General features: G+C 35.5%; 122 protein-coding genes and 1 other RNA gene (1 of these 123 running past the window's edge). 78 read left to right on the top strand and 45 right to left on the bottom strand.

What is annotated here, in order from left to right:
• From QSV08_RS12400 to QSV08_RS12345, 12 genes are all read right to left on the bottom strand, one after another.
• On the bottom strand, positions 1-326 hold the beginning of the coding sequence (locus tag QSV08_RS12400) for an IS3 family transposase (RefSeq protein ID WP_324023650.1). 532 nt of this gene lie to the left of the window's left edge; only the first 326 of its 858 coding nucleotides appear in the window; it begins with the start codon at positions 324-326; its stop codon lies beyond the left edge, outside the window.
• Positions 326-721: a transposase gene (locus QSV08_RS12395; RefSeq protein WP_226989911.1), complete on the bottom strand. Its 396-nt coding sequence runs from the start codon at positions 719-721 to the stop codon at positions 326-328. Before QSV08_RS12395 ends, QSV08_RS12400 begins: the two co-directional genes overlap by 1 nt.
• 162 nt (positions 722-883) lie before the next feature.
• The gene (locus QSV08_RS12390; RefSeq protein WP_203395264.1) at positions 884-1,552 is read right to left on the bottom strand and encodes a hypothetical protein; all 669 of its coding nucleotides are present in this window, start codon (positions 1,550-1,552) and stop codon (positions 884-886) included.
• A 226-nt stretch (positions 1,553-1,778) separates the two neighbouring features.
• Entirely contained in the window at positions 1,779-2,315 is a 537-nt protein-coding gene (locus QSV08_RS12385) for an SLATT domain-containing protein (RefSeq protein ID WP_324023649.1), read from the bottom strand.
• Positions 2,308-3,201 carry a hypothetical protein gene (locus tag QSV08_RS12380; protein ID WP_324023648.1) on the bottom strand — a complete coding sequence of 298 codons (894 nt, stop codon included), beginning with the start codon at positions 3,199-3,201 and terminating at the stop codon, positions 2,308-2,310. Before QSV08_RS12380 ends, QSV08_RS12385 begins: the two co-directional genes overlap by 8 nt.
• A gap of 156 nt (positions 3,202-3,357) precedes the next feature.
• Entirely contained in the window at positions 3,358-4,353 is a 996-nt protein-coding gene (locus tag QSV08_RS12375; RefSeq protein WP_136582482.1) for a hypothetical protein, read from the bottom strand.
• A gap of 822 nt (positions 4,354-5,175) precedes the next feature.
• On the bottom strand, positions 5,176-6,180 hold the full coding sequence (locus QSV08_RS12370; protein WP_324023647.1) for a toxin-antitoxin system YwqK family antitoxin: 1,005 nt from the start codon (positions 6,178-6,180) through the stop codon (positions 5,176-5,178).
• A 187-nt stretch (positions 6,181-6,367) separates the two neighbouring features.
• Positions 6,368-7,153: an SDR family oxidoreductase gene (locus QSV08_RS12365; protein ID WP_324023646.1), complete on the bottom strand. Its 786-nt coding sequence runs from the start codon at positions 7,151-7,153 to the stop codon at positions 6,368-6,370.
• 54 nt (positions 7,154-7,207) lie between these two features.
• Positions 7,208-7,525: a cupin domain-containing protein gene (locus QSV08_RS12360; RefSeq protein ID WP_324023645.1), complete on the bottom strand. Its 318-nt coding sequence runs from the start codon at positions 7,523-7,525 to the stop codon at positions 7,208-7,210.
• Positions 7,526-7,606: 81 nt separating this feature from the next.
• The gene (locus tag QSV08_RS12355; protein WP_324023644.1) at positions 7,607-9,778 is read right to left on the bottom strand and encodes an OmpA family protein; all 2,172 of its coding nucleotides are present in this window, start codon (positions 9,776-9,778) and stop codon (positions 7,607-7,609) included.
• Position 9,779: 1 nt separating this feature from the next.
• The gene (locus QSV08_RS12350) at positions 9,780-10,733 is read right to left on the bottom strand and encodes a type IX secretion system membrane protein PorP/SprF (protein WP_324023643.1); all 954 of its coding nucleotides are present in this window, start codon (positions 10,731-10,733) and stop codon (positions 9,780-9,782) included.
• A 3-nt stretch (positions 10,734-10,736) separates the two neighbouring features.
• Positions 10,737-13,589 (bottom strand): gliding motility-associated C-terminal domain-containing protein, encoded by a 2,853-nt coding sequence (locus QSV08_RS12345; protein WP_324023642.1) that lies wholly within the window; start codon positions 13,587-13,589, stop codon positions 10,737-10,739.
• 251 nt (positions 13,590-13,840) lie between these two features.
• Here QSV08_RS12345 and QSV08_RS12340 point away from each other — a divergent pair, with 251 nt between their 5' ends.
• The 3 genes from QSV08_RS12340 to QSV08_RS12330 all read left to right on the top strand — a co-directional run bounded on the left by QSV08_RS12340 (position 13,841) and on the right by QSV08_RS12330 (position 16,255).
• Entirely contained in the window at positions 13,841-15,202 is a 1,362-nt protein-coding gene (locus tag QSV08_RS12340; protein ID WP_324023641.1) for a UDP-N-acetylmuramate--L-alanine ligase, read from the top strand.
• Positions 15,203-15,263: 61 nt separating this feature from the next.
• Positions 15,264-15,467, top strand: a complete 204-nt coding sequence (locus QSV08_RS12335; protein WP_324023640.1) for a hypothetical protein — start codon at positions 15,264-15,266, stop codon at positions 15,465-15,467.
• A gap of 11 nt (positions 15,468-15,478) precedes the next feature.
• Entirely contained in the window at positions 15,479-16,255 is a 777-nt protein-coding gene (locus QSV08_RS12330) for a hypothetical protein (RefSeq protein WP_324023639.1), read from the top strand.
• A gap of 445 nt (positions 16,256-16,700) precedes the next feature.
• Here QSV08_RS12330 and QSV08_RS12325 read toward each other — a convergent pair whose 3' ends face one another.
• Positions 16,701-17,144 (bottom strand): DUF1569 domain-containing protein, encoded by a 444-nt coding sequence (locus tag QSV08_RS12325; RefSeq protein ID WP_324023638.1) that lies wholly within the window; start codon positions 17,142-17,144, stop codon positions 16,701-16,703.
• A 62-nt stretch (positions 17,145-17,206) separates the two neighbouring features.
• Between QSV08_RS12325 and radC the strand changes: the two genes are divergently transcribed.
• The 6 genes from radC (at position 17,207) to QSV08_RS12295 (ending at position 22,899) form a co-directional block, all read left to right on the top strand.
• Positions 17,207-17,905, top strand: a complete 699-nt coding sequence (radC, locus tag QSV08_RS12320) for a RadC family protein (protein ID WP_324023637.1) — start codon at positions 17,207-17,209, stop codon at positions 17,903-17,905.
• Between the two features lie 48 nt (positions 17,906-17,953).
• Positions 17,954-19,201 carry a polysaccharide deacetylase family protein gene (locus QSV08_RS12315; protein ID WP_324023636.1) on the top strand — a complete coding sequence of 416 codons (1,248 nt, stop codon included), beginning with the start codon at positions 17,954-17,956 and terminating at the stop codon, positions 19,199-19,201.
• Entirely contained in the window at positions 19,194-19,883 is a 690-nt protein-coding gene (locus QSV08_RS12310; RefSeq protein ID WP_324023635.1) for a YjjG family noncanonical pyrimidine nucleotidase, read from the top strand. Before QSV08_RS12315 ends, QSV08_RS12310 begins: the two co-directional genes overlap by 8 nt.
• A 49-nt stretch (positions 19,884-19,932) precedes the next feature.
• Positions 19,933-20,481, top strand: a complete 549-nt coding sequence (locus QSV08_RS12305) for a hypothetical protein (RefSeq protein WP_324023634.1) — start codon at positions 19,933-19,935, stop codon at positions 20,479-20,481.
• Positions 20,478-21,920, top strand: a complete 1,443-nt coding sequence (locus tag QSV08_RS12300) for a DUF5723 family protein (protein WP_324023633.1) — start codon at positions 20,478-20,480, stop codon at positions 21,918-21,920. Before QSV08_RS12305 ends, QSV08_RS12300 begins: the two co-directional genes overlap by 4 nt.
• A 76-nt stretch (positions 21,921-21,996) precedes the next feature.
• Positions 21,997-22,899, top strand: a complete 903-nt coding sequence (locus tag QSV08_RS12295) for a hypothetical protein (RefSeq protein WP_324023632.1) — start codon at positions 21,997-21,999, stop codon at positions 22,897-22,899.
• Here QSV08_RS12295 and QSV08_RS12290 read toward each other — a convergent pair.
• Positions 22,896-24,173, bottom strand: coding sequence for a replication-associated recombination protein A (locus QSV08_RS12290; RefSeq protein WP_324023631.1), 1,278 nt, complete (start codon positions 24,171-24,173; stop codon positions 22,896-22,898). The genes QSV08_RS12295 and QSV08_RS12290 overlap by 4 nt on opposite strands.
• 147 nt (positions 24,174-24,320) lie before the next feature.
• Between QSV08_RS12290 and QSV08_RS12285 the strand changes: the two genes are divergently transcribed.
• Positions 24,321-25,058, top strand: a complete 738-nt coding sequence (locus QSV08_RS12285; protein WP_324023630.1) for a rhomboid family intramembrane serine protease — start codon at positions 24,321-24,323, stop codon at positions 25,056-25,058.
• A gap of 7 nt (positions 25,059-25,065) precedes the next feature.
• Here the strand turns inward: QSV08_RS12285 and rlmB are convergent, their stop codons facing one another.
• From rlmB to QSV08_RS12255, 6 genes are all read right to left on the bottom strand, one after another.
• Positions 25,066-25,800, bottom strand: a complete 735-nt coding sequence (gene rlmB, locus QSV08_RS12280; protein ID WP_133672033.1) for a 23S rRNA (guanosine(2251)-2'-O)-methyltransferase RlmB — start codon at positions 25,798-25,800, stop codon at positions 25,066-25,068.
• A gap of 66 nt (positions 25,801-25,866) precedes the next feature.
• The gene (locus tag QSV08_RS12275; protein ID WP_324023629.1) at positions 25,867-26,613 is read right to left on the bottom strand and encodes a hypothetical protein; all 747 of its coding nucleotides are present in this window, start codon (positions 26,611-26,613) and stop codon (positions 25,867-25,869) included.
• A 62-nt stretch (positions 26,614-26,675) separates the two neighbouring features.
• The gene (locus QSV08_RS12270; protein WP_324023628.1) at positions 26,676-30,047 is read right to left on the bottom strand and encodes a VCBS repeat-containing protein; all 3,372 of its coding nucleotides are present in this window, start codon (positions 30,045-30,047) and stop codon (positions 26,676-26,678) included.
• 82 nt (positions 30,048-30,129) lie between these two features.
• On the bottom strand, positions 30,130-30,999 hold the full coding sequence (locus QSV08_RS12265; protein ID WP_324023627.1) for a hypothetical protein: 870 nt from the start codon (positions 30,997-30,999) through the stop codon (positions 30,130-30,132).
• Positions 31,000-31,010: 11 nt separating this feature from the next.
• Positions 31,011-32,687 carry a SusD/RagB family nutrient-binding outer membrane lipoprotein gene (locus tag QSV08_RS12260; protein WP_324023626.1) on the bottom strand — a complete coding sequence of 559 codons (1,677 nt, stop codon included), beginning with the start codon at positions 32,685-32,687 and terminating at the stop codon, positions 31,011-31,013.
• Positions 32,688-32,717: 30 nt separating this feature from the next.
• Entirely contained in the window at positions 32,718-35,960 is a 3,243-nt protein-coding gene (locus QSV08_RS12255) for a SusC/RagA family TonB-linked outer membrane protein (RefSeq protein ID WP_324023625.1), read from the bottom strand.
• A gap of 402 nt (positions 35,961-36,362) precedes the next feature.
• Here QSV08_RS12255 and rpsL point away from each other — a divergent pair, with 402 nt between their 5' ends.
• From rpsL to QSV08_RS12050, 41 genes are all read left to right on the top strand, one after another.
• On the top strand, positions 36,363-36,737 hold the full coding sequence (gene rpsL / locus QSV08_RS12250) for a 30S ribosomal protein S12 (RefSeq protein WP_027064832.1): 375 nt from the start codon (positions 36,363-36,365) through the stop codon (positions 36,735-36,737).
• Positions 36,738-36,760: 23 nt separating this feature from the next.
• Positions 36,761-37,237 carry a 30S ribosomal protein S7 gene (gene rpsG, locus QSV08_RS12245; RefSeq protein WP_324023624.1) on the top strand — a complete coding sequence of 159 codons (477 nt, stop codon included), beginning with the start codon at positions 36,761-36,763 and terminating at the stop codon, positions 37,235-37,237.
• Between the two features lie 6 nt (positions 37,238-37,243).
• Positions 37,244-39,376 (top strand): elongation factor G, encoded by a 2,133-nt coding sequence (gene fusA / locus QSV08_RS12240; protein ID WP_324023623.1) that lies wholly within the window; start codon positions 37,244-37,246, stop codon positions 39,374-39,376.
• 9 nt (positions 39,377-39,385) lie between these two features.
• The gene (gene rpsJ, locus QSV08_RS12235) at positions 39,386-39,691 is read left to right on the top strand and encodes a 30S ribosomal protein S10 (RefSeq protein WP_007094989.1); all 306 of its coding nucleotides are present in this window, start codon (positions 39,386-39,388) and stop codon (positions 39,689-39,691) included.
• A gap of 141 nt (positions 39,692-39,832) precedes the next feature.
• On the top strand, positions 39,833-40,450 hold the full coding sequence (rplC, locus tag QSV08_RS12230) for a 50S ribosomal protein L3 (RefSeq protein WP_073242586.1): 618 nt from the start codon (positions 39,833-39,835) through the stop codon (positions 40,448-40,450).
• Between the two features lie 5 nt (positions 40,451-40,455).
• Positions 40,456-41,088 (top strand): 50S ribosomal protein L4, encoded by a 633-nt coding sequence (rplD, locus tag QSV08_RS12225; RefSeq protein WP_133672046.1) that lies wholly within the window; start codon positions 40,456-40,458, stop codon positions 41,086-41,088.
• Between the two features lie 4 nt (positions 41,089-41,092).
• Positions 41,093-41,383, top strand: coding sequence for a 50S ribosomal protein L23 (gene rplW, locus QSV08_RS12220; RefSeq protein ID WP_073242596.1), 291 nt, complete (start codon positions 41,093-41,095; stop codon positions 41,381-41,383).
• 9 nt (positions 41,384-41,392) lie between these two features.
• Positions 41,393-42,217 carry a 50S ribosomal protein L2 gene (gene rplB / locus QSV08_RS12215; RefSeq protein WP_324023622.1) on the top strand — a complete coding sequence of 275 codons (825 nt, stop codon included), beginning with the start codon at positions 41,393-41,395 and terminating at the stop codon, positions 42,215-42,217.
• Positions 42,218-42,230: 13 nt separating this feature from the next.
• Positions 42,231-42,509 (top strand): 30S ribosomal protein S19, encoded by a 279-nt coding sequence (gene rpsS, locus QSV08_RS12210; RefSeq protein WP_324023621.1) that lies wholly within the window; start codon positions 42,231-42,233, stop codon positions 42,507-42,509.
• A 3-nt stretch (positions 42,510-42,512) separates the two neighbouring features.
• On the top strand, positions 42,513-42,920 hold the full coding sequence (rplV, locus tag QSV08_RS12205; protein ID WP_073242600.1) for a 50S ribosomal protein L22: 408 nt from the start codon (positions 42,513-42,515) through the stop codon (positions 42,918-42,920).
• 1 nt (position 42,921) lies between these two features.
• Complete coding sequence (rpsC, locus tag QSV08_RS12200) at positions 42,922-43,638, top strand: 30S ribosomal protein S3 (protein ID WP_073242602.1); 717 nt, start codon at positions 42,922-42,924, stop codon at positions 43,636-43,638.
• Positions 43,639-43,657: 19 nt separating this feature from the next.
• Complete coding sequence (gene rplP / locus QSV08_RS12195) at positions 43,658-44,086, top strand: 50S ribosomal protein L16 (protein WP_073242604.1); 429 nt, start codon at positions 43,658-43,660, stop codon at positions 44,084-44,086.
• 12 nt (positions 44,087-44,098) lie between these two features.
• Complete coding sequence (gene rpmC / locus QSV08_RS12190; RefSeq protein ID WP_324023620.1) at positions 44,099-44,290, top strand: 50S ribosomal protein L29; 192 nt, start codon at positions 44,099-44,101, stop codon at positions 44,288-44,290.
• A gap of 12 nt (positions 44,291-44,302) precedes the next feature.
• Complete coding sequence (rpsQ, locus tag QSV08_RS12185; protein WP_027064820.1) at positions 44,303-44,560, top strand: 30S ribosomal protein S17; 258 nt, start codon at positions 44,303-44,305, stop codon at positions 44,558-44,560.
• Between the two features lie 3 nt (positions 44,561-44,563).
• A complete protein-coding gene (gene rplN, locus QSV08_RS12180) occupies positions 44,564-44,932 on the top strand; it encodes a 50S ribosomal protein L14 (RefSeq protein WP_013993867.1) in 369 nt (122 codons plus the stop codon).
• A gap of 13 nt (positions 44,933-44,945) precedes the next feature.
• The gene (gene rplX, locus QSV08_RS12175; protein ID WP_073242606.1) at positions 44,946-45,260 is read left to right on the top strand and encodes a 50S ribosomal protein L24; all 315 of its coding nucleotides are present in this window, start codon (positions 44,946-44,948) and stop codon (positions 45,258-45,260) included.
• Positions 45,261-45,262: 2 nt separating this feature from the next.
• The gene (gene rplE / locus QSV08_RS12170) at positions 45,263-45,814 is read left to right on the top strand and encodes a 50S ribosomal protein L5 (protein WP_324023619.1); all 552 of its coding nucleotides are present in this window, start codon (positions 45,263-45,265) and stop codon (positions 45,812-45,814) included.
• 1 nt (position 45,815) lies between these two features.
• Positions 45,816-46,085, top strand: coding sequence for a 30S ribosomal protein S14 (gene rpsN, locus QSV08_RS12165; protein WP_324023618.1), 270 nt, complete (start codon positions 45,816-45,818; stop codon positions 46,083-46,085).
• Positions 46,086-46,151: 66 nt separating this feature from the next.
• Positions 46,152-46,550 (top strand): 30S ribosomal protein S8, encoded by a 399-nt coding sequence (gene rpsH, locus QSV08_RS12160; RefSeq protein WP_073242608.1) that lies wholly within the window; start codon positions 46,152-46,154, stop codon positions 46,548-46,550.
• 19 nt (positions 46,551-46,569) lie between these two features.
• The gene (rplF, locus tag QSV08_RS12155) at positions 46,570-47,112 is read left to right on the top strand and encodes a 50S ribosomal protein L6 (protein WP_324023617.1); all 543 of its coding nucleotides are present in this window, start codon (positions 46,570-46,572) and stop codon (positions 47,110-47,112) included.
• A gap of 11 nt (positions 47,113-47,123) precedes the next feature.
• Positions 47,124-47,480: a 50S ribosomal protein L18 gene (gene rplR / locus QSV08_RS12150; protein ID WP_073242612.1), complete on the top strand. Its 357-nt coding sequence runs from the start codon at positions 47,124-47,126 to the stop codon at positions 47,478-47,480.
• A 9-nt stretch (positions 47,481-47,489) separates the two neighbouring features.
• A complete protein-coding gene (gene rpsE / locus QSV08_RS12145; RefSeq protein WP_058103817.1) occupies positions 47,490-48,014 on the top strand; it encodes a 30S ribosomal protein S5 in 525 nt (174 codons plus the stop codon).
• 10 nt (positions 48,015-48,024) lie between these two features.
• Positions 48,025-48,204, top strand: coding sequence for a 50S ribosomal protein L30 (gene rpmD / locus QSV08_RS12140; RefSeq protein WP_073242614.1), 180 nt, complete (start codon positions 48,025-48,027; stop codon positions 48,202-48,204).
• A 12-nt stretch (positions 48,205-48,216) separates the two neighbouring features.
• Positions 48,217-48,669, top strand: a complete 453-nt coding sequence (rplO, locus tag QSV08_RS12135; RefSeq protein WP_324023616.1) for a 50S ribosomal protein L15 — start codon at positions 48,217-48,219, stop codon at positions 48,667-48,669.
• A 14-nt stretch (positions 48,670-48,683) separates the two neighbouring features.
• Positions 48,684-50,027 (top strand): preprotein translocase subunit SecY, encoded by a 1,344-nt coding sequence (gene secY, locus QSV08_RS12130; protein ID WP_073242618.1) that lies wholly within the window; start codon positions 48,684-48,686, stop codon positions 50,025-50,027.
• Positions 50,028-50,030: 3 nt separating this feature from the next.
• The gene (gene infA, locus QSV08_RS12125; RefSeq protein ID WP_013305172.1) at positions 50,031-50,246 is read left to right on the top strand and encodes a translation initiation factor IF-1; all 216 of its coding nucleotides are present in this window, start codon (positions 50,031-50,033) and stop codon (positions 50,244-50,246) included.
• An 8-nt stretch (positions 50,247-50,254) separates the two neighbouring features.
• A complete protein-coding gene (gene ykgO, locus QSV08_RS12120; RefSeq protein WP_013305171.1) occupies positions 50,255-50,371 on the top strand; it encodes a type B 50S ribosomal protein L36 in 117 nt (38 codons plus the stop codon).
• Positions 50,372-50,373: 2 nt separating this feature from the next.
• Complete coding sequence (gene rpsM, locus QSV08_RS12115; protein ID WP_073242620.1) at positions 50,374-50,748, top strand: 30S ribosomal protein S13; 375 nt, start codon at positions 50,374-50,376, stop codon at positions 50,746-50,748.
• A 9-nt stretch (positions 50,749-50,757) separates the two neighbouring features.
• A complete protein-coding gene (rpsK, locus tag QSV08_RS12110) occupies positions 50,758-51,150 on the top strand; it encodes a 30S ribosomal protein S11 (protein WP_324023615.1) in 393 nt (130 codons plus the stop codon).
• An 89-nt stretch (positions 51,151-51,239) separates the two neighbouring features.
• Positions 51,240-51,845, top strand: coding sequence for a 30S ribosomal protein S4 (rpsD, locus tag QSV08_RS12105; RefSeq protein ID WP_073242622.1), 606 nt, complete (start codon positions 51,240-51,242; stop codon positions 51,843-51,845).
• Positions 51,846-51,862: 17 nt separating this feature from the next.
• Positions 51,863-52,855 carry a DNA-directed RNA polymerase subunit alpha gene (locus QSV08_RS12100; RefSeq protein WP_073242624.1) on the top strand — a complete coding sequence of 331 codons (993 nt, stop codon included), beginning with the start codon at positions 51,863-51,865 and terminating at the stop codon, positions 52,853-52,855.
• A 59-nt stretch (positions 52,856-52,914) separates the two neighbouring features.
• Entirely contained in the window at positions 52,915-53,448 is a 534-nt protein-coding gene (gene rplQ / locus QSV08_RS12095; protein ID WP_324023614.1) for a 50S ribosomal protein L17, read from the top strand.
• A gap of 94 nt (positions 53,449-53,542) precedes the next feature.
• A complete protein-coding gene (carA, locus tag QSV08_RS12090; RefSeq protein ID WP_324023613.1) occupies positions 53,543-54,670 on the top strand; it encodes a glutamine-hydrolyzing carbamoyl-phosphate synthase small subunit in 1,128 nt (375 codons plus the stop codon).
• A 103-nt stretch (positions 54,671-54,773) separates the two neighbouring features.
• Positions 54,774-56,066 (top strand): phosphopyruvate hydratase, encoded by a 1,293-nt coding sequence (gene eno / locus QSV08_RS12085; protein WP_324023612.1) that lies wholly within the window; start codon positions 54,774-54,776, stop codon positions 56,064-56,066.
• 119 nt (positions 56,067-56,185) lie between these two features.
• The gene (locus tag QSV08_RS12080; RefSeq protein WP_324023611.1) at positions 56,186-57,721 is read left to right on the top strand and encodes a glycogen synthase; all 1,536 of its coding nucleotides are present in this window, start codon (positions 56,186-56,188) and stop codon (positions 57,719-57,721) included.
• Positions 57,722-57,835: 114 nt separating this feature from the next.
• Positions 57,836-59,122, top strand: a complete 1,287-nt coding sequence (locus tag QSV08_RS12075) for a citrate synthase (RefSeq protein WP_324023610.1) — start codon at positions 57,836-57,838, stop codon at positions 59,120-59,122.
• A gap of 94 nt (positions 59,123-59,216) precedes the next feature.
• A complete protein-coding gene (locus QSV08_RS12070; RefSeq protein ID WP_324023609.1) occupies positions 59,217-60,131 on the top strand; it encodes a dimethylarginine dimethylaminohydrolase family protein in 915 nt (304 codons plus the stop codon).
• 42 nt (positions 60,132-60,173) lie between these two features.
• Complete coding sequence (gene ctlX / locus QSV08_RS12065) at positions 60,174-61,103, top strand: citrulline utilization hydrolase CtlX (protein ID WP_324023608.1); 930 nt, start codon at positions 60,174-60,176, stop codon at positions 61,101-61,103.
• A 90-nt stretch (positions 61,104-61,193) separates the two neighbouring features.
• On the top strand, positions 61,194-61,805 hold the full coding sequence (locus QSV08_RS12060) for a hypothetical protein (RefSeq protein ID WP_324023607.1): 612 nt from the start codon (positions 61,194-61,196) through the stop codon (positions 61,803-61,805).
• Between the two features lie 9 nt (positions 61,806-61,814).
• Positions 61,815-62,306: a (2Fe-2S)-binding protein gene (locus tag QSV08_RS12055; RefSeq protein ID WP_324023606.1), complete on the top strand. Its 492-nt coding sequence runs from the start codon at positions 61,815-61,817 to the stop codon at positions 62,304-62,306.
• Positions 62,307-62,309: 3 nt separating this feature from the next.
• Positions 62,310-64,484 carry a xanthine dehydrogenase family protein molybdopterin-binding subunit gene (locus tag QSV08_RS12050; protein WP_324023605.1) on the top strand — a complete coding sequence of 725 codons (2,175 nt, stop codon included), beginning with the start codon at positions 62,310-62,312 and terminating at the stop codon, positions 64,482-64,484.
• A 12-nt stretch (positions 64,485-64,496) separates the two neighbouring features.
• Here the strand turns inward: QSV08_RS12050 and QSV08_RS12045 are convergent, their stop codons facing one another.
• A complete protein-coding gene (locus tag QSV08_RS12045; protein ID WP_324023604.1) occupies positions 64,497-65,936 on the bottom strand; it encodes an SDR family oxidoreductase in 1,440 nt (479 codons plus the stop codon).
• A complete protein-coding gene (locus QSV08_RS12040; protein ID WP_324023603.1) occupies positions 65,933-66,358 on the bottom strand; it encodes a hypothetical protein in 426 nt (141 codons plus the stop codon). Before QSV08_RS12040 ends, QSV08_RS12045 begins: the two co-directional genes overlap by 4 nt.
• A gap of 116 nt (positions 66,359-66,474) precedes the next feature.
• On the opposite strand from QSV08_RS12040, the gene argS reads away from it, so the two are divergent.
• Positions 66,475-68,256 (top strand): arginine--tRNA ligase, encoded by a 1,782-nt coding sequence (gene argS / locus QSV08_RS12035; RefSeq protein WP_324023602.1) that lies wholly within the window; start codon positions 66,475-66,477, stop codon positions 68,254-68,256.
• A 2-nt stretch (positions 68,257-68,258) separates the two neighbouring features.
• Here the strand turns inward: argS and QSV08_RS12030 are convergent, their stop codons facing one another.
• The 3 genes from QSV08_RS12030 to QSV08_RS12020 all read right to left on the bottom strand — a co-directional run bounded on the left by QSV08_RS12030 (position 68,259) and on the right by QSV08_RS12020 (position 72,401).
• Positions 68,259-70,778 (bottom strand): TonB-dependent receptor, encoded by a 2,520-nt coding sequence (locus QSV08_RS12030; RefSeq protein ID WP_324023601.1) that lies wholly within the window; start codon positions 70,776-70,778, stop codon positions 68,259-68,261.
• A complete protein-coding gene (locus QSV08_RS12025) occupies positions 70,759-71,670 on the bottom strand; it encodes a FecR family protein (RefSeq protein ID WP_324023600.1) in 912 nt (303 codons plus the stop codon). Before QSV08_RS12025 ends, QSV08_RS12030 begins: the two co-directional genes overlap by 20 nt.
• A 218-nt stretch (positions 71,671-71,888) precedes the next feature.
• Positions 71,889-72,401, bottom strand: a complete 513-nt coding sequence (locus QSV08_RS12020; RefSeq protein WP_324023599.1) for an RNA polymerase sigma factor — start codon at positions 72,399-72,401, stop codon at positions 71,889-71,891.
• Positions 72,402-72,507: 106 nt separating this feature from the next.
• Here QSV08_RS12020 and QSV08_RS12015 point away from each other — a divergent pair, with 106 nt between their 5' ends.
• From QSV08_RS12015 to QSV08_RS12005, 3 genes are all read left to right on the top strand, one after another.
• On the top strand, positions 72,508-74,280 hold the full coding sequence (locus tag QSV08_RS12015) for a hypothetical protein (protein ID WP_324023598.1): 1,773 nt from the start codon (positions 72,508-72,510) through the stop codon (positions 74,278-74,280).
• A gap of 233 nt (positions 74,281-74,513) precedes the next feature.
• Positions 74,514-75,851, top strand: coding sequence for a signal recognition particle protein (gene ffh, locus QSV08_RS12010; RefSeq protein ID WP_324023597.1), 1,338 nt, complete (start codon positions 74,514-74,516; stop codon positions 75,849-75,851).
• Between the two features lie 33 nt (positions 75,852-75,884).
• Positions 75,885-76,769, top strand: a complete 885-nt coding sequence (locus tag QSV08_RS12005; RefSeq protein WP_324023596.1) for a bifunctional 5,10-methylenetetrahydrofolate dehydrogenase/5,10-methenyltetrahydrofolate cyclohydrolase — start codon at positions 75,885-75,887, stop codon at positions 76,767-76,769.
• Positions 76,770-76,821: 52 nt separating this feature from the next.
• Here QSV08_RS12005 and QSV08_RS12000 read toward each other — a convergent pair whose 3' ends face one another.
• Positions 76,822-76,968 (bottom strand): hypothetical protein, encoded by a 147-nt coding sequence (locus tag QSV08_RS12000; protein WP_324023595.1) that lies wholly within the window; start codon positions 76,966-76,968, stop codon positions 76,822-76,824.
• Between the two features lie 115 nt (positions 76,969-77,083).
• Here QSV08_RS12000 and QSV08_RS11995 point away from each other — a divergent pair, with 115 nt between their 5' ends.
• The 4 genes from QSV08_RS11995 (at position 77,084) to QSV08_RS11980 (ending at position 81,361) form a co-directional block, all read left to right on the top strand.
• Positions 77,084-78,817, top strand: a complete 1,734-nt coding sequence (locus tag QSV08_RS11995; protein ID WP_324023594.1) for an alpha/beta hydrolase-fold protein — start codon at positions 77,084-77,086, stop codon at positions 78,815-78,817.
• 112 nt (positions 78,818-78,929) lie between these two features.
• On the top strand, positions 78,930-79,928 hold the full coding sequence (locus QSV08_RS11990) for an aldo/keto reductase (protein WP_324023593.1): 999 nt from the start codon (positions 78,930-78,932) through the stop codon (positions 79,926-79,928).
• A gap of 64 nt (positions 79,929-79,992) precedes the next feature.
• Positions 79,993-80,625 carry a hypothetical protein gene (locus QSV08_RS11985; protein WP_324023592.1) on the top strand — a complete coding sequence of 211 codons (633 nt, stop codon included), beginning with the start codon at positions 79,993-79,995 and terminating at the stop codon, positions 80,623-80,625.
• A gap of 214 nt (positions 80,626-80,839) precedes the next feature.
• Entirely contained in the window at positions 80,840-81,361 is a 522-nt protein-coding gene (locus tag QSV08_RS11980) for a hypothetical protein (RefSeq protein WP_324023591.1), read from the top strand.
• Positions 81,362-81,435: 74 nt separating this feature from the next.
• Here QSV08_RS11980 and QSV08_RS11975 read toward each other — a convergent pair whose 3' ends face one another.
• The 4 genes from QSV08_RS11975 to QSV08_RS11960 all read right to left on the bottom strand — a co-directional run bounded on the left by QSV08_RS11975 (position 81,436) and on the right by QSV08_RS11960 (position 84,851).
• Positions 81,436-81,861, bottom strand: a complete 426-nt coding sequence (locus tag QSV08_RS11975) for a VOC family protein (RefSeq protein WP_324023590.1) — start codon at positions 81,859-81,861, stop codon at positions 81,436-81,438.
• Positions 81,862-81,879: 18 nt separating this feature from the next.
• A complete protein-coding gene (locus tag QSV08_RS11970) occupies positions 81,880-82,722 on the bottom strand; it encodes an alpha/beta fold hydrolase (RefSeq protein WP_324023589.1) in 843 nt (280 codons plus the stop codon).
• A 65-nt stretch (positions 82,723-82,787) separates the two neighbouring features.
• On the bottom strand, positions 82,788-83,342 hold the full coding sequence (locus QSV08_RS11965) for a hypothetical protein (RefSeq protein ID WP_324023588.1): 555 nt from the start codon (positions 83,340-83,342) through the stop codon (positions 82,788-82,790).
• A gap of 3 nt (positions 83,343-83,345) precedes the next feature.
• Complete coding sequence (locus QSV08_RS11960; protein WP_324023587.1) at positions 83,346-84,851, bottom strand: helicase HerA-like domain-containing protein; 1,506 nt, start codon at positions 84,849-84,851, stop codon at positions 83,346-83,348.
• Positions 84,852-85,022: 171 nt separating this feature from the next.
• On the opposite strand from QSV08_RS11960, the gene QSV08_RS11955 reads away from it, so the two are divergent.
• Positions 85,023-85,655, top strand: coding sequence for a 7-carboxy-7-deazaguanine synthase QueE (locus QSV08_RS11955; RefSeq protein ID WP_324023586.1), 633 nt, complete (start codon positions 85,023-85,025; stop codon positions 85,653-85,655).
• Between the two features lie 16 nt (positions 85,656-85,671).
• On the opposite strand, the gene QSV08_RS11950 is transcribed toward QSV08_RS11955, so the two are convergent.
• Together QSV08_RS11950 and QSV08_RS11945 are read right to left on the bottom strand one after the other, a co-directional pair.
• Positions 85,672-86,577: a hypothetical protein gene (locus QSV08_RS11950; protein ID WP_324023585.1), complete on the bottom strand. Its 906-nt coding sequence runs from the start codon at positions 86,575-86,577 to the stop codon at positions 85,672-85,674.
• A gap of 45 nt (positions 86,578-86,622) precedes the next feature.
• On the bottom strand, positions 86,623-87,336 hold the full coding sequence (locus tag QSV08_RS11945; RefSeq protein ID WP_324023584.1) for a class I SAM-dependent methyltransferase: 714 nt from the start codon (positions 87,334-87,336) through the stop codon (positions 86,623-86,625).
• Between the two features lie 75 nt (positions 87,337-87,411).
• On the opposite strand from QSV08_RS11945, the gene QSV08_RS11940 reads away from it, so the two are divergent.
• The 7 genes from QSV08_RS11940 to QSV08_RS11910 all read left to right on the top strand — a co-directional run bounded on the left by QSV08_RS11940 (position 87,412) and on the right by QSV08_RS11910 (position 92,244).
• Complete coding sequence (locus QSV08_RS11940; RefSeq protein ID WP_324023583.1) at positions 87,412-87,903, top strand: YkgJ family cysteine cluster protein; 492 nt, start codon at positions 87,412-87,414, stop codon at positions 87,901-87,903.
• Positions 87,904-88,000: 97 nt separating this feature from the next.
• On the top strand, positions 88,001-88,423 hold the full coding sequence (locus QSV08_RS11935) for a hypothetical protein (RefSeq protein ID WP_324023582.1): 423 nt from the start codon (positions 88,001-88,003) through the stop codon (positions 88,421-88,423).
• Between the two features lie 19 nt (positions 88,424-88,442).
• The gene (locus QSV08_RS11930; protein WP_324023581.1) at positions 88,443-88,724 is read left to right on the top strand and encodes a DUF3144 domain-containing protein; all 282 of its coding nucleotides are present in this window, start codon (positions 88,443-88,445) and stop codon (positions 88,722-88,724) included.
• A 120-nt stretch (positions 88,725-88,844) separates the two neighbouring features.
• Complete coding sequence (locus QSV08_RS11925) at positions 88,845-89,567, top strand: tRNA-uridine aminocarboxypropyltransferase (RefSeq protein ID WP_324023580.1); 723 nt, start codon at positions 88,845-88,847, stop codon at positions 89,565-89,567.
• A 241-nt stretch (positions 89,568-89,808) separates the two neighbouring features.
• Positions 89,809-90,375: a hypothetical protein gene (locus QSV08_RS11920; RefSeq protein WP_324023579.1), complete on the top strand. Its 567-nt coding sequence runs from the start codon at positions 89,809-89,811 to the stop codon at positions 90,373-90,375.
• A 115-nt stretch (positions 90,376-90,490) separates the two neighbouring features.
• Positions 90,491-91,195, top strand: coding sequence for an endonuclease/exonuclease/phosphatase family protein (locus QSV08_RS11915; RefSeq protein WP_324023578.1), 705 nt, complete (start codon positions 90,491-90,493; stop codon positions 91,193-91,195).
• 194 nt (positions 91,196-91,389) lie between these two features.
• Positions 91,390-92,244 carry a sterol desaturase family protein gene (locus tag QSV08_RS11910; RefSeq protein WP_324023577.1) on the top strand — a complete coding sequence of 285 codons (855 nt, stop codon included), beginning with the start codon at positions 91,390-91,392 and terminating at the stop codon, positions 92,242-92,244.
• Here QSV08_RS11910 and QSV08_RS11905 read toward each other — a convergent pair.
• Positions 92,233-93,468, bottom strand: coding sequence for a DUF1343 domain-containing protein (locus QSV08_RS11905; protein ID WP_324028370.1), 1,236 nt, complete (start codon positions 93,466-93,468; stop codon positions 92,233-92,235). The two genes, QSV08_RS11910 and QSV08_RS11905, sit on opposite strands and share 12 nt — an antisense overlap.
• Positions 93,469-93,471: 3 nt before the next feature.
• Here QSV08_RS11905 and QSV08_RS11900 point away from each other — a divergent pair, with 3 nt between their 5' ends.
• From QSV08_RS11900 to QSV08_RS11870, 7 genes are all read left to right on the top strand, one after another.
• Entirely contained in the window at positions 93,472-94,713 is a 1,242-nt protein-coding gene (locus QSV08_RS11900) for an ABC transporter permease (protein ID WP_324023576.1), read from the top strand.
• A 78-nt stretch (positions 94,714-94,791) separates the two neighbouring features.
• Positions 94,792-96,087 (top strand): M20/M25/M40 family metallo-hydrolase, encoded by a 1,296-nt coding sequence (locus tag QSV08_RS11895; protein WP_324023575.1) that lies wholly within the window; start codon positions 94,792-94,794, stop codon positions 96,085-96,087.
• Positions 96,080-96,865, top strand: coding sequence for an aldose 1-epimerase (locus QSV08_RS11890; protein ID WP_324023574.1), 786 nt, complete (start codon positions 96,080-96,082; stop codon positions 96,863-96,865). The genes QSV08_RS11895 and QSV08_RS11890 overlap by 8 nt, the downstream gene beginning before the upstream one ends.
• Positions 96,866-96,893: 28 nt before the next feature.
• Positions 96,894-97,667, top strand: coding sequence for an SOS response-associated peptidase (locus QSV08_RS11885; protein WP_324023573.1), 774 nt, complete (start codon positions 96,894-96,896; stop codon positions 97,665-97,667).
• Between the two features lie 3 nt (positions 97,668-97,670).
• Positions 97,671-98,015 carry a TfoX/Sxy family protein gene (locus tag QSV08_RS11880; RefSeq protein ID WP_324023572.1) on the top strand — a complete coding sequence of 115 codons (345 nt, stop codon included), beginning with the start codon at positions 97,671-97,673 and terminating at the stop codon, positions 98,013-98,015.
• Positions 98,016-98,069: 54 nt separating this feature from the next.
• A complete protein-coding gene (locus QSV08_RS11875; RefSeq protein ID WP_324023571.1) occupies positions 98,070-99,818 on the top strand; it encodes a SulP family inorganic anion transporter in 1,749 nt (582 codons plus the stop codon).
• A 54-nt stretch (positions 99,819-99,872) separates the two neighbouring features.
• Complete coding sequence (locus tag QSV08_RS11870; RefSeq protein ID WP_324023570.1) at positions 99,873-101,282, top strand: MBL fold metallo-hydrolase; 1,410 nt, start codon at positions 99,873-99,875, stop codon at positions 101,280-101,282.
• A gap of 18 nt (positions 101,283-101,300) precedes the next feature.
• Here the strand turns inward: QSV08_RS11870 and QSV08_RS11865 are convergent, their stop codons facing one another.
• The 3 genes from QSV08_RS11865 to QSV08_RS11855 form a co-directional block, all read right to left on the bottom strand.
• The gene (locus QSV08_RS11865) at positions 101,301-102,665 is read right to left on the bottom strand and encodes an exonuclease domain-containing protein (protein WP_324023569.1); all 1,365 of its coding nucleotides are present in this window, start codon (positions 102,663-102,665) and stop codon (positions 101,301-101,303) included.
• Between the two features lie 307 nt (positions 102,666-102,972).
• Positions 102,973-103,176, bottom strand: coding sequence for a hypothetical protein (locus QSV08_RS11860; RefSeq protein ID WP_324023568.1), 204 nt, complete (start codon positions 103,174-103,176; stop codon positions 102,973-102,975).
• An 830-nt stretch (positions 103,177-104,006) separates the two neighbouring features.
• Positions 104,007-104,237, bottom strand: a complete 231-nt coding sequence (locus tag QSV08_RS11855) for a hypothetical protein (RefSeq protein ID WP_073242711.1) — start codon at positions 104,235-104,237, stop codon at positions 104,007-104,009.
• A gap of 781 nt (positions 104,238-105,018) precedes the next feature.
• On the opposite strand from QSV08_RS11855, the gene QSV08_RS11850 reads away from it, so the two are divergent.
• On the top strand, positions 105,019-105,423 hold the full coding sequence (locus QSV08_RS11850) for a response regulator (RefSeq protein WP_324023567.1): 405 nt from the start codon (positions 105,019-105,021) through the stop codon (positions 105,421-105,423).
• Positions 105,424-105,634: 211 nt separating this feature from the next.
• Here QSV08_RS11850 and ssrA read toward each other — a convergent pair.
• Positions 105,635-106,035: a transfer-messenger RNA gene (gene ssrA / locus QSV08_RS11845) on the bottom strand.
• A gap of 176 nt (positions 106,036-106,211) precedes the next feature.
• Here ssrA and QSV08_RS11840 point away from each other — a divergent pair.
• Positions 106,212-107,417 (top strand): NAD(P)-dependent oxidoreductase, encoded by a 1,206-nt coding sequence (locus QSV08_RS11840; RefSeq protein ID WP_324023566.1) that lies wholly within the window; start codon positions 106,212-106,214, stop codon positions 107,415-107,417.
• Positions 107,418-107,431: 14 nt separating this feature from the next.
• Here the strand turns inward: QSV08_RS11840 and QSV08_RS11835 are convergent, their stop codons facing one another.
• The 6 genes from QSV08_RS11835 to QSV08_RS11810 all read right to left on the bottom strand — a co-directional run bounded on the left by QSV08_RS11835 (position 107,432) and on the right by QSV08_RS11810 (position 112,486).
• Complete coding sequence (locus tag QSV08_RS11835) at positions 107,432-107,824, bottom strand: DUF2809 domain-containing protein (RefSeq protein WP_324023565.1); 393 nt, start codon at positions 107,822-107,824, stop codon at positions 107,432-107,434.
• Between the two features lie 304 nt (positions 107,825-108,128).
• Positions 108,129-109,529: a DUF4173 domain-containing protein gene (locus QSV08_RS11830; protein WP_324023564.1), complete on the bottom strand. Its 1,401-nt coding sequence runs from the start codon at positions 109,527-109,529 to the stop codon at positions 108,129-108,131.
• Positions 109,530-109,884: 355 nt separating this feature from the next.
• Complete coding sequence (locus QSV08_RS11825) at positions 109,885-110,337, bottom strand: Coq4 family protein (RefSeq protein ID WP_324023563.1); 453 nt, start codon at positions 110,335-110,337, stop codon at positions 109,885-109,887.
• Between the two features lie 56 nt (positions 110,338-110,393).
• Positions 110,394-110,684: a winged helix-turn-helix domain-containing protein gene (locus tag QSV08_RS11820; protein ID WP_324023561.1), complete on the bottom strand. Its 291-nt coding sequence runs from the start codon at positions 110,682-110,684 to the stop codon at positions 110,394-110,396.
• A 21-nt stretch (positions 110,685-110,705) separates the two neighbouring features.
• Entirely contained in the window at positions 110,706-111,341 is a 636-nt protein-coding gene (locus QSV08_RS11815; RefSeq protein WP_324023559.1) for a hypothetical protein, read from the bottom strand.
• A gap of 239 nt (positions 111,342-111,580) precedes the next feature.
• Positions 111,581-112,486 (bottom strand): phospholipase A, encoded by a 906-nt coding sequence (locus QSV08_RS11810; RefSeq protein WP_324023557.1) that lies wholly within the window; start codon positions 112,484-112,486, stop codon positions 111,581-111,583.
• A gap of 88 nt (positions 112,487-112,574) precedes the next feature.
• Between QSV08_RS11810 and QSV08_RS11805 the strand changes: the two genes are divergently transcribed.
• Positions 112,575-112,949: a DUF1801 domain-containing protein gene (locus QSV08_RS11805; protein ID WP_324023555.1), complete on the top strand. Its 375-nt coding sequence runs from the start codon at positions 112,575-112,577 to the stop codon at positions 112,947-112,949.
• A 67-nt stretch (positions 112,950-113,016) separates the two neighbouring features.
• Here QSV08_RS11805 and QSV08_RS11800 read toward each other — a convergent pair whose 3' ends face one another.
• Both QSV08_RS11800 and kdsA read right to left on the bottom strand, forming a co-directional pair.
• Complete coding sequence (locus QSV08_RS11800) at positions 113,017-113,787, bottom strand: hypothetical protein (RefSeq protein WP_324023553.1); 771 nt, start codon at positions 113,785-113,787, stop codon at positions 113,017-113,019.
• A gap of 30 nt (positions 113,788-113,817) precedes the next feature.
• On the bottom strand, positions 113,818-114,636 hold the full coding sequence (gene kdsA / locus QSV08_RS11795) for a 3-deoxy-8-phosphooctulonate synthase (protein ID WP_282049342.1): 819 nt from the start codon (positions 114,634-114,636) through the stop codon (positions 113,818-113,820).
• Between the two features lie 83 nt (positions 114,637-114,719).
• On the opposite strand from kdsA, the gene QSV08_RS11790 reads away from it, so the two are divergent.
• On the top strand, positions 114,720-115,286 hold the full coding sequence (locus QSV08_RS11790; protein WP_324023551.1) for a hypothetical protein: 567 nt from the start codon (positions 114,720-114,722) through the stop codon (positions 115,284-115,286).
• Positions 115,287-115,343 lie beyond the last annotated feature (57 nt).

Genomic DNA, 115,343 nt, shown 5'->3' with positions numbered 1-115,343 from the left:
TATGAATTGGTAGTTCTACAGGAGTATCTCTTTCTTCTTATGAGCAAATTGTTTTCTCTTAAGATACGGAATAGCCGGTCTCTGCCTACTTTGATGTCATACTTGTGAAACTCATCTTTTAATGACCTCATGAGTTTTCTGGTGCCTTCTCTGGGCAGTGTTCTTCTACTTTGCCGAACAAGTTCGATTATATCCTGTTCTATCTGTTTTTTGATTAAAAACCTTTTTTGGTATTTGTAATAGGCATCTCTTTTCAAATCAAAAGCATTGCAGATAGTACCAATGGATAACAGTCTTTCATTACGGTTTATCGGTGCTACTTTCATTAAGGCTTTATGTTTAAGTTTTTTTTTAATTCCTCAACATCTCTATAACCTAGATTCTCAGCAGCTACCTCGAGATAGCTATCGGTCACCAATTTGTCCAGGTCTTTTTTAATAAGAAGGTCCTTAAGTTGCTTTAGCTCTTTTTGCAGGGCTTTGATACGGGAAAGTTCATCGTCTGTTTGCACGGTTACACGGGTGTTCATTAGATCTTTACGATCGTACTTTTTTATCCATACGTTTATAGTACTGGATTGTATACCGTAAGTTAATGCAATTTGTCTTTTGGAATGGTTTCCTTTGGTTAGTTCTGCCAATACCTTGAGCTTAAAGCTCTCACTATAGCGTTTTACATATCCATCATTTTTATACATATACTTGAAGTGTTTTGTATACATATTTCAGGACGGGTCAAAATTATTGGCAACGTGATTGTGTATGATTAGTTGCGTGATTTAAGTACTAAAGCTAGTAAATAAAACACAGGTTTAAAGTCTGCGAGAATTTTATTAAGTAGTTTATAACCAAGCAATTAATTATACACGGTGTTGTGTGTAGCCTTATTTCAGTATTATCGAATTTTGTTTCATTATTACGTTTTTATTAATATCATTTACACATCTTGGACTAATCCAAAAATTAGGTTTAGATATATTATCATTTCTTATTGCTTTCGCTTTCTTACTAAATTTTTTAATACGTCTTATGAGTTCTTTATATAGTTTATATGTGGATAGATTTTCAGTAGAAATTATTTCTTTAGTTTTCAAATCCATAAGCCTTGTTGGATAGCTAAATTCAAGTCCTATATTAGAGTTGTGTTTACCATCGAAAAACATAACACTTAATCTATCTTTGTGATCCAATTGTAATGAAAATGGTGAAATGTTGATTGCAGATTCTTCAGCCTGAGTTGCAAGTTTAAATGTTTTTGTTTCTCCATCTACTTCAGCTACAAATTTATCACCATATTTTATATGATTTGGATTAATAATAAGATGTGTGTAGATATTTAAAAGCCCATCACCCTTTTTCCATTCTTCTCCAGATGTGACTTTTTCATAGTACGAAGAATAACGATTGAATATTGATGTTTTGTCTGTGATTTTATAATTTTCGTTAACCCTCGTATTTATAATCGCTATAAAATATTCTAAATCTTTAAACAAATTAGTAAATTCAGAAGGGTGAATTACAAACTTAAATTTATGAAGTCTTTTATTATTCATTCTTGTATTCCTTTTTATTTAGGTTACACACAACGGTTTGGCTATGAACAGTACGGGAGCAAACTAGCATTTGCTTTCCGCCAAGCACATAGCGAAATCTTTTTGTTTTGATTTATTTTTTCCTGTCCAGAGCAAAATCCAAAAGATTTTGCGGACTTCATAAAAATACGCAAACCTTTCGTTTAAGCCCGAAGCCGGTATTGTTTATAGGTTGTGTTAGCTGTTGTTATTCTTTTTCAACGTCTTCTAAAAAAGCGAGTTCTTCAGGATATTTTCCAAAAGTTTTAACCTTATTCTTACCTTTTTGAAAGTTTTTGTTTGATACATTAATTGCGTCTAGATTCTCCCATTCGTCTTTTACCAAATCAATTCGATTTTTTCTTTCAGATTCGGTAAACTTCGTAGTTAATATAAATTCAATTCGATGTCTTATTTTTTCGTAATTACTACCCGTGTTTTTATGTTGTTCCGCTTTTTCGTTTGGTTTTAGAAATGTTTGAAATCCTGTCAGTAGTGCAACTACTGTTGAAGCAAATGCAACAAAGAAGTTTTGTTTTAAAAAAAATGGCAAATTATCAAAGGTTTTGATGTCAACCTCTGGAAATCTAAAACTAAATGCAATTATTATTGATAAAACAAAAGCTCCATATCCAATCCAACGATGGACTTTAACCCATTTTATAGATTCAAATCTATGCGCATATTCCAACTGATGGACTTTTCGCATCCAATCTAAAAGCATTTTTTTTTGAGATTCATTCATAATCTTTAACTATTGAATTTAGTTGATTGATTAAATAGGTAGCATCGATATGCATTTTTCTATTGATTTTTGATTCTTGTATGTCCATTGGTCCAACTACGAATGAATTTTCAGCAATTCCTCCTTTAGAAGTGAATGAAAAGATAGTAGAGGATAAGCCGTTATTCCCTAAACTTATGGATTGATGGTAATTTTCTTTTTTAATTTTATAAGTGCTATATGGCAAATAAACTTCATTTGAGATTTGTTCCACATTAACATTTTTACCTGTATTTTTTGCAACACTAGTATGTTGATTTATTTGATTCAGGGTTTTATTATATTCTATTGTGAAAAGTGATGCATTTGCTTTTTTGCTATTTTCTTTTACTCGATACCTATTATTCACAATTTTACCAACTAGAACCCAACTTTGGGCTAAAAATGAATGAGTATGAATGGAAAAGGTCTCGCTCTTTTTTTTATCAAAATATTGGTCTAGGCTGTTATCCCAAATATGTAGTCTGATGAAATCAAACTTGTCCATTTCCTTTTCATATTTGTAAAGTGGAATTGATAAAAACCCTTGAGAGCCTATTGAAGATATTGTTGCAATGATAGGAATAACTTCTAACGATTGGTAAATCCATTTCCAAACTTTATTGATATTTAATTCAATACCAGAATCTCTTGCTTCTTGAATAGATTTTATAGCTAGAATTCGTTTTGAAACTGATTTTTTGTAAACGTCAGTTGTATTCTCAGAGAAATTTTCTAGTTCTTCGAAATTTCCATTGTCAAAACCCTCAATTATTTCAGCGCTAAAGTCTTTAATTGTTGGTAAGTTCTTTTCAACATCTGTTGCAAAACATTTATTGATTGATTCAAGAGTTTCTTCGAAGTTCATAGTTTTTTATAATAACAGCTAACGTTTATGTATAAGAATAGTTGCGGGTTTGTATGCGAGGATTTTCCGAAGGAAAATCAGACGTTACAAACACGAAACCATCTTTTGATTAAGCACTAAATCGCAATTATTTTTATACTGTGTTAGCTGTAGTTTTTATTCCACTTTGTAACGAACAATGACTTCATTATCCAAAACGACATTAGTAGACCAAATAAATTCAGCACCTTTTCCACTAAATTTTTCTATGAAGTTCATATATGCTTTTTTATTATTTACTCCTATTTCATCTTCAGTATATGTGGTCGCATTTGGCCATTGGCTGTCATTGAAAGTAACGTCAAAACTATTTTCTGGAATTTTCCAATGAATACCGTAAAATGCTGTTCCATTATCAACTCCATCTGTACTGCAATTTGAAGAGATTCTTTTTTCTCCAATTTCACTTAAACAACTTAAATCACTAATAGGTGCAGTATAAAAAGTTTGTGCTTTCCATTTGCTATTTGTAATAGTCCCATCACTAAAGCTGGCTATAAAACCTCCATCTCCAGGATGAAAATCTTTTCCTCTATTATTTTCTGAACCTAAACCTAAATGTTCTTCCCAATCTATTAGTTTTACTGCAATTGTATAAGGTTTTTTTACTTTGAATTTTACAATGTTTGAATTAAATGGTGTAAAAGGTACTGGGTCAACTGCTATTAATTTTCCGTTAATGTAAAGTTCAAAATAATTATCCGCAAAAAGATAGCCTGTAATGATTTCTCCGTCCGAATCTATCTCAAAGACAGGAACGGAATTCATATCTATTTCTGAAAGATTATTTGGTGTTATAGAGTTACATTCATTATATAAATCAGAAGCTTTGGTCGATTCGTTGAAATGATTAATTCCGGGAACTGTCCAACTATTTCCTAAATCATCTTTTATTTCTCCAACTCCTGAAATTCTGCTACCTCCTTGATTACAAGAAATAAGACTTTTAATTTGTGTTTCCGCTAATCCTTGGGTTACGTTTCCTGTTCCATTGTAAATTTTTTCGTTAGTTGTTTCTTTAGGAATTGATTCATTAGTTGATGATTTTGCGTTTTTTTCCTTACAACTGATTATCGTAATTAATAGAAATAGAAATAAAATGTTATTTTTCATTATATGAGTTTTTTTTAAATTACAGCTAACGTTAAGGCTATGATTAGTGCGGGGCGGAAATCCATCGGATTTCCTGTCTCGCGCTAAGCTAAAGCTTTGGGTTTCGCTTTTTCTTTTTTTGTCCAAAGCTAAATCCCAAAGATTTAGCGACATCATAAATATACACAGAACTTGGCTTTAAAACCTAAGCCCGTATTAAGTATAGCCATTGTTACCAAAAGTACTTTTTCCAACACTTATATTACTTAATTAGCCCCAACCTCTGCCGAACTGAATCAAGACGTACATGATAAACAAACCTAACAATAGTAAGATTCCTAGAATTATACTGACAATAATTGTTTTAGTCTTTCTATCCTTTTTTTTAACTACAAAAATAATTAATGCAATTATCGTGAGTGCGATTAAGGAAAAAACTGGTATAATCATAAAATTTTCAAATATAAATTATTAAGTCTTTTTGATTCCATACGAGTGAAGTCCATCTGCGCAAACTAGCTCAGGTCCATCTTCGTTCAGATTAAGTTTGAGTAGGAAGTCCATTCGCAATCTTTGGTATTTAATAAATTCAATTCCAATCGGTTTAACCTCGGATAGTTAATTCAATGTGCGGAATTTCGAAGTTTCTAAAATAGTTGTTTAGTATTTTTGGTAACGTTTCGGCTATGATTAGTGCGGGGCGGAAATCCAGCGGATTTCCTGTCTCGCGCTAAGCAAAAGCTTTGGGTTTTGTTTTGTTTTTTTCTTGCACGAAGCAAAATCCCAAAGATTTTGCGACATTATAAAGATACATAGACCTTAGTGTAAAGACCGAAGTCCGTATTAATTATAGCCATTGTTGTACACCGTTTTTACTTTCTCGTTTAAAATTGGGTATTTCTCTTTTATTTTTTTCTTTTTTATTCTTTCACCTCGTTCAGAGTAATATTTTTCAAAGTATATTTTTGAGTAAATAGTTTGTTTGTCAAGAACTCTTGATTGTTTTTTGCTTCTTTTATAAACTAATCGGTACTCAACTTCTGCAAATAATTTTCCTGAATTATAGAAGTATTTCCATTTTCCAATTTTCAAATCTTTATAAGCAATATTTGCGATTCCTCCTGAACAAACATTTACTTCTTTAATTGTAAAAGAACCTAAAGATTCAATATTTCTATTCGGATAATATGTAATCCATTCTCTATTAGGTATACCGTTTTTAAGACCTCCTTTAAAATGAACTTGTCCGATTGAGTCATAACTAACAATTGAGTCATCTGTTACAGTTCCATTAATGTAGTTCTGTTTAAATTTTAATTGCCCATTTTTATGAAAATATTGCCATAAACCATTTTTGTCATAACCATCATAAGCTCCTTTACGTTCTTTGTTTCCATTTTCAAAATAACTTATTGATTCACCTAAAGGTTCTCCTTTTGCATAAGAGGTAATGTCCTTGGTTTGTCCATTATTATAATATTGAGTCCATTTTCCGCACTTTATTTCATTACAATACTCTCCTGAAAGTTCCGTCTGTTCATTTAAATAAAATTCAAGCCAATACCCATTTAAGACTCCATTCTTTATTTGATATTTTTTAGCGATTCGGGTTTCATTTTTTTCAAAGAGTTGAATCCAATTTCCATCTTTTGGAAGCTTTGTCCTATATTTTCCATTAACCATCCAAGTATCAACACTTTCCCAACAGCATTCTTTTTTTTTAGTAGGGTATATATAGAATTGTTCAGAGTCTATTATGGTATCTTTAATTTCCCATGTTTGTGCATTTCCAAAAAAGGAATAAAAAACTAAGATTAATAATACTATTAAGTTGACTTTTTTTGACATTTTCCTAAATGGTGTACAACAATTGTATATGTGCACAATTGCACATATTTCTTATTTACCTGTAATTTAATAATATCTTGTAGAATGTCAATGAATACAATATTTTATCCGTTTACAAACGCATATTATGCGCATAATATACGTTTGTAAACGTTTAAATTTGATCTTAACGTATCAATTAATATAACTAAAGCGACTTCAATAACCCGCCATCAATAGGAATATTTGTTCCCGTAATATAAGCGGCATTGTCAGATGCCAAGAAAGCTGCTAAATAACCATATTCTTCTGGTTTGCCGATACGCTGTATTGCCACTCTCGATTCCATTTCTTTTCTGACCTGACTTGCTTCAATGCCTAATTGTTCGGCTTTTTTGGCATTAAGTTGCGTAATGCGGTCGGTATCGAAATATCCGGTAAGAACGCTATTAACGGTTATGTTATGCTTGCCTACATCTGTTGCCAACGATTTTGCCCAGGTCACTACCGCAGCTCTTATTGAGTTAGATAATGCGAGATACGAAAGTGGCTCTTTAACCGAAACGGAAGCTACATTAATAATGCGCCCCCATTTATTTGCCATCATAGAAGTCAATGCCAATTCTGTAGTGAACACCACCGTTTTAAATAGCAGATCAAAGGCTTGTTGGTAATCGTTTACTTGTTTTTCTAGGGCATTACCAGCGGCGGGACCTTGGGTATTATTCACAAGAATATCGACACTGTTATTTTCAAAGTATTTGGTAATAACCTTTTTGTAGTTATTAAAATTATTAAAATCTACCGATAGGTATTGATGTTGTTGTCCCTGGTCTGTAGGTAAGTCATTTACGATGTTGTGCAATTTCTCTTCGCTGTGCGACATTAAAGTTACACTTGCACCGCTTTCAGCCAGTTGCTGTGCTATTGCTTTACCAATACCACCGCTACTACCACCAACTAATGCTTTCTTATTTTTTAGAGATATGTTCATTTCTTATATTTTTAGATTAGGTAACTGAGCGAAGCCGAGGTTAACAACCAACTGCTAGCGGTATTCTTCTCGTGTTGGGCTAAATACATCTAACAACTTACAAGGGGTCAAGGCAACACCACTATGTTTTAAATGTGGAGCAATTACTACGATGTCACCTTGGCGGTACACCTTTGTGGTTCCATCTAAAGTGAATTCAAAATCACCCTCCATCACATGCATGATCTGCTCGTTCATGTGAGCATGTTCAGGTACTGTGGCGCCTTTTTCTACATCCCAAAATGCCATACTCATGTTTTCAGAATGTACCAATTTGCCATGTAAACCGGGCATAATCTCTTTTGACGGAATTGTAGAAAGGTTATAGTTCATTATTCTTTAGTTTAAGAACTAAAGATACTAGAATCTGTCGCAATTTTATAATAGTTGTTCGACTAGAAATGTTGTTTTCGGTTAGTTAACATAATCCCACCCTACAACTACAAATTCGCAGCGTCTGTTCCACTCATGATCTTCTTCAGAACAAGCTTCTTCAGTTGCACAAACTACAATAGGTTTTGATTCTCCGTATCCTTTTGAAACCACTCTGCCAGATTCAATTCCGTTTTTGACCAAGAAATCTTTGGCAGAATCGGCACGTTTTTGCGATAGGTCTTTGTTATAGCTTTTATTGCCGCGAATATCTGTATGAGTGCCAATTTCTATAATCATACCTGGGTTTTTCTTCATGATATCGATAACGGTCTGTAAACGTTCGCGAGACTCTCTTCTTAGATACCATAAACTATAATCGAAATGTATTTCTTCGGTCTGTATAACGGTACGGTCGCTCTCTTTTACTAAAGCTTCTTCTGTTGTTATGGCATCGGCTATTTTCTTTGCCAGTGCCTTCTCGGTTTTTGCTTTCTCGGCGATTCGCTGTTTCGTTAAACGTTCAGCTTCTTCAATACCTTGTTTTTCTGCTATTAGATAGGCTTTTTTATCTGCCTCTAACTTTTTAGCAGCCATTTGTTCGGTGCGTAGTTTTTCAGCTTTTTGTTTTTCTTGTAATGCTAGTGCTTCTGTTTTTTGTTTTTCTAGGATGGAATATAAAGGCATCGATGCATCATGTTCGGCATTTCTTTCTTTTGTACTGCGGATGTTCTTGGCATTACCTTCATACCCATTTTTTTCTGCTTTTACTTCGTAGGATGCTTCACAGATAATATCAAAATCAAACGCGCCATTTTCTTTAGTGATGCATGTGGCTATCACTTTGTTTTCTGCATTACGTAGGGTTACTGTTGCATTAACTAATGGTAGGGTAGTGGTACGATCTGTAATAATACCGGTAATAAACTGTTCGCAATCTTCAATTGATAACTCTTTGGTTACGTTAAAACTATAGATATCATCGCTTCCTTTACCAGATGGTCTGTTCGATGCAAAATAGCCCGATGCATTTTCAGTATTTAAAACATACGAGAAATCATCATAACCACTGTTTACTGGTAACCCTAAATTATCCGGATGCTGAAATGTTCCATTCTTATTTTTAGAAATAAAGACATCTAGCAGTCCGAAACCAGGGTGTCCGTTCGATGAAAAATATAGAGAATTATCCGAACCTATAAAAGGGAATTGCTCCTTCTTATCCGTATTAATTATACTACCTAAATTTACGGGAGTGCTAAACGAATTGTCGGCTTGTAGGCTTGTTTCATAGATGTCGAAAGAACCGAATCCGCCAGGTCTATCCGAAGAAAAATATAATTTTGTACCATCTGCATTTAAGGCTGGGTGCTCATTAGAATACTCGTCGCTGTTAAAAGAAAGCTCTGTAATATTCTTCCATTCGCCGTCAATTAAACTAGCACTGTAGATTTTTAAATTAGAAACTTTTTGATCATCGGTTTTGCGTTTGCCATGGTTATAGTTGTTACGTGTAAAATACATGGTGTTTCCGTCGGGTGATACTGTAAAAGAGCCTTCGTGCAATTTTGTGTTAATATCATTCGATAGGCTGACACTAATACTATCGCCCAATTGTTCTTGATGTATTGGGTGTGTGTAAATATCTAAATACTGCTGATTGTTCCACCGGTATGTTTTCGAACTTGATTTTTTATGTGCTGCGGTATACCAAATGGCATCACCTACCTGCATTGCCCCAAATTCTGATGTAGTCGTATTTAGGTTACTGTTTGCAATTGCGAAACGATTACCGATTGCTTTTACATTTTCTAGGTATATATTTTCTTCTTTTAGTTGCTGCAATTGTTCTGAATTGCCTTCTTTGGTGTAATAATCGAATAATACCTGTGCGGCTTCGTCATATTCGCCAATGGCTTTTAAAGACTGGTTCAGCTTAAAATAATACTGCTCATCTACCGTATCGCCATAATTAGAAATGAGATAGCGATACCAACGTGCCGAAGCATTTAGATCAAAGGTGTGGTAATAGCTATCTGCCAGGTTCTTTACGACCAAGCTGCTTTTATTGCTCGGTAATGCCGCTTCGTACAAGGCAATGGCATCTGCATAGTATTTCTTTTCAAAAAGGTCGTTGGCACGTTTTAGATCTTGTGACCAGGAAGATTGAAAAATTCCTAAAAATAGGATGAGATATATATGTAAGTTTTTCATTTTAGTAGAATCTAGGAGATTTATCATAGCCTTTTTTGAGTCCCCAAAGGTCTAGGTCGAACAGCACGAAAATTTCATGTGATCCATTATTGAATGCGCCTAAATTAGACAAGGTGTAATCGTAAGCATAGCCTATTCGTACAGAAGGTATAACCGCAATATTGAACATGGCATTGACAGAGTCATCTAACCTGTACGAGACACCACCTTCAAAGCGATTATTGAATAAGGCGTTGAAAGAGACATCTGCAGTAATTGGTGCGCCCGATACCATTTTGGTTAATACAGACGGCTTTAGTTTCAGGTTCGGATTAATGTCAAATACATAACCTGCCATACCAAAAAGGTGAATAGCTTCTGATCCAATACGGTTTAGACCATCTCTATTTTCTAGATGTTTAGAGGTCAACAAATTCGGAATTGACAAACCTGCGTAAAACTTATCTCTATTATAAAATGCACCAATACCCACATTCGGAAAGGTGTTATTCATATTCTCATTAAAAGCAGGGTCATCTTGCACTTCTGGTAGTCGGAATCCGTTAAAGTTGGTCTCGAACGTGGTGACACCTCCTTTTAGACCTAAGCTCAAATTACTTTGTTCATCTAGCTTAAGTATATAAGCGAAATCGACATAAATGTTATTCTCTTTCAACGAACCATCGCCAATATCATCAGATATGATAGAGGCACCCATTTCAATTTTTTCCGATAGCGGAGTATGGGCGAAAAAGGTCAGCGTTTTTGGTGCACCCACGGCATTTTCCCATTGGGTTCTGTATAGCGTACCAAAATTAAGCATGCCAGGTTGATTGGTTGTGTAAGCAGGGTTGACCACATTCATGTTATACATATACTGTGTATACTGCGGGTCTTGCTGCGCCTGTGTTTTTAAAAGGAACAAAAGCATAACTATGCAGATGCCCCAAGTGGTGTTTGTTATTTTCTTGTGCATGGGTTATCTGTTTAAGTATAAGCGACCTTGAATAGGTTCTGAATTGCCTTTGTTATAATTGATAATATAGAAATAGACTCCGTTTGGTGCTGTGGCAGAACCATTTCTACCATCCCAAGCGGGATTGGTTTTGTCACCTTTAAATAGCGTTGTGCCGTATCGGTTCAAAATCTCTAAAGTGAAATTCGGGAATATGGTTTCTATATTCGGAATGAAAAAAGTATCGTTTCTACCATCGGCATTTGGTGAGAATCCGTCAGGTATGAAAAAGTCATAATTTTCGGGATCACAATTACTAAAATCTACAGTTACAGGTATACGCGTTGCAGAAGAACATCCGGTAAGGGAATTATAATTTTCTGCATAATACACGGTGTCTTCTAATAACGGAACATCATCTGTTAGCGCTGTACCGCCAGTTTCGGTTATAAACCAGAATACTTCATTTGCTGTTTCGTTTTCTAAAGTCCGTAATGCTACAACCGTAGGGTCATCTAAACCACAAACAGGTAATACATCTGAAGATATAGCTGTTGGTGCCACGGTAATTACTGTCGGCGTAATTTCTAAACGATCTGTGCTCGTACAACCACCGCTATTGGTAGCTGCGAAATAAGATTGACCATCTACTAAAATGGTTGACGCATCTAAAGCAGTACCGCCAGAGAGCGTACTAAACCATGTAACAGAACTGCCTGTAATAACATTTACAGTAATATTCGACAATGTCGGGCTAGTTTCTGCGCAGAACAACGGAGTATTATTATCACTCGTAGGTGCATCAGGGTTACTGAAATTGACCGTTATTTGAACACGTTCGGTTCCCTCACAATTGGTAAGTGGGTCGCTATTGGTTACAAAATAATCTTCACCGTCAATCAGCTCTGTTGAAATCGGTAGAATATTGGTATCTGTATTAGTATCGTAAAATAAGATATCGCCCGCTGCGGTAACATTAATATCCATCAATGTGGGTAACCCACTAAAATCGCTCAAACAAAAAGTCTGGCTGGCATCGGCTACGGGAGCTTCTGGCACTCCGCCACGTGAGAAATTTTCGCTCTCTTCGAACACAAAATCTAATCGGCAGGGTGTAGTATCATTCTGAATGCTTCGAACACTAGCGGTATAATTACCAATAGGTAAAGCATCGACATCTATTTGATAGGCAGCAGTACCACCCGTGAAATTTATAGTATTTGTTGTTAGTACAGTATTCGAGCCTAATTCGGTAACATCATAAGTTATCGTATAGGTGCCATCTGGTAAAATAGGAGCGTCTACCAAAACATCTATTTGTATGGCATCGCAATTGTTGTCTATAATCAAATCTAACTGAATAGCATCTGGTAACGGAGTCACCATAAAAGTGTCGGCTATAGGGCAGTTAGTTGCAAATGTATTCGTAATAGTAGGGCTGAAGTTATATTCGCCACCTTCCGAAAAATTGCTTCCCGGTACGGTAATCGTAGCATTACCACTTATAAACTCTAGATCAAATGAGTCTGATGTATCTGTACTCTTATCTGGTCTCGTTAATACATATTGCGTAGTGAAAGTACCATTGGCAAAATTACCGCTGTTGTCAAGAATTTCTGTTATTTGTACGATGGCATCGTTCTGCACACAAATATCTTCAATGTCTGCCTGTGAGCTCGCGACCAAAAAGGTGGTTGGTGGTACAATAACTGTTGGGCAAACATCTCGAATTGGGCTAACGCTTGTAATACCAACTACTTCAAGAGTAACCGTTTCATTTAAGGGCACTAGTGTTGGGTCGACAATAAAATGACCGTCTCCGTCTATTAGAGAAGTGCTTGCAACCCCAAGCGATCCATCAATAGTGTATGAAATTAAAAATGCACCATTGTGTAATAGCGTTTCGTCATATGCTAGTTCTACGACATAATCTTCTTCAATACAAATATCTTCAGCAGTAATGTCCCCATCTAAAACAGGTAGAATATCAATATTGACGGTAACTTCTCTTTTTTCGCAAACAGGGTGTGTAGGGTAAACAGTATACACAAATGAGAAGGTGCCATAACCGAAAGTGTCGTACAATTCTTGAATATCAATGACCGAATCGTTTAAATCGCTCAATTGACCGGTAGCATCTTCTGACCATGTTCCGTTTGGGTCTTCGCCTAATAGTTGGTCGTTTAGGTCAAAATTCGTGTACGCTGAAAAATCATCGTTCGCACAAAAAGTGACACTTGTTGGTCGACCAGGGTTTGGTGGTGGGTGTACTTCTAGAACTACGGTAGCCGTTCTACCAGCACAAGTGTTTACATCGGGTACGGTATAAGTGAAAATGTATATACCTGTACCTGCAGCTTGGGCGTTAAAAATGTTTTCTTCTAAGAATCCGGTAAGGGTACTTGGGTCTTCTTCCCAAAGCCCATTAAAATCTTGAACTTTACCATCTACATTACTGCCTAAAAAGCCGTGTAGGTTTACACTATTATCATCTCCGCAGGCATTTGCACTACCATCAATATTATCTTCACCTGGGTAACCACCAAGGTTTATATTTATTGTCGCAGTTTCATTGCAATCAGTATTGGTGTATACAAATGAATGTGTGCCATAATTATTAATACGCCAGAGATCTACGATTCCGGTGCTTTGGTTTAAGGCATAAAAATTTTCTGGGTTTGTGGTAGACCATGTTCCGCCTGCAGTAGGGGAGCCGCCTAATCTTGGAAATAGCGCAAAATTACGATTGGCGACATCAAGGTCTTTTTCGCAAATCTCAATACTTGCATCATTACCTGCACATTGTGCTTCGGCTAAGTTTGAAAAACCGAGTATAAAAAGCACAATGGCAAAGAACCTAAGGTTTAATTTATTCATTAATAGGGGATTGGTTGTTGAATATATGAATAGGGCATAAAGGTATTTCCGTTAACATTTGTAGGAAATTATATGTTGTGAAAACATCATTATGTAGGGTGAATACTACTAAACGTGATAAAAAGTGTTAAAAATTAACGTATTTCATCGATGAGACTGTCTTTTTTAGAAGGATTTACTAGGCTCTAGTTTTGTTGGAATTCCCAAATAATACATACGCAATACGTATCTTTGCCACCTAAAATTTAGTAATGCGAATACATTTTATTGCAATAGGAGGAAGTGCCATGCACAATTTAGCGTTGGCGCTAGAACACAAAGGATATGTTATTACTGGTAGTGACGACGTCATTTTTGAACCTTCTAAATCTAGATTAGCAGCAAAAGGATTACTACCCGAAGAATTTGGCTGGTTTTCTGATAAAATCACTAGTGATCTAGATGCTATTGTATTAGGTATGCACGCCAAGGCGGATAACCCAGAATTACTAAAAGCGCAAGAATTGGGCATTACGATTTATTCTTACCCTGAGTTTTTATATGAGCAATCTAAAAATAAAACCAGAGTAGTTATTGGTGGTAGCCATGGTAAAACAACCATTACTTCAATGATCCTTCATGTGCTTAACTTTCATGATATTGAGGTTGATTATATGGTAGGGGCACAGTTAGATGGCTTTGATAGAATGGTGCACCTTACTGAGGATAATGATTTTATCGTACTTGAAGGCGATGAATATTTGTCTTCACCAATAGATCGCAGACCTAAATTTCATTTATACCAACCGAATATTGCTTTGTTAAGTGGTATCGCTTGGGATCATATCAATGTGTTTCCCACTTTTGAGAATTACGTAGAGCAGTTTAAAATATTTGTTGATAGTATCGTAAACGGTGGTTCGATCACTTATAATATAGAAGACGAAACAGTAAAGGAAATCGTTGAAGCTTCTGAAAATACCATTAGAAAATTACCGTATACTACACCTGAATATAGTGTTGAAGACGGAGAAACACTTTTGGAAACGAATGAAGGTCCAATGCCTATTGAGGTTTTCGGTAAACATAACCTAAGTAATTTGGCAGGCGCAAAGTGGATTTGCCAAAACATGGGTGTTGATGAGGATGATTTCTATGAAGCTATTGCTACTTTTAAAGGAGCATCGAAACGTTTAGAGAAAATAGCAGAGGGTAATTCAAGTATCGCCTATAAAGATTTTGCACACTCCCCAAGCAAAGTAGCCGCTACTACAAAGGCAGTGAAAGAGCAGTACCCAAATAGAAAATTGATTGCCTGTTTAGAGTTGCATACGTACAGTAGTTTTAATCCGGAATTTCTAAAGGAATACAAAGGTGCTTTAGATGCCGCTGATGAAGCAGTTATTTTCTTCTTGCCAGAATCTGTGGCAATTAAGAAGTTAGAAGCAGTTACTCCCGAACAAATTTCAGAAGCTTTTCAAAGAAAAGACTTAAAGATTTTTACCGATGCAGCTTCGTTTCATGAATTTGTAGAAAATAAAGATTATAAAAATTCTACCTTATTATTAATGAGTTCTGGAAATTACGGTGGACTTAATTTGGGACATTTACGAAATGTTATCGTAAATAATTAAAAATCAGGCAATATGAGATTGTGTTTTTCGTTTGATTTTCACTAATCATTAAATTTAAATTGTGAAAAAATTAAACATTTTAGTAGTATTCTTTATTTTTTTAGGTGCAGTTTCATGTAGAGATACCGAAAAAGAGCAAGAACAATTAGATGCAACACTAGATAAAATAGAAGCCGTTGAAGAAGATTTAAAGGAAACTTCAAAAGAAGTAGAAAGTAAGGCAAAAGAGGTAGAATCTGCATTATCAGAATTAGATAGCATTTAAAAATAAAGGATATGAAAGTTATTATAAAAAATATAGGGTTGGTGTTATTCTTTTTTGCACTAACAACTGCTGCAGGTTATTCTCAGGGGAATTCTGAAGGAAAAGCAAAGGGTAAGGAGAAAAAAGAAAAAATTCAAAAGTCTGTTGAAGATGAAGCGGAGTTTCAAAAAGGCAAAGCCAAGGAAAAGAAGCAGAAAGGTCAAGATAAAATAAAGGATAAGGCCAAAGGTAAAAAGGAAGATGTTAAAGAATCTGTTGAAAACGAAGCGGAACGCCAAGAGGGCAAAGCTGAAGAAATGAAACAGAAAGGTCAAAAGGCTAAAAAAGAAAAAGGTCTTGATGATGATGACTACATGATAAATGATGATGATTTTGATGTAGAAGATGAAATAGACGATGAAGCCGAAAAGAAGGCAAAAAAGCTTAAAAAAGAAAAATCTAACAATGGCAAAGCTTACGGTAGAGATAAAGGCGAAATGAGTGGTGAAGAATTCGGTAAATACCGAGCTTCAATAGCCAAAGAGCAGGTAGAGGAAACAGAGAAGGAACTTACTGAGAAAGAAGAAGTTCTTAAAAAAGGTAGAGAAAAAGTAAAAAATGCCAAAGAAAAAGTAGCGAAGGAAAGAGAAGTTAAAGGTGCTGACGAGGAAGTTATGAAGCAAAAGGAAGAAAAAATTTCTAATGCAGAGAAAAAGCTTGACGAGTTAGAAGAGGTAATTAAACGCAACAAAGAAAAAGTAAAACAAAAAGCAGAAGAAATTAAAAAAGTTTCTGAGCCCGTTGAATAAACTTCATTAAATAACAATTTGTATGCCCTTGTCATTTTTGCAAGGGCTTTTTTTTACTAAAAACCGAACATGCTTAACAAAGTTATTTTATTAAATTCCAAATTATCTTAAATGGTTGTCTAGGGATTACATTCTAATTAGAAAGTAAAAGAAAAGTGTAAAGAGCTCTAAATAGGAGGTGTAAAGTAAATAGTACGAAGTAATTAGTAATTAGTAAAAGGTACTAGGTACAAAGTAATAAGTATTAAGTATTAAGTAAAAGGTACTAGGTACAAAGTTGGGTTAGAGAAAATAGAGGATAGAAAATAGAGTAAAGAGTACTAAGTAATAAGTATAAAGTATTAAGTAAAAAGGACTGTGTAGTTTTGAACTTGAACTTGACTTTTGAACTTGAACTTGTTTTTTCCAACAACCAACAACCAACAACCAACAACCAACAACCAAATTACACTCCGAATTGCTTCAAATGGTGGTCTAAATGTTTGTATTGCATTTGTCCCCATTGTTCTTTTGTAAACGGTCCGAATGCAGGGTGCGGATACCATTCTTCTCGATCACGTACTGCATAAAAATCGTTCACCAGAATTTTAAGGGTTTCATGTTCGGTACTGAATACCTTATCTTCTTTTGTTTTTAGCTGAGGTGCAGTCGGTAAATTTTTACGCCATGGTTTATCATTATATAACGACTTTTTAAAAAACGTTTTTACGAACCAATTGCCTTTAGAAGTGTTGGGTGTATTCTTAATAGCTAATTTTAACGGGTACTGGCAATGCCAAACCATTTGCCCAATGGTCATTTTACCCCAACCTTTTTCAGAAGTTTCTGAAAGTTGTTCGATTCTATTTTTGATTTCTTGGTATGCCTCTTCGTTTAAAATCGATTTCATGGTTGGTTTTTTAATTGATGTATAAATTTACCATAAAATAATTTGTTCTGTATCTTTAGCCAATGCACGATAAACCCGCTTCACTATCTATTAAAAATTGGTCAGATGATGATAAGCCAAGAGAAAAGCTAGTTCATAAAGGTCGTTCAGTATTATCTGATGCTGAATTGATTGCCATTTTAATAGGTTCGGGTAGTAGATCAGAAAGTGCGGTTGAACTATCTAAACGTATTTTGGCATCTGTAGATAATAACCTCAATGAATTAGGTAGGCTTTCTATAAAACAACTGATGACCTTTAAAGGTATTGGTGAAGCTAAAGCAGTAAGTATTGCAGCGGCTTTAGAAGTTGGTAGAAGAAGAAGGGGAGAAGATGCCGCTAAAATTGAAAAAATAGGTAGCAGTAAAGATGTATACGAGATTCTACAACCGTTATTGGGCGATTTAGAACATGAAGAATTCTGGATTCTCTTTCTCAATAATTCCAACAAAGTATTGCATAAAGCGCAGTTGAGTAAAGGTGGTATAACAGGTACTTTAGTAGATGTGCGTATAGTCATGAAACAAGCATTAGAATTAGGTGCAGTTGCAATTATTTTGGCCCACAATCACCCATCTGGTACGTTAAGACCTAGTGCTGCAGACAAACAAATTACCCAAAAAATAAAAATTGCAAGCGAAACTTTAGATATTAAAGTGTTGGATCATTTGATCATTACCCAAAAAAGTTACTATAGCTTTGCAGATGAAAAAATTCTATAGATGTTATTGATTTATACACATAAAATCACACCACGTCTTACTTATATCATGAGGCATATCTTCGTGAATATATTAGGTGTAGAACTTGATTTTACCACTAAGGTAGAGGAGTTTATAAAGCATACCGGACCAAAAATAACGTATACAAAACAACCACTACAGAACGAATTTTTTGTTCGTAGTAATGAGTTGCTTTTTGAACAAGGTATTAATGATATTGAATTAAATATTGCAGTTTGGGAAGATGTACCCTGCTTTTTTCAAGCAGGTGAGCGTAGTAACCTACCGTTTGATATTTTTGCCGCTAGTTTCTTTCTACTTTCAAGGTATGAAGAGTACTTGCCGCATGTAAAAGATATTCATGGTAGATTTTCTCCGAAAGATAGTATCGCTTTCCAAAACGGATTCCTTCAAAAACCTGTTGTAGATATTTGGGCTCTTAAATTATTAGATGCGCTTAAAGAGCGTTTTCCAGATTTGGAACATAAAGGTAAATCGTATGATTTTGTATCGGTAATAGATGTGGCAACTTCGCACTGCTATGCGAATAGAGGAGTAGTTCGCGGTTTGGTAGGTATGCTAATGGATATTGGGACATTTAAGTTCAAAAGAGTTGTAGATAGAATAGCAGTGGGATTAAACAGGCGGAAAGACCCTTATGACAATTATGCTGAATTAATTGCCTTGCACAAGAAGTATAATATTAGGTGTAATTTCTTTTTTCAGTATGCAGATTACTCAAAGTATGATAAAAACGTATCTATCAACAGTATTAAATTTAAGTCGCTAATAAAATATGTAGCTGATTATGTACCAGTATCATTGGCAGCAAGCTATAGTTCATTTTCTGATTTAGAACTATTAAAGAAAGAAAAATCCAATTTAGAAGTGGTTATTAATAGACCAGTAAACAATTGTAAAATGCGATATAATAGGGTAGATGTTCCTCAAACGTATCGTAATCTTATTGCGGCAGAGTTTACCAATGACTACACCATGGGGTATACCTTTGAACTTGGTTTTAGAGCCGGTACTTGTACGCCTTTTCAGTTTTATGATATTCCGTTAGAAGTAAAGCAGCCTATAAAAGTGCATCCGTTTGCGATTCATGATATATCACTTTCAAAAATTAAGAAAGATCAAGAAGTATTGCGTCAAGTGCAATTGATCACTGATGAGGTTAGAAAAGTTAATGGTACGCTTATAACCATGTTCTCTAATGAAGTCTTAGGTAATAAAGAAGATAGAGATTGGATGAATGTGTACACCGAAGTAATAAAACAACAACATGTTTGAAGATAAAGTAACAGATGTATTTTTTGATTTAGATCACACCTTGTGGGATTTTGATAAAAACTCGGCACTGACCTTTGAAAAAATATTTAACGATCATAAAGTTGGTGTTGAACTACAAGACTTTCTAGAAGTCTATGTACCAGCAAATTTGAAGTTTTGGAAATTGTTTAGAGAAGAGAAAATAACAAAAACCGAATTACGGTATCAGCGACTTAAATCGGTTTTTGATACTATGGGGCATCCTGCTACCGATGATTTAATTCATTTATTATCCGAAGAATATATTAATCATTTATCCTCATTCAACGCTCTTTTTCCTAATGCTATTGAGGTGTTAGATTATTTAAAACCTAAATATAAATTGCACATCATTACCAACGGTTTCCAAGAAGTTCAAGATAAGAAGCTTAGAAACTCTGGTATTCATAGCTATTTTGATCAGATTATTGATTCTGAAATGGCAGGAGCTAAAAAGCCGAATCCGGTTATCTTTAATTTGGCTTTAAATAGAGCTGGTGTAGTACCAGAAAAATCAATAATGATTGGCGATAGCTTAGAGGCAGATATTTTGGGCGCGAAATCTTTAGGTTTTCATACCATACACTTTAATGCGCATAGAGAAGAAACTCATGATGTGGCTCCGATAATTTACGATTTGCAAGAAATAAAATCCCTTTTATAGAGTTACTATAACTATAGACTACTGTCTATATGTGTTAAACTTTGAAAAGGTGATAAAAGGGGTACGTTTTCTATTATTGACTTTGGTAGGTCTTCTACTGGTTACATCTTGTTCTGAAGAGCAAGATTTTGATCAGATAGATGATTTAGCTATTACCCCAAGTTATGAAGCTAGCATCTTCTATGTAAAAGCTCAAGAAACATTGATTAATAGGGTAGAAGGTTTAAGCTTTTACACTGAAGATTTTAATTTTGATGCTTTTGAAGAACCCTTTTTTGCAAAAAGAGTCTCGTCTGGTGTTATAACTTATGAGTTAGAGAATACTACCAGTAAGCCTATAGAAATTAGACTTGAATTTTTAGATGAAGCTGAAAATGTTTTAGATACTGAAGTATTTAATATGGATGCTGCACCTACGGCTATGCTACAAAGAGATGTTGCATATGGGGCAACAGGTAAAAGCCTCGATATTATAAAAGCGACTTCAGAAATAAGGCTGACAGCTATAAATTTAGGTGATAATAGTAGTTCTTCTACTTTGCCAGATCCTGCAATAGTGCTTCGTTCTAGCGCACAATTTACTGTAGATATACGATGAGATTATGCCATTGCTTTTTTATAGCTGGCGTATTGCTTACTTTGAGTTTAAAAGCTCAGAATAAGCAAATTCTTTATGACTTTAATGAAATTCCGCAATCCCTTTCTGTAAACCCTGGTGTAGAATCTGATTTTAAATGGTTCGCAGGTGTGCCTTTATTATCTGGTATTTCTGGTTATGGGGGTTCTAATGCTATTTCCGTCAATGATATTTTTGCTAATGATGGCATCGATATTAATATAAAATTTAGAGAACGGGCTTTAGATGTACTTACACCCAAAGATGAATTAAGTACAACGATACAAATGGAATATCTGAGTGGCGGATTCAGAAGTGAGAATCCGAACATATTCTACTCCTTCGGGGGATATCTAGAGTTTGATAATATAGGTTACTGGCCTCAAGATTATGCATACCTATTGTATGATGGTAATGCTGATCAATTGGGTAGAAGTTACGATTTGGGCGATTTAAAAGTTCGTGGTTCTTTAGTGAATGTTTTTCATTTCGGAATCAATAAAAAAATAGACCGCAATTTAACAATTGGTGCAAGAGCTAAATTGTATTCAGCCATAGCAGATTACAGTTCTTCTACCAATAATGGTCATTTACGTAGTGTAGCGGGTCAGAATAATATAATTGCAACGAATTTAAATGCTGATTTACTTTTACGCACATCTGGACTGCGAAGTTTAAGAGATGCCAATGATGATGGTATTCTTGCAAATGAAATTATAAGTAGAGCACTTTTTGGCGGTGATCTTGGTTTAGGTCTAGATCTTGGTTTTACCTATCACTTGTCTGAACGTACCACGGTAACGGGTAGTTTATTAGATGTCGGATTTATCTATCATTCTGGGGATACAAAAAGTTATAGTTTAAACGGGAACACTACAGTTGAAGGTATTGAAATAGATATACTAGATAATTTTGCGAGTCTTGATCGTGATTTTTGGCAAGATTTAGTAGATGAGGTAGAGGGTGCTGTACCGTTTGATACTGATACCAATAGCTATGTTTCGTTTAGACCTACAAAAATGTATGCATCAATTAGAAATGACTTTGGTGAGCCTGTAGGTAATGGTGGGTCGCAAAGTTGCGATTGTACGGCTGGATCTTCTGGTGGTGGCGAATTGCGTACCAAGTATCGAAATTCTGTTGGTGGGCAACTTTATATGATCAATCGACCAAGAGGTCCGCAAATGGCGTTGACCGGTTTTTATACGCGCAGAATAGGTAATGTTTTAGCGCTTAAGGGAACATATACCGTAGATAAATTTAGTTCTACCAATGTAGGTTTAGGTATGAATCTGCAAGCCGGACCTGTCAACTTATACCTAATGGCAGATAACTTATTATCTTATAATAATATAGCGGCCACGAACTACGCTTCATTTCAATTCGGTATGAATATTATTTCTTGGGGGCGTAATAAGTAGTATATCTTCTTCACTGCTTTTATTTTTTTGGCATGCTTTTTTCATATATTACCGTGAATTTAAAATTTACAACGTTTTGAAAATAGTTATCGCATTAGTATTCACTTTTATAGGATTTTCTTCATTCGCACAAACTAATTTAGATGATTATAAATATATCATCGTACCTAAAAAGTTTGATGCTTTTAAAAATATGAACGAACACCAAACAAGTACGTTGGTAAAACATCTTTTTACCGGTAAAGGTTTTGTTGCGGTATATGATGATCAATTGCCAGAAGATTTGAAATTTAATAGATGTTTAGGTGTAATGGCAGATTTGCAAGATGACAGTAGTTTGTTTTCTACAAAGACAATCATCAACTTAAAGGACTGTAATGATAAAGTCGTTTTTAGTACAATGCAGGGCATCAGCAAAAAAAAGGAATATAAAGCATCTTACAGCGAAGCTATTAGAGAGTCTATGCGCTCTTTTAACGGCATGAATTATAGTTACACAGCCAAAGAGAAAAAAGATGAAGCTGTTACCGTTAATTTTCGAAATGACGTTAAAAAGCTAGATGAGTCTAAAGCCAATAAAGTGCTAAAGGCAGAAAAGGCAGCAGAAGAAGTAAATGTAAAAAGAGAACCAACAGTAATTTCTGAAGAAACGGAGAAAACTCAGTATTATAAAGATATTACACCCGTTGAGTCAAACATTAAAAAGACAGAAACTCAGAAGCCTGCTTTCAAGAGTTTAGAGGTTAAGAAGCCTTCACCTAAAGAAATGTTATATGCTCAGGCAACCGATAACGGTTACCAATTGGTAGATAGTTCGCCTAAGGTTAGAATGAATTTATTAAAAAGCTCAGCTGATAATGTCTTTATGGCAAAAACCGATACCAAAAATGGTATGGTATACCAAAAAGAGGGAAACTGGATTTTTGAATATTATGAAAACGATAAACTAGTTCAAGAAGAACTGAATATCAAATTCTAAAAGTCATATTTCGTCTTCCACCTGTTTTTTAAAAAATCGCTAAGAGCTTTTTCTCTGGCGTTATTCCCAGGTTTATAGAATGTTGTACCCTTAATTTCATCGGGTAGAAATTCGGCATCTACAAAGTTATTCTGGTAATCGTGGGCATATTTATATTCTTGTCCGTAACCCAAATCTTTCATTAATTTGGTAGGTGCATTTCTTAATGGTAATGGTACGGTCAAATTCCCCGTTTGTTTTACAACTTGCTGCGCTTTGCCGATTGCCATATAACTAGCATTACTTTTTGCTGAGGTTGCAAGGTAAATAGCACATTGGCTTAATACAATACGCGCTTCTGGGTAACCAATAGCGGTAACAGCTTGAAAGGTGGTATTTGCCATCACCAAAGCAGTTGGGTTTGCTAAACCAATATCTTCTGATGCTGAAATAAGCATTCTACGGGCAATGAATTTTACATCTTCACCACCTTCGATCATTCGTGCCAACCAATATACGGCGCCGTTAGGGTCGCTCCCTCTAATAGATTTTATAAAAGACGAGATAATATCATAATGTTGCTCACCTGTTTTATCATACAACACCGTATTCTTCTGAACTTTAGATAATACCAATTCGTTGGTGATGACAATATTGTCACCTGCTTCAGAATTGACTACAAGCTCAAAAATATTTAGTAATTTTCTGCCATCGCCTCCAGACAAACGTAACAACGCTTCCGTTTCTTTAAGTTCAATATTTTTAGACTTTAGCAAGGTGTCTTTTTCCATTGCCCTTTTTATAAGGTTTTCTAAATCGTCTTTTCCGAAGGCATTTAAAACATATACCTGACAACGAGAGAGTAGGGCAGGTATCACCTCAAAACTGGGGTTTTCTGTGGTAGCACCAATTAACGTAACCCATCCTTTTTCAACAGCTGCCAAAAGAGAGTCTTGTTGAGATTTGCTGAAACGGTGTATCTCATCAATAAATAAAATAGGGTTTTTAGCAGTAAATAATCCGCCAGCTTGCTTCGCTTTATCGATTACTTCTCGAATGTCTTTTACACCACTATTGATAGCACTTAAAATATAGAAGGGTCTTTTGCTTTGCTCGGCAATAATGTTAGCTAAGGTCGTTTTACCCGTGCCAGGAGGTCCCCAAAGTATTAATGATGGAATAATACCTTTTTTAATTTGATGCGTCAGTGAGCCCTTTTCACCCACCAAATGATGTTGACTAATATATTCGTCTAATGTTTTGGGCCGTACGCGTTCTGCTAAAGGTTCGTTCATAGTACAAAAGTATACTAAACTTAAATGAGAATAAAAAAGTTGCGTGCCAATTGATTGTTAAGTAAGGATTCGAATGACAATATGACCAATTTGTAAACGTTGGTAGTATAATTGTTATTCAAATACAAAATCTAGCTCATGTCTGAAATGGGACATTATAAATTTTCGAACAAAGTAATTGCTATACCGCTATTAGCAATGATTTTGATATGGGGTGTATATTGGTTAGAATTGAGTTTAGGGATTAATTTTAATGAATTCGGGGTTATGCCTAGAACACTACTCGGTTTACGTGGTGTAGTGTTGAGTCCGTTTATTCATGGGTCTCTAGAGCACTTATATAACAATACTATTTCATTAGCAATTCTATTGTCAGCCTTATGGTATTTTTATAGAGATGTCGCTTGGAAAGTAGTTTTGTACGGAATACTGTTATCAGGATTTTTGACATGGATGATTGGTCGTACGTCGTACCACATTGGTGTAAGTGGACTCATTTATGTTCTGGCGAGCTTTATTTTTTTCAAGGGGATATTTAGTTCTTACTTTAGGTTAGTTGCACTTTCGTTAATAGTTGTTTTTATTTACGGAAGCATGCTATGGTACATTTTTCCTGTAAAAGAAGGAATGTCTTGGGAAGGACATTTAGGAGGTTTCTTAACTGGATTATTTTTAGCTAAAGTCGTAAAAGCACGCATACCGCCAACCAAAAAATATGAATGGGAAAAGGAAGGCTTTAAAGAGGAAGACGACCTATTCTTACAGCACTTTGATGAAAACGGAAACTTTAGAGAATTACCAACTGAGGAAGATATCGATGAAGAAAGTAGCTTTAAAATTAACTACATCTTTAAAGAAAATTCCGAAAATGAATCTAACAAGTAATGTTGAATTACAAACGCTGACGTACTGCTTCGTATAAGAACACGGCACAAGCAACAGAAACATTCAATGATTCTATTTCACCAAGTAATGGCAACTTAGCCCTGTAATCAGAAGCTTTTAAAATAGAAGGTGTAATACCACGATCTTCAGCACCCATAACAATAGCGATAGAATCGGTAAAAGGAACATCATAAACAGAATCATCTGTTTTCTCTGTAGCCGATACGATTTTAATATCAGATGCCTGTAAGTAGAAAACGGCATCTTTTAAATGGTCTACTTTTGCAATTGGCACTCTATAGGCAGCACCGGCAGAAGTTTTTATGGTATCTGCAGTTACTGGGGCGGCACCTTTCTTTTGAACGATAATACCATCGACACCAGTACACTCAGCAGTTCTGATGATAGCTCCGAAATTACGAACATCCGATAGTTGATCCAGTAATAAAAATAAAGCCGGACCTTCTTTTGCATTTGCCTTCTCAACCAAATCTTCAAGAGTATGAAATGCAATAGGCGAGATGTTTGCAACAGCACCTTGGTGGTTACTTTTGGTAAGCCTGTTCAATTTTTCAATAGGCACATAGACCATATTGATCTCATTACGACGCAATAAACCTTCCAATTCTTTCATAAGATCTCCTTTAAGACCTTTTTGTAGAAATACCTTATCTATCTCTTCATTTGAATTGACAGCTTCTATAATGGCTCTTAAGCCATAAATTTGAGTGGTTTTTTGCATGGGGCAAAGGTAAATAAAAACCGCCCAACATTTGTTGGGCGGTTTTAAATAATAAGATTAAAATTTTTAGCTATTTAAATAGTCAAATACTTTTATTAAATCTGATTCGTCTTTGATGTTCAGATTATTTTCTTTTAAAAATAGCTTGAGTTCTTCTCTTTTAGACTCATCTACCAACTTGATAAGTTTTTTATTTTTTTGAGGAATTTGGTCAATTCTATTTACACCATTTTTTTGAAAATAGAATTCTGTAAATTTTGTAAATCTGCTCGGTACTGCTGCTACAAAAGAATTCTGAGCAGGCTGCCCTTCAGTAAACTTTACAAGAGTTCTTTCGTATAGGTCATATTTACTGCCTTTTTTTATAAGAGATAAATAGCCATTGATGGTAGCATTTTTTTCGGTAACAAAAGTTTTAAAACTTAAAGGTTTTGCATTTACAAGAAGACTAATTTCTTTATCTTTTACTAATGCTTGATATGCTTCTTCTTCAGAAGCAGTTTTTTTAATTTCAATCTCCTCGTTTAAGGCATTGTATCTATAATATATATTACCAACAACTTCGTCATTATATTTTAAGATTGTTGGAGCGAAAGTGTTAGAAGTGTATGGGGAGCCTTGAAATTTGTCTAAATCTATTTCTCGCCTTTTTTGATAAGCCTCGTTTACCGGACCTAAGAAATTGGCGATAGCTGCTCCTGCAGCAGCATTTTGGCTTGCTCCACCTAAGTTAGTAGGTACTTGACCCGAATATTGTGCTTGTAAAGCAGTACTTGCTATTACGGTTATTGCTAATAATAGTATTTTTTTCATGGTGTGGTTGTTTAAGAGGTTTAAATTAAATATAATTTTTAAACCTCTTATATTCAGGATGTTTAATTTTTTGTTAATTCGAATGTTCTCAGTTTGTCATTGTTAAAACCTGCAATAAGTAAGGTGCGGTCTTTGTATTTTAGTGATTCCATACTTTTTACGTTGCCTTTCAAATATAATCCGGTACTTTCCATAGTTGCGGGTATATAACCATCTTTCCCATTTGAAATTAGTGCTAAACCAGATATAGCATCTAGTCTTGGCGTTTCAACTTCTGTTTCATAGATGTTACCAGATATAACGCAATCTTCAAATCCATCTTTATTCAAATCAAAAACTGATATTGCCAAAGTCGGAAATAATTGTGCTTCATTTGGTAAAGTTATTTTCTCAAACTTATTATTGCCTTTGTTTAGAAGTAGAATAGAGTTGAATTCTGTTACTTCTTTAGAATATGAATCTTTTAACTTGTCGCCATATATATCTTCCATTGTGGCTTGTGCGAAATCATTATAGGTGGTAAATTTTTCTTTGATAAACGGCATCTGCTGAGATGAGCATTCCCTTCCCCTTACGGGTACATAGGTTTCGTGGTATTTTTTACTTAAGACTACATCGTTAATACCATCATTATCAAAATCATTAGAATAAATTTTGAATGGTTTATCCTCGCTTGCCGTGAACTTTATATTTCTGCCAACATTCCCAATAATGTAATCTTTGTTACCATCATTATTTACATCTGTTTCTTTAATTTTAAACCACCAGCCTTTGGTGTTAAGTGCTGTCCCTTTAGTTGAAAGGCGTTGAAATTTTCCGTTTATATTTTCAAATATTCCTATTGGTGTCCACTCACCAACCGCAATAAAATCTTGCCAGCCATCATTATTAAAATCTGTAGTGATTATACTGTTGATTAATCCGAAGTTTTCTAATTCAGGGGCTATATTTTCAGTAACATTTTTTAATATACCATTGTCATTTTCATAAAGAATTGAAGGGCTATGTTTTGGATAGTTATGTGGTATAATTCTATTTCCTACCAAAACATCATTATCACCGTCTTTATCAAAATCTATTATGGTTACCGATTTTCCGCTTTTTGGAAATGATAGTAAAACAGGCATATCCATCTTATGAAAATTACCAGTACCATCATTTAGGTATAACCTGTCAGCATAATAAGAAGAGCTTTCGCCATATTCATTTCCACCACTTACTACATAAAGGTCTAAATCATTATCGTTATCAAAATCGAAGAAAACCGATTCGGCATCTTCTTTTCCTTTATCTAGTTGAAAAGGTATTGGGGTTTGTTTGATAAACCCATTTTCGGTTTGTACGTATAAGCTGCCTGGCTGCCCAGATCCACCACCTATGTATAAATCTACTTTTCCATCACCATTAATATCGCCTTTAGATGTAAATGGTCCGGTATTAGATTGCTTGTAAGGTAAAAGGATTTCTTGTGCAAAGTCATCATAGGTGGTTTCTTTGTGTTTGAAATCTAAATGATATTCCTGTTCATTTTTTGCGATAAAGAAAGGATTTTTATCAATTGTTGTTTCTTTAGAAATTAGACTGGCATCTTTTTCTGAAAAAGTTAAAGTTGAGTTTGATTTCACATCGAATTGATACGATATTTTACCGCTAGGCCATTCGATTTTTACAGTATCTATAGTTGTAGAGTTACCTATGCCAAAATGTGCAGCATTTTCTTGAGAAGACATATAACCTCTAACTCTTTTTATCTCTTCATATTGATTTTTATTATCATATGAGATGCTAACTTTAGCAAAAGACTCTGTTGTTGTGCTTTTTGCAGTTACTTTTAGAAAGTTTCCTCGGTCGTATTCTACCGTGTTGTTTTTATACAATAAAGCCTTTTGGTCTATATTATTGATTATTAAATCTAGGTCACCATCATTATCAAAATCTCCTTCCGCAGCACCATTGCTAAAGGTTAGCTCTTCTAATCCCCATGCGTTAGCTCTCTCTTTAAAGTTTAGGTTACCCTCGTTTTTATACATTAGGTTGCTTAAGCTCTCTGATGGCATTTCATCATATAACTGTTGCTTTATGTTATTAGGTATGTTGCCTTTATATTTTACTTTAGTTTTGTATACTTTGTTCTGAAAATCATTGTCTAGGGCATATTTTCTATAGCCATTAGTGATAAAAATATCTTTTAACCCGTCATTATCGTAGTCTGACATTAAAACAGACCAGCTCCAATCTGAGCTTGCCATTGATGTAAGTTGAGATATGTTTGAGTAGTGGTTTTGGCCTAAATTCAATTGAAGTGAATTGAACATGTATTGGTATTGAAAACCGGCTGTAGTAGTTAGGTAATTAAACTTATCTGTACTCATAGAGGCCATAAGTGTTTTGGCTCTAAAATGATCATTAGAAGCCATATCTAAAACAAATATGTCTTGTAAATTATCATTGTTAATATCAGCAATATCTAAGCCCATACCATAAAATGAAATATGTTGGGTAAGTTCTTTTATTGAGTTCTTGAAACTACCATTCTTGGTGTTTATATATAGGGCGTCAGGTAAGTAGTAGTCGCTAGAAATATAGATGTCTAAATACCCATCGTCATTAATGTCAGAGACACATAATCCTAATCCAAATATTGGGTTTTCTAAGCCTACTTCTTTAGTTACATCAATATATTTTCCATCAACATTTTTGTAGAAGTGACTACTATTGAAGTATTTGGTTTCTGAAGATGTTTTAACTGCTTTAAGCAGAGAGATAGGGTCTAAGCCATACAGTTCATTCTCATTCATTACTATGCAATCAAGATCACCATCTTTATCATAATCGAAAAATGCTGTTTGAGTAGAGATTCCGGGATCGTCTATTCCATATTCTTTTGCACTTTCTGTAAAAGTGTTGTCTTGATTATTAATGTATAATAGATTGTTTCTGTTACTTCTATTGTTAGGCCCGCCTTGAGATATGTAGATATCTTGCCATCCATCATTGTTAATATCAACAAAGGTTACGCCATTACTCCATTTTTTATTAAAGTTAATACCAGCACTAGCAGATATATCTTCAAAAACAAGATTGCCTTTGTTCAGATATAACTTGTTGTCTACCTGGTTTCCTGAAAAGAATATATCTAATAGTCCGTCGTTGTTTATGTCTTCAACACCAACGCCGGCACCATTATAGAAATAATCAAAATTAAAAACGTTGTCATACGTTTCTATGTTTTCTTTAAGGTCATTGCTAAATGTTATTTGGCTATGTACACTTGGTATATTTTCAAATATTTTTTGATTACTTAATTCATTGGATGCTACATTACTTATTGGTTTTTTTTTCTGATTAGAACATGCTAAAACTAGCAATGTTGATGTAATCAAATAGCTAATAATCAATATTTTTTCTCTTGTAATCTTTAATAGCTGTAGCATGCGGGGGTTATTAATAGTGGTAAAAAAAAATAGCTGCCCTAAATAAATAAGGCAGCTATTAATATATAAAATATTTCTAAGATTATCCGTTACAGATATTCAAAGTAATAGCTCCTACAGCTGGACTTGGTCCATCTGAAATTGCTGTTTCTCCTGTTGGAGCAATGATTTCATAAGTAACTTCAGAATCGAATGCACCAGAAACAAATTCTAATGTAAATTCTGTTGCTCCTACTGGTACAGTAAATGTTTCTGTTCCTGCACCACCATCTGCAATAGTGTAAGAAGAGGCAACGCCATCGATTACAACATCTATAGATGCACCGTTCCATCCATCTCCATAACTATCAACTAAATCGATAGTGTAATCACCAGCAACTGGTGCAGGTGGAATACATTTGATTACAGGGTTGTAGAAGTAAGGAGCATTAAAAAATGAACCTGTAATTGTACCTGTACTATCATCGTTAGTAAAGGTTCTACCATCGGTTAAAGTCAAGATTAAACGAAATTGAATAGCATCGCCACCATCAAAATCACCTTCAACTAAACCTAATTGAGAAAGTGCATTAGCTAAAGTTGTTTCATAGCTTGCTCTAGGTAGACCAAATTCACCATCAGTAAAATCTGCGGGTAAGTAAGACTGTATTAAAATCTCATCAACTGAAGAATCACCATTAGCTTCTGTGTTGTCGTCAAAGCTGATATATAAATCAACCTTTTCTAACAAATCACCATCTTCATAATCTTGCTCTTCAAAAGTAAAGGCAAAACTAGTAGAAGTATCAAAACGGTCAAAAACTCCGCCAGATTCGATTGTTCTTAAAACAGCACCTCTAGTAGTTTCTGCAAATACTTCATCAATAACTTTACCACCATCGTCATCACATGATGTTATTAGTAGCGAGGATACACCTATAATAGCGCCTAATATTTTATTGTTTATTTTCATTTTCTTATTTTTTAGTTAGCAGATGGGAAAGCTGGTCCGGCTGGATTGGTATCCCAAAATACTTGTGTTGATAAATCAGATTTCTGCGAAACATTTGGATTTGTAATAACCTCTGTTTGAGGATACAAAAATGATCTTGGAAAAGAACCTGGGTTTAGTTCCCAGTTAGGAGCTAAAGTTGTAGGGAAGCCTGTTCTTCTGTAATAGTTATAAGCTTCAACACCGCCACCATAAAGAGCGATCCAGTATTGTTCAGATAAGATATTTGTTTGATCATCTCCTGTAGCTGCTAAGTAGTCAACCACAATACCATCAATGTATGTAGTAACATCAGTTTCAGAAGGTGCAACTGATAAATCTGCGCCAGAATCTAAAGAACCAAAACCTTGAACTTTAGCAATAGACTTTGTCATAGCTGACTCTAAGAAAGTTGCTTTAGCAGCAGCAGTACCAGCCATTTCAGCTTGCCAGAAATCTACATAAGAAGCTAAGATGATTGGTTCGATACCACCACCTCCGCCACCTAGGCCAAGACCAACAACGTCAAAACTACTATCATCAAAACGACCACCTGCAGGATAAACCCCAACGGCAGTTCTTTGGAAACCATCTGGAGGTGTACCTTCATTGTTACCATGAGATCTACCCCAGTAACCGTTTGGTACTGAACAATAAATAAATCCATCATAATGAACTGGTGGTATCGCTAAAGAACAAGCAAGTAACTCTTCGTCAGCAGGTTCACCTGCTGCACCTGGTGTAGCACTTTCTTGACGGTAAAAGTAGTATCTAATTCTAGGGTCATTTTTCGTCAACATATAATTCATTAACCAGTTGTTTTGGTAAATGTTTGCACCACTGGTCGTATAATCATCTTGATAATCTGGATGACGTGTATCTGGTTGTAATTCTCTAGTGCCATATTGCCATTGAAAATCTTCACCATTAGCTGAAATATAGTCTCCACCTGCAATAATCGAGTTAAAAGTACTTGTGTCACCAGTAGTAACAGCAGCTTTTAATCTTATGGTATTGATCAATTTAATCCAGTTTTCAGTGTCACCACCGTAGAAAAAATCTTCAGCACCTTGAGTAGCAGGGTCAGCAGCAAATAACGCTTCTGCCTCAGTTAATAAAGCTAAAGCTCCAGCATATACATCTTGACCATCATCCAATAATGGTGCAGGAAAATCTGTTGGGTTACCTGATTCACTTAATGTTGCTTTTCCAAGATAATCAACTAATAATAAAAGCATGTGCGCTTTTAAAGTTTGACCTACTGCTATGTGAAAAGAATAATCTGTATCAGTTCCAGCGTCAATAGTTTGTAGGTTAACTACATTAGGGAAAATACCTAAATCTACATCAGAGGTAAAAACATCTCCATTACCATCTGTACTACTGTAAAGACGTTCCCAGATATCATCAAAAGTATTACCCGGGTAAGTATTAAAATAGTTACGACCAAGCATATAATCGATTCTAGTTAACTCAGAACCTATATCATTAATCGTGTACATGTTTGCTACGTATGCCAATTGAATTGAATTCAAAAGCAAATTTGGATCAGCTTGATCTGCAGCAAGATCGTTAGGGCTAGTCCTAAGATCTAGGTCTGTTGTTTCACAAGAGTTTAATAGCACTCCTGCGGTAAAAACAACGGTTATATATTTAATTATTTTTTTCATAATATTTCTATTAATTAAGATTAGCAATTTTTAAAATGTTGCTTTAACACTAACACCATATCTTCTAGAACTTGGACCATTGATAAAGTCAAAACCTTGAGAGTTACCAACACCAGCACCTTGAATATTTGGATCAAAGTTTGCACCTTCTGGAGTGTTGTAAGCATCAAACCATAAGTTGAAACCTTGAGCAGTTATTGTAAGTGATCCGAAAGGAGTTCTTTCTAAAGACTTAGCAGGGAATGTGTACCCTAAAGAAAGTTCTTGTAAACGAAGAACAGAAGCATCATATACCTTTAACTCAGTTGGGCCGAATAAGATATTGTTGAAGTAGTAAGTAGAGTTGTTAATCTGCTTATTGTTTACTTCACCAGTACTTTGAGAAACACCAGGTAAGATATACGTATTTTCTCTATCTAAAGTTTCAGTAATTAAACCTCTACCTAATAAGGTACCGATTGTGTTAGATACTACATCACCACCTTTAATATGACTAATTTGAAAACCTAAATTCCAATTCTTGTAAGAAAAAGAGTTGATGATGTTCATGATATAATCAGGGTTTGGATTACCGATAATTGGCACATTTCCATTAGCATCAACTTCTGTAGTAACATAATCACCACCATCATCAATTAAGAAATTACCTTCGGCATCTCTTGCGATTGCATCACCTACTATTACACCTAATTGCTCACCTTTTATAGCAGCGTTACCACCTACAGATAGTGTAGAACTACCAGCATAAATAATGATGTCTTGCTCTTGTTCTGTTACAGTAAATTGGTTCTTAGTAAAGTTTGCTCTTGTGTTCCAGTTGAATCCACTTCGATCATCACTTCTAAACCAATCAACACCTAAATCAATTTCAATACCATCACCTTCTATTTTACCAACATTACTTTGTGTGAAAGTAAAACCAGTTGAAGGAGAAAGGGGTTCTCTAACGATAAGATCTTTTGTAGTTCTATCGAAATATGTGAAATCTAAAGAAACTCTATTGCTAAAGAATTTAGATTCAAAACCAACTTCAAATTCAGAAAGTATTTCTGGCTTTAAGTCTGGATTTGCTCTAAAACCAGCAACTTGGTTGGTTGTAACTTCACCACCTTCACCATATACTTGAGTATTTTGCTGTACCACACTAATTGTAGGGTAAGCAGTTGGGAAAGTTGCAGACTGACCTAAACCAGCTCTAAGCTTTAAGAAATTAAGTCCTTTTTCAGACTTAATGCTAGGCCAAGCAGCAGTAGGTAAGAAAGATCCACTTACACTTGGGTATGTTTGGCTATTATTCTCTGTTGTAAGGTTAGAAACCCAGTCAGTTCTAGTAGAACCTGTTATGAATAACATGTTGTCATAATCTAAAGTAACTTGACCTAACAAACCTGCGATATTTCTTTTTTCAGTATACTGAATAGGAGACTGGTTAGCGTAGTTGAAGTGTCTTTGAATGTCAAATACAATCTGGCCTGTACTTGCAACACCAGACTGATCAAAAGTTGTTGATCTTGTAGTTGCACCAACGTTGAAAGTCATACCTAATTTTTCTGATAAATCATAATTACCATTTAAAGCTAAGTAGTGATCCCAAATTGTGTTATTGTTATCATATGTGTTTAAGAAACCAAAAATTGCACTTGTAAATGCAACACCACCCTTGTTAGAGTATTGTTCGTTTCTTTCATTGTAATAATCTAAACCTGCTCTATAGGTCATGTTAAGATTATCGTTAATGTCATATTGTACAGATGCATTCCAGAAAACACGAGTTGTTAACTGAGAGTACTCTGCATTATTTGCAGTCCAACGAGGGTTGATAATGTCATTACCATTTCTATAGTAAACACTTGAACCATCAATTGGGTTTTGGTAAGGTAATCCTAATAAGTCAACACTTCTTGGTGTAAAGTAAATGTTACCAAAAATTGAAAGACCAGTTGTACCGTTACCTTCACTTGCTGCAATTGGAGGTGAACTATAATCAGTTCTAGAGTAGTTCATTGCTCCAGATACTGTAAATCTGTTTGATAATTTAGATCTACCACCAATAGAAACGTTAGCTCTTGTTAAGCCGTTACCAGGAATAAAAGACTCATCATCTAAGTAACCAAAGTTAGCGTTGAACGTAGTATTACCATCTTCAGAAGCACCGTTAATGTTAACAGATGTAGAACTTACTGAACCTGGCTTGAAGTATTCTTCAACAGAGTTGTATGGTTTCCAATCATATCTTGTACCTTGAAGTTCAGGGAATGCTTCTCTAGTAGATCTAACTGCAGTACTACTGTATGGGTGCTCTAAAGTACCGTTCGCATCAATTGATGATTGTCTTCCCCAACCTGAAAGTCCGCTTTCTTCGAAACTAGGTCCCCAGTTACTAAAGAACCAACCGAATGCTTGGTCAAAACCGTTACCATATTCATCTTGGTAATCTGGTAATGAAGCAAATTCATTAACAAAGTAAGATTGATTAACAGTAATTTCTGTTTTCTTTTTACCACCAACCGCAGAACCTGCTTTAGTAGTAATAAGGATTACACCGTTTTTACCTTGAGAACCATAAAGTGTTGCAGCAGCAAGACCTTTAAGTACTTCAATTTTTGCTATGTTGTTTGGATCTAAATCTAAAAATCTTGAAGAACCAGTGTTACCAGTTAAGAAGTTAGAACCACCACCATTTGTATCTTGTGCATTAGTATCACTACTAAAAGGTACACCATCAACAACAAAAAGAGCTTGGTTACTTCCACTGAAGGAACTTAAACCCCTTACTACAACGTTAGTTGCAGAACCAGACATACCACCAGCGGCAGTAATCTGAACACCAGATGCTTTACCTGATAATACACGCGCAACATCACCTTCAGAACGAGACTCCAAGTCTTCTTCCCCTACAGAGGAAACTGCAAAACCTAAAGCTTTTTTCTCACGCTTAATACCTTGAGCGGTAACAACCACCTCTTCAAGTGCTTGTGCGTCTTCTTCCATTTGTACACTTACTGTACTACCGGCACCTACCGATTTTCTTACGGCTTTTTGACCGATGTAAGTAAACAATAATGTTTCGCCTTGTGCGGCCATAATAGAGTAGTTACCATCAAAATCAGTTTGTGTACCAGTAGTGGTACCTTCAACTACAATGTTAACTCCGGGCAAAGGAAGCCCTCCCTGATCAGTTACCGTACCGGAAACTGTTTTTTGCTGTGCAAAAGAAATATGCACAACTAACGCTAAAAGTAGCGTTAACAATCCATTTAGTTTTGTTCTCATTTTTAAATTATTTGAATTAGCTAGCGACAAACTTCATAATAATGTGTTAATAATGCAAGACAATTTTAATAAAACTTTAAGAACGTGTGATAAAATCAGGAGTTACAGATTAAACACGATCCATATTTAAAGTTATATAATTCTACAGTGTTTTTTTTGTCATATTCGCAATTCCTCAGGAAAACTGGTAAAAAGCTGCATTTAAATCAAAATGATTATTGTATGATTTTTCTTAATGGCTAGTAGAATGTTAAGTTGATTTTAACAGAAGATATTTTACGTTAAAAATGGAGTATTTAAAAAAAAATGAAAATAAATCCAACTAGGTTTGAATTTTATTTAAATATTACTACATTTGCCGACCCTTAAAGTAGGGGTAAATATTTTTATATATATTATAGTATGCCAACAATATCACAATTAGTACGAATAGGAAGAGAGACGATTACTAAGAAGAGTAAATCGGCTGCTTTGGATTCGTGTCCTCAGAGAAGGGGTGTTTGTACACGTGTTTATACTACCACGCCAAAGAAACCAAATTCAGCTATGAGAAAAGTAGCAAGGGTAAGGTTAACGAACGGTAAGGAAGTGAATGCTTACATTCCAGGAGAGGGTCACAATCTTCAAGAGCACTCGATAGTATTAGTAAGAGGCGGAAGAGTTAAAGATTTACCAGGAGTAAGGTATCATATTGTACGTGGTGCATTGGACACAGCAGGTGTGGCCGGTAGAACACAACGTAGATCTAAATATGGTGCGAAACGCCCTAAAAATTAATTAAACTTGTTTAAAAGGAAGTAATGAGAAAAAAACAGGCAAAGAAAAGACCGCTTTTACCAGATCCAAGATTTAATGATCAGTTGGTGACACGTTTCGTTAACATGATGATGTGGGATGGTAAAAAATCAGTAGCTTTTGGTGTGTTTTATGATGCAATTGACATTGTAGACGCAAAGAAGACTGATGAAGAAAAGACAGCTTTAGAACTTTGGAAAGATGCATTAAGTAATGTTATGCCTCACGTAGAAGTTAGAAGTAGAAGAGTTGGTGGTGCAACATTTCAGATACCAATGCAAATTAGACCAGACCGTAAAATATCAACAGCTATGAAGTGGTTGATTAGTTATGCTAGAAAGCGTAATGAGAAAGGTATGGCTCAGAAATTAGCTGGTGAAATTTTAGCTGCTGCAAAAGAAGAAGGTGCTGCTGTTAAGAAAAGAACTGATACCCACAAGATGGCTGAGGCAAACAAAGCATTCTCTCACTTTAGATTTTAATCAGAAATGGCAAGAGATTTAAGATATACAAGAAATATAGGTATTGCAGCACATATTGATGCTGGTAAAACCACTACTACCGAGCGTATTCTTTTTTATACGGGAGTTAGTCATAAGATAGGTGAGGTTCATGATGGCGCTGCTACTATGGACTGGATGGAGCAGGAGCAAGAAAGAGGTATTACAATTACTTCTGCTGCTACAACATGTGAATGGAAATTCCCTAAAGAAAATGGTGAGCCAACTGCTGATGCAATGGATTATCATTTTAACATTATTGATACCCCTGGGCACGTTGATTTTACTGTAGAGGTAAATCGTTCTTTACGTGTTTTAGATGGTTTAGTCTTTTTGTTTAGTGCTGTTGATGGTGTTGAGCCTCAATCAGAAACTAACTGGAGATTAGCAGATAATTATAAAGTTCCAAGAATTGGATTTGTGAACAAGATGGACCGTCAAGGTTCTAACTTTCTTATGGTTTGTAAGCAAGTTAAAGAAATGCTTGGTTCAAATGCAGTTCCAATAGTGCTTCCAATCGGCGATGAGTCTGATTTTAGAGGTATTGTTGATTTAGCAAAGAATAGAGCTATTGTATGGCATGAAGAGGGCTTTGGTGCTACTTTTGATGTTATTGATATTCCTGAGGAAATGAAAGCTGAAGTAAGGGAGTATAGAGCTGCCTTGATTGAAGCTGTTGCAGAATACGATGAGAATTTGATGGAGAAATTCTTCGAAGATGAAGATTCTATCACTGAAGAGGAAGTACATGCTGCTTTAAGAGCTGCTGTTATGGATCGTGCAATCATACCTATGATTTGTGGTTCTTCATTTAAAAATAAAGGTGTTCAGTTTTTATTGGATGCTGTTTGTAGATATTTACCTTCTCCTGTAGATAAGGAGGCTATTATAGGAACAAACCCTGATACAGGTGAGCAAGAGTCTAGAAAGCCAAATGTTAAAGAGCCATTTGCTGCTTTAGCGTTTAAGATTGCTACAGATCCTTTCGTAGGTAGATTGGCATTCTTTAGAACTTATTCTGGTCGTTTAGATGCGGGATCTTACATATTGAATAATCGTTCAGGTAAGAAAGAACGTATTTCACGTATTTATCAGATGCACTCAAATAAGCAAAATGCTATCGATTATATCGAAGCAGGTGATATTGGTGCAGCCGTTGGTTTTAAGGATATTAAAACTGGTGATACCATGTCAGATGAAAAGCATCCTATTGTTTTGGAGAGCATGGACTTCCCAGAACCAGTAATAGGTATTGCTGTTGAGCCTAAAACTAAGGCGGATGTTGATAAATTGGGTATGGCTTTATCTAAATTGGCTGAAGAAGATCCAACTTTTCAAGTAAAAACAGACGAAGCTTCTGGTCAGACTATCATATCTGGTATGGGTGAGTTACACCTAGATATTATTGTAGATCGTTTAAGAAGAGAATTTAAGGTTGAAGTAAACCAAGGTGAGCCTCAAGTAGAGTACAAAGAAGCATTAACGAAAACCGCTGCACATAGGGAGACTTATAAAAAGCAATCAGGTGGTCGTGGTAAATTTGGTGATATTGTATTTGAAATGGGACCTGCTGATGAGGATTTCGAAGGAGAAGGACTTCAGTTTGTAGATCAAATTAAAGGTGGTCGTATTCCTAAAGAATTTATACCATCTATTGAGAAAGGTTTTAATGCTGCAATGCAAAATGGACCTTTGGCTGGTTATGAAATGGATACAATGAAAGTTGTTCTTAAAGATGGTTCTTTTCATGCGGTTGATTCTGATGCAATTTCTTTTGAATTGGCGGCGAAAATGGGTTACAAAGCTGCAGGTAAAGCTGCTGGTGCTGTAATTATGGAGCCGATTATGAAATTAGAAGTTATTACTCCGGAAGAAAACATGGGTGATATCGTTGGTGATTTGAATAGAAGAAGAGGTACTATTGGCGATATGAGTGATAGAGCTGGTGCTAAAGTTGTTAAAGGTACTGTTCCGTTATCAGAAATGTTCGGTTATGTTACTTCATTGAGAACATTATCATCGGGTCGTGCAACTTCAACAATGGAATTTTCACACTATGCAGAAACACCTTCTAATATATCAGAAGAGGTTATTAAAGCATCAAAAGGTATAACAGCATAAATTTAGGACATGAGTCAGAAAATTAGAATAAAACTAAAATCTTACGATCACAATTTGGTGGATAAATCTGCTGAGAAGATTGTAAAAACGGTAAAAACAACTGGTGCTGTTGTAACAGGGCCAATTCCTTTACCAACACATAAAAAGATATTTACGGTTTTACGTTCACCTCACGTGAATAAAAAATCAAGAGAGCAGTTTCAGTTAAGTTCTTACAAGAGATTGTTAGATATTTATAGCTCTTCATCTAAAACTATTGATGCACTTATGAAGTTAGAGCTTCCAAGTGGTGTAGAAGTGGAAATTAAGGTGTAAGTTTGCCGTCTGATCTATTAATAGATTAGACTACATGTCCTAAGCTGCGTGCGAGGGAAAAACGGAAAAAATAATTTAGGGTTAAATTATTTTGACCCTATTTTTTTGAAAAAAATTTAATAATAATTAATATAAATAAGTATGTCTGGGTTAATAGGAAAGAAAGTAGGCATGACCAGTATTTTTGACGAGAATGGAAAAAACATTCCATGTACCGTTATTCAAGCTGGACCATGTGTAGTTACCCAAGTCAGAACCGAAGAGGTCGACGGGTATAGTGCCCTTCAACTTGGTTTCGATGACAAGGCAGAAAGTCGTGCTATTAAGGCTGAATTAGGCCATTTTAAAAAAGCAGGTGCTTCTCCTAAGAAAAAAGTCGTTGAATTCCGAGATTTTGAAGGTGAATTTAAATTAGGTGACACTGTTGGTGTTGATGTTTTCGTTGAAGGTCAATTCGTAGACGTTATTGGAACGTCTAAGGGTAAAGGTTTTCAAGGTGTAGTAAAACGTCACGGTTTCGCTGGGGTTGGTCAAGCAACTCATGGTCAGCATAACAGACTTAGAGCTCCTGGTTCTATTGGTGCTGCGTCATATCCTGCTAGAGTTTTTAAGGGTATGAAAATGGCCGGTAGAATGGGTACTGATCGTGTAACGGTTCAGAATCTAAGAGTTTTAAAAGTAGTTCCAGAAAAGAATCTTTTAGTAGTAAAAGGTTGTGTTCCGGGCCATAAGAATGCTTATGTAACCATACAAAGGTAGATGTAATGAAAATAGCAGTTTTAGATATTAAAGGAAAAGACACAGGTAGAAAGGCAAACCTTTCTGATGATGTTTTCGCTATAGAGCCTAATGATCACGCAGTATACCTAGATGTTAAGCAGTATTTGGCTCATCAGAGACAAGGTACGCATAAAGCTAAGGAAAGAGCTGAGATCGCTGGTAGTACTAGAAAGATTAAGAAACAAAAAGGTACGGGTACTGCGAGAGCAGGTAGTATTAAATCTCCAATCTTTAGAGGTGGTGGTAGAATATTCGGCCCTAGACCTAAAGATTATACTCAAAAGTTAAACAAAAACTTAAAGCGTTTGGCAAGAAAATCAGCATTGACTTTAAAGTCAAAAGAGAATGCGATTTTAGTAGTTGAAGACTTTGATTTTGATACTCCGAAAACTAAAGATTTTATTGATGTTTTAAAGACATTAGGTCTTGAGAATAAAAAGTCTTTAATAGTGTTGGGTGATTCAAATAAAGGTGTATATTTGTCTTCGCGTAATTTTAAAGGTTCAGAAGTTATAACTAACTCAGAATTAAGTACTTACAAAATTCTTCATGCTAATAGCGTGGTATTGTTAGAGAGCTCTTTGGAAGGAATTGAATCGAATTTAAATAAACAATAATATCATGAGTGTGTTGATAAAACCAATTATAACGGAAAAAATGACTGCTGATAGCGAGTTGAATAACCGTTATGGATTCGTAGTTGACCCTAAGGCTAACAAATTGCAAATTAAAGATGCAGTTGAAGCTACTTATGGTGTTTCTGTGAAGAAGGTTCGTACAATGAATTACGGTCCTACAAGAAAATCCAGATATACAAAAACTGGTGTGCAGCACGGAAAAACAAATGCAATTAAAAAAGCAATTGTTGATGTTGTAGAAGGTGATATTATCGATTTTTACAGTAATCTATAAAGACAAGAAATGTCAGTTAGAAAATTAAAACCAATCACTCCAGGACAGCGTTTTAGAGTAGTAAATGGATTTGACGCCATTACTGCTGATAAGCCGGAGAAGAGCTTGCTTGCTCCGTTAAAAAAGTCCGGAGGTAGAAACAGTCAAGGAAAAATGACCATACGCCAAAAAGGTGGAGGTCATAAAAGAAGGTATCGTGTAATAGATTTTAAGAGAGATAAGCAAGATGTGCTTGCTACTGTTAAGTCTATTGAATACGATCCAAATAGAACAGCATTTATTGCGCTATTGGAATATGCAGATGGTGAGAAGCGTTATGTAATCGCTCAAAATGGTTTGCAGGTTGATCAGCAGATTTCTTCTGGTTCAGCTGTTGCGCCTGAGATCGGTAATGCGATGCCGTTAAGTGAAGTTCCTTTAGGAACTATAATTTCATGTATTGAGTTAAGACCTGGGCAAGGAGCTGTTATGGCTCGTAGTGCTGGTACTTTCGCTCAACTTATGGCAAAAGACGGTAAGTTTGTTACTGTTAAAATGCCATCTGGTGAAACTAGATTAATTCTTTCAGGTTGTATGGCAACTATTGGGGCTATATCTAATTCGGATCATCAATTACTAGTATCAGGTAAAGCTGGTAGAAGTAGATGGTTGGGTAGAAGACCAAGAACTAGACCGGTGGCTATGAACCCTGTCGATCACCCAATGGGTGGTGGTGAAGGTAGAGCTTCAGGTGGTCATCCAAGATCGAGAAACGGAATACCTGCTAAAGGATTCAGAACTCGTTCTAAGACCAAGAGTACCAACAAGTATATAATAGAACGTAGAAAGAAATAAAAACTAGAAAGAAATGGCACGTTCACTAAAAAAAGGACCTTACGTTCACTATAGTTTGGAAAAGAAAATCCAGCAAAGTGTTTCATCCGGTAAAAAAGCGGTAATAAAAACATGGTCTAGAGCTTCTATGATCACTCCTGATTTTGTTGGGATGACAATAGCAGTTCACAACGGAAAACAATTTGTACCTGTTTTTGTAACAGAAAACATGGTAGGACATAAACTTGGGGAATTCTCACCAACAAGATCTTTTAGAGGTCATATAGGTGCGAAAAACAAAGGAAAAAAGTAAGCTATGGGAGTTCGTAAAAAACAGATGGCCGAAAGAATTAAGGCTGAGAAGAAGATGGTAGCTTTTGCTAAGTTGAATAACTGTCCTACTTCACCTAGAAAAATGCGTTTAGTTGCGGATTTAATTCGTGGTGTAAAGGTAGAACAAGCCTTAGCTATTTTAAGGTTTAACCCTAAAGAGGCTTCTAGAAAGTTAGAGAAATTATTACTTTCAGCTTTGGCTAATTGGCAAGCAAAAAATGAAGAGGCAAGTTTAGAAGATGCTGATTTAATTGTTGCTGAGATTAGAGTAGATAGCGGTGCAATGTTAAAAAGATTGCGTCCTGCTCCACAAGGTAGAGCACATAGAATTAGAAAACGTTCAAACCATGTTACATTGGTTTTGGGGTCAAAAAATATAACAGAAAACTAGAATGGGACAGAAAACAAATCCAATAGGAAATCGTCTAGGAATCATTAGAGGTTGGGAGTCTAACTGGTATGGTGGTAACGATTACGGAGATAAATTGGCCGAGGATGATAAAATACGTAAGTATATTCATGCGAGACTTTCTAAAGCTAGTGTTTCAAGAGTTATAATTGAACGTACTTTAAAATTAATCACTGTAACTGTAACAACTGCTAGACCTGGTATAATTATCGGGAAAGGTGGTCAAGAAGTTGATAAGTTGAAAGAGGAGTTGAAAAAAATCACCAACAAGGAGGTTCAGATCAATATCTTTGAAATAAAAAGACCTGAGCTTGATGCTAATTTAGTAGCAGCAAGTGTAGCTCGTCAAATAGAAAGTAGAATTTCTTTTAGAAGAGCAATAAAAATGGCAATCGCTGCAGCAATGCGTATGAATGCTGAGGGAATAAAGATTCAAATCTCTGGTAGATTGAATGGTGCTGAAATGGCACGTTCAGAATCTTATAAAGATGGTAGAATTCCACTATCGACTTTTAGAGCAGATATTGATTATGCTTTACATGAAGCTCAAACTACATATGGTAAACTTGGTATTAAAGTTTGGATTATGAAAGGTGAGGTATATGGTAAAAGAGATTTATCTCCATTAGTAGGAATGCAAAAAGATTCTTCTAAAGGTGGTAAGCAAGAAGGTGGAAGAAAACAACGTCGTAGAAAGTAATTTTTAAAGAACTAAAGTAATGTTACAACCGAAAAGAACAAAGTTCCGTAAGATGCAGAAAGGCCGTATGAAAGGTCTTGCTGGAAGAGGACACCAACTTTCAAATGGTATGTTCGGTATAAAGAATGTTGATGATGCTGCATTTTTGACTTCACGCCAGATAGAAGCTGCTCGTATTGCTGCTACTAGATTTATGAAGAGAGAGGGTCAATTGTGGATTAAAATATTTCCAGACAAGCCGATTACCAAAAAACCATTAGAAGTACGTATGGGTAAAGGTAAGGGTGCACCAGAATATTTCGTTGCCGTGGTTAAGCCAGGTAGAATAATGTTCGAAGTGGCCGGAGTTCCTTTGGAAGTAGCAAAAGAAGCTTTAAGATTAGCGGCTCAGAAACTTCCTGTTAAGACTAAATTCATTGTAGCTCGTGATTACGAGGCTGTAAATTAAACGTAAGGAATAATGAAAAAACAAGAGATTAAAGAAATGTCTGTGGTAGGACTTACGGAGAAATTGGCCGAGTACAAGAAGCAGCATGCAGATTTGAAAATGGCACATTTTGTAACTCCGTTAGAAAATCCGCTTCAGATTAGAAAAGTAAGGAGAACGGTAGCGAAATTAGCTACTGAATTAACTAATAGGGAGAACCAATAACTGGTGGGCTTTATGGAGAAAAGAAATTTAAGAAAAGAGAGAGTAGGAGTTGTTACTAGTAATAAAATGGAGAAATCTATTGTTATTGCAGAAGTAAAAAGAGTTAAACATCCTATGTACGGAAAGTTCGTTTTGAAGACAAAGAAATATGTTGCACATGACGAAAAGAACGATTGTAACATTGGTGATACTGTAAAGATCATGGAAACAAGACCTATGAGTAAAACCAAATGTTGGAGATTAGTAGAAATCTTAGAAAGAGCTAAATAAGTTATGTTACAGCAAGAATCTAGACTAAAAGTAGCGGATAACACAGGAGCAAAGGAAGTTTTAACTATCCGTGTTCTTGGTGGTACCAAAAGAAGATATGCTTCAATAGGTGACAAAATAGTTGTTACTGTTAAAGAAGCTACTCCAAACGGAGGTATCAAGAAGGGTGCGGTTTCAACTGCTGTTGTAGTTCGTACAAAGAAAGAGGTTAGAAGACCTGATGGATCTTATATAAGATTTGATGATAACGCTTGTGTGTTATTGAATCCTACCGGAGAAATGAGAGGTACTCGTGTTTTTGGACCTGTAGCAAGAGAGCTTAGGGATAAGCAGTTCATGAAGATTGTATCATTGGCCCCAGAGGTATTATAATATAACGGACAAGATGAAAAAGTTAAAAATCAAAACAGGAGATACGGTAAGAATTACTGCTGGTGACCATAAAGGAACCGAAGGTAAGGTTATGCGTGTAAATCTTGAGAAAAATAAAGCCATCGTTGAAGGTGCCAATATGGTATCTAAACATGAGAAGCCTAGTGCTAAAAACCCTCAAGGTGGTATTGTAAAAAAAGAAGCTTTAATCCATATTTCTAATTTAGCCTTGATCGACAGTAAGTCTGGAGATGTAACAAGAGTAGGTTACGAAATGAAGGATGGTAAAAAAGTTAGGGTTTCCAAAAAATCCAATGAAGTAATTTAGTTATGGCATACGTTGCAAGATTAAAGAAAGAGTATAAGGAGCGAATAGTAGCTGCCCTTACCGAAGAGTTTGGTTACAGTAATGTAATGCAGGTTCCTAAGTTAGAGAAGATAGTAATGAGTAGAGGTGTAGGAGCTGCTGTTGCTGACAAGAAACTTATTGACCATGCAATAGATGAAATGACTATGATAACGGGTCAACAAGCCGTTGCTACTATGTCTAAAAAAGATGTTGCTGCCTTTAAGTTAAGAAAGGGTATGCCAATTGGTGCAAAAGTTACCTTAAGAGGTGAGCGTATGTACGAATTTTTAGACCGTTTGGTTACATCTGCGTTACCACGTGTTAGAGATTTTCAAGGTATCAAAGCTACAGGTTTTGATGGTCGTGGAAATTATAACCTAGGTGTTACAGAGCAAATTATTTTTCCTGAAGTTAATATTGATAAAATCAATAGAATTAACGGTATGGATATTACATTTGTAACTTCTGCAGATACAGACAAGGAAGCAAAATCATTATTAACAGAATTAGGTTTACCTTTTAAAAAGAATTAGTATGGCTAAGGAATCAATGAAAGCCCGTGAGAGAAAAAGGGAAAGAACTGTAGCAGTTTATGCTGAAAAACGCAAAGCTTTGAAAGAAGCTGGCGATTATGAAGGCTTACAGAGACTACCTAAAAATGCCTCACCGGTACGTTTACATAACAGATGTAAATTAACTGGAAGACCTAAAGGTTACATGAGAACTTTTGGTGTTTCAAGGGTAAAATTCAGAGAGATGGCTAATGCCGGTTTAATACCAGGTGTTAGGAAAGCTAGCTGGTAGAATAAGAATTATTAATGGATCCAGGTTTAGCTTAGGTGCTGAAAACCGTTTCCGAATTATATACATATGGTAACAGATACTATTGCAGATTACCTAACGAGAGTTAGAAACGCAAGTAGAGCGGGACATAGGGTTGTTGAAATACCTGCGTCGAATCTAAAAAAAGAAATTACTAAAATATTATTCGATCAAGGATATATTTTAAGTTACAAGTTCGAGGAGAGCAAAGTTCAGGGAACTATTAAAATAGCCTTGAAGTATGATAAGCTTACAAAAGAACCTGTTATCAAGAAAATACAGCGTATAAGTAAGCCAGGTCTTAGAAAATATGCAGGTAATGAAGATTTACCTCGTGTATTGAATGGTTTAGGTGTTGCTATCGTTTCTACATCTCATGGAGTAATGACAAGCAAGCAGGCAAAGGCAGAAAAAGTTGGTGGTGAAGTTTTGTGCTACGTTTATTAATTGATTAAAGATTTAGAAAATGTCTAGAATAGGTAATAATCCAGTCGCAATTCCTGAAGGAGTTACAGTTGAAATCAATGACAATATCATTTCTGTTAAAGGGAAGTTAGGTGAGTTGACTCAAGAGTTCTCAGGAGTATCGGTTAAAGTAGAAGACGGACAGGCTTTCGTAACAAGGCCATCTGATTCTAAGGAGCATAAAGCAAAGCACGGTTTATATAGATCACTTATCACTAATATGGTTGATGGTGTGTCAAAAGGATGGACCAAAGAATTAGAATTAGTAGGTGTAGGGTATAGAGCAAGTAATCAAGGACAAAAACTTGATTTGGCTTTAGGTTTTTCTCACAATATTGTATTTAACATTGCCGCTGAGGTGAAGGTTGAGACAATTTCTGAAAAAGGTAAGAACCCAATTGTAAAGCTTACTTCTCATGACAAACAATTAGTGGGTCATGTTGCAGCAAAAATTAGATCTTTCCGTAGTCCGGAGCCGTACAAAGGGAAAGGAATTAAGTTTGTAGGTGAAATATTAAGAAGAAAAGCTGGTAAATCAGCTTAATAAAGGATATTATGGGATTATCAAAAACACAAAGAAAATTAAGAATCCGACGTAGAATACGTAAGGTTTCTTCTGGAACTGCAGTTAAACCAAGGTTGTCTGTGTTTAGAAGTAACAGCGAAATTTACGCTCAAGTTATAGACGACGTTAAAGGAGTCACTTTAGTATCCGCTTCTTCAAGAGATAAGGATATCGCGAAAGCAAAAGGAAATAAAACCGAGATTGCTGCTTTGGTTGGTAAAACAATCGCTGAGAAATCTGTAAAAGCTGGCTTAGATAAAGTCGCTTTTGATAGAGGAGGTAATTTGTATCATGGAAGAGTAAAATCTTTAGCTGATGGTGCAAGAGAAGCAGGACTAAAATTCTAATATACTAGTATGTTCCAAAAATATAAAAACGTAGAAACTGTTAAGCCAGGTGGTTTAGACTTAAAAGATAAATTAGTTGGTATTCAACGTGTAACCAAGGTAACAAAAGGTGGTAGAGCATTCGGTTTTTCTGCAATTGTTGTTGTAGGTGATGAGAATGGTGTTGTAGGTCACGGTTTAGGTAAATCAAAAGAAGTTGCTACTGCTATCGCAAAAGCAATTGAAGATGGTAAAAAGAACTTAGTTCGTATTCCTTTAAACAAAGGAACTTTACCTCACGAGCAAAAAGGTAAATTTGGTGGTGCAAGGGTATATATACAGCCTGCATCTCATGGTACCGGTGTAATTGCTGGTGGTGCTGTAAGATCAGTATTGGAATCTGTTGGTGTACATGATGTATTATCAAAATCTCAAGGATCTTCAAATCCACATAATGTTGTAAAAGCTACATTCGATGCTTTATTACAACTTAGAGATGCAAAAACTATTGCTACACAAAGAGGTGTTTCTTTAGAAAAAGTATTTAAAGGTTAAGAGGAAAATTATGGCAAAGATTAAAGTTACACAAGTAAAAAGTGGAATTAAGAAACCTCAAAATCAAAAAAGAACTTTAGAGGCTCTTGGTTTAAAAAGAATTGGTCAGGTTGTAGAGCATAACGATACACCTAACATTCTTGGAATGATAAATAAAGTTAAACATTTAGTTTCCACTGAGGAGGCTTAAATTTAGAATAAAATGGGTTTAAATAATCTACAGCCTGCAGAAGGTTCAGTGAATAGAGACGGAAAACGCCTTGGAAGAGGTCAGGGTTCTGGAAAAGGAGGAACAGCTGCAAGAGGTCATAAAGGAGCAAAATCAAGATCTGGTTATTCTAAGAAAATTGGTTTTGAAGGTGGTCAAATGCCTTTGCAACGTCGTGTACCTAAGTTTGGTTTTACGAACATTAATCGTAAAAATTACCAAGGTATCAATTTAGAGAAATTGCAAGAGCTTGTTGATAATAAAGTTTTAACCAATGAGGTTACTTTAGATCTTTTGATCGAGAATGGGTTAGCTGGTAAAAATGAGTTAGTGAAAATTTTAGGAAATGGAGAATTAAAAGCTTCTCTTAAAATTTCAGTACATAAATTTACAGCATCTGCCAAAGCAGCTATTGAGGCAGCAGGTGGTGAAGCAATAAGTTTGTAAGCATAAACGAGAGCATGAAGAATTTTATTGATACAATATCCAATATTTGGAAAATAGAAGAACTAAGAAATAGAATTCTTATTACATTAGGTCTTTTGTTAGTTTATCGTTTTGGTTGTCAAATCGTACTTCCAGGTATAGATTCAACACAATTAGGTGGTTTAACGGATAGTACTGATCAAGGTATTTTTGGTCTTTTAAATGCATTTACAGGAGGAGCGTTTGCTAATGCTTCTGTTTTTGCGTTGGGTATTATGCCTTATATCTCCGCTTCTATTGTAGTTCAGTTGATGGGTATTGCAATTCCTTATCTTCAGAAATTACAAAAAGAGGGTGAAAGTGGTCGTAAGACCATTAATCAAATTACTAGATGGCTAACCATTGGTATTTGTATTGTTCAGGCTCCTGCATACTTATATGGCTTAGAAGCTTTTGGTGTAAGAGATAGTGCTTTCTTATTAGGTAAAGGTTTAGATTTTATGGTGCCTGCAGTTATCATATTGGTAACGGGTACTGTATTTGCAATGTGGTTGGGTGAAAAAATTACTGATAAAGGTATTGGTAATGGTATATCACTTTTGATTATGATTGGTATAATCGCTACAATGCCTCAGTCTTTTGTTCAAGAATTTATTTCAAGAACTACTGATAATAATGGTGGACTAATGTTCATTTTAATTGAAGTGATTGTTTGGTTCTTGGTTATTTTGGCTTGTATTCTATTAGTTATGGCTACAAGACAGATACCTGTTCAATACGCAAGAAGAACTGCTTCTGGTGGATATGAAAAGAATATCATGGGGTCGAGACAATACATTCCTTTAAAGTTAAATGCATCTGGAGTTATGCCAATTATCTTTGCACAAGCAATAATGTTTGTACCAGGTATGATAGGTGGTGCTTTTGATGATACTGCATTCGGACAATGGATGCAAGTACAGTTCAGTGATATATTTGGATGGGCATATAATTTACTATTCGCAATATTGATTATAATCTTTACATATTTCTATACCGCAATAACGGTTCCTACCAATAAGATGGCAGATGACCTTAAAAGAAGTGGTGGTTTTATCCCTGGAATTCGACCAGGAAAAGAAACTGGAGATTATTTAGATAAGATTATGTCTTTAATAACGTTACCTGGATCTATTTTCTTAGCTTTGCTGGCTATTTTACCGGCAATAGTGGTAAAGTTGATGGATGTTCAAGCTGGATGGGCTTTATTTTACGGTGGTACCTCCCTTTTAATTATGGTTGGTGTGGCAATAGATACAGTGCAACAGGTTAATTCGTATTTGTTGAATAGACATTATGATGGCTTAATGAAAACGGGTAAAAATAGAAAAGTAGCATAATTTATGGCTAAGCAGGCAGCAATAGAACAGGATGGATCTATCATCGAAGCATTATCAAATGCAATGTTTCGTGTAGAGTTGGAGAATGGACATGTGGTAACAGCGCATATATCAGGTAAGATGCGTATGCACTATATTAAGCTATTACCTGGAGATAAGGTTAAATTAGAGATGAGTCCCTATGACCTTACTAAAGCAAGAATTACATATAGATACTAAGATACAAGATGAAAGTAAGAGCATCAGTTAAGAAGAGAAGTGCCGACTGCAAGATTGTTCGCAGAAAAGGCAGGTTGTACGTAATCAACAAAAAGAATCCTAGATTTAAACAAAGACAAGGGTAATTATGGCAAGAATCGCAGGTATAGATATACCAAAACAAAAGAGAGGTGTAATAGCCTTAACCTATATTTTCGGAATCGGAAGAAGTAGGTCACAAGAAATATTGAGTAAAGCCCAAGTTAGCGAAGATACTAAGGTTTCTGATTGGAATGATGATGAAATAGGTCGTATCAGGGAAGCTGCTTCTGAATTTGTAATCGAAGGTGAATTACGTTCAGAGACTCAGTTGAACATTAAGCGTTTAATGGATATTGGCTGTTATAGAGGTATTCGTCATAGATCAGGTTTACCTTTAAGAGGTCAACGTACTAAGAACAACTCTAGAACTAGAAAAGGAAAGCGTAAAACAGTTGCTAACAAGAAGAAAGCAACTAAATAATAATTAGGTATGGCAAAGGCAAGTACTAAAGTTACCAAGAAACGTAAAGTTATAGTTGATTCTGTTGGTGAGGCGCACATAAAGGCATCTTTCAACAATATCATCATCTCTTTAACAAATAAAAAAGGAGATGTTATATCTTGGTCATCTGCCGGTAAATTAGGTTTTAGAGGGTCTAAGAAAAATACACCTTATGCTGCACAAGTTGCTGCAGAAGACTGTTCTAAAGTTGCTCATGAAGCAGGTTTAAGAAAAGTTAAGGTTTATGTAAAAGGTCCGGGTAACGGAAGAGAATCTGCAATCAGATCTTTACATAATGCTGGTATCGAAGTAACAGAGATTATCGATGTTACTCCAATGCCTCATAACGGATGTAGACCTCCTAAAAGAAGAAGAGTTTAATTAATTACTATTATATTTCACCGAAAGTGTAGTTACGATTATCGAAGGATAAGCCTTAATTCATGATCTCACTTTCAAATTAAAAGAAAATGGCAAGATATACAGGACCAAAATCAAAAATCGCCCGTAAATTCGGCGAAGCAATTTTCGGAGATGACAAATCTTTCGAAAAAAAGAATTACCCTCCAGGACAACACGGTAATAACAGAAGAAGAGGTAAGAAATCTGAATACTCTGTTCAATTGATGGAGAAGCAAAAGGCTAAATATACTTACGGTATTTTAGAGAAGCAATTCAGAAACTTATTCCAAACTGCGAAAAGAAAAGAAGGTGTTGCTGGTGAAATTTTACTTCAATTATGTGAGTCTCGTTTAGATAACGTGGTTTATAGAATGGGTATTTCTCCAACTAGAAGTGGTGCAAGACAATTAGTATCTCATAGACACATTACGGTAAATGGTGAGTTGGTAAACATACCTTCTTATTCATTGAAAGCAGGAGATGTTGTTGGTGTTAGAGAGAAATCTAAATCATTACAAAGTATTCAAGATTCATTAGCTGCTAGTAGTGCAGTTTATGAGTGGATTTCTTGGAACAGTGAGAAGAAGGAAGGTACTTATGTTACTATTCCTGAAAGATTACAGATTCCAGAAAATATCAAAGAACAATTAATCGTGGAGTTATACTCTAAATAAACAATACCTATCCAATTATGGCATTATTTAATTTTCAGAAACCCGATAAAGTAATAATGATCGATTCCTCTGATTTCGAAGGGAAGTTCGAATTTCGCCCTTTGGAACCTGGTTATGGATTAACTGTTGGGAATGCATTAAGACGAGTATTGTTATCTTCTTTAGAAGGTCATGCAATTACTTCGGTTAGGATTGATAAAGTAGAACATGAATTTTCTACTATACCTGGCGTTGTTGAAGATGTAACAGAGATTATATTAAACTTGAAACAAGTTCGTTTCAAGAAGCAAATAGAGGATTCTGAAGCGGAAGTTGTTTCAATTTCTGTAAGCGGTAAGAATCAATTAACTGCTGGTGATTTTCAAAAGTTTATTTCTGGATACCAAGTATTAAATCCGGATTTAGTTATTTGTAATATGGATGCTAAAGTTAGCATCAATATGGAAATATCTATTGAAAAAGGTAGAGGTTATGTTCCTGCAGAGGAAAATAAAAAATCTGGCGCACCATTAGGTACTATAGCTGTTGATTCTATCTTTACACCTATCAAGAATGTAAAGTATAGTATTGAAAACTTTCGTGTAGAGCAGAAAACTGATTATGAGAAATTAGTTTTTGAAATATCTTCAGATGGTTCAATTCATCCTAAAGATGCTTTAACTGAAGCAGCAAAAGTTCTTATTCATCACTTCATGTTATTCTCTGATGAGCGTATAACATTAGAAGCTGACGAAATTGCTCAGACAGAGACTTATGATGAAGAGTCTTTACACATGAGACAATTATTGAAAACTAAATTAGTTGATATGGACCTTTCTGTTCGTGCACTAAACTGTTTGAAAGCAGCTGAAGTTGATACTTTAGGAGATTTAGTTTCTTTTAATAAGAATGACTTAATGAAGTTCAGAAACTTCGGTAAAAAATCTTTAACGGAGCTTGAAGAACTTGTTATTAACAAGGGATTAAGTTTTGGAATGGATTTATCAAAATACAAATTAGATAAAGATTAAATAATCATATTTTGCTCCTCGTTCTGTCGAGTTTGGTAGCAAGATGATAAAATTGAAACATGAGACACGGTAAAAAAATCAATCATTTAAGCAGGAAAACTGCTCACAGAAAAGCGATGTTAGCTAACATGGCTTGTTCTTTGATCGAACATAAAAGAATCAACACTACAGTTGCTAAAGCGAAAGCTTTGAAGCAATTTATTGAGCCTTTGATAACTAAATCAAAAGCTGAAAATAATGTTAGTGCTGAGAAAGGTACTCATAACAGACGTATCGTTTTCAAGAATCTTCGTGATAAGTATGCAATTACTGAATTATTCAGTGTTGTATCTGAAAAGGTTGCTGATAGACCAGGTGGTTATACTAGAATTATCAAATTAGGTAATCGTTTAGGTGATAATGCTGATATGGCAATGATAGAATTGGTTGATTTCAACGAATTATATAACGCTGGTAAGCCTAAGAAGAAATCTACTAGAAGAAGTAGAAGATCAGGTGGTACTGATGCTGAAGTTGTTTCTGCAGAGAAAGAAACTAAAGTAGAAGAAGCTCAAACTGAAACAGAAGCTAAGACAGATGATTCTAAGGAATAAAATTGTCAATAAATATTAATAATGAAAAAGGATAAGCTTTCTAGCTTATCCTTTTTTTATGTTTTTTTGTGAACGAATAAATTATAAGACTAAAATGAAATATCAGGCAAAGAGAAAAGCTATAATATTACTTGCAGATGGTACTATTTTTTTTGGAAAATCTGTTGGGGACAAAGAAGGAACTGCTTTCGGTGAGGTATGTTTCAATACTGGAATGACAGGATACCAAGAGATATTTACAGATCCATCTTATTTCGGACAAATAATGGTCACTACCAATGCTCATATTGGTAATTACGGAGTAAATGAAGATGAAATAGAATCTGAGTCAATTAAAATTTCAGGTTTGGTTTGTAGAAATTTCAGCTATGAGTATTCAAGACCTTTGGCAGACGATAGTCTACAAGGTTTTTTAGATAAAAATGAGTTGTTTGCTATTTCTGATGTCGATACTAGAGCATTAGTCAGTTATATTAGAGATAATGGTGCAATGAATGCCGTAATCTCAACTGATATAGATAATATCGAAGACTTAAAAAGACGTTTAAGCGAAGTGCCAAGTATGGAGGGGTTAGAACTGGCTTCTAAAGTTTCTACGAAAGAACCATATTTTGTTGGTGACGAAAATTCAAATTTTAAAATAGCAGCGCTTGATATCGGTATTAAGAAGAATATTTTGCGTAACCTAGTTAAGAGAGGCGCTTATGTAAAGGTTTTTCCTTATAACAGTAGTTTTGAAGAAATGTCTTCTTGGAATCCTGATGCTTTTTTCATTTCTAACGGACCTGGAGATCCAGAACCTTTGGTTGATGCTATTGCTGCTGTTAAAAAAATGATTCAGACAGATAAACCTCTTTTTGGTATTTGTTTAGGTCATCAAGTTTTAGCATTGGCAAACGGAGTTTCTACTTATAAAATGCACAATGGGCATAGAGGTATTAATCACCCAATATTAAATCTTATTACGGGTAAAGGTGAGATTACTTCACAGAATCATGGCTTTGCTATTAATAGAGAAGAAACTGTGGATAATGCAAATCTAGAGATTACGCATACACATCTTAATGATAAGACAGTTGCCGGTATTCGTATGAAAGATAAAAATGTATTTTCTGTTCAGTATCACCCAGAAGCAAGTCCGGGTCCACATGATGCAGATTATCTTTTCGATGATTTTTTTAAATTAATTGAGAATTGTTCAAAACATAACGAAATAGTTTAAATAAACATTAATTAATTGGCAAATGTAGGGTTTGAACGAGCTAGTTAAAAACATGCTTTTGTATCTTTACTTTTTAAACAAACAACTAATAAAAAGATTATAAATGAGTATTATATTAAATGTTCACGCAAGACAAATATTAGATTCTAGAGGGAATCCAACAGTTGAAGTAGATGTAGTTACCGAAAACGGAGTAATGGGAAGAGCAGCTGTACCTTCTGGTGCTTCTACTGGTGAGCATGAAGCTGTAGAATTACGTGATGGAGGTAAGGCTTTCATGGGTAAAGGTGTGACTAAAGCTGTTGATAACGTAAATAGCATCATTGCAGAAGAGATATTAGGAATGAGTGTTTTTGATCAAAATCTTTTGGATCAAACTATGATTGATTTAGATGGTACTCCAAACAAATCTAAATTAGGAGCTAACGCTATATTAGGTGTTTCACTTGCTGCTGCCAAGGCTGCTGCAAATGAACTAGGTCTTTCTCTTTTTAGATATATTGGTGGGGTTAGCGCTAATACGCTTCCTGTGCCAATGATGAACATTATTAATGGTGGTTCACATTCAGATGCGCCTATCGCTTTTCAAGAGTTCATGGTAATGCCTGTTAAAGCAAAAAACTTTAGTCATGCAATGCAAATGGGTACTGAAATTTTTCATAACCTTAAAAAGGTATTACATGACCGTGGCCTTAGTACTGCAGTAGGTGATGAAGGTGGTTTTGCACCAAATCTTGCCGGTGGTACTGAAGATGCTTTAGATACTATTGCACTAGCAGTTAAAAATGCTGGTTATACTTTAGGTGATGATGTAATGATCGCGTTAGATTGTGCTGCGGCAGAATTTTTCGTTGATGGAAAATATGATTACACTAAATTCGAAGGAGAATCTGGTGTTATAAGAACTTCTGAAGAACAAGCGCAATACTTAGCTGATTTAAGTGCTAAATACCCAATTATCTCTATAGAAGATGGTATGGATGAAAACGACTGGGACGGTTGGAAATCTTTGACTGATAAAATCGGAGATAAAGTTCAATTAGTTGGTGATGATTTATTCGTGACAAATGTTGAGCGTCTTTCTACTGGTATTGAAAGAGGTATTGCAAATTCAATTTTGATTAAAGTAAACCAAATTGGTACATTGACAGAGACAATTGCTGCTGTTAATATGGCTAAAAATGCAGGGTATACTTCAGTAATGTCTCACCGTTCTGGTGAAACAGAAGATAATACTATTGCTGATTTGGCTGTAGCATTAAATACGGGTCAAATTAAAACTGGTTCGGCTTCAAGATCTGATCGTATGGCTAAATACAACCAATTACTTCGTATTGAAGAAGAATTAGGTAGTACAGCTTACTACCCACAAGAAAAAGCCTTTAAGTTGGGTTAATTCTTAATAGAAATATATAATCAAGCCTTTCTCTCGAGAAAGGCTTTTTTTTTTGGCGTACTTCAAAACTTTAACTACCTTTTGAGAATAAACCAATAATAACCTCTCTTTGTTAGCGTATGAATAATTTTCTTTTTGTTTCCGCAGAGAATGATGCCATTCCTGATTGTAAAGCTGGTGGAATGGGTGACGTGGTTAGAGACGTGCCTAGAGAGATATCGAAACGAGGAGATAAAGTTCACGTAGTCGTACCTTCATATTCTAGACTGCATAAAAATGGAATCTTTAAAACTAAACTTGAATTTAGTCTTAGGGGTATGCCATATACAGCAGAATTGTATGAGGTTATTCCTAAGAGAGTAGATAAAAATATCACTCATTATGTTATTCATCACCCTGAAATATCTGAAGGTGGTATAGCTCATATATATCATGATGATCCTACCGAACCTTTCTTTAATGATTTTATAAAGTTCATAATTTTTTGCACAGCTACTGCAGAAGCAATTAAAATTGGAGCTTTTGGTGATTTAGATATCGTTCATATGCATGACTGGCATTCTGCAGCGCTCTTATTTATAAAAACATATCACCCGCAATATCAAGATTTGAAAAAGATGCGATATGTGTATACGATTCATAATCTAGCTATACAGGGTATTCGTCCTTTTTATAACAACTATGCTTCAGTCAATCATTGGTTTCCAGAAATTCAATTGGATTATAAAGCTCTGATGGATCCGAGATATCAAGATTGTATAAACTTAATGGCAGTCGGTATTCGTTTTGCAGATGCAGTTCATACAGTTTCTCCATCTTACAAAGAAGATGTGCTGTTGCCTAGTAGAAGACCTGAGTTTATAGGAGGTGAAAGTTTAGAAGATGATTTAATTAAAGCGAATAATGAAGGTAGACTTTTCGGTATCTTAAATGCCAGTAACTATGGTAATATACGAGAAGCTGAAAAAGGATTGTTATATAGAAATACGGTAAAAGCTATTTTTAGATGGCTTCAAGAAAATTCAAAGAAGTATAAGGCAGATTTTCTTGCCCATACTGGCGAGAAGATTATGCAGTTTGTTGGTAATAGACCAAAATTTATTGTGTCTAGTGTTGCAAGATTAACTGAGCAGAAGTTCTATTTCTTAAAACGATCTCCTGAAGCATTTGAAAAAATGCTTGCGAGGTTAAATGAAATTGACGGTATATATATATTATTAGGTACTGGAGACCCAGATTATGAAGAGTTCTTTCGTCATATGAGCTATCATCATAAAAATTTTGTATTTACTAATGGGCAATCAGAAGATTTGATTGATTCAATGTACCTAGAAACAGATTTGTACTTTATGCCTAGCTTATTTGAGCCATGTGGCATTAGTCAAATGTTGGCGATGAGAAATGGTAACCCTTGTTTGGTGCATCATACTGGCGGACTAAAAGATACTGTAGATCACTTAAAAACAGGATTTGTTTTTGGTGGCGATACCTACGACGAGCAAATTAGTAATATGGTAAAAAGTTTTGATGAGGCATTGACCTTGTGGGAGAACAATAAGCCTGCTTGGAAAAAGATAAAAGCGAATGCAAAAAAGGCGCGTTTTACTTGGGAAAAATCTTTAGATGCATATTACGAGTCACTATATCTGTTGTAATGAAAGCTATTCATAGTACTTATTGTTAATTTTACCCAAAACAGATTTTGGAAATTGGTAAACCAGTCTTGTTTTGTTAACTTTACGAGAAGTATTTAAAACGTAAAAAGAAAAATGTCAGACAAAGCTATTTTAGAATATAATGGTGAAAAATATGAGTTTCCTGTAATTAAGGGAACCGAAAACGAACTTGCAATCGATATCAAAACTTTGCGTTCGGCTACCAATGGAATTATAACTATTGATCCAGGTTTTAAAAACACAGGATCTTGTGAAAGTGCTATTACTTTTTTAGATGGTGAAAAAGGAATTTTACGTTATAGAGGTTACTCAATTGAAGAGTTAGCTGAGAAAGCTGATTTCTTAGAAGTAGCTTATGCTTTAATATTTGGTGAATTACCAAATACAGAAGAACTAGCGAAATTTCATAAAGACATTAAAGATGAATCTCATGTAGATGAAGAGATGAAAAAGATTTTGGATGGTTTTCCAAAATCAGCACATCCAATGGGTGTGTTATCTTCTTTGACTAGTGCATTGATTGCATTTAATCCATCAACGGTTGATGTAAGTTCTGATGAAGATATGTACCACTCAATTGTACGTATTCTGGCTAAATTCCCAGTTCTTGTAGCTTGGACATTGCGTAAAAAGAAAGGTCTTCCGTTAGATTACGGTGATGATAGTTTAGGCTATGTAGAGAACATTCATAAAATGATGTTTAAGCGCCCTAATCAAGAGTATAAGCAGAATAAGGTTGTTATAGATGCTTTAGATAAGTTATTGATATTACATGCTGATCATGAGCAAAACTGTTCTACTAGTACTGTTCGTATTGTAGGTTCTTCTCATGCTGGTTTATTTGCATCTTTATCTGCAGGTATTTCTGCTCTTTGGGGTCCATTACATGGTGGTGCAAACCAAGCGGTATTAGAAATGCTTGAAGCTATTGAAGCGGATGGTGGCGATACTAAAAAATACATGGCTAAGGCGAAAGATAAGTCTGATCCTTTTAGATTAATGGGCTTCGGTCATAGAGTGTATAAAAACTTCGATCCTCGTGCTAAGATTATTAAAGTAGCTGCTGATGAAGTATTGGCAGATTTAGGTATAGATGATCCAATTCTTGAAATTGCAAAAGGTTTAGAGAAAGAAGCACTTGAAGATCCATACTTTGTTGATAGAAAATTATACCCTAACGTAGATTTCTATTCAGGTATTATTTATAGAGCATTAGGCATACCAACAGAAATGTTTACGGTAATGTTCGCTTTAGGTAGATTACCAGGGTGGATTGCTCAATGGAGAGAAATGAGATTGAATGGTGAGCCAATTGGTAGACCAAGACAAGTATATACTGGTGAAAATTTAAGATCTTTTGTCGAACTGGACAAAAGGTAGATTGCTACCGTTATCAAAAAAACAAAAAGCTCTTTTAATTTTTAAAGGGGCTTTTTTTTATGCCTTTTTTTAATTCATATTTAAATTAAAACTTATGTTACAGTTACATATCAAAGATGAAGTTTCACAGTTGAAAGCGGTTGTATTAGGTATCGCTAAAAGTTCTGGACCTACACCAACTATTGAAGAAGCTTATGATCCAAAATCGGTAGAACATATTAAAGCTGGTACATACCCTATTGAAGCAGATATGGTTGCCGAGATGGAAGGTTTTAGAAAAGTGTTCGAGAAATACGATGTTAAGGTTTTTAGACCAGAAGTTCTTGAAAACTGTAATCAAATATTTACTAGAGATATTGCTTTTGTTATAGAAGATAAACTTATAAAAGCCAATATACTACCTGATAGAGAACAAGAAGTAGAAGCAATTTTACATGTTTTAGATAAGATTGATGATGATAATATTCTGACTCCTCCAGAAGAGGTTCATGTTGAAGGTGGTGATGTCATGCCTTGGAACGATTATATTTTTGTTGGCACTTATACTGCACCCGACTATTCTTCTTATATAACGGCGAGAACTAATAAAGCTGCAGTAGCATATTTGACAAAGCAATTTCCAAACAAAACAGTGAAGTCATTCGAATTAAGAAAGTCTAATACTGTTGCGCAAGAAAATGCATTGCATTTAGATTGTTGTTTTCAACCTCTAGGAAAAGGGAAAGCAATCTTGCATAAAAACGGATTTCTGGTAGAAGAAGAGTACCAATGGTTGGTAGACTTCTTTGGAAAAGAAAATGTCTTCGAAATAGATGCTAATGAAATGTACCATATGTACAGTAATGTGTTTTCTATTTCACCAGATGTTGTAGTGTCCGAACGTAATTTCACACGCCTTAATAATTGGTTACGCGAACAAGGTTTTACGGTAGAAGAAATTGCGTATGCCGAAATTTCAAAGCAAGAAGGGCTGTTGCGTTGTAGTACCCTGCCTTTAATTAGAGCTTAATTTTAAAGATTTATAAAAAAGAAAAATTTAATTAGTACCCCTATGCAAATAACAAATACCATACTCATGATTCGCCCGGTGTCGTTTAGAATGAACGAGCAGACCGCTGTCAATAACTATTTTATGGAAGATATTGACTTGAAGAATCAAGAGATAAATCAGAAAGCTCAAGAAGAGTTTGATGCCTTTGTATCCGCATTAAAGGATAAAGGAGTTAATGTTATCGTTGTTCAAGACACTAAAGAGCCAGACACTCCAGATAGTATTTTTCCTAATAACTGGATCTCTTTTCATGCGAATGGTACAGTCGGTGTTTACCCAATGTTTGCTGAGAATAGAAGAAATGAACGTAGAGAAGATATTTTTGAGATCTTAGAACAGAATGGTTTTAAAATCAATGATGTTGTAGATTATACTTCTGCTGAAGAAGAAGAATTATTTCTTGAAGGTACAGGTAGTATATTAATAGATAGAGTAAACAAAAAGGCATATTGTGCATTATCTGAACGTGCAGATGAAGATTTGTTTATTGAGTTTTGTGAAGATTTTGATTTTTTTCCAGTGATTTTTACAGCTAATCAGTCTGTAGATGGTAAGCGATTACCTATTTATCATACAAATGTGATGATGGCTTTAGCTGAAAATTTCGTTGTCATTTGTACAGATTCTATTGATGATAAAAAGGAAAGAAAAAATGTGTTGGACCACCTTAAAAAAGATGGAAAAGAAATAATTACTATTTCCGAACAACAAATGCATCATTTTGCAGGTAATATGCTTCAGGTTTTAGGTGGTGATGATAAAAAATATATGGTTATGAGTTCTGCTGCTTATAATAGTTTGCGACCAGAGCAGATAGCACAGATCGAAAATCATTGTGCTATTTTACATAGCTCATTACATACTATCGAAACTTGTGGCGGTGGTAGTGCGCGTTGTATGATGGCAGAGGTTTTTCTTCCGAAGAAATAAATCTTTTGGTTTGCTAGTTGGATAATTTGTTTCAATGGGTCAAAAAAAGTCAAAGCCTTTCGTTATCTTCATAGAAATCAGATTTTGATTATGAAGCTGAAACCATTTTATATTTTTGTGTCCCTTTTTATTATTGGAGCTATACTTGTATTCGCAAATTCTCCGAAAATATCTGGTTATTCACATTTAGAAAATGAAGTGGTGAATGAGTCAAAATCTGATGATTCATATAATAAGATGATGGATGTACTAACCCATCAACGTTGTATGAATTGTCACCCAAGTGATCATATACCAAAACAAGGCGATGAAAGTCATCCCCATCATTTTGGCATGGCTAGGGGTGAAGATGATCATGGTTTTGAAGCGACTAGCTGTAATACATGTCATCAATCTCAGAATAACTTAAATTCTGGTGTGCCAGGTGCTCCGCATTGGGCATTGGCACCAGCTTCTATGGCTTGGGAAGGACTCACTCGCGCACAAATAGCAGAACGTTTACTTGATAAGAGTACAAATGGCAATCGAAGTCATCAAGAACTTATTGAGCATATGACCGAAGATGATTTGGTCCTTTGGGCTTGGGAGCCAGGCATCGATGCAGATGGCGAGCCAAGAACGATACCACCAGTTTCAAAAGAAGAATTTAAAAAAGCTGTTGAAAACTGGTTTGCTGACGGAGCAATAATACCTTCTAAATAATAAAATTTTATGGAAATTTCCTTGACTGTAAACGGTGTTTTAAAAACCGTAGCTATAGCAGATGAAAACACCCCTTTACTTTGGGTTGTTAGAGATACTTTAGATTTAAAAGGTACAAAGTTCGGCTGTGGAAAAGCGGCTTGTGGAGCCTGTACTTTACATGTAGATGGTGAAGCGGTTAGGTCATGTTCTTATCCCGTAAAATTTGCGGAAGGAAAAAAAGTAACCACAATAGAAGGTTTGGGAGATAGAGAAAATCCACACCCTGTTCAGCAGGCTTGGGTCGAAGAGATTGTACCGCAATGTGGCTATTGTCAGCCAGGTTTTATGATGGCAACAGCTGCCTTGTTAAACAAAGTGCCTAAACCAACAGATGAAGATATAGATAAGAACATTATAAATGTATGTCGTTGCGGTACCTATTACCGAATGCGAAAAGCCATTCATAAGGCGGCGGATTTGCAAGCTGAGAAGTTAATTAATGAATCTAAAAAGGCGTAATCGATGGCTGGTAAAAAAAGTGATTCAAAGAAGGTGTCTAGAAGGAAATTTTTAGTCAAAGGCGGATTGGGAACCATAGGTGTTGTCGCCATTGGAGCCTACTTATTTAGAAGTCCTATTCGACGTCAAATTTTGGGTGTGGTTAATTCACTCGAAGCGCCTTATCTAGATAATATTGACCAACCGATGATTTGGTTCGAGGTCACTTCTGATAATAATATCTTATTACATTCTCCCAAAATGGAAATGGGACAGGGTACATTTACAGGTATTGCTCAAATGGCTGCCGAAGAATTATCTGTATCTATGAATCAGATTCAGGTAGTACATGCAGCTTCATCAACTGGTAATGTGGATAGTTTTGCCACAGGCGGTAGTACTTCTATATCTGGACTATGGAAACCGCTTAGAGAGCTTTCTGCCATGCTTCGCGTAATGCTTTTAAAAGAAGCTGCTCTTAAAATGAATGTAGATATCGATGAGCTTTCTGTTGAAGGCGGAATCATATCGGGTAATGGAAAAACATTGACTTATGCTCAAGCGGCTGAAGGAGTCGAGAATTGGAAAGTGCCAGATGTTCCTGTATTAAAAGATGCTAAAGATTATAAATATATAGGTCAACCAGTTGCTAGAGTTGATTTGGATGCGAAGGTATACGGAGATCCGATATTCGGGATGGATGCTGAAATGCCTGAAATGCTGTATGGTGCTGTGGTAAGAGCTTCTAAAATAGGCTCAACATTTGTCAGTGCAGATACAAAGGAAGCAGAGCATATGCCTGGCGTGGTTAAAATTGTGGTAGAAGACGATTTTGTAGGGGTAGTGGCAAACTCTATGATTGAAGCTGAAAATGCTAAAAATGCTATCAATGTCACTTGGGATAGTTATGACAATTTAAATACCGAGGCAATCGTAAAAATGATGACTGTCGGGAACGGAAAGTCTTCGGTGATACAGAAGAACGGAGATTCTTTTGATGATCAAGATGAAGTAGTGACTTTAGAATTTAGAAGTCCAATAGGGGCGCATGCTCAAATTGAACCAAATGGTGTTGTTGCTTTTGTTGATGACGACAGTGCTACTATAAAAATATCGACACAAGTGGTCGGCATTACTAGAAAAGAGGTTGCCAAACGATTAGATTTAGATGTAGAAAAAGTCAACGTTATACCTACCTATTTGGGTGGTGGTTTTGGTAGAAGATTACATACACCACATGCTGTGCAGGCTGCAATTATGTCTAAAGCTGTTGGTAAACCGGTGAAGTATTTCTTTAGTAGAAAAGAAGAATTTCAGCATGATATGTTTCGACCACCAACACATCATGTGATTAAAGGAAAATTAAATGCGGAGGGTTATTTAGACGGACTAGAACATCAATTCGTTAGTGGCGATGTAGCTACCGATTCTGCTCTAATACCTAATGCACTTACCAACTTTTTGGGTGCCGATGTTGGTGCTATTCGTGGCGGATTCATTCAATACACTGCTATACCTAATTTTAAAGCGGAGTGTTGGCATGTAGAATTGCCTTTTGCTACCAGCTGGTGGCGTAGTTTGGGGTTGTTGGCAAATACGTTCGCCATGGAAAGTTTTATGGATGAAATGGCGTTAAAAGCAAATAAGAATGCGGTCGATTTTAGATTGCATCAAATTGCAGATGAGCCGATTGACATTCGTTTGAAAAATGTAATTAAAGCCGCTGCTGAAAAAGCTAATTATAGCGAAGAAGTAAAAGATGGTCGTGCTATGGGTTTTGCTGCTTCTATAGATGCAAATACACCGTGCGCACAGGTAGCAGAGGTTTCAATTGTTGACAATGAAATTGTAGTACATAAAGTAACAGTTGCAATGGACCCAGGTTTAGCCGTTAATCCTGATCAGATACGTGCGCAATGCGAAGGTTGTGTAATTATGGGAATGAGTGCAGTACTTTATGAGCAAATGTTTGTCGAAGACGGAGAATTAACTCCGACTATATACGGTCCGTACCAAATGGCTTTGATGAAGAATGCACCAAAAGAAATTGATGTGGTTTTACTACAGGGTAAAGATACACCAGGTGCAGTAGGGGAGCCACCTCTAGGGCCAATTGGTGCGGCGATTGCCAATGCTGTTAGAAGATTAACAGGAGAACGCTTAACTGAGTTGCCTTTAAAGCTTTCGAGGAAGGCTTAAAAGAAGTTCTGATTATTGATTAACATTTTTCTGATCAGCGATATTTTTGATCATTCCGCCAAAAATAAAGTAGTGAAACGGCACTATGCTGTACCAATATAATCTACCTCGTAAGCCACGTGGTCTAAAAGTTGCGGTTTGATGAAGTACATTGTTCTCATCTATTTTGAACTCTAGCCATGCTTCGCCTGGTAATTTCATTTCGGCAAATAGCAGTAGTCGTTTTGCTTTTTTATCAGCTAATAGTACTCTCCAAAAATCTAGAGAATCACCTGCAAATATTTTATGAGCATGCGTTCTACCACGTCTTAAGCCGACACCACCAGAAAGCTTGTCCATAAATCCGCGTATTTTCCAGAGCCAGTTGCCGTAATACCATCCGGTTTCACCGCCAATGCTCCAAATACGTTCCAATACTTCATCAGGATTCGAAATTTTGAGTTGTTTATAATCCTTAAGTACTCCATATTTTGGGACTTGTATATGTTTTTCAAGATTGTCAACAAATCGCCCGCTGATCATACTATCCTTCCAACTACTTATTACTAAGTTTTGTTCGATTTTTTTAAAGGCTAAATCAATAGCTTCCTTGTAGGTGTGGGGAGTAATACCAAGAATATCTTGTAATCGTGTGTCTTTTGCCACGACTTCAATCTTCATGCTGTCCACAAGGTTCAAGGCTAATTTATATGAAGTAGAGGTTACAAAATATAACCAGTACGAAGACAGTTTTGGGGTCATTACAGGTACGGTCCAAATCCAGTTTTTGAAGCCTCTGACTTCTGCATATTTATGCAGCATTTCTTTATAGGTCATTACATTGGGTCCGGCAATGTCGAAGGAGTCGTTATACGTTTTTTCATTCCCTAATACACCTGTTAGAAATGCAATAACATCACGTATGGCAATAGGTTGCGTTTTAGTCAATACCCATTTCGGCGTAATCATCACAGGTAATTTTTCACATAAATCTCGAATAATTTCAAAAGAAGAACTTCCTGATCCCACAATGATACCTGCCCTTAAAACAGTTAGGTTAAAATCACCTTGATAAAGAATATCCTCAACATTTTTACGTGACTGCAAGTGTTTAGAAAGGTTATTGTCATTCACAATACCGCTCAAATAAATTACTTGTTGAATTTGTGTGTCTGCAACATACTTGTTAAAGTTTTCAGCCGTTTTTGCCTCCATTTCATCAAAATCTTGTGTTGACGAACTCATGGAGTGAATTAGAAAATAAGCGGCATCAATATCTTTGGGCACTACATTTTCTTTTGGTTCTTCTAGAAAGTCAATTTCAATGACATCTATTTGTTGCCTAGTCTCTTTATCTACAGAAAGTCTGGTTTCATCTCGTACCGCACAAACAATTTCGTGTCCCATTTCTAAAAGCTGCGGTAGAATGCGCATACCTATATAACCATTGGCTCCTGTAAGTAGTATTTTCATAAATCTTCAATAGAGGTTGGTGCGTTATCAGCTTTATAGGCTAGTATTTTCTTAAAGAATTTTTGTACAGCTTTGGTGTCAGATTCCACTTTTATAAAATGGTTGTCGCGGTAAATTGAATATACCGATGCTTCGCCCTTATACATTGATAGTTTGTAATAGGGTATAACCAATGCGTATGATTCTAATAGCGAACGAAAACCGACGATAATACCTTTGGGTCTCATTTCAATATTACAGACATCTCTATTATTATCAAGAATTAATAGATTTTGTATCTCAACACTTGTTGCTGTAATAACAAGTTTAGGAGAGCCAATACCACCCATTGCCCAGCGCTCTTTCAATGTAAAAGGCTTGCCGACCTGGTCGTCGATTTTTCTAGTAATGGCTTTATTATTGTAAGAAACGTTTGTGAGCATGCGTGTTTAATTGCATTGTTTTTATTAAAGTTAAACAAATGGTGAATGAATGCCGAATCTGTTTACCTTAAAAGCCTAAAAAATGATTAGTTTTGCAGCCTTAATTAAACGTTTTGGTGAATATTCAAGAGGTACTATCAGATAAAGTAAAAGAAGCGGTAAAATCTATTTTTGACAAGGAATTGCCAAATGTAGAATTTCAACCTACCCGTAAAGATTTTGAAGGAGATGTCACTATTGTGGTTTTCCCGATGTTGCGCGTGTTAAAGGGGAATCCTGTTCAAATTGGTGAGCAAATTGGTGCTTATCTTGAGGAGCATGTAGATGCTGTTGCGGGCTTTAATGTGATTAAAGGATTCTTGAATATCGTTATCAATGATGGTTTCTATTTAGATTTTTTCAATTCGATTTCTTCAACCGATAATTTCGGATTTGTAAAGGAGTCTGATGATGCGGTTATGGTAGAATATTCTTCGCCAAATACCAATAAGCCATTACACCTTGGACATATTCGTAATAACTTATTAGGATATTCTGTTGCTGAAATTTTAAAGGCATCTGGTAAGAAAGTATACAAAACCCAGATTATTAATGACCGAGGAATCCATATTTGTAAAAGTATGGTGGCTTGGCAGAAATTCGGAAACGGAGAAACGCCAGAGTCTACAGGTCTTAAAGGAGATAAGCTAGTTGGTAATTATTATGTGGCTTTTGATAAAGCGTACAAAGAACAAATAGCAACATTAGTAGCTGAAGGTACTGACTTGAAAGTTGCTGAAAAAGAAGCGCCTATTCTACAAGAAGCTAAAGAAATGCTTTTGAAATGGGAAGCTGGAGATGCCGATACCGTAGAACTTTGGAAAACCATGAACGGATGGGTTTATAAAGGTTTCGAAGTGACTTATAAGAATTTAGGAGTCGATTTTGATAATCTATACTATGAAAGTGATACCTACCTTTTAGGTAAAGATGTTGTTGCTGAGGGATTAAAAAAAGGAGTTTTCTTTAAAAAGGAAGATGGTAGTGTTTGGATCGATTTAACCGAAGATGGGTTAGACGAGAAAATTGTTCTTCGTTCAGATGGTACTGCGGTTTACATGACCCAGGATATAGGTACTGCCATACAACGTGTAAAAGATCATCCAGATGTAAACGGTATGGTGTACACTGTTGGTAATGAACAAGATTACCACTTTAAAGTATTGTTTTTAATACTTAAGAAACTCGGATTTTCTTGGTCTAACAAATTGCACCACCTTAGTTATGGTATGGTCGATTTACCTAGCGGAAAAATGAAAAGTAGAGAAGGTACTGTTGTTGATGCCGATGATCTTATGGCAGATATGACGCAAACTGCCGCTACAATTTCTGAAGAATTAGGTAAGCTTGAAGATTATAATGAGGAAGAAAAGCAATCGTTGTATCAAATGATTGGCTTAGGTGCCTTAAAATACTACATACTAAAAGTTGATCCTAAAAAACGAATCTTATTTGACCCTGAAGAATCTGTTGATTTTCAAGGGAACACAGGTCCGTTTATTCAATATACTTACGCACGTATTCAGTCTATCTTAAGAAAGGCAGAAAGTATGGGTATCGATAGTTCTAAAGATGCCAAGGTTACGGAATTACACGCGAAAGAAAAGGAATTGATTAAACAACTTCAAATCTTCCCAGATATCATTCAATTGGCAGCGGAGAATTATAGTCCGGCATTGATTGCGAATTATACCTATGATTTAGTGAAGGAATTTAATTCGTTCTACCAACAGGTTTCTATACTTGGGGAATCTGACGATGAGAAGAAAGTTCTACGTGTTCAGTTATCTAAAAAAGTTGCTGAGGTTATACAAGATGCATTCAAATTATTGGGTGTTGAAGTGCCTGAGCGAATGTAGTTTTAAAAACTGATTCGTACACTGGCATTGGGCGTAATACCTAATGATAAGCGTTCAATAGTTTCAATAGTATTATCATCTTGTAGTCTGTAATAGGTGTTTAGGGTATTTTGTCTATTCGTGAAATTTAATACCGATACGCCAAAAATAGCATTCATTTTATCGCCCATTTTTAAGGTGTAATTTGCTGATGCATCTGCCCTAAAATATTCGCGTAGTCTGCTGCTATTAGGTTCTTCGTAATTTATTTCAGTAGGAAAAACAGTAACATTTATGGGGTCATTTTCATCTGGTCGGGTAAATGGTTTTCCAGATTTGTAATTCAAACCAATTCCTAATTTTAAATCACCAACGGTGTAATTTCCTGCAAGGGTGATAGCATGCCTAACATCTAAATTGTTCGGAAAAGTAGCTGGATTTAAGACATCAAATGTGTAGTCGTTTTTATTGAAGGTGTAGCTAAGCCATGCACTATAGTTATTATTCTTCGTATTGATTAAGAATTCGGCTCCCTTAACGGCATACGAGCCAATTTCACCATCAAATTGATTCTGATTTTGAAAACCTTGTGTGTATACATTGATACCGTTTACTTCTTTGTAAAAAGTATCTATGCCCACATATAATTTATTGGTGTCATAATTGAAGCCAAAAGATCCCTGTTTGCTTTTTGTAATGGGTAGGGCATCGCCGTCAGAAAGTATCCATCTTCTTTTTTCAATGCCTAGAAAGTTTTGTTCCAAATCGATAATCTGATTGGTAACCTGACTTTTAAATTCGCCTAATACTTCGGTTTTAAAATTTGGTAGCAGCTCATAGCTTACATTAATGCGAGGTTCAAAGATGTATTCTTGAAACGTATCCAAGTTTTCAATATAGTTCAATCTTCCACCAATAAACCCAGTTAATTTTTCATCTTCTGAGCTATAGGTGATTTCACTGAATAATCCGTGTTTACGTATAACACCTTTTATATTACTGGCAAATGGTGGCTGATTAACGTTGGTAGTATTTTCAATTCCTGTTTCGGTAAATTCATAACCATTCATCCAATTTAAATGCTCTCCAAATTTGTAATAGGTGGTGAGTTTTATATTCGATTCTTTTACTAGATTATTCTGTTCTAACTGCTGTGCTTCATTATTGGAGATGGATAGGGCATCTAGGTCATACTGTGTATAATAGACACTTAGTTGAGATGTGAGGTCATCTGTCCATTCGCTTTGTAATTCACCGCCAATAGAAAAATTATCCTGATTCAGATTACTTCGGTTTGGAGCAAGAGTATCATTAGCCGTTTCGAAATAATTAAGGTTATTGCTCATGTTAATTAAACTGACGCTTGCTTTCTGATACGGGTTGATTTCATAAATAAACTTAGCGGTGAAATCATAGAAGTAGAATTCACTCTCACTATTTACTTCGGTATCTTGAAATGCCTTTTCTGAAAATGTAGTGTAGGTTGGTGTGTTTAAGAAATCGGTATATGATCGGCGAGCAGATACTTGTAGCGCCATGTTATCTTGAATAGGAATTTCACCAAAAACATCACCCGAAATTAAATTGAATCCAGCTCCTCCACTGAAATTTAAAGGTAATTCGTCGTTGGTACGCATGCTCAAAGTTCCGCTAATACCATCACTATACATGGCAGATGTACCATTTTTGATGATGGTTACTTTTTCTGTTACATACGGATTGAAAGCTGATATTAATCCGAAAAAGTGTCCCGTTTGGTACATTTTAATTCCGTCCCAAAGAATTAGATTTTGATCATTTGTTCCGCCTCGTATGTTGATGTCAGATACGGTTTCGTCAACACTTTTAATTCCCGGTAAAGCTTGTACAGTTTGCAGAATATCGGGTTCACTAACTCCCGGTAGAATTCCGAATGCTGAGGGATTCAATTCGATACTTGCATTATTAAGTTTTTTAAGTCCCGTCGTTAAAAATTGTGTAACAACGACTTCTTCTAATTCTTGATAGCTGATTGCCATCGCAATTGCTTTACATTCTGTAGTCTTTGCAAGCTCTTTAGCTTCAATAAAAATGGGTTTATAACCGAGGTGTTTTATATGCACCAACGAATTAATAGGTACGTTTTTAAAGCTAAAAGAACCATTGTCATCTGTAATGCCAGATAAGTTAGTTTCATAGATTTCAACCGTTGCCCCCGGTATATTATTTTCTTCAAAATTGTCGAAAACATAGCCACAGATAGAAATCGTGGTAGTTTTGGTTAAGGTGTAGTAACGGTCGTTTAATTTGTTGATGGTTATTCCTGTTGCTTCCCTTAATTCGGTGAGAATGTCGTCAAGAGCATTGGATGTTGGTTTTGTGATGTAGACAGTATCAACATCGGTATCGGCATAAGAGAATTTTATCTCAAATTTAGATTCTAGTTCAGATAAGAAATCGCGTAATGCGACACTGTCTTTAGTTGTGTCTTGGGCATAACTAACCCCACTGAAAATCAGTAATAAAATTACGGTGATAAAAGTATTAAGGTGCTTCTTCAGCATAGAACAGCACTTTATTCCCATCTAAGTTAAACTTAATTTGTAAAGGAACGCTAATGCTCTTTAAGGCAAGTTCTAAGTTTTCATTGCTAAATGACCCTGTAAAAAGTTGAGCAGTATCAATATCTTTAGCACTGACTTCAATATTAAATTGTCGTTGTAACTCATCTAAAACATAGTGTAGCGGAATACTTTTAAAAGAACTTTCTTTAGACAACCAAGTTGGTTCACCATTGATAGTTGCTTTAGACATGGTGCTTTTGCCGTTAATTGCCAATAGTGAATTCCCTGCAGGTAACTTGGTTTCTTCACCGTTGATAGTGACACTTACCAAACCTTCAAAACAGGTGACTTCAAAATAGTCTTCCCTTGTTTCTACATTAAACTGAGTTCCTAAAACGGTAACCAATCCTTCAGCCGTTTCTACGGTGAATTTTTTTCCTTTAGCTACTTTAAAATAAGCTTCTCCTTTAAGATCTACATTTCTATTAGCATCCCATTTTTTCTCACTGAAAGCTAATTCAGATTCCGCATTCAAAATAACTTCTGATGTATCTGGTAGTGTTATTAATTTGTTCTCGGCGTATTCCGTTGTATAAGATTCGTTCAAGGTATTTAAATAAAAGAACGACGCGGTAAGTAATACAGCCACTACAGCGGCAACACGAAGAAATTTCTTGAATGGAGATAATATAAATACCTTGGTTTCTTCTACGGACTTCGTTTCTTCAATAGATGCCCATGCTTTATCCATATCAAATTCAGGAGATTCTAGCTGTGCCGCCGACGCCTTAATTTTCTGATATGTATCATAAGCTTCCGACTTTTTGAACTCCACCAGTTCGGCTTCGTTCAATTCATCATTAAGCCATTTTGCTAAGTAATTGTCTTGCATATTTTTAGCTTTGTATTAGTATAACAACTGAGTATTAGATTACCCTACTTTATTTTTTAAGTATTAAGTATTAAGTTGGTCGGTAATGAGCACTAAGTACTAAGTAAAAAGTATTAAGTAGTTGTGTTGTTTGATTGAAATGTAAAAAGTTTTTTCACTAACTCACTAACTCACTAACTCACTAACTCACTAACTCACTAACTCACTAACTCACTAACCTATATTCCATCAATTTGCTCCCTCAAACTTTTCAGTGCCAAATGCATCCTTTTTTCGATTGCTTTGACGCTTACGCCTTCCATTTCTGCTATCTCCGCATATTTCTTTCCATCAATCCTATTTAATAAAAAAGTAGTGCGTTGATTTTCTGGCAGACTATTCAATGCGTTATCCAATTTTTCTTTGAACTGATTTTCCTCCATAATAAACTCCGGAGATTCATTGGTAGTCTTTAAAGTAGCATCGGCATATTTTAACCGAACCTTTTCTGCCTTAATAACATTAAGGTACAGATTATTGGCAACGGTATATAAATATGATTTTGCTTTTTCGGGTGCAACCTTAGCGCAATTCTCCCATAGCTTTACAAATGCCTCTTGTACGGCATCGTTTGCTTTCTCTTCATTACCAAATTTGTAATAAATATAATTGAAGATGGATTTAGAAGTTTCGTTAAAAACCCTTTTGTAAACCTGTTCTTCGCACACATTTAATTGTTGGTCCGCTTTCAATAGATTGCTTTTTACCAAAGATATTTGAAAAAAAATTAAAATGGAGGTAGGGTATTTTTAAGTTCGGTTGTTTTAGAAGCATAATAACAAACAATACCAAGTCATTATGAAAAAATATTTCAAATATGCAATGTACGTTAGCCTACTAACAATTGCATTAAGCTTTACTGCTTGTCAAGATGAGATCGAAGAAATTAATAATGGGGAAGAACCAACTGCAATTACAGCAAATTCTTCTACAGCAGATTTAATAAAGCGTACCAGTTCTAACGATGGTTCTTGCGATAATATCGTAGATGGCACTAGTTGTTTTCAAATCAATTTTCCGTATACCGTTGAAGTTAATGGCGTAACAATCACTATCGATTCTGAAGAAGATATTGAGCAAATAGAAGAAATTTTTGATAGTATAGATGATGATGAAAATCTTCTAGATATCATTTTTCCTATAACCATTACCGCGGGTGACTTCTCTGAAATCACTATCAATGGGTTAGATGAATTACGTTTATTAGCTACAGATTGTAAAGAAGGCGGCGAAGATGATGATATTGAATGTATAGATTTTGTGTACCCTATGACGATGTTCACCTTTAATGTCAGCTTAGAACAAACCAGTACTATTGAAGTTGCAAGTGATCGCGAGTTGCGTTTGTTCTTCAAAGATTTAGGGGGCGATAACTTAATAAGTTTTGATTTTCCGGTGACTTTAAAATTGTCTGACGAAACTACTATACTAGTAGACAGTAATGAAGAATTAGCCATTGCTATTGAAAATGCAAAAGATGATTGTGATGAAGATGACGATGATGATTACAATGATGATGATTTCAACGAAGATGAATTCAATAATGACTTAGTGGAGTGTGTATGGTTCGTAACAGAATTTAAAAGAGACAATGTTGACCAGACTCCGCAATACGTAAACTACATCTTAAACTTTAAAGAAGATGGTACAGTAAGTACTGGGTTTAACGGTGCAACTGTAGTTGAAGGTACTTGGAGTACAATAGTTGGCGATGATGGTGCAAAACTTACCATGGAATTTGAAAACTCCACTGATTTCAATCTGGAATGGAATGTCTACGATTTAGGAGAGGATAAAATCAAGTTATATAGTGGCGATAGTAACCGAGTAGTTATGAAGCAATTTTGTGATGAAGATTTAGAAGAAGTAACTGCTGACAGCATTACAGAAACATTGAGCGATTGCTCATGGATCATTAAAAGATTGAAAAATAACGGTAATCAAATTAATGGATTATTAGGTGCTGAACTTGAATTTCAAGCAGAAGGTGTTCTAACCCTTACTAATGATGCTGAGGTTTCTGAGGGCACTTGGGTGGTGACGACCAAGCAGCAAGGTAGATGGTTGGTAGCTATGACAATGAGCGACGAGCCAACGGTAAGTTTTGATTGGTTGTTGACAGATCTTAAAGACGGAATCGTAAAATTCAATGTAGAAGAGGAATTCTATGAATTAGTAATCGTTAAAAATTGTATCGGAGATAACGATGAAGAAGAAGATATCACCTTCATTAAAAGCATATTCAATAATACGGAATGGGATGTCGCTTACTTCGCAGAAAATGATGATGAGTCTACTGAGCTTTTTGTTAACGACAAATTTTACCTAGCAAATGACGGAAGCCTAGAGATAAGAAACCCTAATGGTGTTGTTTTATCTAATGGCACGTGGTTTGTATATAGAAATACATTTAGCGGTAAGTTAGAAATGATTATTTCTTTCGAATCAGGTAGTAATTATGAACCATTAGCTAACGATTATCAGATTTTAGAGATAGATGAAATGAGAATTGAGCTTAAACATGAAAATGATACTGGTTTATATGACCATTTAGTTTTAGAAAGAGAATAAAAGTAAAACATCCAAAAATATGCCGTCAACAGTAAAGAGTTGGGCCTCGTTGGCGGTATTGATGGAGGTTTTAGTTCAGGAGTATATGAAAATGTTATTCCTTTTTTGCCCCACAAGTAACTTTAGAGCATCCATTTTTTTAATGGGTGCTCTTTTGTTTTGTTATTTTATGGTACTTGCTACTGATTTTACGCTGATATTATTAAATTTGTAACCCCTTAAAAAAGAAAAGAATGTTCGATAATTTAAGCGATAAGCTAGATAAGGCTTTACATGTACTAAAAGGACATGGTCAGATTACAGAAATTAATGTTGCAGAGACTACCAAAGAAGTACGCCGAGCCTTATTGGATGCGGATGTTAACTTTAAAATAGCCAAAGAATTTACCAATAGGGTAAAAGAAAAGGCATTGGGGCAAGATGTATTGACCACGTTACAACCTGGTCAGTTAATGGTCAAGATTGTAAAAGATGAATTAACTCAATTAATGGGTGGTGAGTCTGAAGGTATTAATCTGTCTGGCAATCCGTCTATTATTTTAATGTCCGGTTTGCAGGGTTCTGGTAAGACTACCTTTTCTGGTAAGCTTGCAAATTTCCTGAAAACTAAAAAATCTAAAAAGCCATTGTTGGTTGCTTGTGATGTATATCGTCCGGCAGCAATAGATCAGTTAAATGTAGTTGGTGAACAAATTGGTGTTCCTGTATATTCTGATAGAGAAAATACAGATCCGGTTTCTATCGCCAAGGCTGGTGTTGCAAAAGCAAAGGCAGAAGGTTTTAATGTAGTTATTATTGATACCGCTGGTCGTTTAGCTGTAGATGAGAAAATGATGGCAGAGATATCTGACATTCATAAAGCGATTCAGCCGCAAGAGACTTTGTTCGTAGTAGATTCTATGACGGGTCAAGATGCTGTGAATACAGCAAAAGCCTTCAACGATATCTTGAATTTTGATGGCGTTATCTTAACCAAATTAGATGGTGATACCCGTGGTGGTGCCGCTATATCTATTAAATCGGTTGTAGATAAGCCAATTAAATTCATTGGTACTGGTGAGAAGATGGAAGCTATCGATATCTTCTATCCATCACGTATGGCAGATCGTATTTTGGGCATGGGTGATGTTATTTCACTTGTAGAAAGAGCTCAAGAACAGTTTGATGAAGATGAAGCTAGAAAGATTCAAAAGAAAATTGCCAAAAATAAATTCGGATTCGATGATTTCCTGAGTCAAATTCAGCAAATTAAGAAGATGGGTAATATGAAAGACCTTATGGGGATGATTCCTGGTGCAGGAAAAGCCTTAAAAGGTTTGGATATTGATGATGATGCCTTCAAGCATATTGAAGCTATTATTTATTCAATGACTCCAGAAGAACGTTCTACGCCTTCTAAATTAAATGCAAGTAGAAAAAAACGTATTGCAAAAGGTGCAGGTAGAGAAGTTCAAGAAATCAATCAGCTTTTAAAGCAATTTGATCAAATGAGCAAGATGATGAAAATGATGCAAGGCGGCGGCGGTAAGAAGATGATGCAGATGATGGGTGCCATGAAAGGAATGAAATAACAACCAAACAACACAACTTAAAAAGAAACGGATATGGAATTATTGGATGGTAAAAAAGTATCCAACGAAATAAAAGAAGAGATCAAGGCAGAGGTTGCCAAGATGAGAGAACGTGGTGAAAAAGTACCACACTTAGCAGCAATTATTGTTGGTAGTGATGGTGCTAGTTTAACCTATGTAGGTAGTAAAGTGCGTTCTTGTGAGCGTATCGGTTTTGAATCTACTTTAATTCAAATGCCGAGTACCACTTCTGAACAAGAATTATTGAACAAGATTAAAGAATTGAACGTTGATGATAATATCGACGGCTTTATTGTTCAATTGCCTTTACCAGAGCAAATAGATACTCAAAAGGTAATTATGGCCGTAGATCCAGATAAAGATGTGGACGGATTTCACCCTACCAACTTCGGTAAAATGGCGTTGGATATGAGTACGTTCATACCTGCTACTCCGTTCGGTATTCTTGAGTTGTTAGAACGTTATAAGGTAGATACTAAAGGTAAACATACCGTAGTTATTGGTCGTAGCCATATTGTGGGTAGACCAATGAGTATTTTAATGGGTAGAAAAGGATGGCCAGGTAACTCGACCGTAACACTTACCCATAGCCACACTAAAAATATTACGCAGATTATTTCGCAGGCAGATATTGTTATCTCTGCATTAGGGGTGCCAAAATTCTTGAAAGCAGAAATGGTAAAAGATGATGCTGTAGTAATTGATGTAGGTATTACTAGAGTACCAGACGAAACTAAAGAAAAAGGATATTATATTACAGGTGATGTTGATTTTGAAAATGTAAGTAAAAAAGCATCGTTTATTACTCCTGTTCCTGGTGGTGTTGGTCCTATGACGATTGCAATGTTGTTAAAAAATACATTGTTAGCTCGTGAGAGACATAGAAGTAGAAACTAATTTTTCTGTAAAATTATATAATGAGCCTTGCAATACTATTGTAAGGCTTTTTTTATGCCGGTAATTTCTTGATGGTTACTCCGGTTTCTGTAGTGTCATTCGGTGTTAAGATATCGATGTCATTGCTGTCGTCATAATCGCAACTTGCTAGTATTGTTATCGAAACTCCGATGAATAAGGTATATAGTAATTTTTTCATAGCATAGGTTTTTGGGTGCAATACTAAAATGGCATGTATTTAAAACGTTGAATTTATAGTCTTGGTATTTGATGTGATTATAGAATACTGTACCTTTTGTGAAACATTTATCCTTATGAGAAAAATTCTTTTGGTTCTAGTGGTCGTAGCTTTTGTAATGGGGTGCTCAGAACCTCCTAAATTAGAGCATAAGTTTACAATTGATGTCAGTTATTCAGCTGAGGTAGATTCTTTGGCAAAAGATGGTAGGTTACTACTAATGCTTTCTTCCGATGATAGCGATGAACCAAGGTTTCAAATTAATGACGGACTTAACACGCAACTCATTTTCGGAATGAATGTGGAGAATTGGGCTAAAGATTCTGTGCTTACGTTCGATGAAACTGTATTCGGTTATCCGTACGAAAGCTTAAAAGATGTACCACCAGGGGAATATAATGTGCAGGCACTTTTGAACGTGTATGAAACTTTTAACCTTTCTACCGGTCATACAGTTAAGTTACCGATGGATAATGGTGAGGGACAGCAATGGCAAAAATCACCAGGTAATTTATATAGCAAACCATTCAAAATTAGAGTTGCCAGTAACGGCTTTGAAAATGTGTCGGTTGATTTGGATCAAGTGATTGCGCCAATTGCAGAGCCAGAAGACACCAAGTGGTTAAAACATGTTAAGGTGAAGTCTGAAAAGCTTTCTGAGTTTTGGGGAAGAGATATTTTCTTAGGAGCTCATGTGTTGCTCCCAAAGGGATTTGAAGAACATCCGGAAGCTAAGTACCCGCTAATGGTATTTCACGGACATTTTCCTTCCGATTTTGGCGGATTCAGAACTACGCCTCCAGATCCTAAAATGAAGCCAGAATATTCTGAACGATTTAGTTTAGAAGGTTATAATGTTATAGAACAGCAAGAAGCCTACGATTTTTATAAGCGATGGAACGAACCAGATTTCCCTCGTTTTATCATTATAGAGATTCAGCATCCTACACCATATTATGATGATTCTTATGCGGTAAACTCCGCGAATCAAGGTCCGTATGGCGATGCGATTACCTATGAGCTAATCCCTGAAATAGAAAAGCAGTTCAGAGGAATGGGCGAGGGGTGGTCTCGTTTTCTTTATGGTGGATCAACCGGTGGTTGGGAAGCTTTGGCGGTACAGGTAAAATACCCAGATGAGTACAATGGTTGCTTTGCGGCATGCCCAGATCCTATAGATTTTAGAGCATATACCTTAACGAATATCTACGAAGATGAAAATGCTTATTTCTATAAGAGTGCACATAAAACTTTAGAAGTGCCATCGCATCGTAATTACCTAGGTCAAATTCAATCTACCTTAAGACAAGGAAATCATTTGGAATTGGTATTAGGCGATAAATCGAGATCCGGACAACAATGGGATATTTGGGAGGCAACCTATTCGCCGCAAGGTGATGATGGTTACCCTGAGCGAATTTGGGATAAAAAGACCGGCGATATCGATCCTAAGGTAGCTGAATACTGGAAAGAGAATTTCGACTTAAGACATATTCTTGAACGCGATTGGGATAAATTGGGTGATAACCTAAAAGGGAAAATTCATATCTATTGTGGCGATATGGACAACTACTATCTAAACAATGCAGTGTATTTAATGGAAGATTTCTTGGAGAGTACTACCGAACCTTATTATGAAGGAGAGGTATTGTATGGCGATCGAGATGAACATTGTTGGAACGGAGACCCAGACCAACCTAATGCGATTACTCGTTTAAGATACAACAGCATGTACGTACCAAAGATTATGGAGCGTATAGAGAAAAGTGCACCTAAAGGGGCAGATTTGACAAGTTGGAGGTATAAGTAATTCTAATTGTTAAGTCAAAAATAAGGATGTCACTTCGAGTGAATTTTGAGGTACGAAAAATTAGTATCGAGAAGCGTTTAAGTATATAATGATGCTTGTCGATATTTAAAATATGTATAATAATTATAGTGAAGATTTAATGAAATACAGAAGATTCGGACGTACAGATTGGCAAGTAAGTGAAGTAGGATACGGAATGTGGGGAATGGCTGGTTGGACGGCTAGTGACGATGCTCAATCTGCAAAATCTTTGGACTTGGCAGTTGAAAACGGAGTCAATTTCTTTGATACCGCTTGGGGTTATGGAGAAGGTCATAGTGAGGAGTTGCTTGGTGAGTTGGTAAAAAGACATCCTTCGAAAAAGTTATATACAGCAAGTAAAATTCCGCCAAAAAACTTTCAATGGCCAGCAAAACCAGAATATGCTTTTGAAGACTCTTATCCGACAGCGCATATTATGGAATACACCCATAAGACGCTAAAGAATTTAGGTCTGGAGCAAATAGACCTTATGCAATTTCATACATGGGATGATGTTTGGAGCGACAGAGAAGAATGGCAACGCGCTATTGAAGATCTAAAGACTTCAGGTAAAGTTGCAGCAATGGGTATTAGTATGAACCGCTGGGAGCCAGAAAATGGAATAATAACTTTAAAAACAGGATTATTAGATGCCGTACAAGTCATTTATAACATATTTGACCAAGCACCAATAGATACGCTTTTTCCGCTTTGTAAAGCGCTCGATATTGCTACAATAGCGCGTGTGCCTTTTGATGAAGGTACATTGACCGGAACTATGACCAAGGAAACTACGTTCCCCGAAGGCGATTGGCGAGGTACTTATTTTGTACCTGAAAATTTAATTTCTTCGGTAGAACATGCCGATGCTTTACGCCCTTTAATACCTGAAGGTATGACCATGGCAGAAATGGCATTGCGTTTTATACTAATGAACGATAATGTAGGTACTACCATACCGGGTATGCGTAAGCAACGTAATGTTTTGGCTAACACTGCCACTAGTGATGGTAAATTATTATCTAATGAACTGTATGAAGAATTAAAAAAGCACCGTTGGGATAGAGTACCGACTTCTTGGTCGCAGTAGGATTTTAGCTAGATTTAATAAATTGATCTTATTCGCTTGTTGTGCGTCATTTGATAAAACCGAAATGTTAAAGATATTTAAGCGAAATATAAAACCTGAATATGAGGAAAGACTTACCAAAGCTTTCCCGAAAAAACTTCATTCGGATTTAAACGAAGTTTTAAAAATCATTCCATTTGACAATAACAAAGTAAAACTCTTTGGCGGAACAATTCACCAAGTTGACAATCTAATTCACGAAAGTGAGTTGGATTTAATACTTGACAATGAAACTTTGACAATTCCATACAGACTTTACTTTGATGAACCAAATCCAGAATTGGAAAAGACTCTGACGGACAAACAAAAAGACATCTTAAATTGTATTTATTTGAGGCATCATAACGGGTATTTAAGACAAAAAAGACTGAATTTATTATCTCCAAATTCTGAAAAATGGACAATTCCATTCGTTGTTCAATTAATTGGAGAATACGTTTATGAATTACTACCGATTATTGAAAAAAAAGTAAACGAAAACACATTAGACTTTTACGCTAAATTTAGAGATGAAAACCCAAAATACTGGCTACAGACAGAAAGTAGAATGATAAGTTATTGGAATGAATACTACAGATATAAATTTCCTAAACTGAAAGAATACTTAGGATTCGAAATTGTGAGCCGAATAAAAAAACGAACGCACAACAATATATAAAAAAACATAGGGCATTTGTCCTAAACCGAAAGGTCTGTGTTTTTTTATGAAGTCCGCTAAATATAAAATTTGGCGTTTATAGGAGAAAAGATAAAAACAAAATATTTAAATTTAACTAAATAATAAATCGAAACCATAGTGCTTATCAACTGCCCTCGTTTCTTATGTCTTACCTTGTAATAAATTTAAAAAGCATTTTGAATTGACGAGTTTTATGACCAAAAACAAGAAAGTAAATTTTATTTCATGGCTTATTGTTGGAGTTTTTGTGTTTTTTGGACTTGTGGTTGCTGGTATTTTTATTTGGTTAGCTTTAGTAATGCCAACTCCTCCCAAAAATACAAATTACAGATTATTCTCAATGGATAAAACTCAATGTATTTCTGTCATTACAGATGGCAAAACTAGATATTTTATAAATGGAGAACATAAAACCGTGCCTAAATCGGGATATGTAAAAGTGAATATTAGCGAAATAGAGAAAATCGGTTACGATATAGGAGATGAAATTGGAATATGTTGGAAAAAAGGAATATATGAATGGGAGATGGTCAATAATCGTTCTGTAATAATTGAAAATAAATTGGACACGTTAAAATATAAATTTAATACTAGTTGGGAGGAGGACGAAAGAGGAATTCCAAATTCAAAAAAATATCACGAATCAAGTTGCGGGACATTTGGAGCTTACTGGATGAAAATTTATGACGGGAATAATATAATTCTAGAAAATTGATTACAGAAAAAAACTGTTATATAAAAACCTATAGATAATTCGGGATTAGGTTCAAATCCCAGGGTATATGCTTATTACTTCGCAAACAACTGCCCCATATCTTTAAAAGCTTTAAACTCTAAAGCATTGCCGGCTGGGTCATAGAAAAACATAGTAGCTTGTTCACCAACTTTACCTTCAAAACGAACATAGGGTTCAATAGCGAATTTGACACCTTTTGATTTTAAATCTTCAGAGAAACTTTGAAAAGTATCCCAAGGTAAGACTACTCCATAATGTGGTACTGGTACATCATGACCATCTACGGGATTATGATGAACGGTTTCAGTCTCCGACTTAGGTTTGTAATGTATCACCATTTGATGTCCGAATAAATTGAAATCTACCCAGTGGTCACTACTACGACCTTCTTCACAGTTTAAAATATCTCTGTAAAAAGTTCTGCATTCCGCTAAGTTGTGAACGGGAATGGCAATATGGAAAGGTGTTACATTTTGCATATGCTATAAATTTAAGTTTTATTCCTGATTTAAAAATTCCACTATTTTATCATTCACGCCATCTTGGTGCATAGAATGCCCTAAGCCTTCTGTGGTTACCAATTCACTTCCCTTCCAATATTTATGTACATCAACCGAGGCATGGTAGGGCGCTATCATATCAAACTTGTCGTGAAAGAGCAATCCTTTTTTCGTGTTGCTCTGAACAAACTTAGAACTTGAAAATTCGGCTACCGTAAATTGAAATTTGTTGTACACTAAGTTTTTTAGTGCTTTTAAAACCTTGCCATTGAAACCTAGCAAGTTTTTATAGTGCGTAAGAATTTCATGAAACTCTGATGGCGAACCTATGGTAACTATTTTTTCAATGGTTTCGTTAGGGTGTAGCGATTCATTGTATAACACAGACATACCGCCCATTGAATGCCCTATAACAACAGTTGGTCGGTATTTGGTTAATACCTTCTGTACGGTTTCTGCATAAAGCGGTACATGTAGCATATGACCTGAGGAATACCCGTGTGCAGGCGCATCAAAAGCAATAATATTGAAATCTGCCTGCTGTAATGTTTTTATAAGTTTATGCCAACGCCAGGTATTACTTTCCCAACCGTGAACAAGTAAAACAGTTGCTTTGTTCCCAGGCCAATTGTATACTTGAATTTCATTTTTATCTAATGATAACACCTCTAGTTTGGCTTGGTCTAAAAATGCTTTTTGATTTGGTAGAACGCGACCTTTTCTAACTTTTGTAAATACTAAAAAAGCCTTGTAAGCGGCTTTCTTTGGAGAAAACCATACAAGGATATTAAAGTAGAATCCGATTAATTTAGGTATAAGCTTTTGAAGGAATACTGGCACTTGATAAAATTTTGAAATGTGTAAAAGTTATCCGAAGGATATCAAATTATAGGGTTTTAAGAATATCAATCCCATCCGACCATCATGTATTTTACTTTTGCAGTATCAGGTATTTGTACCTCTTCAATAGTGCTGTTGGCATTATATCGCAGGCTTTCAGGTAATTCTTTTTTATCGATGGTGAAATATAGATCACTATCCTTCAGTAAAACCACCACATTATTAATTGCGCTTATGATTTTTTTAATTGGGTAGTTTTCTCGTATTTCTTTGAATGTACTTATTTTAGAAATGCCCTTATCTGTTACGAACCGTTCATCATTAACCATTACATTTTGTATGGTAGCAATGCTATCGTTATTTGGTGTTAGGGTCAATAGTAAGGCGCCTCCTTTTTCAAAAATCTTTATTTTGCTTGCGCCATTACCGAAATTTAGCTTCACGGTATCTTGAACTACCGAGTCTTTTTCGAAAATTAATTCAATATCACGTGCTAAGCTTTGCTTTGATAATCTACCAACTTGATCACCAGATATTTGAAAATCTGTATTCTTCTCATCTGAGCAATTTATAAATAAACCACAGCAGAAAATTAATAAAAGGGTATATCTAAATTTCATATGCTATCTCATCACTTTTTTTAATACTCCAAGTACACCTCTAATAAAGGTAGCACTCGTCAATACTTTAATAATTGGGTTTTGCCTTGTGCTAGCTCTGCTAGATGTCTTTTTTGCAGCTGGTTTGTCTTTTTCTTTTTTTGCTAATTTTTCAGCTATTTCAATCTTCTCATTTAGCATTTCATAAGCACTTTCTCGATCGATAACCTCTCCATATTTTTTAACTAGTGAAGATCTGTCATTTACTTCTTTTAATTCTTTATCGGTCAAGACATCCATACGGCTCATTGGTGCACGCAGTAATGTAGCTGCAAGCGGCGTAGGTCTACCTTTTTCATCTAATGCAGATATCAAAGCTTCACCAATACCCAATGAGGTAAGTACTTCTTTGGTATCGTAAAACTCAGATTCTGGGTAGTTTTCTGCCGTCAATTTAATTGCTTTTCTATCTCTAGCGGTAAATGCCCTTAATGCATGTTGCACTTTTAACCCTAATTGCGACAATACATCATTTGGTACATCTGTTGGGTTTTGGGTTACAAAATACAAACCAATACCTTTTGAACGTATCAGTTTAACAATACTTTCTATTTGATCTAATAATGCTTTTGAAGCTTCCTTAAAAATAAGGTGGGCTTCGTCTATAAAAAGAATCAATTCTGGTTTATCACTATCGCCCTGTTCTGGGAAGGTGTCATATATTTCTGCCAATAAACTCAACATAAATGTAGAGAATAACTTAGGTCTGTCTTGAATATCTGTTAGGCGTAAAATGTTGATATAGCCTCTGCCTTGTTCATCGATACGGGTAAGGTCATTTACATCGAAAGACTTTTCGCCGAAAAATAATTCGGCACCTTGTTGCTCTAACTCAATAATTTTTCTAAGAATGGTACCGGTAGAACTTGTAGAAATGCGACCGTATTCTTTTGCAAATTCTGCCTTGCCGGCTCCTGTTGCATATTGCAATACTTTTTTGAAATCTTTTAAATCTAGCAATGGCATTTTTTGGTCATCGCAGTATTTGAATACTACGGCAACAATACCCGATTGCGTTTCAGAGAGGTCAAGTATACGTGATAATAATACTGGTCCGAATTCAGAAACGGTGGCTCTCAACTTTACACCATCTTGTTCAGATAACGAAAGTATTTCTACAGGAAAACTACTTGCTTCAAAAGGGAAACCAATTTTGGCGTGGCGTTCATCAATTTTAGCGTGACCAGGACTAGGTTGTGCCAATCCGCTTAAATCTCCTTTTAAATCCATCAACATTACAGGAATACCTTTTTCAGATAAATTCTCTGCAAGCACTTGCAATGTTTTTGTTTTACCAGTACCCGTAGCACCTGCAATAAGCCCGTGCCTGTTTAAAGTTTTTAACGGAATTTTTACGAATGCATTAGTAACAGCTTCACCATTAAGCATAGCTGCGCCCATATTAATGTAATCGCCTTTCGTAGCATATCCCTTTTCTATATGCTCAAAAAAATCTTCGGTACCGGCCATTTTATATATTTTCGATAAAAATAGGGGATTTTTAACCAAACCTAAAGACATGTGTAGCCTTAAATATCACGACTTTTTAACATTTGACGTACGAACAGTACGCGCCTGAGTACAGAATTTACCGATGCCTACTTCTAATAGAATTTGTCAACTAAAACGTATCTTTGCCGAATGAAAAATGAGGAGGTACTTGAGAAAGTGAATAAAGGGGCGTATTTACCCTTAATGGAAGAGTTTTATACCATACAGGGTGAAGGCTTTCATAAAGGAACTGCAGCTTACTTTATTCGTGTTGGCGGGTGTGATGTTGGTTGCCATTGGTGTGATGTAAAAGAGAGCTGGAATGCAGAAACGCATCCGCCTACTGCCATTGAGCAAATTGTTGATAATGCCGCTAAGTATTCTGATACTATTGTTATTACAGGCGGTGAACCATTAATGTGGGATATGAACCCAATTACAAAAGCATTAAAGGATAAAGGTCTAAAAACACATATTGAAACTTCTGGTGCCTATACGCTTTCTGGCGATTGGGATTGGATATGTCTTTCACCAAAGAAAAATAAATTACCTGAAGGTCGTATCTACGACGAAGCTCATGAGCTTAAGGTGATTGTTTATAACAAGCACGATTTAATTTTTGCTGAAGAGCAAGCTGCGAAAACCAACGCCAATTGCATTTTATACTTGCAACCAGAATGGAGTGTAAGTGATAAGGTTGTGCCTATGATTGTTGACTATGTAATGAAAAATCCGAAATGGAAAGTATCATTGCAAACGCACAAGTATTTGAATATTCCTTAAGATATATGATACTTATCTAACGTCCTCCGTTAGCTTGAATATCTAATAAACATTCGGCATCTAAAGGCACCGTGTTCGTACTTTTGGCAGTATGCTGCTGTTGTAACAAGCTTAAAACGGTTTTGCCAGATAATCTACAGCCAGATTTTACACCGTCTTCATATTGGGCAAGAGTATTTGATTGTAAAGATTTACGTGTTGAACCACCAAATTGTAATTCTGCACGCATTAGGCAGACAGGTTGGTTGCAATGATTGTCACTCACTAGCTGACCATCTTCATTTTCAGATTCAGATTCATGGTCATTGACCATATCAGAACCTAAATTGACCAAACCGAATAGGTGTCCGAATTCATGATTTAAAGTGGTGGTTTCTACATCTGCTTCGCTAATAGAAGAACTTAAACTAGCTAAATCTCTTACGGTAGCTTCATGTATAACCATAGAAGTGTTGCGGTAAACAGCACCTAAGGTTACAAGACCGCCCTCTAAATCATCACCTTCTGCTGGCGCATCTGCAAAGTAAATATAGATAGCCAATGTGCTACCTGTATTAAAGGCTGTTCTGTTCCTAGTTTCTAAATCTGCAATTTCTTGTAGTGTAAGTTCATCTTCTGACGGACTAGATAATTCGTTATACACTAACTCGATATCTTCTTTGAACGTATGTTCTTTTAGATACGCTGTAAAATCTGTCATAGCATCTTCGGTCGGTTTAAAACCGGTAACGTATGCTATTTCAATTAGAAGTTTATCGTAGGTATCGTTAGAAAGAATGTCTTTGGCAGAATCTCCTGTTGCCAGTAAATTAGCAGCCTTGTCAACTTTTGCTTCTGAACTATCATTATCAGAAGAATTTTTGGAGCAAGAAACAGCAAATGCCAGAATACTAATTAGTAATAAACTTTTGAGCTTATTCATAAAATCGTTTTGTACAAATAGCATAACGAAAAAAAAGAGTCGCTATTACTTCATATGTGTCAATCTTGCTAAATAGTCGTAATGTTCCCCTTCCATTACAAGCTCACATGTTAAATTACTATAATTTGCTGCTCTTTGTAAGGTGTTGTAGTCTACATATAACCAGGGGAAAGATGCACTCTTTTCCTTTTTATATTCCATTTCAAAGCTTACTTCACCATAATAATTAACGTTATCAGGTATCCAGTATCCACCATCTTCGTCATCTTCGAACATGTAAATAATATCGCTGGAATCTAACAGAATTTGTCCGCCCTCTTTTAAAAGCGATTTTAATTTGGAGAAAAACGGTTCCAATCCGGCAAGTGTTCCTGCCAAGCCAACGCCGTTCATTAAAATTAGAATGGTATCGAATTGCTCACCTTCGTATTTTAGAAGTTCGGAGTGTGCAGTGTTTTTGAGTCCGCGTAATTTACTGACTTCAATTGCGCCTTTAGAAGCATCTAGAGCAGTGACAGAAATACCTTTTTCTTGTAAATACAGACCATGGCTACCTGCACCACAGCCAACATCAAGCACGTTGCCTTTACATAATTGTAAACCTTTTTGCTCTAGCTCGGGCATATCTTTAAAACCCCTGAACATATAGGGTAGGGGTAAAACATCATCTTCGAGTAGCGATGAATATGTGGTAATATCTTCAGAATAGTTTCCGTTCTGATAATCTAAAAGTGCCGTACCTAAAATGTCCTTGTTCAAAATTCTTGTATTTCTAGTTACAAAAGTCTCGCTTTTTGGTGCTACTTCGCTAGTTTTGAAGAATTAATTTTGCACATGGAAGAGGTTTTACGAGAATTGCCGCAAAAGGCAAAAGAAAAACATAACGAGAATAAAAAGTTCTTTGTCAAGCTACGAAAGAAGCCGCCAAAGAATCTGGACTATATCATGCAAGAACTTCATGAGGCAGAATTTGAACGTACCGATTGCCTTACCTGCGCCAATTGTTGTAAAACTACCGGACCGCTTTTTACCAATGCAGATGTGGAGCGTATTGCAAAGTCGTTTCGAATGAAGCCACAAAAATTCATTGAAACCTATTTACGGGTAGATGAAGAAAATGATTTTGTGCTTCAAGAAACACCATGTACTTTTTTAGGAGCGGATAACTACTGTTCTATCTATGATGTACGCCCAAAGGCATGTCGCGAGTTTCCGCATACAGACAGAAAGAAGTTTCAGCAAATAAGTAACCTTACCCTTAAAAATGTAGCTATTTGCCCAGCTGCTTATAATATAGTGGAAGAGATGAAGAAGTTGATTAAGTAAGAAGTTGATTGGAGTAGGCTTGTATTTAAAGAAAATTAATTTGAATTGGTGAAACGAATATCTTTAATGATGATGTTTTATTATACTTCATTATAAAATGACAAAATATCCTAAAGTATTGGACGAAACAAAAGTTGGAGAATATTCTCCAATTGCATCAGCTGGAGGTGGATACGTATGGGATGAGGTTTTGGAATATCGAGTATGGTCTCATCCTGAATTAGGGGCTGAGGATAAGGAACATGGAGACGATTATTATTATGTATTCACTACTTGTGAAGAAGCTCTTGAATTTTCTGAAAATAATATAGGAACTGAAGAACCCTTGGCTCTCATTTTACAGAGAGAATATATTGATGAACCTGAAACTGGGGAGTGTGTACATATAAAAGAAGAAAGACTTACTGAATGGCATATTATATACTTAGGTAGACCAAAAAGATCAGAAGGAGCAATTCTCGATTTTTTGTCACCTGATGCCCCTGCTAATAGACTAGATGTAATTAGAGGTTTGGTCTAAAATTAAAATTAAAACTAAAATGAGTAAAATTGACGAGAAATTTTATGATAGAGCTGATGAACATATAAATCTATCAAATAGTCAGGTGAAAGGCAATGTTAATGTGGGTGAAGTAAGTGCTTCAATGATGTTTGGTCTGTCTAGATTTAACGCATTTATGAGTGCAATTGGATGCAAAAACGCCATAGAGCTGGAAAATGCTAAAGAAAAAAATATTAAATATTTTACTATTCAATATGAAAAAATGTTGAGAGAAAACGTGCAAGATTATATCGATAATTTTGAAAAATATATGAAATAAACTAAGTCCTACACAGTTATAAAGTATAGATAATAAGTGCAAAACCTAGAGCCTTTTTGTATGCCACGATTTTATACGCTTGGTCAATGCCAGTTAATAGAAAAACAAAAGTAATTTATATTGCAAGTCGAAATAAATAATCCAAGAGTAAAATGTTACAAATGTATGCGGCCATCGAGTACCTGTATTTGTAAACACATTAGTACTGTCGAGACCAAAACACGTTTCATTATTCTCATGCACCCAAAAGAGTATAAAAAAGAAAAAAATGGAACTGGGTGCATGACGAATCTTCAGCTTGAAAATTCAGAAATTATAGTTGGTGTTGATTTTAGTAATAATGAGCGTGTAAATGAAATATTAAAGAATGAAGAAATTGATTCATTCTTACTCTACCCTGGTAAAGACAGTTTTAACCTATCTCAGAGAAATGGTTCAGAAATGGAGGCTTTTCTGGGTAAAAATCCTCACCTCTTCATTCTCGATGGTACATGGCCTTGTGCCCGTAAAATGCTCAAGCTAAGTACGAACTTGCAAAAATTGAATAGAGTAAGTTTTGATAATAGTATAGCATCTAAATTCATTATTAAGCAACAGCCCGAAGCGCTTTGTCTTAGTACTATCGAGTCAGTTTATACAGTCTTAAATTTATTGAAGAAAGGTGGAGTAGAACAATGCGATACGTCGGACTTCCTAGTCCCGTTCGAAAAAATGATCGAACATCAACTCGACTATATTCTAAATCCGGATAATAAAAACTATAACTCAACTGCGCACAGAGAGATTGGTCCGAAGACGATGTATAAGAATAACAAGGAAAGAAACGTTGTTTTTGAGTTGTAATAGATAGTACTGTTTAATTTATAAGATAACATCTAGAATGGTGAAAACGCTTAAAGGTGTTCTATAAAGGTATTTGTATATATCATGATTTGGTTTTCTTCTTACAATATGTAGCAAGAGAAAAAGTTAATAAATATATAGTTCTTCAGTATAGATTTAAAAGAGGTAATTCCATTGCCTTATAATATTTATCATACTGAATCGAAACTATTATATACTTTGAATTCATTAAATATAAGTTATGATAAACCTAACCATTAATTTAAATGCTAAGTTACAGCCAATGCATCGCCATGATTTAGAAGATGTATTGCAAGAAACTCTTGAAAAACTTGATTTTAAGGCTGAAGCTGTAGGTGGAGGCACCTCACAACAGCCTAATGGAGAAATCGCATGTTGTGATATTGAATTAAGTATTTCAGATGATTCTGATGAAAATGTTAATCAGATTATTGGCGTTATGGAGGCGATGTTAGCGCCTGTTGGTTCAAAACTTATTATTTATCCGGAAGATGAAAATTCAGAAGCTAAAACAATTCCTTTTGGAAAACATGAAGGTTTAGGTTTATATCTAAGTAATGAATTGGAAGATGATGTTTATAAAAACGGTGATGTAAATTATATTTATCAGGAGATTGAACGTCTGCTTGGAGATTTTAAAACTGGGCAAATTGCTAGTTATTGGGAAGGTGAAGAAACTTCTTTATACTTATATGGCGAAAGTTTTGACGAAATGCATAATCGAATCAAACCATTGCTTACTGAGTATCCATTGTGTGAAAAATGTCGGGTAGTTAAAATTGCATAGGAGACAAGGGACATTTAAAATATTAACTTCTAATAATGAGTGGGTTGAGAAATACTTGGCAAGAAGTATAATTGATACGGGTTTTGTCTAGTTCTAACAGGTGATTTGTTTCAAAATGAAAATTTTAACTTGGAATTGTAATGGTGCTTTAAGAAGGAAATTTGAGCATTTACTTGATTATGATGCAGATATCATTGTGGTTCAAGAATGTGAGAATCCTGCGGAGACTACTCATAAAGCGTATAATCTATTTGCAGAAAATTACCTTTGGTCAGGTGACAGTAAGAATAAAGGAATAGGAGTTTTTGCTAAAAACCATATTAAATTAGAGCGACTTAATTGGTCTAACCATTTTCAAGACCATCCAGTAAAACATTTTTTACCATGTTCTATTAATGGAGAATTTGAATTATTGGCTGTATGGAATCACAGCAATAAATCTCCCACTTTCGGTTTCATAGGTCAACTTTGGAAATATCTACAAATCAATAAATCGAACCTGAATAAATGTTTGATTATCGGCGATTTTAATAGCAATAAGATTTGGGATAAATGGGATAGATGGTGGAACCACTCGAATGTTGTTGAAGAACTAAAAGAAATCGGAGTAGAAAGTTTATATCATAAAGCATTTAAAGAAGAGCAGGGTGAAGAGACTCAACCCACTTTTTATCTTCAGAGAAATTTAGAAAAATCGTATCACATAGATTATATTTTCGGAAGTCAAGAATTTGTAAAGAACGTCAAAACAATCGAAATCGGACCAGTATCTTATTGGCTGAAAATCAGTGATCATCTACCCATAATCTGTGAGTTTTAGCAAATATTCAAGGCTTGTGTTTTTAAAACGAGATTCTTTAAAATTATAGCTAACGGTTATAAAATCAACAAAAGTTTATTATATTGGGTGATTAGTTGCGAATTTATTATAATTCATATTCTTTATTGATGATACAATAATTAGGTTTTAGAATATTTTTTCGCGACTCATAACTTAAACGACTACCTCATTTAATGGAACAACTTATAGCCTATTTCGAATCAATCCCTGCAGCTCACAGATCACTTATTTTAGTTGGTGGAATTACATTTTTTTGGATACTAGAAGGTATTGTGCCGCTATTTAATGGAAGCTATAATAAATGGAAGCATTCGCTGCCTAACTTCTTTTTTACACTTACTACGATAGTTATAAATTTTCCGCTGGCATTTTTATTATTAAAAACGTCTGATTGGGCGGTTGCCAATGATTTCGGAATCATTAATTGGTTACCAGAAATGCCTTTATGGGCGTATGTGTTTTTGGGTGTGGCGCTGTTAGATTTAATTGGGGCTTACACTGCTCATTTAGTTGAGCACAAAGTAAAACCATTGTGGATGGTACATTTGGTGCATCATACGGATCATAATGTAGATACGACTACTGCGAACAGACATCATCCGTTAGAAAGTATCATTCGCTATATATTTACTTTAGTAGGTGTTTTTGTGGTTGGTGCACCGGTAGGTATTATCATGCTGTACCAAAGTCTTTCTGTAGTATTATCTCAATTTAACCATGCCAATATTAAACTACCAAAGGGTGTAGATAAGGCTTTAAGTTATGTGCTCATTTCGCCAGATATGCATAAAGTACATCACCATTACGTGTTGCCATATACAGATAGTAATTACGGTAATATATTCTCATGGTGGGATCGTTTATTCGGTACCTATATGCATTTAGATAGAGAGAAAATTATCTACGGTGTAGACACCTTCCCCGATGAGGTTGCAAACGGACAAATTAGTTCGTTGTTGAAATATCCTTTTGTAGGGTATAGAAAACCAACGACTGATATCGCTGGTGAACAACCTTTAGTAAAGTAGATACTTCGCTCTAATCTTTTTAAACTTTTCTATATCTGCTTGCCAAGTCGTTTTTATTTCGGCATTGGTGGCTCCAGCTTCAATTTGCTTTTGCAGTCTGTCATTACCTGCATGTTTGGTGAATCCGCTAGTTAGAAAGAATTTACTCTTGTCGACCGAATTGGTATAGGCATCTATAATGTAATCCATCGTTACCTCATTCATACGCTCCGTTTTTGATAGGTCTTTTCCGTAGCACAATTTTCCTTCTTCTTTTGGGTATTTTGAACCAAAATTGGGTTCAGGTGTATATGTGAAATCATATACTTTCGAATCTAAAAATGAAGCTCCGTAACGTTGAAATTGAAACTCCGTTCCGCGACCGGCATTGATGTTGGTACCTTCGAACATTCCCAAGCTTGGGTATAGCGTAATCGAAGTGTCATTCGGTAAATTCGGCGAAGGTCGAATTGGTAGACTGTAAAACATATCATGCGTCCAGTTTTCTAAAGGGATCACAGTCAAATCTGCTTTTTTATCACCTTCTAACCATAGTTCATCATTGATCATATTGGCATATTCGCCAATGGTCATTCCGTATACTAACGGAATTTCAGTCATCCCAAGAAAAGAAGTGTGTGTGGCTTCCATTGTAGGTCCGTCTACATAATGTCCGTTCGGGTTTGGTCTGTCTAAAACTATTACAGGAATTCCTTTTTCGGCACAAGCTTCCATCACCAATTGCATGGTTGAGATATAGGTGTAAAAACGAACGCCCACATCTTGAATATCGAATAACACCAAATCTAAACCCTCTAGTTGTTCCTGACTTGGTTTTCTGTTTTTACCGTGAAGCGATATTAAGTCTAATCCTGTTTTTACGTCTGTACTATTTTTCACATGCTCACCTGCATCAAAATTGCCTCTGAAACCATGTTCTGGAGCAAAAACGTGCTTAATGTTTACATCCAAAGAAAGTAGGCTATCTACCAAATGTGTATGTCCGCCAGACTTGAAAATAACACTGGTTTGGTTGGCGACAACGGCTATTTTCTTTCCTTTTAAAAGTGGTAGATATGCTTCCGTTCGGTTAGCGGCAACTATTATTTCTTTTACTTCTTGTTCTATTTTTGGTTCATCGGTTGTTGATGAGGTAATGGCTTGCTCTTTGGTTTCGTTTCCGCAGGTAGCCAATACCAAAAACCATAATAAAACTGTACTTTTGAAATTGGATAAAAATAACATCATTTGAATCTAGAATATTTTATCGCCAAACGGCTTATAAAGGGTAAGGAGCATAAAATTAGTATATCTGCACCAATAATAAAAATAGCCATTGCAGCAATTGCAATAGGGGTGATTATGATGTTGGTGGCTATTGCTACAGGACTGGGATTAAAAGAGAAAATTCGTGAGAAAATAACTGCTTTCAACGGTCACGTTCAAATCTATAATTACGATAATAATAATTCTGAAGTTTCTGTCGTGCCCGTGAGTACGGAGCAAGAGTTTTATCCGGACTTCAATATGGTTGATGGCATTGTGCATATACAAGCTGTGGCGACTAAAGCAGGTATTATACGTACCGAAGAAACTTTTGAGGGTATTATCGCTAAAGGTGTCGGCAAAGAATATAATTGGGATCCGTTCGATGAGTTTTTGATTGACGGAGTTTTGCCTGATTATTCGGGAGAGTTGAATTCTGATGTGCTTATTTCGAGAATAATGGCAAATCGTTTGAACTTAAAATTGGGAGATTCTTTCTTTACCTTTTTTCTTCGGGATGATGCAGCCGATAAAATACCAAACCAACGAAAATTTACCATCACCGGAATCTACGATAGCGGATTTGAAGAAATTGACGGACTCTATATATTCACAGACATACGCCATATTCAGCGCATGAATAAATGGAAAGATACCGAAGTAGGTAACTTTGAAATCTTCTTGAACAGTTTTGATGATATTGATCAAAAAGCGAATGAGATTTATGGGGAAACGGTAGCCAGTTTAGACACCAAAACCATAAAAGATAAGTACTATAAAATATTTGAATGGATAGGCTTGTTCGATTTTAATATCGCCCTTATCATTGGGATCATGATTATCGTTGGTGGTATAAATATGATTACCGCATTGCTCGTTTTAATATTAGAACGTACGCCAATGATTGGTATTTTAAAGGCTTTGGGTAGTACAAATTGGAGTATTAGAAAGGTGTTTTTGTACAATGCGACCTACCTTATTGCAGTTGGCTTATTTTGGGGCAACCTTATTGGGCTTGGAATTATTTTTATACAAGAGAAGTTTCGCATTTTCAAATTCCCGAATCCGAAAGAATACTACATCGAGTACATACCTGTAAGTATAGATCTTGGGACAATTCTTCTTTTAAACGCGGGTGTATTGTTGTTGTGTTTATTGATGCTTTTGATCCCGTCGTATATTATTACGAGAATTACACCGGTAAAAGCTATTCGATTCGAGTAATATTTTTTTCAATAGCTTATTCACTAATTAATCTTTGATTAGACCCCTTTTTGGTAAATTTGATGTAAAACAGACCACATGCATCAAAAATTACTACTTACCCTAATTGCTGTGTTTTTATTGACAGGCGTCAATGCACAGAAACTTTCAAAGAACGAGAAGAAGGTTGTGAAAGCTATCGAGCAAAATAATGCTGAGGCAATTTCATTTCTAGAAAAGGTCGTGAATATTAATAGCGGTACCTTAAATCTTAAAGGTGTTGAAATGGTAGGGAAGGAGTTTGCTACCGCATTCACCGATATCGGTTTTGAAAGCACTTGGATACCTATGCCCGAAGAAATGAATAGGGCGGGACACTTGTTTGCTGAAATAAAAGGCACCAAGGGAAAGAAGTTATTGCTAATAGGTCATCTTGATACGGTGTTTGAAGAAGATAGTCCGTTTCAAACTTTTGAAATGGTGAACGACTCTATCGCGCATGCGCCAGGCGGTAATGATATGAAAGGTGGCGATGTTATCGTTTTGTATGCATTAAAAGCACTACAACAAAACGGATTACTAAATGATGCTCAAATAATTGTTGCCTTTACGGGAGATGAAGAAAGTACGGGTAGTCCGCTAGAAAAAAGTAGACACGATTTAATTGAAGCTGCCAAAAGAAGTGATATCGGTTTAGGGTTTGAGAACTCTACCGGATTCAATTATGCAACCGTAGCCCGTAGAGGGTCATCTGATTGGAAAGTTGAGGTTGAGGGTAAAAGAGCACACTCTTCTGGTATCTTTAGTGAAGAAACAGGTGCAGGAGCCATTTTTGAAATGTCGAGAATTTTAAACGGATTTTATACCGATGTAAGAGGAGAAGATTTGTTGACTTTTAATCCGGGGACTTTAGTAGGTGGTACTTTTGTGGAATTTGATGAAATGACCAGTAAGGGAACTGTTTTTGGTAAGACCAATGTAGTGGCGCAGAAAGCAGAAGTCCGTGGGGGATTACGATTTATATCCGAAGAACAAAAAGAACGCGCTCGGGAAAATATGAGAACCGTGGTGGCGAATAATTTACCACATACATCGGCAACAGTAACTTTCGAAGATAGTTATCCGGCTATGCAACCTACCGAAGGTAATAAGGCACTATTGACAAAACTGAATACGGTAAGTTTAGATTTAAAGCAAGGTGAAGTGTTAGCATATGATCCAGGTAAAAGAGGTGCAGCAGATACTTCTTTTGTAGCGCAATATGTAGATTGCTTGGACGGATTGGGGACGATGGGAAATGCAGCCCACACCCCCGAAGAAACCGTCAACTTGAATACTATAGAAGCATTAACGAAAAGAACAGCATTATTAATTTATAGATTGATAAATGAGTAATATAACAACATTAGAAGTAGGTGGTCAACAGGTTAAAATTGAAGCAGGTGAACTGGTAGGTTACCGAGTTTCTGGTCATGAATTCATGCACCAAAAGGGTAACCCTGGGTGGCGTAGTGTAGATACTGAAATGTTTCCGCTAATCGGACCAACAAATGAGGCAGATTTTAAAGTGAAAACTCCCAAAGGTTTTGCTACACAAGATCAGCACGGTCTGTTACGTGAAATGAAATATAAGTTGGTAGAAAGCTCGGCAAGTAAAGCTGTGTTCTCTAAAAAATATACGGCAAATACAGAGGTTTTAAATTCAAAATATCCTAATAAATCTACCGCAGAGAAACTAAGCTGGCCTTACGATTTTGAGTTTGTAAAGTCACTTGAATTAATAGACAATTCATTGGTGGTTACCTTTTCTATCTCAGGGGAAGAAGGCATGCCTTTTATGTTGGGCTATCACCCTGCATTTATGTTGCATAGCGATAATGCTATTATTTCTGCCGGAGAACAAAATATTACTATACCCGAGGTTATGGAAGTTGGCAGTAGAGCATTACAAGTGCCTAATACCGATGTAGTTACTTTAAAAGATGAGAAATCACTTCAAATAACATCTGAAGCCTTTAGTCATTTTATGCTTTGGACGGAGGTGCCGAATATGGTTTGTATAGAACCGATTACCTTTTATCCGTATGCGGTTGAACAAGATAATTTGGCAGAAGGTTTTATGGTATTAAAAAAGGAGCCTGCAATTTTTAAAGTGGCGTTAAAACCGCTATAGTTTAAAATTCATCGCTAAAAAATAGTGTATGTGTTATGATGTAAAAGCCAGCTTAGAGGCGCAGTTAAAAAAGGCAAAGAGAAGTCAAGATTTAAAGGCGATTGAAGAGATTGTTGAAAAACTTGCGCCGTTGACCGATTTACCGCTTCATCATGCATCGGGGTTTTCGCATCCTGAGGTTTTAATATATACTAATGAAGATCCATTTTATCCTATTGTCGCTACTTGGGGGTTGATTCCGCATTGGGTGAATAGTGTTGAACTACAAAAGAAAATTTGGAACAGTACATTAAACGCTCGGGTCGAAACCATTTTCGAGAAACCTGCTTTTAGAGATGCTGCGAATGAAAAACGCTGCATACTTTATGTTGACGGCTTTTATGAGCATCACCATTATAACGAAAACACGTATCCTTTTTTTATCCACCGAAAAAATAACGAACCTTTAGCGTTGGCTGCATTGTGGTCTGAGTGGAGACATCCTGAGCATGGCGGTATTATCAATTCATTTTCAATTGTAACTACAGTTGGAAATGGTATGATGGCTAAAATTCATAACAACCCGAAACTGAAAGAACCACGTATGCCATTAATGTTGGCAGATGAGATGGAAGCGCAGTGGCTAACTTCATCTGCAGATTTTGAGAAAGAATTACAAGGACTGCTCAGCTCAAATAACAATGTGGCATTGCAAGCACATACGGTGGGCAAACTGCGTGGTAAAAGCTATGCTGGAAATATAGAATCGATTGCTGAAGAAGTAGTATATAAAGAACTAGAACCAGAAGAACTTAATTTCTAAGCAATGGCATATAGTGAGTATTTAGCAGATAGGGTTCGACCTCGTTTAAAAGGAAAAGGCGAGCTGGAGGAGAAGAAAATGATGGGCGGACTCATATTTATGGTCAATACTAAAATGTGCATTGGTGTTATGTACGATAAGAAAATTGAAGAAGATAGGTTAATGATTCGTGTTGGTAAATTGAATTATGAAGAACTACTAAACAAACCAGGCAGCAGACCAATGGATTTTACTGGTAAACCGATTCGTGGTTATTTATTTGTAGGTCCTGATGGATTCGACACCGAAGATGATCTTGATTTTTGGGTAGAAAAAGCGTTGGAGTTCAACAGACTTTTAAATCAATAATGTAATGGTTACAAAATCTGATTCTATGCCTTTTGAAATGATTAAATTTACGGTGTGAAAAACATTTTCCCTTTTTTAGAATGGGTTTCAACCTATAAAAAAGCTTACTTTATAAGAGACTTGTTGGCAGGTCTTACTGTGGGTATCGTATTGGTGCCACAAGGTATGGCGTATGCAATGATTGCAGGATTACCGCCAGTTCATGGTTTATATGCTTCTTTATTTCCGATACTTACCTATGCACTTTTAGGAACATCACGAAAAATAGCCGTAGGGCCTGTTGCGATGGATTCTTTATTGGTTGCCGTAGGTTTGGGGACATTGGCAATTACCGGTGTAGAAAACTACATTATAATGGTCGTGTTGCTTACCCTAATGGTGGGTTGTATTCAGTTTATACTGGGTGTGCTGCGAATGGGTTTTTTAGTCAATTTTCTTTCTAAACCCGTAATTAGTGGTTTTACATCTGCGGCAGCGATTATTATAGTGCTAAGTCAGCTGAAACATTTATTGGGTGTTTCTGTGCCAGGTAGCAATAAAATCTACGAAACCGTATTAAATATTTTTTATAAGCTAGGCGAAATCAATTGGGTAGATTTTAGTATTGGTATTGTTGGTATAGCGCTATTGCTGGGCTTTAAAAAATGGAATAAAAATATTCCCGGAATATTAATAATAGTAGTGTTAGGTATAATGGCTGTCTATCTATTTCAGCTTGATGCCTTTGGAGTTAAATTAGTAGGTGAAGTTACTAGCGGATTTCCATCTTTTGTGATGCCGACCTTAGATGTTGTAGACATGGAAAAATTAGCACCTATTGCCATCGCTTTGGCGCTGGTTGGGTATCTAGAAGCTATTTCTATTGGTAAGGCGATTGAAGATAAAACAGGTGAAGATACTATAGATGCCAATCAAGAATTAATAGCTATTGGTTCGTCAAATATTGTGGGGTCTTTTTTTCAAGGCTATCCGGTTACGGCTAGTTTCTCTAGATCTGCAATTAGTTATGATGCTGGTACAAAAACGAATCTTTCAGCAATATTCAGTGTTATATTGGTCGTTCTGACCTTATTATTTTTAACGCCATTATTTCAATATTTGCCCAATGCAATTTTGGCAAGTATTATAATGGTATCGGTAGTAAAACTTATTGATATTACCTATTTCAAACATTTATGGCTGAATAGAAAAGATGAGTTTTTTATAATGTTGATTACGTTTATAATTACACTGTTCATAGGTATTACACAAGGTATTCTAATTGGTGTTTTGTGCTCTTTGTTGTTAATGGTGTATAGAACGTCTAAACCGCATTTTGTAGAGATAGGTAACATCGGTAATTCTGACTACTATAAAAATGTTATCCGTTTTGCAGATGAGGTAGTTGTTCGAAATGACCTTTTAATTGTTCGATTCGATTCGCAATTATACTTTGGTAATTCTGCCTATTTTAAAAAGCAGTTATTGAAACATATGAGAGCAAAAGGACCCCATTTAAAAGGGATAATTCTGAATGCTGAATCTATAAATTATATAGATGCTACCGCAGCAGATATGCTATCGAAGTTAATACATGATATTCGTGAAAGAGGACTTCAATTTTTTATTGCAGGAGCAATCGGACCAACGCGAGATATCATTTTTAATACCGGAATCATTAAAGAATTGCAACGAGAGTTTTTATTCGTAAAAACGAAAGAAGCAGTTGATTTCTTTGATGACCCCAATGAAATTTCATTATTGGCTGCAAAAGTAGCTTATGAAAATAGTAGAATGGCTAAAGCTAATAGAGGCTTAAATTAAATAAATCTCGTACCTTAAAGGTGAAGAGATATTGTAAAAATAAAAAATTGTAGAATGAATATAGAACAGATATATACAGGTTGTTTGGCTCAAGGGGCATATTACATTGAGAGTGATGGTGAAGTTGCTATAATTGACCCATTGAGAGAGGTGAGTCCGTATATCAAAAGAGCAGAAAACGACAATGCAAAAATCAAGTATATATTTGAAACTCATTTTCATGCAGATTTTGTAAGTGGACATGTAACGCTTTCAAAAGAAACTGGTGCGCCGATAATTTATGGTCCTACAGCAAATCCTTCTTTCGATGCTATTATTGCCGAAGACGGACAAGAATTTAAATTGGGTAAGATTACATTCAAGGTGTTGCATACACCAGGGCACACGATGGAAAGTACTACCTATTTATTGAGAGATGAAAATGGTAAAGACCATGCTATCTTTTCTGGAGACACTTTGTTTTTAGGTGATGTTGGTAGACCAGATCTAGCTCAGAAATCTGCAGACATGACGCAAGAGCAATTGGCAGGTACGTTGTTCGATAGTTTACGTACTAAAATTATGCCGTTGGCAGATGATGTTATTGTTTATCCGGCTCACGGTGCAGGTTCTGCCTGTGGTAAGAATATGATGAAAGAGACGGTCGATACCTTGGGTAATCAGAAGAATATGAATTACGCTCTTAGAGCAGATATGACCAAAGAAGAATTTGTAAAAGAAGTAACCGATGGTCTGTTGCCGCCACCTAAGTATTTTCCTTTAAATGTAAAAATGAATAAGGAAGGATATGAAGATATTGGTGATGTACTAGATCGCGGTAATGTTGAATTATCTCCCGATGAATTTGAAAAGGCAGCTAACGATACGGAAGCTTTGGTGTTAGATGTAAGACATCAAGACGAATTTGTAAAAGGTCATATACCAAGATCAATATTTATCGGACTTAATGGTGATTTTGCGCCGTGGGTGGGTGATTTAATTGCTGATACCAAACAACCTTTGTTATTGGTGATACCTGAAGGAAAAGAAGAAGAAGCAATTACAAGATTATCGCGTGTTGGTTTTGATTCTGCCATAGGATATTTAAAAGGCGGAATTGAAGCTTGGCAAGCAGCAGGCAAGGAGATTGACCAAATAACTTCTATTACTTCATCTGAAGCCAAAACCCTTATTGATAAAGGAAATATTGGTGTTTTTGATGTTCGTAAAGATGGCGAATACCAAAGTGAACATTTGGTAGGTGCCGTTCATACTCCGTTGAGCGAGTTGAACAAGCATTTATCTGAATTTCCAGAAAAGGGAGAATTTTTAGTGCATTGTGCTGGCGGATACCGTTCTGTTATCGCATCATCTATTTTAAAGAGTCGCGGAATCCATAATCTTATTGATGTAAAAGGTGGATACGGAGCACTTAAAAATGAAGATTTAGAGAAGACAGATTATGTTTGTCCGACCACTTTATAAGTAGTTGTATTACTTCGTTTATAATGCAAATACGGCAGTAGGATTATTTCTTACATAGCTTTCAACAATACGCTGGGTTTCCAGCGTATTTTTTTGTGGCGTAATGAACATTTCAAGATCTTCAATTTGTGCTATGGTAACATCGGTAGGGGCGAAGCCGTAACCAGCATAATTGTTTTCTTTGATGATTACAAATCCGTTTTCGTCCATAGTTCTGCCGTTGGTTTTAATAACAACTGTAGCTTCTACATCTTTTATGCTTTGTAAGGCTTCTTGTACGCGTTGGTTATATGCTGCTACCATATCTAGGTCAGAACAAATACCTATGCATTGTTTGATTTTGTAATGCGAGCATACTGCCACATTTTCTTGTAGATGGCAATACTTAGGGCAAAGCTCAAAAGTACTGCACAGGGTTTCTAAATACTGTCTGGCTGCGGTCGGACTATAACAAATAGCAACCGGATTCGGAGTCATCTTTATTTTATTGAACGCAAGGTGTATAATGCCGTTTCGGTCTTCGTAGGTAAATATGCCGTATTGTTGAATAGATCTTTTTTGCGCACTGTTGTATTTAGGGTAGTGGTGTTTAATCTCGGCAGATTCTTTTAGTAAGGCAATGAGTTCATTACCGGTCTCCTCAAAATCTAATGACGTAGTTTCTGCACAAAGGGTAATCTCTTTTGTTTTTTTGTCGTAAAAATGACCAAGCACTCTTTTTTTAATGTTCTTGGCTTTACCAACATAAATAATTTTACCCTTACTGTCTTTAAAGTAATACACACCCGCAGTAGTTGGTAGTTTTAAATATTCTTCTTTTGGTAACCCAGGTGGTAAAGTAGCTTCTTGAGATTTTGAATTCAAGAATTGTTTAAAAACAGTATCGGCATTTTCGGCTCTCAGTAATTTGTGAAATAAAAGTACCGTGGCATGGGCATCACCTCTGGCTCGGTGTCTATCGGTTAAAGGAATACCTAAGGCAGCCGTTAATTTACCTAAGCTGTATGAATTGTAGCCAGGTAATAATTTTCTTGATAAACGAACGGTACATAGTTTCTTTCTAGAGAAATCATGGCCCAATAATTTAAACTCGTTTTTGATGACGTTATAATCGAAATTGACACTGTGGGCTACAAAAATGGTGTCTTTGGTAATTTCTACAATCTGCGGAATCAGTTCTTCTAATAACGGGGCATTTCGTACCATGTTATCGTCAATACCTGTGAGTCCGGTAATAAAAGCAGGTATCGGACATTCCGGATTCACCAAAGAAGTAAACTCATCTACTACTTCGTGACCATCATATTTGAAAATGGAAATTTCGGTAATTCGGTTACCCTTTATACCGTTTCCGGTAGTTTCTATGTCAATTATCGTATACAAAAAGAGAAGAATGATTTAGTACTGCAAAGTTAGCAGAAAAAGCATTAATAGAGGTACTTCTCTTCTATGTTTAGTATTTGACTAAAGTGTAGATATGTATAAGGTGACTCGAACGTATTTGCGAATAAATGTTGAGCGTATCCACTTTTAATGTATAGTAAAATATAGTAGTTACTAAAGTGTAAAGATTGTGGTCTTTAAAAACAGCCAGATAAGATTTCTAACTTTTATTACAATTTAAAATAAATTGGTATTTATAGAAATTAAACAAAGCAGTATTAAGAAAGACTGTTTGTATTTCTTAATGCTATTTTACAGTACTTGCATTATCAATAACCGCTACTCCAAAATTGTTGCTGTCGGCGGTATTGTTTGATATTACTTTTTCAGCATTATCTCGTACTACGTATTCTGAAACTAGGTCATAATCTTTCCCACAAGAAGATAAACTTAAAAGGAAAATAATGGCTGCTACAGGGACGAAAAAGGTTTTGGTAGGGTATAATTTCATGTAATTGGTGGTAAAAATTATCTCGCTATTTTATTAGCGCATTTCGAAAATATTTAAACTTTATTCATTAACGACGAAAAGTTGGTTTTATTCGATGAAATGCACACAAATGTTATTAACACCTCTTGTTAATAACAAAAATGAGGTATAATATAAGTGTATTAACTTATATTGTATGTGAGTTATAGTAGATTTTTCTATGAAATAAATAAAAAAATAAGTCCTTTATTATCGTTACTGTCCTATTTTCTCCGAATTCGATTAATAATTACTAGAAAGGCTTAGACTAAAATATGTTTAGATTTTAAAAAGGTTTTAGATTTAGAGTATGCTCTTTTGTTATTTAATAAACCATAGTAGTTCAGAATCGGATAGCTCGTAATTTACCTTCAGCGGATTTATTTTTCGTTCGCCACAGCATCCCAATATTTGTAGCGCCTCTTTTCTCTTATATAGTAGGTGATATTTAAATCTGCCCTTTTAAAGGAAAGACAGAATTGTGTAACAAGCAATTCACTTTAAAACTATGTGTAGACAAGAATTGGAACAATACCAAAAACAGATATCTTATTAGTTAGTGAAAATGTGTTGGTTCTATTTCTTTAAAAGGTAAAGGTGAGGTAGATATTTGTCGAAGCAAATTTCTTAAAGCATCGAATTTAAAGATAGCTTGATGTTTAGGTAAACTTGAACTTAATAAATGAATGCATCTTTGTATCGAGTTTAGAGTACGTTTTGAGTTAGTAGAACTACCGATGCATCCTCATATGTGTGTCGGTTTTTTTATGCTCGAAATTAGAGGTGAAGTAAAGTGGTATTTTGAGTGTAAATTAAAGTTGAACTCTAATCTCATTAATTTTAAAAACCTGAGTCCTCAGAAGGTTCTGAAAAATCTGAACAATTTTCTCTTGATTTTTTTCAGGTATACGACCGCCAATAATCCAATTTTTCTTAACGAACTTGGTGCTTTCTAAATTAAACTCAGACTTCAAGAGAAGCAGTGCTTCATCGCGAGTTTCGTCGTTCATTTTACTGAACATTTGTCTTATATTTTCGGTCATGGTTGGTTTTGGTAGAATCCAAAAATAAATAAAAAAGTGTTTCAACCGCGTAATTAATTCAAATAGATATGAGCATGTTGATAACAATGTAATTCACATTTGTTTGTAACCTAAGTTTTGGTTGATTTGTAAATAAACATTTAATGGTTTTACAGATAATATACTATAGGTAGTTTTAGCTGTAGTTAGCTAACGATTTTAATATATTTTTTATACTTAAAGTTGATTTTTTGAATAGGCTATTTATTAAAGCAGATTCTGCGATTCATATAAAATGCAAATTGTATGTAGTTCATATGGGGTCTGTTCAAAAATTATAGTTACATATATAATAGGAGCTTTCATCATAATCATTAGTGCCTACAATTTTCATCTATTCTATTTGATAGTTCATACTTAAAGAAGCTAGTTATCTTTCATCGCTATGCTAGTTGATTCAATCTTCATATTAATAGTGCTAAAATCCGAGTTTTTTTAAAATTTTCTTTCGATACGAGAATACAAGCGATTTTTTAATGAAGAATATTTTCTTACAGTTTCAAGATTATTAGCATGATATTTTAGAACTTCTGTTATGTTTTTTTAATTTACTGTAAATTATATGCTATAAATAACTGATATTGAGTTGATTTTATGTTTTTAAAGTGATGTTTTAAATACTCAAAATGTACCTTTATGTGATAAATATTCATTTTTAGTAAAATAAATTTGTAAGTTTTATCTTGTTAAAATTATTATAACGTATATTTATTACATAAAGTAGTATCAAAAATTAATTGCTATGAAAATTGACACAGTTTGTATTATAGACGACGACCCCATTTGTGTTTATGGCACTAAAATTCTTTTGAATCACAATAACTTTGTGAGTGCAAATATTCTAGTCTATGAAGATGGTTTTGAGGCTTTGAACAATTTAACTTCGCTTCTAAAAAACGGACAGAAAATGCCTGATATTATATTACTAGATTTAAATATGCCAGTAATGAATGGATGGGAATTTTTGGACAAATTTCAAAAACTAAGCTTTGGTAACAAACCACAGGTATACATTGTGAGTTCTCACTTTGATCAATCTGAAATTAAAAAAGGAAGAAGTTATGACTTGGTTCGCGATTTTGTATCAAAACCTTTAATTGCTAAAAATTTGAATGATATTATTACTATGAGTAAAATAGCAGTATAAATTGTACAAATAGAATAAAGTAAAAAACCACCCAAGAGGTGGTTTTTATTTGTGGAGCCGGAGGATTACCTTACGGTGTTCCCAAAAGCTCACGTTCTGTAAATGCAATTGGCTGTCCAAAAAAATGGCCAGACGCTTTAAAACAACAAAGTCCGATCAAGTAAACTTGTCGGACTTTTTATGTTCTAAAGCACAAACCTATTGCGCTTAATCGTGGAGCCGGAGGGATTCGAACCCTCGTCCAAACAAGCAATTAAAATGCTTTCTACATGCTTAGAATCTGATTAATTTTCGATGCGTACCTGACCAGAAACCGCCCAATACACACTTATCTTCTTAAGATTTTGGTGGTGTCGCCAAAGCGAGCGGACACCCTTATGTTGACTTTTCTGGTGCTCCTATAAGAATCGCCATCAACAAGGGCTATTCAGGAACATCTCGCTTCCCTACCTGGTAGGGACGAGGCTAAATCCTACTGTAATTCGGATTAAGCGGCAAGAGCGTAATTGTTTTCGCCAATTAAAAGTGTGAAAAATGAGATTAACGAGCTGTTTCTCAGCGCTCGACATGCTTACATTCCAACTGGTCTCGCTGTCAAAACCGGTCGGCCCCAATATGTAAAAGAACTTCCTAATCTAAATAATAGCTGCATCAATTCAATCGACTTCAACTATTAAATAGCGGGCAGCAAAGCTAACAAAACTTTACGATCCTAGATAATTTTTATTTTGACCGAAGCCAAGTGTTTCTAATTGTATAATTTAGTGCAATATTTATACCAAACCCATATGAAGTTCGGAATCATCAGAGAACGTAAGAATCCACCAGATAAGCGTGTAGTTCTATCTCCAAAAGCATGTCAAAAAGTCTTAAACACATATACTAAGGCTGAAATTATTGTAGAACCTTCGCCTATTAGAGCGTATGCCGATGATGCCTATAAAGCTTTAGGTGTATCTGTAGCCGATGAGATGAATGCTTGCGAGGTGCTACTTGGAGTTAAAGAGGTGCCTATTGATAATTTAATTCCGAATAAAAAGTACTTTTTCTTTTCACATACTATTAAAAAGCAACCTTATAATAGAGACTTGCTTCAAGCTATATTAGAGAAGAATATTGAAATGTACGACCATGAGGTAATTACCAACAAGCAAGAACAACGCGTTGTTGCCTTTGGTAGATACGCTGGTATCGTTGGTGCCTATAACGGATTTCGTGCATACGGACTCAAATTTGGTTTGTTTCAATTACCAAAAGCCAATGATTTAGAAGATCAAGAAGCTTTAATAAATGAACTTAAAAAATTAAGATTACCTGCAATCAAAGTACTACTTACCGGTAGAGGTAGAGTGGGTAATGGGGCTCGAGAAATGCTAGACGGTATGGGAATAAGAAGGGTGAATGTTACTGAATATTTAGAAGAGACATTCAATGAGCCTGTATATTGCCAAATTGATGCTGGGGAATATAACAAACGTAAAGACGGAGTTCGTGGTAATAAAGCCGACTTTTTTGCGAACCCTGAGGAATATAAATCTAACTTTTTCAGATTTGCGAAGGTGAGTGATTTCTATATTGCAGGTCATTATTTTGGTCAAGGGTCTCCGTATCTTTTTACCCGTGAGGATGCCAAGCATGAAGATTTCAAAATTCAAGTTGTTGCCGATGTAAGTTGTGATATTGACGGTCCGGTAGCTTCTACCATTCGCCCCTCAACAATTGCAGAACCCATTTACGGATATCACCCAGAATCAGAATCTGAAGCGGATTTTACAAATGCAGATGCGATTGCTGTTATGGCAGTTGATAATTTGCCGTGCGAACTGCCTAGAGATGCAAGTGAAGGTTTTGGTGAAGCTTTTATAAAAAATGTAATTCCTGCTTTCTTTAATAACGACAAAGACGGAGTTCTAGAAAGAGCGAGAATGACACAAAATGGGAAGCTTACCGAGCGTTATGCATACTTGCAAGATTATGTTGATGGTAAAGAATAAGTAGTGGTTTCATTTTAATTTATAGGATGTTTTAATAGGAATCGTTTTTTGATTTCTAAACTGGTTACGGTTAGTATGCCCAAGGTATACGCAAATAAATCTTGTATGCTAAAATAGTTTCCGAAGATTAAGTTTACCCATTTGGAATGTTCTAGTCCGAAATAGCTTAACATATTGGTGAGCTGTAAAAATTCTATGGCATATGCTATTAATAATGTGACAACGCCAATCGCAATATCATTTGCTTTTACGAAGGATTTAAAAAAGAAAAACATGAGAATGACTACCAAGTAGTCTCCGAAAGTATGTCGAATGAATCCGGATTTTAAAAATATGGCAATCAAGATTTCGATGACTAGCAGTACAAGAAAGTATATAAAATAGATGCGGTTGAATTTGAATTTCATGTGTTGAACATTTAAGCGTTTGTAAAATAGAGGTATAGCATACTTATTGGGTAATTCATAATCAGTAAGATAAGCACCATGGTATGCTCTTGTATATCCTTAGAATACCTAAGTACATTTATCAAAATTATAATCAAGGCTATGCAGGTAATGATGATATAGCTGAGATATAGCATAATACCTATAACTGTAGTAATTTCAGTTTCTGGTATTAAGGCAATACACAGTAATAAAGTTGAGAGTAGAAAATACAATGAAACTACCCTCACAATTCTACGGTTCCATTTATGTTTAAATAAAACCATCATTCTGTATCGTTTTTAGCTAGTTGGGCAAACGTAAATTCTTGCCATGTTTTTTCTGATTGTAGGGTAAGGTATTCGTCATACTTTTCTTGAATACTAATCTTGAGATCATAATTAACTTCTTTCTCATTAGCATAGTTATATAATTGAATGCTATTAGCATCACCTAAATCGATGAGGTAATGAATATCAGGATTTTCAAGTGTACTTAAATTGAAATACGTAATAGTTTTATCCCACGGCACTGCAGCGCTTAGTACTAAAAAAGCAAACACTGTGGCGATGTTGGTACGTACTAAATAAACAAAGCTTTTTACTTCTGCCACTTTAATATAAACTGTAATTAATCCGGTAAGGGTAAGTAGAAGGTATACGAATACACCAATACGTTTATAGGTAAGTCCTAAGGCTTCAACATACGTGAAGTTCTTGTAAGATGTAAAAACGATTAGTATAATGTTTAGCGAGATCCAAACATAGGTTAGGGTTTTTATTTGCGTATTCTCTTTATAGAAATTGAGGTTTCCTCTAAAGAAATAAAGAATTAATATAATGGCTAGTACTATAGAGAACATTAGCGCATAGACACCTTGGTGTACAGATGCCGAATATTCTGCATTAGAAATGTCTGTTTTTTGAAACAGGTAAATTCCGTCTGTTACTAAAAAGAATACTAGTAAAAAATTAAGTGCGATAAATATAAATGAGCCTAAGGTATGCTCACTTTCTAGTTGCTTTTTTTGACCTATTATTTCTATTTCAGTCGGAGTCTCTAATTCATTTTTCTGAGATGCATCGACTGCTATTAATTCTTGTGCATCTAATGGACGTAAAATGTTTAGAAATATAATATAACCAAGAAATGTAAAGAATACCCAAGGGAAACTGATAAAGTCAAAAGAGATTTGGTCTACTAGATTTTCAAAAACCGGATTCGCATTCTTATAAAGCATCGCAAATAAGATCAGTAGAACACCAGCGAAGAATCCGCCTTTTAAACGGTTCAACAGTTTTGGTGAAGTCTCTTTTTTTACATCTTTTTCTTCTACCGAATTTTGTCTTTGAATGAAATTTGCGATAGACGCAACCAATAAATTAGTAAAGCCAAGTAACCAAGAAAGGTATAAAGATGTTTTGCTCGAAATGGACTTGCCTACAAATATCATTAATGCCATGAAGTGGACAAATATGGTAAACCCCGTGGGGTTAATGAGTATAAAAATTGAAGTTATAATATAGGTAAGAGCATAGCCCCATGACATGGTTCTAGTTTCTTTTAGGGTAGAAACAAGCACTACGACTAAAATTGATATTAAGAATAGATTTAGACCGAAGCTTTTGCTGTAGAATAGTAAACTGAAGGCTAAGGCAGATAAGAGTGATTTTATATGGACGTTCATAATATGATGTATTTAAAAGGTTATTGATAGTTGTAGAAAATATTTTTTATGTTCTAAATCAGATTTAAGTAAAAAATGGTGACAGGTATATTTGCTATAATAATTAGCACGGTACTAATATGTTCGGGGAAGTCTTTATAATAGCGAATGCTATTTATGAAAATGAGAATAAGTAAAATAGTGTTGGTAACGGCAGCAAGAATCGTATATAAATAACCGATTTCGACTAAAATAGAATCTCCAGTTGTTTTAAAAAATAGTAGAATAATAGAGCCAAGAATAAAGCTGATTATAGCTATTAATACAGCTATGTAATTAATTGAGTGTGTAAATTTTGCTTTCATTTTTGTGGGATTTATTGAATTAAAAATGTGGACTTTATTCGTTGGATGGGTTGATGCAGCAGTTTCTGAAAATCTAATTGATGAAAGGGTAGTGCCGATTTTCCGCAGTTATATTTTGATATAAAGAACCTCCAATACTCCGGATACAGCATAGAGCCTACTAATATGACGGTAAATAAGTAAAGACTTCTTTTTCCATTTCCCAATAAATAGAATTGCATACTTATTTCATCGGGAACAGAAATTCCAGTTCCGGTGAGTACATGAAATACATCATGACTCTCTAGTTTTTCTTGCAACTGAAAGCTGTTGGCAATAAGAAATTTGCCCATATGATGACCTAAAGATTCATTTGGATAGCCTTTGAGCTCTTCAGCATTATATTGCCACGCTTCATTTTTCTTGAAGTATTGATAGGGTGCTACGCTCCAATCATATAATTTTTCTAAAATGGCTGCTCTCATTATTTATTATTTTTAAAAGTACTTTGAATTTCAAAGTAAAATGATAAAAAAATATACTACTTACCTATTAGTTTTTCTAAAGCATTAATATGCTTCTTAAACTCTGCTTTGCCAAGGGGAGTGGCAGAGTAACGGGTATTCGGTTTTCTGCCTATAAACTGCTTTTCCACTTTTATGTATTCTTCCTTTTCAAGTGCCTTGGTATGACTGGCTAAATTGCCATCGGTAGCACCTAAAAGTTCTTTTAGCATTTTAAAATCAGCATAATCGTTCACCATTAGAATAGACATAATGCCCAAACGTATTCGGTGGTCAAAAGCTTTGTTTATGTTGTCAATTAAACTCATATATCTATAGCTGGGCTGATCTTAATTTCTGTCGTACTTATAATACATTAATGCACCATATAGAATGTGGCAAACGCCAAACCCTAAAGCCCAAAAATACAATCCATATCCTATAAATTGTGTACTAACTAGTCCAATTCCTATAAAAGCTAAACCCATATATCGAACATCGCCCATGGTGTACTTGCTTGCATTTACACATGCCAGCCCATAAAAAATGAGGGTAGCAGGTGCCACAAGACCAGCGATGCCTTGTTGCATCAATACCAGGCAAAAGAGTCCGCCAACTACTAACGGAATCGCAAAGTTGAATACAAGTCGCTTGCTGGTACTGTCCCAAATTTTCTCCCCACTTTTTTTAGACTTCTTCAAGGTCATAATAAACCCAGTAATTACTGCTGCCACCAAAACGGCAATGGCGATTAAAGTTAAATCGCTAACAGTATCTGATTCCCAAAGTGAAGAAGACCTACCAGAAAAATTTTCGTAATTGGCAGCTGAGGTATCTTTTAGCTTAACATAAGCAAAGCCAGCTCCGATCAAAGCATAGATCCCGGCAAGTACTCCTGAGAGTCCGCTTAAGGAAATAAACCGCGAAGAACGATTCATTAAATTCTTAATTTCGGTGATATCGTTTAGATACTTATTCGTCTCCATATTAAAGTACTTTGAAATACAAAGTTAAAATAAATAACTGAAACTTCAACAAAGCTGAATCAAAAAAGTTTAAAAAGGATTATTGGATACAAGTCTGAATTTCGCTTGAAAGTACTGGTATATCTAAAGATATTAGATATTAGAACCTATTTATAAATCCGTATTTTAAAATGGATTAGTTATGGCCAAGTGCGTAAAAAGTCGACCAATTTAATTCAAGAATTGTACAAAGGGTACTTTTAATTAATCAACGAAACCCCAATACCAAAGGTGGTTTGTCGGTGGTTGTAATCAATGAGTGTTTCGCCGTAACCATCAAATAATTGGAAATGACCATTGAAGTTTTCAAAAATAGGAAAAGACCAATTCAATTGTATACTCCCGCGACTTTTATCTCCTAAGTTTAAAGAGTGTCTGGCAATGGCTCTAAAACGCTGTCTACCCCAGTCATATGTAATATCAGCTTCACCACGACCTATATAGTCCGATATATTTTCGTTGTCATCTATTTTACTTCCGATACGTATCCATGGTTTTAGCATTACCTGCCAGTTTCCTTTCTCGAATGCGGCATGAAAAGCAATACGGTTCCAGCTTCTAGAAATGGGGTCTGACTGTCCGTTAGATTCATGAATTATAGCTGCGCCTATCATTTTTGTCTTAAAGCCCAAAATCGGAAAATTAACGGGAAAGTTTGCTATGATCTCTGGTTGATAATTCAATTCTCGAAATGGTCTTGAACGCTCCGTATTATAAATTTGCCAATAGGCGGTTTGTGAATAGCCCATCCAAAGGTCCATTTTGCCATCGAACATACCATGAAAAATCTTAGTTTTTAGACTGATTTGAAATTTTGACTCGACAGCGTTTAAGCTGCTAGGTTCATCTAAAACTTTATCTGAATTTTCTGCCTGCGGAAATTCATTGGGGTTGGTAGAAAATTTTGCAGCAGTTATATAAATAGGTTTATAAGAAGTAAGAATAAACGTACCGCGTTGGTGCTCATCATCGAGCTCCCATAATTCACTTAAACTTTTACTGTTGTTGAAATACCAATTATGATCATGGTCTTCTTGAGCGACACCGATATAATATGTACCTGTTATAAAAGCAATTATTAAAACTATAGTTGTGTTTTTAAGCATCGATGAATTTTAAGAGTGTCAAAATTATATATTTGAATGCGTATTTGTAAATGTATTCGTATTTTAAATTAACACAATCAAATTGATTATGAAACCAGCAGAGGATTATATTTTCAATCAGCCTGAACCGTACAGGAGTATTTTAATGCATTTGCAAATGATGATTGAAACGACTTTGCCTGAGGTTGAGCTAAAATTTAAATGGAATATCCCTTGTTTTTATATTGGTAAATCGCCTATTTGTTATTTGAATGCATCGCACAAAAAAAAGTTTGTAGATATTGCTTTTTGGAACTCAGCACACCTTACAAAACATTTGAACGTACTAATTTCTGAAAATAGAAAAGTAGTACGTTCATTGCGTTATGCTAAGCTCGAAGATATCGATAACGATATTCTAGTAGATGTTTTACAGGATGCTTATGCTGTTCGTCAAAACGGATTTTATAAGCGGAAAGATTAAAATAGTAGTATAATTTTAGCTTGATAGATGTCTTGTTCAAAAACATCCGTTAAGTTTATTATTCCTTTTACAACCATTTTAATTTATTTCTGACTTGTGTTTTTATGTCCAAATATTCCGCAGGGACATTTCCGAATTCTAATGTTTTTATCTTTTTTAAATTAGTAATCTCCTGAGAAGGTAAGTTTAAAGATGAATCAAATCTTTTGAGTTCTTTTAATTTTAATATAGGTTTTAATGAAGCATCCAGAACTTTAGTGTTCATTAAAGATAAATATTTAAGCTTCCTAAGCTTTTCGATTGGTTTCAAATTCTTTATTTCTTGAGTTGTCCACATACTTCCTTCTATGGCAAGCCCTTCTAGTTTCAAGCATTTAGAAATCGGTTCAAATTCATTAATTTTTTTAATGTGCTCAAGTTCTAGTGTTATTAAAGAATTCATATCTGCTAAACATGCAATACTTTCAATTTGTGAAGAACTGCCAAGATGAAAATGCTTTAATGATTTTATTTTTACCATCTTCTCAATGGTTTTTATACTACTCCATTTGATCCATATGCCTTCTAGATTTGGCATTTTACAAACTGCGTCAAAAGTTTTTTGGTTTACTTTAGAAGTAAACCAAATGTATTTTACTTTTGATAATTCAGGTAGGGCGTCACACCATTTGTCAACCAACTTTGTTTGTTGATAGGTACTTAGGTCTAACTGTTGGGTAATATCTAAATTTAATCTGTCCCCTCCATTATACTGTTCCAGTTTTGTAACCTCTTTAGGAGGCCATTTTTTTTCTGGATTAAAAAACCAAAACCCTTTTAATATATCTTCTTCGGTCATTATAATGTTTACTGATAGAAAAAAAATTGACTAAAACTCATTAACCACAGCTCTCAACGCTACTAAATCTGTCAATAGCTTTTTCATCAATCCTAAATCCAACATATTAGCACCGTCACTTTTTGCATTGGCGCAATCGAAATGTGTCTCTATGAATAGTCCGTCAACCCCTGCAGCAACTCCTGCACGAGCCATAGTACCTATTAACGCTGGTCTACCACCTGTTACGCCAGATGTTTGATTTGGTTGTTGTAATGAATGCGTAACATCTAATACCACGGGAGCAAATTGCTTCATGGTAGGTACACCTCTAAAATCTACAATCATATCTTGGTAACCGAACATGGTTCCGCGATCTGTAATGATAGCTTGCTGGTTTCCTGTCTCCGTAACTTTATTTACGGCATGCTTCATACTTTCGGGACTCATAAATTGTCCCTTCTTGATATTCACAGTTTTTCCCGTTTCAGCAGCGGCAACAACTAAATCTGTCTGGCGTGCTAAAAAAGCAGGTATTTGAAGAACATCTACATACTCGGCAGCCATAACAGCATCTTGTTCTGTATGTATATCGGTAACCGTTGGTACTTTAAATGTTTCAGAAACTTTACGTAGAATCTTTAATGCCTTTTCATCTCCAATACCTGTGAACGAATCTAAACGACTACGATTTGCTTTCTTGAAACTTCCTTTAAATACATAGGGTATTTTAAGCTCATCGGTTATGGTGATAATATGCTCTGCAATGCGCATCGCCATATCTTCACCTTCAATGGCACAGGGTCCAGAAAGTAGAAAAAAGTTATTGCTGTCGGTATGTTTTATTTGGGGTATAAGAGATAGGTTCATTCGTCGAATATTTTTAATCAAAGATACTATTTTAAGAAGCTTACTGTTCTATTAAGATAAGATTGTCGAAACCCCAAATCGAAATGAAAATCAAACAGTTTTTAATTATACTATTGCTGGTAGTTTTTGCCGGTAATGCCCATGCTCAATTTGGTAAAAATTGCGAGCTAAGGCAGGTGAAGATTAACCTTATTAATCCCGGTATCGAATATGAAATGGCATTGGGTACCAATACTACTCTTGATATAAAAGCAGGTATTCAAGTGGCTTTAGATCCTCTTTTGCCAGATGTGTATAGAGAATTCGGAGTTTTTCCTGCAATTGCGGGTCAATATCGCTACTATTATAATTTTGAAAAGCGCCAACGTAAAAGAAAACAGATCTATGGTAATTCTGCTAATTATGTAGCACCTGCTGTAGCAGTCTTCTTTCCGGGTTCACGAACTATTGCCAATGAAAATGTAGAAGGTGCTTTCGGTTATGCCGGTTTGGTAACAGGTATACAACGCAGTTATGATTCGGGTTTTAATTTTTCGGTAGATGTCGGTGCGGCATATTATGACGGACAATTTGAAGGCGGAATTTATCCGGTGGCGAACTTGAGTATCGGTTTTATAATTAGTGAAAAACGATGGTGTGTTGGTCGTTAATTTCGTAAGTATTTTCTTAATATTTCTATAAATCAGGAGGTTACCTTTTTATAAACA

It is taken from the genome of Maribacter sp. BPC-D8, from assembly GCF_035207705.1.
In the GTDB taxonomy this organism is placed as follows: domain Bacteria; phylum Bacteroidota; class Bacteroidia; order Flavobacteriales; family Flavobacteriaceae; genus Maribacter.
This window is presented reverse-complemented; position numbering and strand designations above follow the sequence as displayed.

Coding starts and splice junctions, on each gene's coding strand:
- QSV08_RS12395 (WP_226989911.1), bottom strand. CDS start 721: ATGTATACAAAACACTTCAAGTATATGTATAAAAATGATGGATATGTA.
- QSV08_RS12390 (WP_203395264.1), bottom strand. CDS start 1,552: ATGAATAATAAAAGACTTCATAAATTTAAGTTTGTAATTCACCCTTCT.
- QSV08_RS12385 (WP_324023649.1), bottom strand. CDS start 2,315: ATGAATGAATCTCAAAAAAAAATGCTTTTAGATTGGATGCGAAAAGTC.
- QSV08_RS12380 (WP_324023648.1), bottom strand. CDS start 3,201: ATGAACTTCGAAGAAACTCTTGAATCAATCAATAAATGTTTTGCAACA.
- QSV08_RS12375 (WP_136582482.1), bottom strand. CDS start 4,353: ATGAAAAATAACATTTTATTTCTATTTCTATTAATTACGATAATCAGT.
- QSV08_RS12370 (WP_324023647.1), bottom strand. CDS start 6,180: ATGTCAAAAAAAGTCAACTTAATAGTATTATTAATCTTAGTTTTTTAT.
- QSV08_RS12365 (WP_324023646.1), bottom strand. CDS start 7,153: ATGAACATATCTCTAAAAAATAAGAAAGCATTAGTTGGTGGTAGTAGC.
- QSV08_RS12360 (WP_324023645.1), bottom strand. CDS start 7,525: ATGAACTATAACCTTTCTACAATTCCGTCAAAAGAGATTATGCCCGGT.
- QSV08_RS12355 (WP_324023644.1), bottom strand. CDS start 9,778: ATGAAAAACTTACATATATATCTCATCCTATTTTTAGGAATTTTTCAA.
- QSV08_RS12350 (WP_324023643.1), bottom strand. CDS start 10,733: ATGCACAAGAAAATAACAAACACCACTTGGGGCATCTGCATAGTTATG.
- QSV08_RS12345 (WP_324023642.1), bottom strand. CDS start 13,589: ATGAATAAATTAAACCTTAGGTTCTTTGCCATTGTGCTTTTTATACTC.
- QSV08_RS12340 (WP_324023641.1), top strand. CDS start 13,841: ATGCGAATACATTTTATTGCAATAGGAGGAAGTGCCATGCACAATTTA.
- QSV08_RS12330 (WP_324023639.1), top strand. CDS start 15,479: ATGAAAGTTATTATAAAAAATATAGGGTTGGTGTTATTCTTTTTTGCA.
- QSV08_RS12325 (WP_324023638.1), bottom strand. CDS start 17,144: ATGAAATCGATTTTAAACGAAGAGGCATACCAAGAAATCAAAAATAGA.
- radC (WP_324023637.1), top strand. CDS start 17,207: ATGCACGATAAACCCGCTTCACTATCTATTAAAAATTGGTCAGATGAT.
- QSV08_RS12315 (WP_324023636.1), top strand. CDS start 17,954: ATGAGGCATATCTTCGTGAATATATTAGGTGTAGAACTTGATTTTACC.
- QSV08_RS12310 (WP_324023635.1), top strand. CDS start 19,194: ATGTTTGAAGATAAAGTAACAGATGTATTTTTTGATTTAGATCACACC.
- QSV08_RS12300 (WP_324023633.1), top strand. CDS start 20,478: ATGAGATTATGCCATTGCTTTTTTATAGCTGGCGTATTGCTTACTTTG.
- QSV08_RS12290 (WP_324023631.1), bottom strand. CDS start 24,173: ATGAACGAACCTTTAGCAGAACGCGTACGGCCCAAAACATTAGACGAA.
- QSV08_RS12285 (WP_324023630.1), top strand. CDS start 24,321: ATGGGACATTATAAATTTTCGAACAAAGTAATTGCTATACCGCTATTA.
- rlmB (WP_133672033.1), bottom strand. CDS start 25,800: ATGCAAAAAACCACTCAAATTTATGGCTTAAGAGCCATTATAGAAGCT.
- QSV08_RS12275 (WP_324023629.1), bottom strand. CDS start 26,613: ATGAAAAAAATACTATTATTAGCAATAACCGTAATAGCAAGTACTGCT.
- QSV08_RS12270 (WP_324023628.1), bottom strand. CDS start 30,047: ATGCTACAGCTATTAAAGATTACAAGAGAAAAAATATTGATTATTAGC.
- QSV08_RS12265 (WP_324023627.1), bottom strand. CDS start 30,999: ATGAAAATAAACAATAAAATATTAGGCGCTATTATAGGTGTATCCTCG.
- QSV08_RS12260 (WP_324023626.1), bottom strand. CDS start 32,687: ATGAAAAAAATAATTAAATATATAACCGTTGTTTTTACCGCAGGAGTG.
- QSV08_RS12255 (WP_324023625.1), bottom strand. CDS start 35,960: ATGAGAACAAAACTAAATGGATTGTTAACGCTACTTTTAGCGTTAGTT.
- rpsL (WP_027064832.1), top strand. CDS start 36,363: ATGCCAACAATATCACAATTAGTACGAATAGGAAGAGAGACGATTACT.
- rpsG (WP_324023624.1), top strand. CDS start 36,761: ATGAGAAAAAAACAGGCAAAGAAAAGACCGCTTTTACCAGATCCAAGA.
- fusA (WP_324023623.1), top strand. CDS start 37,244: ATGGCAAGAGATTTAAGATATACAAGAAATATAGGTATTGCAGCACAT.
- rpsJ (WP_007094989.1), top strand. CDS start 39,386: ATGAGTCAGAAAATTAGAATAAAACTAAAATCTTACGATCACAATTTG.
- rplC (WP_073242586.1), top strand. CDS start 39,833: ATGTCTGGGTTAATAGGAAAGAAAGTAGGCATGACCAGTATTTTTGAC.
- rplD (WP_133672046.1), top strand. CDS start 40,456: ATGAAAATAGCAGTTTTAGATATTAAAGGAAAAGACACAGGTAGAAAG.
- rplW (WP_073242596.1), top strand. CDS start 41,093: ATGAGTGTGTTGATAAAACCAATTATAACGGAAAAAATGACTGCTGAT.
- rplB (WP_324023622.1), top strand. CDS start 41,393: ATGTCAGTTAGAAAATTAAAACCAATCACTCCAGGACAGCGTTTTAGA.
- rpsS (WP_324023621.1), top strand. CDS start 42,231: ATGGCACGTTCACTAAAAAAAGGACCTTACGTTCACTATAGTTTGGAA.
- rplV (WP_073242600.1), top strand. CDS start 42,513: ATGGGAGTTCGTAAAAAACAGATGGCCGAAAGAATTAAGGCTGAGAAG.
- rpsC (WP_073242602.1), top strand. CDS start 42,922: ATGGGACAGAAAACAAATCCAATAGGAAATCGTCTAGGAATCATTAGA.
- rplP (WP_073242604.1), top strand. CDS start 43,658: ATGTTACAACCGAAAAGAACAAAGTTCCGTAAGATGCAGAAAGGCCGT.
- rpmC (WP_324023620.1), top strand. CDS start 44,099: ATGAAAAAACAAGAGATTAAAGAAATGTCTGTGGTAGGACTTACGGAG.
- rpsQ (WP_027064820.1), top strand. CDS start 44,303: ATGGAGAAAAGAAATTTAAGAAAAGAGAGAGTAGGAGTTGTTACTAGT.
- rplN (WP_013993867.1), top strand. CDS start 44,564: ATGTTACAGCAAGAATCTAGACTAAAAGTAGCGGATAACACAGGAGCA.
- rplX (WP_073242606.1), top strand. CDS start 44,946: ATGAAAAAGTTAAAAATCAAAACAGGAGATACGGTAAGAATTACTGCT.
- rplE (WP_324023619.1), top strand. CDS start 45,263: ATGGCATACGTTGCAAGATTAAAGAAAGAGTATAAGGAGCGAATAGTA.
- rpsN (WP_324023618.1), top strand. CDS start 45,816: ATGGCTAAGGAATCAATGAAAGCCCGTGAGAGAAAAAGGGAAAGAACT.
- rpsH (WP_073242608.1), top strand. CDS start 46,152: ATGGTAACAGATACTATTGCAGATTACCTAACGAGAGTTAGAAACGCA.
- rplF (WP_324023617.1), top strand. CDS start 46,570: ATGTCTAGAATAGGTAATAATCCAGTCGCAATTCCTGAAGGAGTTACA.
- rplR (WP_073242612.1), top strand. CDS start 47,124: ATGGGATTATCAAAAACACAAAGAAAATTAAGAATCCGACGTAGAATA.
- rpsE (WP_058103817.1), top strand. CDS start 47,490: ATGTTCCAAAAATATAAAAACGTAGAAACTGTTAAGCCAGGTGGTTTA.
- rpmD (WP_073242614.1), top strand. CDS start 48,025: ATGGCAAAGATTAAAGTTACACAAGTAAAAAGTGGAATTAAGAAACCT.
- rplO (WP_324023616.1), top strand. CDS start 48,217: ATGGGTTTAAATAATCTACAGCCTGCAGAAGGTTCAGTGAATAGAGAC.
- secY (WP_073242618.1), top strand. CDS start 48,684: ATGAAGAATTTTATTGATACAATATCCAATATTTGGAAAATAGAAGAA.
- infA (WP_013305172.1), top strand. CDS start 50,031: ATGGCTAAGCAGGCAGCAATAGAACAGGATGGATCTATCATCGAAGCA.
- ykgO (WP_013305171.1), top strand. CDS start 50,255: ATGAAAGTAAGAGCATCAGTTAAGAAGAGAAGTGCCGACTGCAAGATT.
- rpsM (WP_073242620.1), top strand. CDS start 50,374: ATGGCAAGAATCGCAGGTATAGATATACCAAAACAAAAGAGAGGTGTA.
- rpsK (WP_324023615.1), top strand. CDS start 50,758: ATGGCAAAGGCAAGTACTAAAGTTACCAAGAAACGTAAAGTTATAGTT.
- rpsD (WP_073242622.1), top strand. CDS start 51,240: ATGGCAAGATATACAGGACCAAAATCAAAAATCGCCCGTAAATTCGGC.
- QSV08_RS12100 (WP_073242624.1), top strand. CDS start 51,863: ATGGCATTATTTAATTTTCAGAAACCCGATAAAGTAATAATGATCGAT.
- rplQ (WP_324023614.1), top strand. CDS start 52,915: ATGAGACACGGTAAAAAAATCAATCATTTAAGCAGGAAAACTGCTCAC.
- carA (WP_324023613.1), top strand. CDS start 53,543: ATGAAATATCAGGCAAAGAGAAAAGCTATAATATTACTTGCAGATGGT.
- eno (WP_324023612.1), top strand. CDS start 54,774: ATGAGTATTATATTAAATGTTCACGCAAGACAAATATTAGATTCTAGA.
- QSV08_RS12080 (WP_324023611.1), top strand. CDS start 56,186: ATGAATAATTTTCTTTTTGTTTCCGCAGAGAATGATGCCATTCCTGAT.
- QSV08_RS12075 (WP_324023610.1), top strand. CDS start 57,836: ATGTCAGACAAAGCTATTTTAGAATATAATGGTGAAAAATATGAGTTT.
- QSV08_RS12070 (WP_324023609.1), top strand. CDS start 59,217: ATGTTACAGTTACATATCAAAGATGAAGTTTCACAGTTGAAAGCGGTT.
- ctlX (WP_324023608.1), top strand. CDS start 60,174: ATGCAAATAACAAATACCATACTCATGATTCGCCCGGTGTCGTTTAGA.
- QSV08_RS12060 (WP_324023607.1), top strand. CDS start 61,194: ATGAAGCTGAAACCATTTTATATTTTTGTGTCCCTTTTTATTATTGGA.
- QSV08_RS12055 (WP_324023606.1), top strand. CDS start 61,815: ATGGAAATTTCCTTGACTGTAAACGGTGTTTTAAAAACCGTAGCTATA.
- QSV08_RS12050 (WP_324023605.1), top strand. CDS start 62,310: ATGGCTGGTAAAAAAAGTGATTCAAAGAAGGTGTCTAGAAGGAAATTT.
- QSV08_RS12045 (WP_324023604.1), bottom strand. CDS start 65,936: ATGAAAATACTACTTACAGGAGCCAATGGTTATATAGGTATGCGCATT.
- QSV08_RS12040 (WP_324023603.1), bottom strand. CDS start 66,358: ATGCTCACAAACGTTTCTTACAATAATAAAGCCATTACTAGAAAAATC.
- QSV08_RS12030 (WP_324023601.1), bottom strand. CDS start 70,778: ATGCTGAAGAAGCACCTTAATACTTTTATCACCGTAATTTTATTACTG.
- QSV08_RS12025 (WP_324023600.1), bottom strand. CDS start 71,670: ATGCAAGACAATTACTTAGCAAAATGGCTTAATGATGAATTGAACGAA.
- QSV08_RS12015 (WP_324023598.1), top strand. CDS start 72,508: ATGAAAAAATATTTCAAATATGCAATGTACGTTAGCCTACTAACAATT.
- ffh (WP_324023597.1), top strand. CDS start 74,514: ATGTTCGATAATTTAAGCGATAAGCTAGATAAGGCTTTACATGTACTA.
- QSV08_RS12005 (WP_324023596.1), top strand. CDS start 75,885: ATGGAATTATTGGATGGTAAAAAAGTATCCAACGAAATAAAAGAAGAG.
- QSV08_RS12000 (WP_324023595.1), bottom strand. CDS start 76,968: ATGAAAAAATTACTATATACCTTATTCATCGGAGTTTCGATAACAATA.
- QSV08_RS11995 (WP_324023594.1), top strand. CDS start 77,084: ATGAGAAAAATTCTTTTGGTTCTAGTGGTCGTAGCTTTTGTAATGGGG.
- QSV08_RS11990 (WP_324023593.1), top strand. CDS start 78,930: ATGTATAATAATTATAGTGAAGATTTAATGAAATACAGAAGATTCGGA.
- QSV08_RS11985 (WP_324023592.1), top strand. CDS start 79,993: ATGTTAAAGATATTTAAGCGAAATATAAAACCTGAATATGAGGAAAGA.
- QSV08_RS11980 (WP_324023591.1), top strand. CDS start 80,840: ATGACCAAAAACAAGAAAGTAAATTTTATTTCATGGCTTATTGTTGGA.
- QSV08_RS11975 (WP_324023590.1), bottom strand. CDS start 81,861: ATGCAAAATGTAACACCTTTCCATATTGCCATTCCCGTTCACAACTTA.
- QSV08_RS11965 (WP_324023588.1), bottom strand. CDS start 83,342: ATGAAATTTAGATATACCCTTTTATTAATTTTCTGCTGTGGTTTATTT.
- QSV08_RS11960 (WP_324023587.1), bottom strand. CDS start 84,851: ATGGCCGGTACCGAAGATTTTTTTGAGCATATAGAAAAGGGATATGCT.
- QSV08_RS11955 (WP_324023586.1), top strand. CDS start 85,023: ATGAAAAATGAGGAGGTACTTGAGAAAGTGAATAAAGGGGCGTATTTA.
- QSV08_RS11950 (WP_324023585.1), bottom strand. CDS start 86,577: ATGAATAAGCTCAAAAGTTTATTACTAATTAGTATTCTGGCATTTGCT.
- QSV08_RS11940 (WP_324023583.1), top strand. CDS start 87,412: ATGGAAGAGGTTTTACGAGAATTGCCGCAAAAGGCAAAAGAAAAACAT.
- QSV08_RS11935 (WP_324023582.1), top strand. CDS start 88,001: ATGACAAAATATCCTAAAGTATTGGACGAAACAAAAGTTGGAGAATAT.
- QSV08_RS11930 (WP_324023581.1), top strand. CDS start 88,443: ATGAGTAAAATTGACGAGAAATTTTATGATAGAGCTGATGAACATATA.
- QSV08_RS11920 (WP_324023579.1), top strand. CDS start 89,809: ATGATAAACCTAACCATTAATTTAAATGCTAAGTTACAGCCAATGCAT.
- QSV08_RS11915 (WP_324023578.1), top strand. CDS start 90,491: ATGAAAATTTTAACTTGGAATTGTAATGGTGCTTTAAGAAGGAAATTT.
- QSV08_RS11910 (WP_324023577.1), top strand. CDS start 91,390: ATGGAACAACTTATAGCCTATTTCGAATCAATCCCTGCAGCTCACAGA.
- QSV08_RS11905 (WP_324028370.1), bottom strand. CDS start 93,468: ATGTTATTTTTATCCAATTTCAAAAGTACAGTTTTATTATGGTTTTTG.
- QSV08_RS11895 (WP_324023575.1), top strand. CDS start 94,792: ATGCATCAAAAATTACTACTTACCCTAATTGCTGTGTTTTTATTGACA.
- QSV08_RS11890 (WP_324023574.1), top strand. CDS start 96,080: ATGAGTAATATAACAACATTAGAAGTAGGTGGTCAACAGGTTAAAATT.
- QSV08_RS11885 (WP_324023573.1), top strand. CDS start 96,894: ATGTGTTATGATGTAAAAGCCAGCTTAGAGGCGCAGTTAAAAAAGGCA.
- QSV08_RS11880 (WP_324023572.1), top strand. CDS start 97,671: ATGGCATATAGTGAGTATTTAGCAGATAGGGTTCGACCTCGTTTAAAA.
- QSV08_RS11870 (WP_324023570.1), top strand. CDS start 99,873: ATGAATATAGAACAGATATATACAGGTTGTTTGGCTCAAGGGGCATAT.
- QSV08_RS11860 (WP_324023568.1), bottom strand. CDS start 103,176: ATGAAATTATACCCTACCAAAACCTTTTTCGTCCCTGTAGCAGCCATT.
- QSV08_RS11855 (WP_073242711.1), bottom strand. CDS start 104,237: ATGACCGAAAATATAAGACAAATGTTCAGTAAAATGAACGACGAAACT.
- QSV08_RS11850 (WP_324023567.1), top strand. CDS start 105,019: ATGAAAATTGACACAGTTTGTATTATAGACGACGACCCCATTTGTGTT.
- QSV08_RS11840 (WP_324023566.1), top strand. CDS start 106,212: ATGAAGTTCGGAATCATCAGAGAACGTAAGAATCCACCAGATAAGCGT.
- QSV08_RS11835 (WP_324023565.1), bottom strand. CDS start 107,824: ATGAAATTCAAATTCAACCGCATCTATTTTATATACTTTCTTGTACTG.
- QSV08_RS11830 (WP_324023564.1), bottom strand. CDS start 109,529: ATGAACGTCCATATAAAATCACTCTTATCTGCCTTAGCCTTCAGTTTA.
- QSV08_RS11825 (WP_324023563.1), bottom strand. CDS start 110,337: ATGAGAGCAGCCATTTTAGAAAAATTATATGATTGGAGCGTAGCACCC.
- QSV08_RS11820 (WP_324023561.1), bottom strand. CDS start 110,684: ATGAGTTTAATTGACAACATAAACAAAGCTTTTGACCACCGAATACGT.
- QSV08_RS11815 (WP_324023559.1), bottom strand. CDS start 111,341: ATGGAGACGAATAAGTATCTAAACGATATCACCGAAATTAAGAATTTA.
- QSV08_RS11810 (WP_324023557.1), bottom strand. CDS start 112,486: ATGCTTAAAAACACAACTATAGTTTTAATAATTGCTTTTATAACAGGT.
- QSV08_RS11805 (WP_324023555.1), top strand. CDS start 112,575: ATGAAACCAGCAGAGGATTATATTTTCAATCAGCCTGAACCGTACAGG.
- QSV08_RS11800 (WP_324023553.1), bottom strand. CDS start 113,787: ATGACCGAAGAAGATATATTAAAAGGGTTTTGGTTTTTTAATCCAGAA.
- kdsA (WP_282049342.1), bottom strand. CDS start 114,636: ATGAACCTATCTCTTATACCCCAAATAAAACATACCGACAGCAATAAC.
- QSV08_RS11790 (WP_324023551.1), top strand. CDS start 114,720: ATGAAAATCAAACAGTTTTTAATTATACTATTGCTGGTAGTTTTTGCC.